Raw genomic sequence first — 115016 nt, 5'->3', positions numbered from 1 at the left:
CCTGCCGGACGAACCCCAGCTTTTTCAGTGATCCCTTTATCTTTACCAACTGAGCGATCGTCCTGGGACGGTCGCGCAGAGGAGTCTGTGCATGAGCCTTTCCTCAGCATTTCCCCGCGCGGTTTCGCCTCCCGGCGTGGCCACGATAATGCAAAGGGTCGATGACCCTATCGAACCCGAAAAGCCGGGCGGTCCCCGTCCCATCATTCAGGTAAACGACGTTCATAAGGTCTACGCAAACGGCACCGTCGCGTTACAGGGCGCCGAGCTGGACATTCGAAAAGGCGAGTTCGTCAGTTTGCTCGGCCCTTCCGGCTGCGGCAAAAGCACCTTGCTTCGGATCATGGCCGGACTGGGCGACGTGACTACTGGCCAGGTACGTTGGTGGGAGCAGAACTACGATGTCGTCGGCGACAAGGGTCGCAAGCTCGCGTTCGTGTTTCAGAACGCCACGCTTATGCCCTGGGCCCGGGTGCGCAAGAACGTCAGCCTTCCGCTCGATCTGGAACATGAAAGCGGCCCGCAGGCCAACGCCCGCATCGACGAAGCACTGCAAATGGTCGGGCTCAAGGGGTTCGACAATGCCTTCCCGCGCGAACTCTCCGGCGGGATGCAGATGCGCGCATCCATCGCCCGTGCAATGGTCACCGAACCCAACCTGCTGTTGATGGATGAGCCCTTCGGTGCGCTGGACGAGATGACCCGGAACAAGCTCAACGATGATGTGCTCAAGCTCTGGCAGCAGAATGGCTGGACCGTGGTCTTTGTGACGCACAGCGTCTACGAAGCAGTCTATCTATCCAGCCGTGTGGTCGTCATGGCCGCACGGCCCGGGCGCATCGTTGATGACATCCGCATAGAGCAGCCCTATCCGCGCTCACCGGATTTCCGGGTGTCCACCGAATTCGCGGGCTACTGTCGCCAGGTATCTGAATCGCTCGAACGCGCCAGCACGATGGGACAGGAGAAGCAGCCATGAGCGCCCCGCTTATTCAGAACGAGCAGTTCGTCAGAGTGGCAGCCCCGGTCGGGGTTGGGTTGATCTTTCTGGTGCTATGGGAAGCGGTGGTCACCGCCGCGCAGATTCCGCAGTACATCCTTCCCGGTCCGACGGCGATACTGGGCGCGCTGATCCAGGACTGGCAGTCATTGCTGACGGCGCTCTGGGTAACGCTGCGCGTTACCTTCGCCGCGTTCGCCATCGCGGTCATCGTTGGCGTGGCGGCATCGCTGCTCTTCATACAGAGCCGCTGGATCGAGATGAGCCTTTTCCCCTATGCCATTCTGATGCAGGTCACGCCGATCGTCGCCATCGCGCCGCTGATCATTATCTGGATCAACGATACAACCTGGGCGCTGGTGGTGTGTGCGGTGATCATGGCGGTGTTCCCGATCATCTCCAACACCACGCTTGGACTGCGAAGCGTCGACCCGAACCTGCTCAGCATGTTCCGGATGTACCGTACCAGCCGTTGGCAGGAACTGATTCGCCTGCGGATTCCCGGCTCGCTGCCCTATTTCTTCGGCGGACTGCGCATCAGCAGCGGTCTGGCACTGATTGGCGCGGTGGTAGCGGAGTTCGTTGCGGGCACGGGCGGGGCGAAGGCCGGCCTCGCCTACATGATCCTGCAATCAGGCTATAACCTGCAGATATCCAAGATGTTTGCTGCCCTGTTCCTGATCACCATGACCGGCATCATCCTCTTCGCCATCATGGTCTGGCTCTCCGATCGTGCACTGCGGAACTGGCATGAAAGCGCCATCAGCGTCGAACACTGAACACGCCACCCGGCTTTAACCCTCACCGCCTGCGCAGCGTGCTGCGCGGGCGTTTCAGCGGCTCGCACACGACCATCGTCAGGATCACATGAACAACACATTGCAACCCGCCCAGCAATACCAATGGCGTTTGGGCTATCTATTGCTTGGAGTAACTGCCATTGGCTGGGGGGTGAACTTCCCCGTACTGAAGCTCGGCCTCGAAAACAGTCCGCCGCTCCTGTTTACCTGCATGAGGATGATGCTCGGCACCCTTACCATGTTCGCGATTGCGATGGCTCTGGGTGTATTGAAACGTCCCGCCAGAGCCGATTGGCCGGTGCTGTTTTCCGTGGGCATTTTGCAGAACATGGCGTTTATCAGCCTGGTCACGCTTGGCCTGGAATTCATGCCCGCAGGCCGCGCGGCCATCCTCGCGTACACCACGCCGATCTGGGTAGTGCCCGCCGCGGCCTTGTTTTTGGGCGAGCGATTCACGCTGGCCCGGATGACGGGTGTGCTACTGGGCCTTGGCGGGCTGATCACCGTGTTCGATCCCTTGAGTCTGGACTGGGATGAGCCCGGCATCCTCATCGGGGGCGGACTTATCCTGCTCGCCACGCTGACATGGACAGCCGGACTCATCCATGTGCGCAAACATCGCTGGCACGGCGATGTGCTGGCTCTCATCCCATGGCAGTTGTTGGTATCAGTGGTGGCTCTGGTCCCGATTGCCCTCGTGTTTGAGGATGTTGGCACCATCAAATGGGAAAGCGCCTTCGTATATCAGTTGTTCTTCAGCGGCACGATCGCTTCGGGCATCTGCGTCGCCGCCCAGGTCGCGGCCATTCGCTCTCTGCCAGCAGTAAGCATGTCGGTCAGCTCCGCTGCGATACCAGCGGTAGGCCTGGTTTCCTCGGCCTGGTTTCTTGGTGAACAACCCTCGCAGACCGATCTGGCAGGTTTCTTGTTGATTGCCACGGGAATCTTGCTGGTTGGTCTCGCAGACCGGCGCCAGGCCCTGCGCAGTCGCAAAAAGGCCAAACCGCCGCGCAATGTGGTGCAGGTTGAACGCACCAAAACTGACCAGCTGCCCCGCATCTGAGCAAATCTTACCCAGGTGGATGCAGCTGGGTGGCCTGTATCTCGCAGCGAACGCGCTTTTCGCGCTCAGTTTCATTAACTGATGAGCATGGCCCGGTACTTGCTTTGCCATTTACAAGAAACCTGCCTAATCGGTCAGGTTATTTCTCCCAAGGAGCAAGATCGTGTTGAAGAAAACGTCGAAAATTCTGACATTAGCTATCGCCCTGTCCGGTAGCGGCGCGGCTCTCGCGGCCGATCAGGTGACATTTCAGCTGGATTGGCTGCCAGGGGGTGACAAAGCGCCGGTCTATGTTGGCGTCCAGCAAGGCTTTTTTGCGGATGAGGACCTGGAGGTCAGCATTTCCAGCAGCCGCGGCTCCACCGATGCCTTGACCAAGATCGCTACCGGGCAGGCAGAAATGGGGAGCGCCGACATCGGCGCGCTCATGGCGGCCCGAGCCCAGGACACCCTGCCGGTTAGTGCGGTTTACATGATTTTCAATCAGGCGCCGCACGCCTTCTTTACGCTTGATAGCAGCGATATCAAGACCATCACTGATATCGCCGGGAAGAAAGTCGCTACCTCCCCGTTCACGTCTTCTAATGCATTCATGCCCCTGGTTCTGCGCGCCAACGATATGCCCGGTGATGCCGTCACCCTTACCAAGTCGGACCCTGGCGCACTGGGCCCGATGCTCATGACAGGCAACACCGACGCGATTATCGCCTGGGTCACCAATACTGCGCTCTTTCAGGCTCAAGCGGCTAGCGCCGGTAAAAACATCAGGGTTCTGCCCTGGTCGGATGCGGGTCTGGAGCTTTATAGCTCGGCGATCGTTGCCAGTGACAAGTTTCTCAGTGATCGCCCGGACGTCGCCAAACGCTTCATGAAGGCCTATGTGAAGTCGCTGCACTTCACCAACGATAACCCCGAAAAAGCCGCGGCTGATCTCCAGGAGATGGTGCCGGACGTCGACCCTGCCGTGGCCGCCGCCCAGATTCGCGACACCATGACGCTGGTTTTCAATGAACTCAGCGAAACAGATGGATTGGGGGCGATGACGCCTGAGCGCGTGGCCCAGACATGGACCTACGTGGCTGAAGCGAACGAGCTGGCCGAGTCATCGCTGGATCCCGAAACAGTCGTCAACCGTACCTTCATTCCCGAGTGAGATTGATATGAAGCAACACTCCGAGCGCGCCTTCGTTCGGATGGATGGTGTCGGGCATCGTTATGATCCGGCACCAGACGCTCCGATGGCAGTTCAAAATATAGACATCGAGATCAACCGCCACGAATTCGTGGCGGTGGTCGGCCCCTCTGGATGCGGCAAGTCAACGCTATTGCGCATGGTCTCCGGGCTGCTGGTTCCCAGCGAGGGCAAGGTCAGCGTCTTCGGCAAACAGGTTAGCGGCCCGCGGGACGACGTCGGGATTGTGTTCCAGAAGCCCACTCTGCTGCCCTGGCTGTCGGTGCGCAAGAACGTACTCTTCCCGCTTAAACACAAGTTTGGCCGTTACGGCCGAGAGGATGAGAAGCGCGCACAGGAACTGTTGGAAATGGCAGGGCTGCAAGCCTTCGCCGAGAAGATGCCGGACGAACTTTCCGGCGGTATGCAGCAGCGGGTCGGGATCGTTCGGGCCTTATTGTTGAACCCGGACATTCTGTTGATGGATGAGCCGTTCTCCGCACTGGACGCCATGACGCGTGAGCAGATCGGTTTCGACCTGCTCAAGATCTGGGACGAGAACCCCAAGACGGTTCTGTTCATCACCCATTCCATATCCGAAGCGGTGTTGCTCGCCGATCGCGTACTGGTGATGAGCAAGCGCCCCGGCTCGGTACTGGATCTGATCGACGTTGATCTACCGCGCCCACGGTCTCCGGAAACCATCAAGCAGCCGCGCTTCAGCGAGCTGACAGATCGCATAAGGAAGCATATCTATGAGCCAGAAGCTGCCTGACGGCTCGCTGCGCAATGCGCTGCTCACCTGCGCCCCCTGGATTTTCTTCATCGCCCTGCTGCTCGCCTGGGAAGCGCTTTGCCGCATCGCTGAACTGCCGACGTACGTTTTACCCGCGCCTTCGGTCATCGTCGATGCGTTCTTTGAAGTCGAGATGAGCCGATGGCTTGACCATCTGTGGGCAACGCTTCGAGTAGCGTTGATGGGGTTCGGACTGTCCATCGTGATCAGTATCCCACTGGCGATCTTCATGATGCGTTCCGAGCTGCTCTCCCGCACACTCTACCCCGTGCTGGTCGTCATCCAGTCCACCCCGGTGGTGGCCATCGCACCGCTGATCATCGTCATGATGGGCTCCGGCGATTCATCGAGAGTGCTGATCACCTGCCTGCTGACGTTCTTCCCGCTGGTTGTTTCAACCGCAACGGGCATCAACGAAACGCCCGCCGAACTGATTGAACTCAGTCGATCGCTGGACGCGCCCACCCGCCGTGAAACCTGGCAAATCCGGATTCCCTACGCGATTCCGCATATCTTCAGTGGGCTGAAAGTCGCTATCACTCTGGCAATCATTGGCGCGGTGGTGGCCGAATTTGTCGCCGCTGAAAAAGGGCTAGGCTACTTCATCCAGTTTTCGACGTCGTTCTTCAAGATTCCCCAGGCGTTTGCCGGGCTGTTCTTCCTCGCGGCTGTAAGCCTCTTGCTCTTCAAATGCGTGCAATGGACCCAGCAGATTTTCTTCGCCTGGAGCCTGCCCAGGAAAAAGTCATGAATGCTGGCCGGTCTTTTTCCGGCCACCGCCAAACCCTTTTAAATCAATAAAGGAAACCCCTACGTGAGTCATACCGAGCAAGACATTGCGCTGCTGCGCAAAACCTTCAAGCTGGCCGAGAACGCAGCAGCACAGGGCGTGCACCCCTTCGCAGCGATCCTGACGGATGCCCAGGGCAAGGTGCTGATGGAGCAGCTGAATGCCTACCTTCCCGACAAGGACATGACCGGCCATGCTGAGCGCGTGCTCATGACCCGAGCCAGCAAGGCATACCCGCCTGAGATCCTCGCGCAATGCACGCTGTTCACCTCCGCTGAACCCTGCGCCATGTGCGCCGGAGCGGCCTACTGGACCGGCATAGGACGGGTCGTTTACGGCGCCAGCGAAAAGCGGTTGAAGGAACTCACCGGCAACCATCCCGAAAACCCGACACTGGATCTGCCCTGCCGTGACGTGTTCGCCGCCGGGCAAAGAGACGTCACCGTCATCGGCCCGCTTCTGGAAGAAGAAGCGGCCCAAGTGCATAAGGCATTTTGGGCCTAGCGAGTCGGGCAAATCTCCATAGACGACCCTTACATCGCAACTTGCAAGAGCAGATTTCAATGCAATTCTGGAAACGAAGCATTCAGCGTCAGCTGATACTGAGCATGGGCGCTGCCCTGCTCGCCAGTACGTTTATCGTCATCGCGATGTACTCTTCCGTAGTAAACCACATGGTTGACCGGTATCTGATCGGCGAGGCATTACATTCGAAAGTCACCGCTGTGAGGAGTGAGCTGGATCGGGCACTGACCGTACCGGTCACAGCCACCGCAAGCATCGCGGGAAACAGCCTCATTCAGGACTGGCTCGGCTATGGAGAGAACCCTCAGCGGATGATGGCGTTTGTCCGCTATTTAGCGACCGTAAAGACACAGCAAAACGCGCTCACCACGTCCATTGCTGTGCTGGAAAGCGGCAACTATTATTCGGAGGATGGCCTTACCCGCACCCTTGACCGTGCAAATGAAGGTGACGCCTGGTTCTACAGCCTGGTGGACGGATCCGTAGAACGCAGCGCTGATATCGACATAGATGAAGCAACGAAGCAGCCGACGCTTTTCATCAACCAACGCATTGTGCTGGAGGGGAAAACGTTAGGCGTAGCGGGACTCGGATATAGCCTGCAAAGCATGTCGGAACTGATCGGTGACTTCCGCTTCGGCGAGCACGGCATGGTATATCTGGTTGGCGAGGACGGTCAGGTCAAGGTTCACCCGAATGCAGCCCTGAATAACAGCCAGCCGCTCCGGGACCTGATTGGCCCGGGCGCTGCTGACGCGCTAAATGCCGGTGGGACAGACGTGGTCCGTTTCGAGCGGAACGGAGAGACAGTCCTAGCTTTAGCCCAGCGACTCGATAGCCTGGGCCTTACTCTCGTTAGCGAAGTGCCTGAAAACGAGATATATGCTGAAGCGCACCAGTTGCTGTGGAAAACTAGCCTGGTTGGGCTGGGGGTCGCTCTGGCATTTCTTGTACTGATAGTTTTGCTGGCTCGCGGCATGGTGCGCCCGATTCGGGAAGTCACGTCGGCACTTGTCGAAATAGGCGGAGGCGCTGGCGATCTGTCCCGCCGTCTCGATGACCGAAGAGCTGACGAACTGGGCGATTTGGCGCGAGGCTTTAACGGCTTTACCGCTACTCTCCGAACCTTGATTGCAGATGTGAAAGCAACCAGCCTGCGACTCGGAACTGCCGTAGGGCAGGTTTCCAGCGTTGTCGAGGACACAGCAAAGCGAGCAGATAAGCAGCACGAAATGACCGATATGGTAGCCACCTCCGTTCATGAGATGGGGCTTACCGTCCAAGATATTGCTCTTAATGCCAGCAACGCCGCACAGTCCTCGCAGACAGCACGCAACCAGGCAATCGAAGCTAAAGCAGTGGTAGGCCGTTCGGTCTCGCAGATCGAAACAATGTCTGCCGATATCGGAGACGCCGCAAACACCGTCACACGGTTGGCCGCGCAGGTGGCGTCGATCGACAAAGTGCTTTCCGTGATTCGTGGTGTCTCCGAACAAACCAATCTACTAGCCCTTAACGCCGCGATTGAGGCGGCCAGAGCTGGAGAAATGGGACGAGGGTTCGCCGTGGTCGCCGATGAGGTGCGAACGCTGGCGAGCCGCACTCAGGCGTCTACGGAGGAGATACACCTGATTATCAGGGAACTGCAGGACGGCGCCGTGGAGGCGGTCAGGTCAATGCATGCCGTTCAGGAAGCAACCGTGAAGGGCGTCGCCGCAAGCCAACAGACAGGTGAATCGCTCAGCCTCATCGCGGACGGTATCGACTCGATAAGCGATATGAACGTACAGGTGGCTACGGCAACTGAAGAGCAGTCAGCTGTCACTGACGATGTCACCAAACATGTCCAGGGTATCGCCGACCTCGCTCGCGCCACGCTTACCGAAGTCCAGGCGTGCCGGGACGATTGCCAGACCCTCGGGAAGCTAGCACAGGATCTCGGGGATCAGATGGGGCGGTTCAAGTTATGATTTAAGGGTGTTGCCTGTCGAGCAGGGAAGCAACGCTCGCTGAACTCGACATTCCGGCTACGCATTGCAACTGCACGCAGCAGATGCACGCCAAACGCAACTGGAAGCGGACCTAGCCCTCAATCTCTTGCTCGAAGCCGAAGGTATCCTCGCTCCGGCGGCTATCTCGAGCAACTCGAGGTCAGGTGGGGTCTGTTCAGGTAACGCTATACTTGGGGCATTGCACACGCCTTCGGCTGTTTCGTCATTTCTGCCTGATCAGGACGCCTATGCCTATCCCCAGACCTCGTCAGTATCTGCTAGCCCTGTTGTTTATCAGTATCGCCTGGATGACCGGCGGACCGGTTGCCGCCCAGGGCCCCGCCCCGGAGGCGACTGACGAAGCAACCGAGGAGCAGCCAGCGGTGCCCGAAGACCCGCTGGGGCGAACCACTCCCCGTGGGGCCTTCGGCGGTTACATCCATGCAATGGCCGAGGAAAGCTACGACGAGGCAGCGGAGTATCTGGATCTGTCCGGGCTGCCGCGGCGAATTGCCCGACAGGGCGGCGCTGAGATTGCCCGCCGTTTGCGCATAGCGCTGGATCAGGGCGGCGATGTTCAGCCGTCGGTGGCACTAAGCGACCAGCCGGAGGGCAAGCTGAATGATGGGCTGGCTCCGCATATGGAACGGATCGGCTCGGTTTCGCTTGAGGACGAAGTCGTACCGCTGTACCTGGAACGCACCCAGGAGACTGACGAGCCGCTCTGGCAAATCTCCTCCGAGACGCTGAAATACCTGCCCGAAAGCCTCGACGAGAACCTGAGCACCACTGTCGACCAGCTGTTGCCGAGCGTGTTGATTCAGCGCAAATGGCAAGGTGTGCCGATCGGCCACTGGTTGGCCATGGTGCTGCTGGCGGTCTTGACGTATGTGATTGCCCGACTGTTTGTCGCGGCGGTAATCGGTGCGGCGCGGCAGATTCTGAAACGACGCTTTCCCAACTACCCGGCAGGCCTGGTCCAGGCCTTCGCCCAGCCTATTCGGATATACCTTGCCGTAATGCTGTTCGTCACGGCGGCCCAGAACGCAGGGATTTCGATCATCGTCCGGCAATACTTCAGTCAGGTGACTGTACTGGTCGCCTGGTTCGCCATCCTGCTGCTGGCGTGGCGACTGATTGATGTGATCGCCGACGGTTTGTTTTCACGGATGACGCGCAGGGCCAACTTCGGCGCTTTGTCCGCGATCATGTTCTTCCGGCGCAGTCTCAAGGTATTGCTGCTGGCGTTGGGCACGATCAGTGTGCTGGATATCTTCGGCTTCGATGTAACCACAGGCCTGGCGGCGCTAGGTATTGGCGGTATTGCCATCGCGCTTGGTGCCCAGAAGACAGTCGAAAACCTGGTCGGCGGCGTAAGCCTGATCCTTGATCAGCCGGTCAGGGTGGGCGACTTCTGCAAAGTGGGCGATACCGTCGGCACGATTGAGCAGATCGGCATGCGCTCGACCCGTATTCGCACCCTGGATCGCACCATGGTGGTGATTCCCAACGGCGATCTGTCGGGGCAAGTCATCGAAAACTACGCACACCGCGACCGTTTCTGGTTTCACCCTACGCTGGGCCTGCGATATGAGACGACCCCGGATCAGATCCGCTATCTCCTGGTCGAGATTCGTTCGTTGCTGTACGCACATCCGCAGGTCGACCCCGATCCGGCGCGGATACGTTTCACCGGGTTCGGCGCAACCTCGGTCAATCTGGAAGTGTTCTCCTACGTGCTGGCAAAGGACTACGACGATTTCCTGGAGATTCAGGAAGACCTGTATCTGCGTATAGCCGATATCGTCCAGGAGAGCGGAACCGGCTTCGCCTTTCCGTCACAAACCGTTTATCTGGCCGGCGATACGGGGCTTTCCGAAAGCAAAGCCCGCACTGCCGAAGCGAAGGTCAACGAATGGCGGGAGAACGGCGAACTGCCTCTGCCGCAATTCGAGCGCGAGCGCATCGATGAACTCAAGGGCAGCATTCCCTACCCGCCGCCGGGCTCCAGCACGCGTCGATGACGTGGCAGGCTCGCTCACCGGCACCGCACGCCCCAGAGCTCTTCCCACCGCGTGGTGAAGCTCGGGCTTTTCATTTCGCGTCGCATCCCCCACTCCGGCGCGCGCGGCACGCTCGCAGGCCGCAATGTGCCCCTGCCCCAGCGTTGGTTGATCTGATCGAGCACGTTCATCACGCGTTCGGCTGCCTCGGGCTGGATTTCGGCGAACAGGTCGTCGGTGAATTCACCACGCTGACGCAAGTCGAGCAATAAGATCTCAGCCTTGCTGTAGGCATAGCCTGCGCGAAAAATCTGACCGAGCCCGGCCACGGCATAAGCCGTGATCAGGCGAGTGTCGTCCGATGGATAGGGCAATTCGCATACGACGCCCTTGGCGTATTTGGCTTCGTCGGGATTGAACATGCCGGTGCGAATGCTCACCCGCACGCGTTTGCACAGCGAGCCCTGCGAGCGGAGCTTTTCGCAGGCGCGGGCGACGTAGGTGGCCACCGACTCCCGGATGGGTTCGATGGTAGTCAGGCGTGTACCGAACATGCGGCTGCAGCAGATTTCCTGCCGCGGTGGTGCGGCCTCCTCCAGTTCCAGACAGGCCGTCCCGCGTAGTTCCCGTGCTGTTTTCTCCACCACCACGCTGTACTGTTTGCGCAGCGTCCAGGCATCCGCCTGAGCCAGGTCCCAGGCGGTGGTGATGTTGCTTCCGGCAAGGTGCGCGGTCATACGGCGACCGATGCCCCAGACCTCCTCTACCGGCATGGCTTTGAGCACTTTATCCCGGCGGCCCGGGTCACAGATATCGACTACGCCGCCGGTCTGGCGCTGCCATTTCTTGGCGGCGGCGTTGGCCAGCTTGGCCAGAGTCTTGGTGGGGGCGATGCCGACGCCGGTGGGTATGCCCGTCAGTTTCAACACCTGAGCGCGCAACTCTCGGCCCAGCTGTAGCGGGTCCGCGACGCCGGAGAGATCGGCAAAGGCTTCGTCGATACTGTATACCTCAAGCGCCGGCACCATGCTTTCCAACACAGTCATCACCCGCTCGCTCATGTCGCCATTTATGTGGAATGGAAAAGCTAGCGGAATGAAGAAACTGGCTCGACAATTTGCATCGCATACAGCTTCGGTCCCGGATAGCGATCGCTGTGGATAAGGTCGAGCTTCCTACCCTTGCTGGAGGGCCCAGTGCGCTTCGCTGCCTTTCGCATTCTAGTAAGACTGGCAGCTTATCTTTCAAAGACACAACCAGGTGATCACTCGCGTTGCAGCCGGAGGGCGTTGAACACGACCGAAGCTGAGCTCAAGCTCATCGCTACCGCTGCGATCATTGGCGACAGGAGCAAGCCTGTAAATGGATAAAGCACGCCGGCAGCTATAGGGATGCTTAACCCGTTGTACATGAAGGCGAACAACAAGTTTTGTCGCATGTTCCGCACCGTGGAGACCGATAAACTGCGGGCGCGTAAAATTCCCATCAGATCGCCTTTGACCAGGGTCACCTGTGCACTGCTCATCGCGACGTCCGTCCCGGTTCCCATGGCGATACCGACATCAGCTCGGGCCAACGCCGGTGCGTCATTGATGCCATCCCCGGCCATCGCCACGAACTGCCCTTCGGCCTGTAAGCGCAACGCAAGCTGCTCCTTGTCCTGCGGTTTGACCTCCCCGTGGACTTCGTCGATGTTTAACTCTTTCGCTACCGCTCGCGCGGTGGTCAAACCGTCTCCTGTCGCCATGATGATGCGGATGCCCTCGTCATGAAGGCGCGATACCGCCTCTCTGGATGTTGGCTTAATCGGATCAGAGACAGCCAGGGCACCGGCGAGGCGACCATCCGCCGCAAGAAACATGACGCTGCTCCCGCGCTCACGCCACTCTTCAGCCTTCGATTTGAGAGGGCTGACGTCGATACCTGCGCCCTCAATCAATGCGGTGTTGCCGAGCTGAAGTGAGCGCCCCTCCACCTGGCCACGGACGCCAATACCCGACTCCGACTCGAAACCCTCTGGAGCCACCAACTCCACGCCTTGCGAACGAGCATAATCCACGATGGCATGTGCCAAGGGATGTTCACTCCCCTGATCAAGGCTGGCTGCTAGTCGCAGCACTTCGCCTGCATCGAACTCCCCGTGACCTTCGGCGTGCTCGAAAACGGGGCGGCCTTCGGTCAAGGTTCCAGTCTTATCGACGATCAGCGTGGTAACCTTTTTGAAGTTCTCGATGGCTGCAGCGTCGCGGAACAGCACCCCGCTGTTAGCGGCCTTGCCCGTGGCGACCATGACGGACATGGGCGTGGCGAGCCCCAATGCGCAAGGGCAAGCGATGATCAATACCGCGACAGCGTTGATCAAACCGAATACCCAGCCTTGATCCGGACCAAACAGCCCCCAGGCAAAGAATGTAGCGATGGCGATGGCGACCACTACGATTACAAAATAGCCCGCAACCGAGTCGGCCATGCGCTGCATAGGGGCCTTGGAACGTTGTGCATTGGCGACCATTTGCACGATCTGGGATAGCATCGTTTCAGAACCGACACGGGTCGCTTCGATGATCAGTGAGCCGTGGGAATTGAGGGTCGCTCCGATCACGGTGTCACCTGGCCGCTTGGTTACCGGCACGGGCTCCCCCGTCAGCATCGACTCGTCGACGGCACTCTCTCCTTCAGTGACCACCCCGTCTACAGGAACCTTCTCGCCCGGACGAACCCGCAATTTATTGCCTAAATGAACGTGCTCCAGCGGAATGTCTTCTTCGCTATCGTCACTATTGATCCGCCTTGCAGTTTTGGGAGAGAGTCCTAAAAGAGCTTTGATTGCCGATGATGTCTTTGAGCGTGCGCGCAGCTCCATCATCTGACCCAGGAGTGTTAGCGAGATAATCACTGCGGCGGCTTCGTAATAGACCCCGATGCGCCCACCCACGGAGAAGGAGGTTGGGAATAGCCCCGGTAGCACTGTTGCCACCAGGCTGTAGCCATACGCTGCAGCCGTTCCCAGACCAATCAACGTCCACATGTTTGGGCTGCGCTGTTGCACCGAGGCCAAACCCCGAACGAAGAACGGCAGGCCGCCCCACAGCACTACTGGCGAAGCCAGCGCAAGCTCAATCCAGTTCTGCGATTGCCCGTGGAAAACATCCAGCCCATGTCCAAACATGGCCAGAGCTGTGACAACCACTGTGAAGGGCAGCGTCCCCCAAAACCGCCGAGAGAAATCCTCAAGTTCAGGATTGCTTTCGTTTTCCAGATCAGGCAGCACCGGCTCCAACGCCATCCCGCATATTGGACAACTTCCTGGACCTATCTGCCGCACCTCCGGGTGCATAGGGCACGTGTACTCTGTGTTGTCGTCCTTCTTGGCGTCGGCATCTGCGCTTGGGCGGCTGGGTTGAAGATATTGCGATGGCGCCGCGTCAAAACGAACCTGGCATTTATGACTACAAAAATAAAACGCTTTTCCGGCATGATGTGTTTGGTACGGGCTATCCGGCTTGACCAGCATGCCGCAAACAGGGTCTCTGAACTCCGCACCGTGCCCTTCAGGCATTGCTTCGTGTGAGTGCGTTGATGATGATTTGACCACGCTCGCTTCCTTAGCCGCGTCTGCACGGCTATCAAAAGGGTAGTGTGCCGCCCGCTAACCAAGCGTTACCTGACTCAACTCAAGAATCCGCCACAAAAATCGAGTAAAACCCGCCTCGCGCAGTGCTTTGATCGCTGTCACGACGTCTATCAAGGTGCGTCGCACTCATACCAGCCTAGATAGCCTACGTTTAATCCTTGCTGGAGCGAGAAATGCAGTTCCGCCGTGACTTGTTTTCCTGATTCGGGTTTTTCCAGTTCTTCCGACACCACACGCATCGTCATTCCATCCGCTGCGAACAAAAGGCCCTGTTGTAAGCTTTCATAGCTTGGCTTTTGGTCGGACGTCAGCTGCAAAGCGGCCGTGAATTTTGGCCACGGCCTGGGATCCTGCGTCTTGATTGGATTGACTGATCGCAAGTATGGGAGGGCTTTCTGCGGTATACCGAAATACACACTGCGGAACACTCCCCAAGACCTTAACGATCTCGGCTCCCTGCATTGTCTGAGGGTCGATAGCAGGAATATCAGGGTTGTTGATAGCTTCCTGGGCGCTAACCAGCTCGGGCGATGGCTTTTGCATCATTGAATTTTCCATACCCTCTCCAGGTGCGGGGTCGCCGCACCCAGCGAGGACGGCAGTAGCAAATGCCAGTGACGATAGCAGTGCGTGGCGAGTGGGGTGCTGTGATCGGATCAGCATCAGTCGGCCCTCTCCAAGTCGCGAATGAGATATTTCATCTCTGAGATTTCCCGGCGTTGCGCATCGATGATCTCGTCGGCGAGCTTGCGCACGCGAGGGTCGGAAATCTGTGCGCGCTTACTTGTCATGATCGCAATCGAGTGGTGCGGTATCATCGCTTTCATATACTCTGCGTCCCCGATCGTGGCCTGGCTGCGGACTAGCCATAGCGCAGCGACGAATAGCAAAGCACTGCCGGCGAAGATGCCAATATTGATCGGCTTTTTCTGGTACATGTTGAGCATGAAGCTAAGCATTACCACTGCCATGACAGCACCCATAACAAGCGCCATCCAGGCTCGGGTTTCGCTCCATAACACGTGTTCAAACGCGTAGGTATTGAGGTACATCACGCCATACATGATGATCGTTGAGGTGGCGACCATTGCTGCGAAACGCCAATAAGACATGCTCATAGAGTTTTTCCTTCAGTTACCGTGTCCTGGTGAGTTTTCAAAGCTGGCATAAGTGTCCTGTGTCATGCCGGGCAAGCGTTTGACAAATGCCGCGATTTCCCATAGCTGGTCGTCGCTATGGGTTGGCCCGAAGGCCGGCATCCCGCTCATCCGCACTCCGTGTTTCGCTAACCAATACACTTCGTTTGCCTTCCACTCCGAGGCTACCTCTGGAAGATGCGGCGGCTGTGGCAACATGCCTTTGGCCCACTCGCTTTTCTCCACACCAGGTCCGCCGTGGCAGTGCTGGCACATTGCCTTGTAGCGTTTCGCCCCGGCAGCAACCATAACGTCAGTAAGGGGAGGGGCTTCGATGTCGTCTGCTCTGTCAGCGACCGAATTCCTCATGGTCGTTTCGAGAGCCCAGCGCACGATAGGTTGGTGATCCTGGGTCGCAGCGACGTTATAGGCCCCTGTATAAGCAACTCCGAGCCCAACCATAAGCGCTACCAAGATAATCAGGCCGAGCCCGATCACTGCACCTGCTGCGACTTGGCTAAATTTCCCAGGCATCATGTTTCCCCTCATTGTGCTGGTTGGACGTCAGGGCCGGCTTACTACAAAGCTGACCCGGCAGGCACCATGAGGTTTCACGTTCGCGGCCAAGCTTACAGAAATGTAATATTCTTTCGGCCTGAACTTCTCTGGCTCATTGCTATCTAGCAAAAAGAGGCCTAGACCGGGCCGTTTTTCGATTTCGGCTACGTAACGGTAAAGAAGTGGGCCTGTAAGACAGCGAGCAGCGACGGGAAACAACGAAGCCGAGTGAAGGCGGTCACCGTTCACTGAGACTGGATTATCCGCGCGAAGAGGCGCAGAAGAACTACCACACCATCCTCGAGCAACAAACTTCTCGCGCCGAGGAGGAGCTCAGACGGCCAGCTATCGCGCTGTTCATGTCCGGAGTCACCGCAGGGCTTGATGTCGGGTTTGGCCCGTTTGCGATGGCCATCAATTCAACTTTGTTTGAAGGCGTCTTACCAACCGCTGCGATAACCTTCATCAACGCGAATCTCTATTCGATCGGCTTTATCTTCGTCGTGGTTGGTTACTCGGCCCTGTTTACTGAACAAACCGCTTCAGCTATCCAGCCGGTTCTATCACGTCGGGCAGGCGCAGGGGCGTTGCTACGCCTATGGAGCATTGTGCTGGCTGCGAACGTACTCGGCGCAGCGGTTTTCTCAGCGATGGCGGCCGTGTTAGGCCCGGCACTTGGCGTAGTTGATCAAGGGGTTTTCGGTGACATTGCGCATCGGCTGCTTGCCAAGCCCTGGTGGGTCATGCTGGTTAGCGGTGTGACGGCCGGCTGGCTGATGGGATTACTCGCATGGTTAGTCACCGCTTACCGCGACACGATAAGCCAGATTGCATGTGTGTGGCTGGCGACCATGCTCATTGGCCTGGGCGGCATGCACCATTCGGTTGCCGGCACCGTGGAGATTTTGATGGGTGTGTTTTCGGGAGAAGTCGAGGACTCAGCCAGTTACTTTGTTTTCTTGCTCTGGTCAGTGATAGGCAACGCCTTTGGCGGCGTGGTCTTTGTGGCCGGACTGAAGTATTCACACATCATGAAAAGCTCTGGGTAGCGTACGTGCGGGGCGAGCCCGACCATGAATACTCAAATCGGAGCCAAACTTCGCCGTTGAGGTGGAGGTGGACTCCGCCTGGACAACCGAGAAGGTGAGATGAACTACTTATTCCTGGGAGCCGGTGCAGTGCTTTCTGTCCTGGTCATTGCAGATATCATCAAAACGGTTTTTTCCACGCGCGGAGCCGGCAGTCTATCTTCAGCAACGATCTGGCTGGTATGGACTCCTTTCTTTGGCGGCAGCGAAGAAAAGAGGTGGTTCAAAACTGCTCGAATATGCCGGGCCGAGCATGCTGGTTTCTATTTTGGGAGTCTGGATCATTGGGCTTTGGCTGGGGTTCTTCCTGCTGTTAATGGCGGACACCGGGTCGGTTGTCTCAAGCAGCACCGAGTCGCCGACCACACCGCTTGAGAAGCTGTATTACGCCGGCTTTACGGTCGCCACACTTGGCGTGGGTGACTACAAAGCGTCTGCAGATGTTTGGCGACTGTTGACAGACATCGCGGCTTTCGCCGGTCTCGCATTCATCACGACCGCCATTACCTATTTTGTGCAGGTACTGTCCGCGGTGACTGTGCAAAATAAGCTCAGCCTCTATGTCAACTCCATGGGGCCGACCCCCACAAGACATCCTCATCAACAGCTGGACGGGCGAAACGTTTGATCCGTTTTATTCGCACGTAGCGAACCTGAACGAGATGTTGATAGAGCACATCACCAATCATCACTCGTTTCCGGTCATCCATTATTTCCATGCGAGCGATCCGGAAATGGCTGTCATTCCGGCTATCGTCCGGCTAGACGAAACTTGTCATCTGCTTCTCGGCGCTGAGACCTCAGGATCGCATGAGCGACAGCTCGCCTTGCATATGCTGCGGGAAACGCTCGATCAGTACGTGAAAATGGTCGAGAGTGGCTTCATGTCCACCATGAGGCCGTCGAGTAGTGCACCCACCCCCGACCTCGCTCCGCTAGCTAGACAAGGAATCACAATCAATCTAGCTAAAGCCATGAAATCGGGCAGCAGGCGGCGTGAAATAATGACCGCCTTACTGGAACGCGACGGGTGGTCGTGGAAAAACGTGTATCGCTAACGCATCTGTCCGAAAAACCAGATCGACGCCTGCGGGATCGGCTCACGGGTAGGTGGCTATGACCTTTTCTTCTCCAACACTCACTCCAATGACTTCGTACGGGTGCGCAATGCCGGGTACTTCCATTCCCGGCGATCCCGCCGGCATGCCAGGGACAGCGATACCTGCCAGGTCGGAGCGCTTCGATAGCTCGATGACTTGCGCAGCCGGAACATGGCCTTCGATAAACCGGCCGTTGAGGGTGGCTGTATGACATGAAGCGAGGTGACGGGGTACCTGCAGATCGCTCTTGACCTTGATCATGTCTTGCTCGACTCGGTCGATCACTTCAAAGCCCTTCGACTCCATGTACGAGATCCAACTCTTGCAACAGCCACAATTGGCGTCTCGGTGGACCTCGACGGTAAGCTGTGGAGACGACGCGTAAGCATGGATGGCTGCGAAGAACAGGGGAGCTATCGCTGACCAGGCTTTGCTGGGCTTAATGCTCATGTAAATGTTCCTTGCCATCGGCATGGATGTGTGTATTCGGCTGCATTTGGGAAGGCTGACCGCCTTCAGCCGCGCCGTGATGGTCCTCTGCGTGGCCATCCGCTCCTTGTTCGCCGCTATGATGATCACCGTGTGGTGCGGTTTCGCCTCCACCATGCGAGTGGCCTCCACTGGCGGCAACTAACTTCCGGTACTCCTCAGCGCTCAGGGACGGTAACTCGCCCAAAAATGCCACCATTTCCCAGATGTACCGATCTTCCATGCTTCGTCCCCAGGCGGGCATGCCGGAAGCCTTGATGCCATGTTTGATGACCCAAAATGTTCTCGCGGGGTCCCCACTGACTCCGGTCTGAGTCAAGTTGGGCGGAGACGGATACAGCCCCTTGCTAAGCTCCGACGCGGTCTGTCCTGGCTTGAGATGGCAACTGACACACATCGCATCGTAGTTACCCGAGCCTGCCTGCACCTTATCGGCACCTTCGAGATTGGGAACTTCGATCGACTCCGCGCGAACCGCTATGGACCGGTTCCGAGCCGCCTCAAGAAAACCATGCACAATCTCTGCGTGCGGCTCGTCCGCCGCTACACTAACCACGCCAAAATACACAGCTCCGGCGACAGCGCTCGCGAACACTGCGAACGCCACCACTAACGTGCCCACTATCTTTTTCATTGTTCGATCCTAAAACCACATCCTGATGCCAGCGACGAAGCGCGCCGACTCGATTTCTTCGCCTTCCTCTCGGGCAAAGTCAGCTGTTTGCCCATAGCTTCTACCCCAGCTAACGCCGACATAGGGTGCGAACTCACGAACAATCTCATAGCGGAGGCGCAAGCCGACTTCGGCCTCGCTTAAGCCAGAGCCAGTGCCTCTCCTGGCATCATCCTTGCCCTGAAAATTCAGCTCCGCCACTGGCTGCAAAACCAGACGGTTTGTCAGCAGAACGTCATATTCTGCTTCCAGCCGAGCAGCCGTTTGACCGGCTTCGCCCAGGTAAGCGGTGGCTTCAACTTCCAAGCCGTACAATGCCATTCCTTGCACACCAACCGCCGCCCAGGTTTGGGGTGAGCCCGGTTTGAAGTCCTGCCTGACGCCGGCGACTAGCTCCCACCAGGGACCGATAGCATGTCCCGCCAACACGTGCACCTCGGCTTCTTCTGTGACGCCGTTGGTACGCTCGCCCTCGGAGCGCAACCAGATTCGGTCAACGTCTCCTCCCCACCATCCGCCAAGCTCCCACGCCAGCGCACTGCCTGCATCAGCATCCTGATACTCAAGCTGATCGAACAGAAGGAAAGCGTAAGGCATCTTGTCGTGGACCGTGTGGCCTTGAATGGCCGGAAATGCAGCAGCGCGGTCAGCATCAGTCAAGGCCGGAATAAATGATGGCTGGGCAATTCCATTTACGTCGTGAACGCCATGCGTGTTGCTTTGTATTGGCTCACCGTAGCTGGGGTCCACATCGCCGTGCTGCATCGAACCGTTGCCCATCTGGCTGTGGTCCATATCGCCGTGCTGCATCGAACCGTGGTCCATCTGGCTGTGATCCATATCGCCGTGCTGCATCGAACCGTGGTCCATCTGGCTATGATCCATATCACCGTTCTGCATCGAACCGTGGTCCATCTGGCTGTGATCCATATCACCGTTCTGCATCGAACCGTGGTCCATCTGGCCGTGATCCATATCGCCGTGCTGCATCGAACCTTGCCCCGCTTTGCTCGATCCGTGCTGGCTGTGGCTCATGCTGGGGGACTGTTCGCTTCGCTCAACCGAAGGAGAGGCACCCTGATGTCCCGTATGTCCTTCGGCTGCGAGCACGCTGATTGGGGAGGCCACGCTCAGCAAAGCCGCCATGAATGCGCGGCCGGTAAGTTTCTGGTATTTGCAAACCGTCATCGCTGCGACTCCTCAGGCTCGTTCATCAACACGGACTTCACGGAACATGCCCATTTCCATATGGAACAGCAGATGACAATGATAGGCCCAGCGGCCCAATGCATCGGCCGTGACGCGATAACTGCGCCTGGAGCCCGGTGGCATGTCGATCGTGTGTTTGCGTACAAGGAAGTCGCCGTTTTCGTCTTCCAGGTCACTCCACATTCCATGCAAGTGGATCGGGTGGGTCATCATCGTGTCGTTGACCAGAGTAATGCGGACTCGCTCACCGTAAGTAAGACGCAGCGGCTCTGCATCGGAAAACTCGACGCCATCGAACGACCACGAGAACCGTTCCATATGACCGGTAAGATGCAGTTCGATGGTTCTGCTCGGCTCGCGCCCGTCCGGATCGGGGAAGGCGCTTCTCAGGTCGCCATAAGTCAAAGTACGTCGGCCGTTGTCGCGTAACCCAAGCCCCGGGTCATCCAACTTTGGCGTCGGCGTCATGGTCTGCATATCGACCAGAGGATTTCCCTCTTCGGTGGCGGGATGCTGCTGCATTGCACCCATGGCCCCATGATCCATTGCTCCCATCTGACCGTGGTCCATCGAGCCGTGCCCCATCTGGGCATGGTCCATGTCAGACATCGGCTGGTTAGAGTCATGACTCATCCCGGCCATACTTCCGTGATCCATTCCCATGTCCTGCATGCTTAATTCAGGCCTGGGATCTGTCTCGGGAACGGGTGCGCTCAAGCCCTCGCGAACGGCTAGGGTGCCACGAGCGAACCCCGTGCGATCCATCGACTGAGCGAAGATGGTGTACGCCTGTTCCTGCTCAGGCTCGACGATTACGTCATAAGTCTCGGCCACCGCGATGCGAAATTCGTCAACGCTAACCGGCTCGACGTGGAGCCCGTCTGCGGCCACCACAGTCATCTTTAGCCCTGGAATACGAACGTCGAAGTAGCTCATGGCCGAACCGTTAATAAAGCGCAGACGAAGCTTCTCACCGGGTTTGAACAATCCCGTCCAGTTGCCGTTCGGCGCTAGGCCATTCAACAGATAGGTGTAGGTGTAACCGCTGACATCAGCCAGGTCTGTTGGGCTCATCTTCATCTGCGCCCACATCTTGCGGTCGGCGAGCGTCGCGCCCAGCCCGTCCTGCTTTGCATCTCGAATGAAGTCAGCAACGGTACGCTGATGAAAGTTGTAATAGTCGGACTGCTTTTTCAGCTTGGCCATGATTTCGTCCGAGCTCTCGTCCGTCCAGTCTGTCAGCATGACGACGTAGTCGCGGTCGTACTCAAATGGCTCTGGTTCTTTAGCGTCGATGACCAACGGACCATAAACCCCGGCCTGCTCCTGAAAACCTGAGTGACTGTGGTACCAGTAGGTGCCGTGCTGGTTCACTTGAAATTTATATTCGTACATTCCGTCCGGAGCGATGCCATGGAAGCTTAGGCCTGGGACGCCATCCATATTCGCTGGGAGAATGATTCCATGCCAATGAATGGATGTGTCTTCTTGGAGCCGATTGGCCACCCGCAAGGTGACCGTATCGCCCTCTCGCCAGCGCAGCAAAGGGCCAGGAATCGTGCCATTGATGGTGAGCGCAGTCCGCGGGCTGCCCGTAATGTTCACAGGCGTTTCGCCAATGACCAGGTCGAATTCGGTTCCGGCAAGGACGGTTGGCTGGCCGGGACTGGTCAATGCCCAGACTGGAGATCTCCACAGCCCAAGGCCCCCGAACAGTCCTGTTGCGACTAATCCCTTCACAAAGGTTCGTCTCGACGTCTTGTATTGCATGGCTTGGTGCCCCGTGCTCGAAAATCAGGTTACTCGCGTCTTAGCGAAGCGATGAGCTGAAATGTGCCATATCGCTAACGGGCGTGTGATTACATTTATGTCAGCTTCGTGTCGAGGGTGAGGGAGCCGCAAAAAAAAAGCGCCCAGCGGGCGCGGATCTCTAAGAAGGAGTACAACGTAGCAGAGATACAAACCGGACCGTCGGCCCGTCAGAACGACAGTCTCGCGTAGACAATATCAAATCAAACATGTCACTACGCTGATCGAAAAATTACATTTCTGTCAGCTAGACGCACGGCGCAAACTTCTTCGCCGCCACAGGAGTCGACAAACGTGTGGCCTGGTTAGTCAGGCCGCACGAACCAACTTTCAGCTGTGGAGAACACCAATGATGAATGCCAAATTTCAATCCTGCATCCAGGCCTGTAGCAACTGCGCGATCGTTTGCCAGACATGTTCTGCTGCGTGCCTAGGCGAAGATGACGTGAAAATGATGGCTCGGTGCATCAAGCTGGACATGGATTGCGCCGAAATTTGCCAGCTCGCTGCCAACTTTATGGCTCGAGACAGCGAGTACGCCGCAGACATCTGCCGCCTCTGCGCTCAGATCTGCCGGGCCTGTGGCGAAGAGTGCAAAAAACATGAAGCTGACCACTGCCAACGCTGCGCAGAAGCCTGCATGGCCTGCGCCGATGAATGCGAACGGATGGCTGGCTAATTGCCTGGTGCGTTCGGGTCAGATCCCGGACGCGCCCCGTCAGCCGGCCCCGTTATGCTTTGAGCCGAATTACATTCTTGTAAGGCAATGGAATGTCCCCTCCGACATCGGCACAATGAGCCAACTGCCTCGGAGCTCAATTGTGAAAATTCTAGTTGCCGAAGACGAACCGAAAACGGGCATCTACCTTAAACAGGGCCTGACCGAAGCCGGGTTCACCGTGGATCTGGTTACCAACGGGACGGATGCGGCCCATCAGGCGCTCGGTGAACAGTACGATCTACTTGTGCTCGACGTGATGATGCCAGGATTAGACGGCTGGCAAGTACTCGAAAAGGTGCGTACCGCAGGAGGCGACACTCCTGCCTTGTTTCTCACTGCCAGAGATCGGGTCGAGGACAGAGTCAAAGGCCTTGAGCTGGGCGCAGACGACTATCTCGTTAAACCATTTGCGTTCTCCGAACTCCTTGCTCGGGTCAGGTCGCTGCTACGCCGAGGAAACAGCAACACCGTTCAGACGATGCTTACCATCGAAGATTTGCAGTTGGATCTCCTCAAGCGAAGAGTGGAGCGCGGTGGGCGCCGGATCGATCTGACTGCTAAGGAATTCATGCTGCTAGAATTGCTGCTTCGCCGACGCGGCGAAGTGTTGTCCAAATCGCTAATCGCCTCGAAAGTGTGGGACATCAATTTCGATAGCGACACCAATATCATCGAGGTGGCCGTTCGCCGGCTACGGGCGAAAATTGACGATGAGTTTCCAGTCAAGTTGATCCATACCGTGCGAGGCATGGGCTATTTTATCGACGGAACGAGCCCTTAGGTCTTCGTCTTACGCTTGGTCTGCGCGCCTACTGAAACCGTTTTGGCTAGTTCGCGCTGACCAGGATCGGCGCGAAGCCGCCACCTGGCGTGCGAAAGTTGGTCGTCTGGCCTTGATACAGGCGCGCCGCGGCGAGTATCAGATTCCCGCGATAGGTATACAGCCGCACGTCCACCTTGAGCATTTGCCGTTCGCCGTCGACCATGACCACCCGCTCCGACGGCGGAACGAAGGTCTGAGCGATATAGTCGCTATCAAGGATCTGGGCATAGGTGCCTTTGGTGAGCTTGCTGCCACGATAGGCACCTTTGCTGCCATAACCCGCCACGGGCTTGAAGAACCAGTCCTTGCGTTGTTGCCAAAGCTCCGTCTCGTTGTCTGCGGTCACCGAAACCGTGCGCGGGACACCGCGGCGAAGTAGCTCAATTTTTTCACCGCTTAAGCCCCACTCTTGCAAGCTGTCAAAGTCGGACCACTCGATCAGGTTGCGTTTATCGGCGAACAAGGCATGCGTAAACGGGTTTGGTGTGATCACAGCGCTCCCATCCAGCCAGGCTGAGCGCAAGACAGCGTGCTCCGGAGCTTGCAGGGAGAAGTCCACCAGGCGGTTGTAGACCAGGTCGATCTTGTTATCGTCGTGATACAACGCGCCGGCGCTAGATCTCAGTTCCGAAGGCGAAACGATGAGTGCATCGATTCCGGCGTTTCGAAACAGCTGCTGGGCCAAGCGAAACTCAGGATATAGATACTGCTCGGTAGGCTGGTCATCTACGATGGCTATGCGCCGCGGCTTTCCATTGCCGTGCTGTAAAAGCCACTCACTCTCGAATTGGCTTATTACCTGCCGGTCAAAATCATCGGCCCAAGCAATTCGTGCAGCGCCGCTACAACACTGCAGCTGCGCTCGGGCCAGCGTGGCATTGAGGAAAGCACCTCCAGCATTAGTGTTAACTTCAATAAGACGGGGTCCGTCTTCGCTAAGATGAAAGTCATAGCCCATGAACGCACCCACAGGACCGGGATTGATCTGCGCAGTCTTCGACGCTCGGCCGAGGACCTTCTGACGAAACCCCGGCAGAGCGGAAGCTGTCTCCAAAGCCTGGACAGTCTCCATCATGCAATCCAGGTCTCGTTCAGGCACGAACACCGCTACGTCTGAAAAACTCTGGTGCCAGGTCGGGCTTGAAATCAGCTGCTCTTGCGCATCGCCCAACAGGTCCGCGAGATTCAGCATCACCTTAGGCCTATCTAGGGTGGTGCAGACGCAGTGCTGGTTGAGCTTCTTCGACTGGGTCTGGAATGAGGAATCGTCGGTTTTCGTCATATGCATACCTTAATGTCCTGCGCATAGTTTCAAGCTCGACGAACTCTCCGGATTACGCCGCTGCCAGGGGAAACAGCAGCGCGAGTTCCGAGCCACATGGAACAAAGACCAGACGTACCCAATGTCAGCCAACAGCTGTCGGCAGCTTCATTTGGAAAGTTGTGACGCTATCAGCCGAGTGGCAGTCAATCGAGCCTTCATGCGCCTCGACAATTGAGCGCGTAATGGCCATGCCGAGCCCGGCGTTCAGCGTATTGCCCTCTCGCCTGGCCGTATCGATACGGTAAAAACGATCAAACAGCTTATCGATGTGGTCTGGCGCGATCGTTGGCCCTTGATTGCTCACTTCAAGGCGCACCCACTCGCGAGCGTTAGAAACCCTGATGTTGACGGTCGAGCCGGGCTCGCCGTAGCGGACAGCATTGGAGATCACGTTTGAGATCGCTCTGCGGAGCATCAGATTGTCTCCCTTCACCTGTGTGGTCCCAGTGCTATGCAGGGCCAGTTTTATCTCTTTCTCATCTGCGGCGTACTCGTAATACTCCAGCACGCTTGCAGCAATCGCGCTCAGGTCGTGATCCTCAAAATCGGGAGTGATCATGCCGTTGTCGGCCTTGGCTAGGAAAAGCATATCGTCGACCATTCGCGACATGCGACGAAGCTCCTCGAGGGTGGAGAACAAGACGTCTTTGTAGGCAGCACTGTCTCTTTCTTTCAAAAGTGCGACTTCTGTCTGGGTTAGCATGCTGTTGAGCGGAGTTCGTAGCTCATGGGCAATATCGGCTGAGAAGCTCGACAGCCTCAGAAAAGACTGATCGAGGCGCTCCAACATGGCATTGAAGTTATCCACCAGTTCGTGAAGTTCGGACGGCACCGACTCGGTTGAAATCCGTGTATCCAGACAGTTTGCGGTGATGGTAGAGGAGGTTCGGGACAGGCTCGAAATCGGTTCGAGGCCTCGACGAATGAAGACAAAGCCGAGCGCGCCACTGAGCGCAGCGCTGATAATCAGCGTATAGAAAAACCACCGCCGGATCATTTCAAAGAAATGGGTGCGGTGCGTGACATCCATAGCCAGGTGAATGGTACCGCCTTCTCCGTCAGCCCATCCCTCGATCCGTTCTGTCATACCACTGTAGCGGTTGGGGCCGACCTGTATCAGCCATCGCTCGCCTTGCCTAGGACCGAGTGAAGCCGCTAGCTCTTCAGACAAGTTGTGATGTGAATAGACGACCCTGTCCCCCGCCAGGATCGCTGCGGCGAAGCCGAATGAGGTATCGACTAACCGGTGGATATCCGAAACCATTTCAGGTTCGAGGCTGTTTCCCCGCGTAAGGATTGATTTCAGAGCTGAAACCTTGCTCTCAAGCACTGCTGCGTCCTGTTGCTTGAAGTGCAGACGGCAGAAATAATCGAAGCTGACAGCGGCCAAGCTCAGCACTGCCGTCACGACGATCACGAAAAGAAGCGCCATCCTGCCGCGCAGCGATAATCTACTCATTCGTTCGACCTTTCTTTCGCATTAGGTTTCGAGCTCTGCTCGACTGAGGTAGCGCCCGCTCAGGTCACATGACTCTGCATGGTTTCTAGCTTCGCTGGCAACCGCCTAGCACCTGCCTTCGCACGAACCATAGCTGCACCAGGGGCAACACGATCCATCGAGCGATTGGCGACAAGCCTACCTCAATGAAAGGGAACTAAGGCATGGCTTTGGCGTACTCCCAACGTTGCAAGGGGCCGGTAGCCATTGGCTCGAAGACAATCGTGATCAGCAGCCCGGACGCAAGGAAAATGATGAGAGCAGGAGGTTGCACGGCAAACAAACCAGAACCTTGACCTCGCAACCACGGAAGCGGACCAGAAAGCTGCAAGCGAGATCAAGACGTCACCGCCGGTGGCTTTGGCTCAATGTAAAATGACCGTGAAATAATGAGCGTCTTCTAAGCCCGCAAAGAGGGGAAGCTGGATGAGCTCCCAGACAAAGTGCAGCAGGAAGGCGAAGAACGCGATGTGGAGTCCAGGGGCGTTCAACGCGGCATGCTTGTTAATGGCTGTTCCTCCGCCAGAGTGGAGAGACAAGCAGGAGCCACGTGCTGAGCTAGCAGAGCCGACACCATCATCATAGACGACGAAACAGGGGCTCCGGTCTGGAGCCCCTGTTTCATTCAAGCGGTACCGGCTTTATTCTGCCGCCTTGTCAGTCTGCATGCTGTGCATCATTTCCCGACAATCTTTCATCAAATCGCGCATCTCGGACATCATGCCTTTGTCCATCATGCCCATCATCATTCCGTCTTTCATGGGATGTTCGTTGCCTCTGGTGGCTTCGTCGGTCGCAGCCGAAACTGCGACACTGGCGCCGGTGGTCACGAGCGCAGCTAATAAAATGCTATAGGTCATTATTCGCATTGTCTTACTCCTAATTATCGCGGGTTTGAAGATTGGGGTTTGTCCGCAGACACCGTCTGCTGTTCTTACCGCTTCCTGCTGCGGTCATGCCGGTCGTTATCGGGTCCCGGGAAAGCCCTCGATGCTTCTGATGTGCCGGTCCTATTGGCCTATAAAGCCTTGAGACACGAAGGCAATACGATCAGCAACAGCGTTTATCCAGCTCGACGTCGTTGAGCTGCTGGCGTGGCTGCGATGAACTTTGGATCATCTGGGGCGCTCGGGCAGACGGCGCTTTATTTAAAGCATAATCACTTCCGTCTTCGGCAATGAGCGCCGGAGACACGACGATGAAAGCTAGGGGAATAAGTGCTCGAAACAGGTTTTTCATTGGGGTCACCTCATGTCTGGGAATGTGTCTAGGCTAGCGTTACGAGGCTGACAGCAAGCTGTTCGAATCCTTACGATTGTGTAATCTGCGGATCATCACGATATGCGGGGCCAAAAACGGATCTTTGCTCGCCTGATGGAGCAGCCGGTACAGAAAGCTACGAAATCGTTTCACAGCGCGGGCCCCATGTTTCGAAATGGGGCAGCCATCAAATTGGCATGAATAATTTGGAGGGGAAATGACCCTGCCATACGAACGCAGTCTCGCCGTGGTTGAAACACGGAAATTTCTGGAGCAGGTTTTCGCTGATCCCACTGTTCACGAGTCGTTGAGGGAGCAAGCTAACCGACTTCTACGCCACTATCCGACCGAACGGGATGTGCTGCGAGTTGGCAGGTTAGAGAATGTGCTCTATGGGCTAAGCGCAGGGACTGCGCTTCCGACCGAAGCCGTCGTTTCCCTACCGGTTTTCGGTGGGCGCCTTGACTGGGATTAAGCAACATCCGGTCTCTGTTTTCGCATGGAAGATAGTTCGCTTATGCGTGGTCGGGTCTCTAGATTCGATGCTAACCACTGTCCCAAGCCCGCATGAATGCCAGACCCTGGCAAGGCCGTTCGCCCTGTCATGCTGCCGGTTACGTTCATGTCGTGATTATCGCTCCGTCTTACCTATTTCCGCTGGCGTTCTTCCATCCAAGGTTGGCACGTTGTCGAGCTTGCGGATGAGGCCGTTCAGCTTCTCTAAGTCGCCCTCGACGATCGCTCGCTCTTCAGCTGTCAATGGCACCGTTTCGAGATATCTTCTCGCAGACGCCTTGCTCTCCAACACTTGAGCTTTAGCGCTGACCTTCGGCAAATTGAAGTCGCAGCCCGCGCAGGCCATGCGATGTGGGCAGCTGCTCCAGAAGGGATTCGAACAATACGAGTCGCCCAGGTCATAGAAAGTGTAGGGCTCGTCTGAATGGCGTGCGATTACGTCATGGTCGATCAAGACGGAAACCATGTGCGCCATTTGATCGGCTTTAACGAAGGATGCCGCCAGCTTGGTTGGCCGAATTCGGATGTAGTGCAAAGTCGAAGTTGGCGAGCTGTGGCCCGACCACTGCATCAGCTCGATCAACGACATGCCTTGAGGAACGCTGGCAAGCGCCGTCACTGCGGAGGCACGCCCTCTGTGGCTGGTGATTCGACCGCGACTGTCCTCTAGCGGCACACCTGCCTTGGCGCATAGCATTGGAATGATGGTGCCGTTGATGACTCCGGAGCCTATGCGCTTGCCGCGAAACTGGAATAGGTAGCTGACTTTCTCCCCGGTTCGCTCATCGAGCAGCGCGGCCTGATTGGTAGGCCGATCCGCCAACCAGGCGTCGATGCGCTCCTTCACGACCACTGCTACCGGTTTGACGAACGCTTTGAATGTCTTGCTGGCAGGAATATCGAGATAGCACAAGGTCCCCGCTGGAACGATGGTTCCATCCTCGTGCACGACATCATTGGTCTGAGGATGCGCACACCCTTTGTCCAGCCGCATAATTTCGTTGCTGCGCAGGCCCGCGTGAGTCCACACCACAGCAATGGCTTGTACCATCGACAGGGGATAGTGGATTTCTGAAAGTAAATCTTTACGTTCGAGGTTTAGGCTCGCCCAGATCAGCTTGAGCCAAGTCGAATCATCAATAACGCGCGGGTTGACGCCCGAATTAAACGCCACAGATCGCGGCGTGGCCAGGTGATGACGGGGACTGAACTTTAGACGCCCCCAGCCCCAGAGTTCAAAGTCTGTGAAAAAGCGCCGCAAGGCATGCAGAAAGCCACGCTTTGAATTGGCAGCAATAGGCTGGCCAAGTCCTTTGAGCAGTGTTCCCTTTGCCGACTCCAAAGCCCACTCACCGACCCTCATCCGGTCAACAGCAGCGATAAACGCAGCGCATGTGGACATGCTCCAATCGGTCGGCGCGGCAATACTTGGTTGCTCACGCGCTAACCAGACACCGACCCTCAATATAAAACTGTAATTACTTTCACGTGTGCGGGGGCGCAAGGTGGAGGTGTCTCGCCAGCGACGGCACCACATTGTCCAACCAGCGTCGATACCTTCGATGCTTTTCTTCCGCCAAGAGATATAGCCTCGCATGCGCAGAGGTTTCGCCAGAATCCCCATGGCAGCGAGGCCGTGAGACACCTTTCCGACTGATCTCGCGATACCTTCGCTTCGATGCTGTTGGCCCTTGAGCAGCAGTTCCTCAGTGAACGTCTCCAGTCGCGGATCGCCGTTTTCCAGCATCAAGGCGCCCAGCACACTGGAAAGGAACTGCTCAAGATGGCGGGCAGCGTAGCCCAGCGATCTCAAGGATTGGCTCAAGCGAGCGTGCTCATGTCTGAACACTTCATGGCCGAAGATAAAAGACGCGTATATCGCCGGCTGCCGGAATTTGGCGATACGCTGCGGGGTTTGAAAACCGCCGAGGTGGTAGGCAACAGACGCGAGGTACGGTCGTGATCCCGCTCGACTACAGAGCAAGGTCAACCACTGCGACTCAGACCAACACCAGTAAGGTTTGCCAGTCTTGAAGACACTCCAAAGAATGGTTGCGACTGAAGACGTTGCTAATCGCCGAGAAACGCCGCTGTGAGCCGCTATATCAGCCAGCGGCCTCATAAGCCCAGGCACCTCAGACTGTAGGTAGCGCCAGTCTGAGCGGCGAATGCGATTCGAAAGTATGGTCAGCTCCAGACTCGATAGGTCGATTTGACGTTCGTACTGGCTCGCATCGAACGGAACATACGGGGAGGGAGCGTTCATTGCGATGCCTGAGACTCGAAGAGCTCAGAGACCATGCGAGCATCGAGACTACCGACGGAATGCGCCATTTTTGCAGTTAGATCGGCGCCCGACAGGTGCAGGTAAACCAAAGTAGTCTTGGGGTCTCGATGGCCAGCATATGTGGTCAATTCATGAAGCTTCCAGCCAGCACGGGCCAGATGGGTAAGCCGAAGGTGGCGAAAGGTGTGCGTGCTCAGGTGCGGTAGGTTTGCTTCCCTGGCCCACCCTTCGACCAACTTACTCCACGTCCAACGGGTCAGTGACGAGCCTCGATTACGGTCCGACTCAGACCGAAACAACGAACCCTGAATCCAGCCCGCGCCGCGAAGAGCATGTAGATGCGCTATTAAGGTAGGTGCAATGTCTGGGCTATAGCACACGACACGGCTGCGTTTCCCTTTGGTCGTTTCCGCTCGAATCGAGATCAGGCGATGTGCAACGTCTAAATCTTCAATCCGCAAGGCTATCAACTCGGAACGGCGGAGAGCCCCAAAATACGCCAACGACAGCATGAGCCGATCACGGATAGACGACCTGGCCGCAATACTGAGAAAGTGGCGCCATTGCTCATCGGTCGGAATCTGTGGCAGCTTAGTCAGCCGTGGGACCAGGCCCCTGACGAACCCTTCATGTCCAGGCACTTGTAATAGCCGACCATGTTGTCCACGAGGGACAGGGTTTTGCTTGCGAAGTCCCTGGAAAACCAGGTGGTCGTACCATAACCTGATGGCGGTGAGCCGTTGCTGCAAGGTTGAATTTGCCACTGCATTCTTTGCGCCAGGTAACAGCTCACGGATGTAGAGCGTGACCTGTTCGAATGTCGCGGATTCGGGTCTCAACCCGCTTCCTTCGCAATGTAACAAGTAATGCGCAAGGGCACGGCCATAGGCGTCAAGGGTGGCCGGCGCACGCCCCAGGTTACCCAGTAGCTCCAGCCACTCTTGAGCACTGGGATGGCGAGCTAACACTTGTGCGTGCAATGGCGGAGTGGTCATGGGGCGCCCCCTGAGCGTCAACGAAATCAGACTAGCTCAAAAGCATTCCACTTAACTTAATACAGCTCGTAATTACTGGAGAATGCGATGATGCCGTGCTGCCGCAGCGTCTCCCTGATCTGAAAGTACGGCGCGCCCATCTTGATGAAGGGTTTGGCATCGGCGGACCGGGCGATGACACAGCCATCGTTATTGCTGAGCACAACGATGGGCGTCTTCATTAGATCCGGACGGAACACCCGCTCGCAGGATGCATAAAAGGCATTGCAGTCGATCAAGGCTATTACGCGCTCAGCCATGATTGCCGTGCCGCCGTATGCTGTCCGTGACCACCCCCCAGATAAGCAGCTCATCGCCTTCGAGAATGTACCGAGGCGGATACCTTGGGTTCTCCGAACACAGCACCAATTGCCCGCTTTGCGAGGTAAAGCGTTTGACGAAACTGTCGCCATTGATCGCGGCGATGACGATATCGCCGTGTCTCGCTGTCAGGGCCCGGCTGACCACGAGCACGTCACCGTCGAAAATACCCGCTCCGGTCATGCTGTCCCCGTGCGCCCGCACCAGATAGGTGTGCGGCGCGTCGATATCCAGCAAGCTATCCAGAGAAATGGTTTTTTCCAGGTGATCCTGAGCCGGATTCCCATATGAACTCATTCTGCCCATATCTTGTCAGCGCTCGATAGAAATAGAGGCGCTGCTGAGTTCCTCCAGCGCCAAGTTGATGTAGTCGCTGAGGAGGACGCTCAGTTCAGTAGGACTCCTGCCGTGGCTGAGTTCGAGAGCAACATCCTTAAGATTGGACTGTAGAGATTCGACGGCAAGCTTTGCTTTAATCAGGTCCAAGGTGCTTCCAAACCTCGCCACTTCCTCGAATGCCAAGTGAATGTACGGCTCAAGACTGCTGATCGAGGTGTGACCCGTGTACTCTTGAACCTTCCTCTTGAGAGTCTCACCATCCAGGAGAGCGCGTCGGAAATCGTCCCCATTCTCGTACTCATGTTGTTCAATCAAAGCCACAAAAAGCTTGGTAATGAATCTGTGCCGGAACATGTGTGAATCACACCGGGTTTCGTGGAGGCCTCAACTCTTGAGAGAATGAGGCATGACAAAATCCAACAGCTACTCCCCTGAAGTCCGTGAACGTGCTGTGCGCATGGTTCTGGAGAACTTGAAGGACTACCCCTCCGAGTGGGCAGCCATCGAATCCATTGCACCCAAGATTGGTTGTGTCCCGCAGACGCTGCATGGCTGGGTGCGCAAACACCAGACCGACAACGGCCAGCGACCCGGTCAGACGACTGAGGAACGGGACCGTATCAAGGCTTTGGAGCGCGAGAATCGTGAGCTGCGTAAAGCGAACGAGATCCTCCGCCTGGCCAGTGCTTATTTTGCCCAGGCGGAGCTCGACCGCCGCAACAAACCCTGAACGCCTTCGTTGACGAGTACCGTGACCGTTACGGGGTCGAGTCGATCTGCCGCGTGGTGCAGATCGCTCCGTCCGGTTACTACCTGCATGCAGCACGTGCCCGACAGCCTGAACGGCGAAGCACTCGCGCCCAACAGGATGAGTTGCTGTGTGAGGACATCAAGCGTGTATGGGAGGACAACATGCGCTGCTATGGCGTCGTGAAGGTCTGGAAGCAACTCAGGCGCGACAAGGTGCACGTTGCCCGTTGTACCGTTGCGCGACTGATGCGCCACTTGGGGTTGCAGGGTGTTCGGCGCGGCCAGGTAGTTCGTACCACGGTGCCTGATGGCAACGCCGTCTGTCCTCTCGACAAGGTTCAACGCCAGTTCAAAGCTGACCGTCCCAATCAGTTATGGGTTTCAGACTTTACATACGTATCAACGTGGCAGGGTTGGCTCTACGTAGCCTTCGTTATCGATGTCTTTGCGCGACGTATCGTCGGCTGGCGTGTGAGCAACAGCATGAAAACGGACTTCGTGCTTGATGCCCTGGAGCAAGCACTCTACGCCCGGCAGCCAGGCCACACGGACGGTCTGATCCACCATAGCGATAGGGGTAGTCAGTACGTCTCTATTCGTTATACGGAGCGTCTCGCTGAGGCTGGAATAGAGCCCTCTGTTGGTAGCAAAGGAGACAGCTACGACAACGCCTTGGCGGAAACCATCAATGGCTTGTACAAAGCGGAACTGATTTACCGGCAGTCTTGGAGGAGCCGCGAAGCCGTCGAAATCGCCACCTTGAAGTGGGTTCACTGGTACAACTACCAGCGGTTACTGAGCTCGATTGGATATATACCGCCGGCAGAAGCTGAGGCAAACTTCTATCAGCAAAACACCGGTCAGGCCATGGCCGCCTGACTTAAACGAAATGGCCTCCATAAAACCCGGTGTGATTCAGTGTGCGCAGGCCTGCTCTTCGATTTTGGCAGCCTTGGCAAGCAGCAGTAGCTCATTCGTCAGAGTCTCGGTAGCGAGCCTTAGCCCACTACTCTCGGAAATCAGCAGATAGCCTTGGTCACCAGCGCCACCGATCGTCTTCTTAATGATCCGGTGCCGGAACTTTTCGATGAAATTCACGATCAATTCGAGGTCCGTTTTGGAGATGGGCAAGTATCTGTACTCTTCCCTTCCTCCTGAGCGCTTGGCGGTGAAGACCTTCAGAACTGGCTCTTGCTTCAGCCTCCTCGCATTATAGATGTCTTCGACTCTGATGTTCGCGACCTCAACTCGCCTTGCCCCCGTAATCTCCAGAAGCTTGACCAGAATGAAGCGTCGTCTCCTCTGGTAGGTCGTCGCGCTCACATCCGGAATGACCTCGATCAGTTTTGCGATATTTGTTGAGTTGATAGGTAAACGCCGTGTTTGAGGCTCAGGGTTAGGAAAAGAATGGTGGTGCCAGTAAGTGCGGACGATCTGCTTTCCTTGGCTCGCTAGCTTGAACTCCTTCGTCTCAGCCCTGATCGTTCCTGTGGCCCCGATGAAGGACGACTCAAGATAAAGCTCTCCAACGTACCCCAAAAAGCCGAGACAGGTTCTGCCTATGTTTGCCACATGAGCTGCTCGGCGTTTTCTCTGCTGTCAACGACGGTTCAAATCTGACCCACTTATCGGCGATATCGTCGGTTTAAAACTGACCCACCCTTGGCGATTAATTGTTGTTTAATAGATCTTGGCTGTTGGCCGAGACCGGCGCGATACCCGCAGCGTTCTTGTCCTTCAGGCGGTAGCTCTCGCCACGGATCTGCACGATATGCGCATGGTGTAACAACCGGTCTAACAACGCTGCCGTCAACGTTGTGTCATCGGCGAAGGCATGGGACCACTGCGAGAACGGCAGGTTACTGGTTACGATGACACTGCCTTGCTCGTACCGCTTGGCGATGACATTGAAGAACAGATTGGCTTCTTCGCGGCCAAACGGCAGATAGCCAATCTCGTCGATGATCAGCAGCCGCGGAGCTAGCACGCTGCGCTTCAAGTATTGCTCTAGGCGTTCCTGTTTGCGGGCTGTTGCCAGCTGTAGCATCAGATCGGCTGCGGCGATGAAGCGCGTCTTGATGCCTTGAGCGACGGCTTTGTGACCCAGGCTGATGGCGAGATGGCTCTTGCCAACGCCACTAGGGCCGAGGAGTACGACATTCTCTGCTCGCTCCACGAAGGCCAAGCTTGTCAGTTCGTTCAGCTGTTTGCGCGGCGCTCCGCTGGCGAATTTAAAGTCATAGTCCTCGAAGAGCTTGCGCCCAGGGAAGCCGGCAAACTTGAGTAAGGTCTCGCGGGAGCGCAGGGACCGTGCATCCAGTTCCAAGCGCAATAGCTGCTCGAGGAAGACGGCAAAGGTGTCTTCTTGCGAGGCGCAACGGTCGGCCATGGCTGACCATTCGCTAGCTAGCGTGTCGAGCTTTAGGTTCGCGCAGGCGTGTTGGATACGCTGATGTTGCAGATTCATGGATGCGCCTCCAGTAGCCGGTCATAGGTGCTCAGCGGATGTTGGAAGCTCTCCCTGGGCACAGGCCGTGCGGTGACTGGCATTTGCTCTGGACCCCGTTTTGCCTGCCGTGGCAAAGGTCTGAGCTGGAAGCGCTCCTGATCCAGCAATACCTGGGGCTTGATGCCGGTGGTGCCGTGGATACGTTGATGTGCTACACGCTCAAGCCATGGGCCTATGTGAGCATTGGCCGTTGCCACGTCCAGCCGCAGGCCGGTCTGGGTTAGGGTAGCTGCCAGAGGCGTGATGAAGCTGTTCTTCAGGTAGCCATTGAAGCGCTCAACCTTGCCTTTGGTGCGGGCCCGGTAAGGTCGGCAAGCGCGGGCGATAAAGCCGTAATCCCGCGCGGACGCCAGCAGTTGCGCATTCCAACGATGATGGCCTTCGCCGTAGGCATCGCGCTCGATCATGATGGTCTTGGCGTTGTCGAACAGGATCTCCTGGGGCACGCCTCCGAAGTACTGGCACGCCTCTTCGATACCGCGTAGCCAGTCCTCCTGACGTTCGTGCTCGGAAAATCGGACGTAGGTGGCGCGGCTAAAGCCCAGCGTGGCAACGAAGGCTTTAATCGTACGCCGGTGGCGAGAGATGGTCGTGAAATCGACCTGCATCTGTTTGCCTGGCGGCGTCTCGAAGCGGACCACCGGATCAGGCTCGACCGTTTTGAACTCGGCAGTGTAGTGCTTGAGCTGGGTGATTCCGCCGGTGTAGCCACGGTTTTGGATCTCGCTAAACAATACCGTGGCCGGTATCCAGTGCGGCTTGGCCGCCTCGATTCGCTCTAACAGATAGGGCTTGTAGGGCTCCAGCTTCGTTGGTCGCGGGCCCCGGTCCGGATAGCTAGCTACAACAGACAGGTCCCGCAGGTACCGTCGTACGGTATTGCGCGACACTCCCAGTTGCTGTGCGATGGAGCGAATACTGTTGCCTTGGCCATGTAATACATGAATTTCCACGAGTCTCTCCTGAGTCAACATCGGCCGCCGCTCTGATCATTTGATTAGGCGGCCATTTTGCTTCAGGTGGGTCAATTTTAAGTCGACGCTGGTGGGTCAGTATTACTCCGGCGGTGACACTCTGCCCAGGCTTTCGTGGGTCCGTTTCTCCCTGAAGCGTTCTGATGAACAACGAAAAGCGAGAATCAGTCAGGTCTATGAACGAGTAGTTGTTGTTAAAGCAAAAGCGAATGAGGTGTGAGAGAAGCTTGGCATATTGAGTAAGCGTGCCACCGCCTTCCTTGCGGGAAAGCCCACGCTCAAAACAGTGCAGCAGGTATAGGTTCGCCTCGGTGCACGGTCTGCCATCGGGCCAACAGAGAAGCGGAATGTTATCCGCTTTGACGCTGAGGACGTGGCTATTCCGATCAATTCCGTAAGGCAATCGAAAAGCGTCGCTCGTTAGGCGATAGAGTTTCTCATCCCTCGGCATTGGGCTGATTCTCATGTGAGGGAGGCTGAGGCTGCTTGCTTAGAGAGAGCATTGAAAGCAGCTCTCTACGGCGCTTTTTGAAAAGACTCAGATCTGCCGGATCAGGGCATTTCTCGGCAAACTGCTGGGCGAGTGTTACCGATTCTCTGAAAAGGTTCGTTACCAGTGCGATTTCATCCCATAGCTGAGAGATTATCCTTTCCTGGGCCTTGACCTTATCTTTGAGGTCCTGCTTGCTTACAGAGGACGATGCAGGCTTGACTACGGTTGAATCGTGAATCGCTTTTACGGCCTGGCGTCTCAGATGATCGATAGTTGTAAACCCACCAGGGAGCAGGTCATTCGCTCTGTTCTTAAGCGTATTGAGCGACATAGGAGAAATAGAAGCTTCGCTGACCGACAATTTTGCAAGTCCACTTTGGCTCTTCAACGCGGCCAGGAGTGTCATGTTTTCTCGGTGCTCGGCGGGTGATTGAATAATCGATTCGAGGTACCCAACACGAGCAAGAACAGATCTTTTGCTAATCTCCAGCTGAGCAGATACCTGACGTGTTGCTTCCTTCACGAATTCTCTCCAGTGATCTTAAAGAGGATCTCATGGCGTTTTCCTGTCGGGGTATCGATGAAGACTGGCTCCACCTTGAGCAACCCTTCCATCATCAGGTCTTCGATATAGTCTGCGACTTCATCCGACTGCATGATTGAAAAGGATGACAATCCGTAGCGCTCACCTAGAAGGTTCCCCAGATCCTCTGTGTCGCTCTGCCCCGTGAGCAGCGATTCAGAGGCATACTCGGCACCGACTCTCCGCAGTACCTCTCCTGGCACGGTCTCTGTGATGTAGTGATAAACGTGCTCGACATCGGTATGCCCTAAAAACCACCTGAGCGTGTCTAGGCCACCAAATCCACCGGCCCAGAAAAACGTCATGGCGAAGAAACGTCTCATTTGATGGGTACGAATGTAGTAGCGCCGTCCATAAGAGTCCTGTTTCACTTCGAAATAGTCCGAGAAGCGGTTCAGCACTTTTGCCGCGTCTACTGAACTCATCGCGGCCAGACCGACTTCGCGGTACCGAGGCTTGCTGAAAAGCCTATCTGAAGCCTTAGCCGAACTAAGCAAGGAGAGCTTTTGATGGAGGTCACCCAAGCTCAGAATGCATCGGGCCGCGACATTGGGAATGGGACGAAGAGCCTGTTCACGAGTCTTGCCGAAGTTCCGTTTTCGTAAGTCAAACTGCAAGTAATAGCCATGGGACTTCGTAACAAGGCAGCTATCTGCCGCAAGATCCCTAAGCTCTCCAGAGCGCCTGGCGCTGAGCGCGGCGAGGATTATCCAGATGGCACCATAAAGCACCTCAGCGAGCTGGAGCAGCCCCTCGTTCGCTCTGAACCGCTTAAAAAACAGAGCACTGCCGCCTCCACGATTGGACCCGCGAAAATCTGCCGAGAGGTCCCAGATTCTTACTCCGATGTCCCTTAACCTCTTGGGGATAAGCTCTCTGGTTTCAGATCGGCTCAAATCTCCGACCGTACATCCACGAGCATCGGCCTCTCGCGCCAGTGCAAGATAACCGTCGATGAGGGGTTGTCCCAGACCGAGGTAGAACTCCACTGCGTTCCGGAACGACGAAAAAATAACTTCCTGGGGCAATGACCGATATCGTCCTTTTCCTTTCATCTTCAGTTGGCTGAGGAAAACCCTGTTATCCAAGGCTGAAAGCGAATGGTGGCTGATATGGCCCAGCCCACAGAGCTTGAGGAGTTCCATTCGTTTAAGCGCTTGCCGGTATAGATCAACTCCGGCCTCAGAGGGCAATGGATCGTCATACAGAACCATGGACGAAACCATTGGGTACTCCCGAAAAGTCTTCTCAGATGGACTAAAGTGGAGTTCGTCCAGCACCAGACCCAGAAATTTGGGCGTCACTAAAGTCCGCTCGCGGTATATCTCAGAGTAGATACTGCTCGGAGAAACCTGATGACTAAAAAATGAATGCCCGTCACTACCCGCTGTAATCGGTACGCGTTTGTAGTTCCCGTTGATCCAGAGGAAAACCCGGGCCGCAATAATCTCCGACTCCGATAAGCCAAGGCTGCTCTCATCTGTATCATCAACAATAGCGATGCTGGGAACCTTAGAGAGAACGCTCTTTGCTTCCCGTTCCGTAACCTGAAGGCTTTTGAGCCGAAGGAAATCCCGAAGCTCTTCACGCGCAGCGTAGAGATTGTTCTTCGCGTACTGGCCAGCGGCCAACACAGCCATGAACTCCGTTACGTCATGCGGCGTAATTAGCTTGAACCCATAGGATGCCAGTTGGAAACGTTCGGCCCGTAGGAGGAAGTAGTCGACAATACCTATGGTCGTACGGACTCTATGTTCTACTGTCCTCGGGGCAAGCTGGATGCCTCCGGCGGCCAGCGGATGGGATGAGAGGCATAGGTATGCCTTGATGCTTTGCAGGAGGCCCTGATGCTTTGAGTGGGTGAGCAGCAGCCCATCATCCAGCCTAACCCGGAAATCAATGACAGTGTCTCTCTTGCCATTTTGGGCAATGCGAGCGCTCCACATTGGGTCATCAAACTTCGAATTGAGCCACTCGGCGCTGCGGAATAGGCCTGAGCCCGCGTCGACAGAGTGTGTTATGAAATCCAATTCGCGAGGTAGTGCGTTGCTATCATCCACAAACTAGACCCTCAAATTGTTGAGGGTTCGCTACTCCCCTGGCTTTTACTAGACAGCTGCGAATGTATGGGTCTGCAAAATCATCAGATTCGATATGAGACTCAACCTTGGCTGCGAACTCGCTCCAGTACACAGCAGTTTCTCCCGCACGCGGGCCAGCTTTCTCAACGGCCAGCTTTAGCGAGAGAAGCACTCCAAGAACACCCTCATCGATAGAGATGACGATCTCTGAATCTGATAAATCGAAGATTTGCTCAGCGGAACTGCTCAGCGGGTCAGGTTCTTCAGGAAGCGGTCGAAGGGCATGTGCCTCAAGAAACCGGTCCAACTCACTCATGCTGTTAAAGTCCGTCGCATCGAGCAGAAAAGGAGAGTCCTTCATGGCGTGGACAATCACCGCGTTTTGGAAAATCCTGACCCAACGCTCCTGGAAAAACTGCATGATGGTAGGCGGCAGATAATGGTTCATGGCAACCCGTTTGGAGTTGCCTAGTGAATCACACCGGGTTTTATGGAGGCCATTTCGTTTAAGTCAGGCGGCCATGGCCTGACCGGTGTTTTGCTGATAGAAGTTTGCCTCAGCTTCTGCCGGCGGTATATATCCAATCGAGCTCAGTAACCGCTGGTAGTTGTACCAGTGAACCCACTTCAAGGTGGCGATTTCGACGGCTTCGCGGCTCCTCCAAGACTGCCGGTAAATCAGTTCCGCTTTGTACAAGCCATTGATGGTTTCCGCCAAGGCGTTGTCGTAGCTGTCTCCTTTGCTACCAACAGAGGGCTCTATTCCAGCCTCAGCGAGACGCTCCGTATAACGAATAGAGACGTACTGACTACCCCTATCGCTATGGTGGATCAGACCGTCCGTGTGGCCTGGCTGCCGGGCGTAGAGTGCTTGCTCCAGGGCATCAAGCACGAAGTCCGTTTTCATGCTGTTGCTCACACGCCAGCCGACGATACGTCGCGCAAAGACATCGATAACGAAGGCTACGTAGAGCCAACCCTGCCACGTTGATACGTATGTAAAGTCTGAAACCCATAACTGATTGGGACGGTCAGCTTTGAACTGGCGTTGAACCTTGTCGAGAGGACAGACGGCGTTGCCATCAGGCACCGTGGTACGAACTACCTGGCCGCGCCGAACACCCTGCAACCCCAAGTGGCGCATCAGTCGCGCAACGGTACAACGGGCAACGTGCACCTTGTCGCGCCTGAGTTGCTTCCAGACCTTCACGACGCCATAGCAGCGCATGTTGTCCTCCCATACACGCTTGATGTCCTCACACAGCAACTCATCCTGTTGGGCGCGAGTGCTTCGCCGTTCAGGCTGTCGGGCACGTGCTGCATGCAGGTAGTAACCGGACGGAGCGATCTGCACCACGCGGCAGATCGACTCGACCCCGTAACGGTCACGGTACTCGTCAACGAAGGCGTTCAGGGTTTGTTGCGGCGGTCGAGCTCCGCCTGGGCAAAATAAGCACTGGCCAGGCGGAGGATCTCGTTCGCTTTACGCAGCTCACGATTCTCGCGCTCCAAAGCCTTGATACGGTCCCGTTCCTCAGTCGTCTGACCGGGTCGCTGGCCGTTGTCGGTCTGGTGTTTGCGCACCCAGCCATGCAGCGTCTGCGGGACACAACCAATCTTGGGTGCAATGGATTCGATGGCTGCCCACTCGGAGGGGTAGTCCTTCAAGTTCTCCAGAACCATGCGCACAGCACGTTCACGGACTTCAGGGGAGTAGCTGTTGGATTTTGTCATGCCTCATTCTCTCAAGAGTTGAGGCCTCCACGAAACCCGGTGTGATTCATAGCGACTCTGCCATTTTCTCGATGCTCAGCGACTTGAGGTAGACGAGAACACCTGCGGTAGCCCTTATCCGGGCCAGCGACAATACGGTGACCAGGTCCCCTAACTCGGCGCTATGAGCTTGTACAAAGGCTTTTTGTCGGAGGGTCTTGGCGAAGCTGGTCTGGCTTGTGAAGGTATAGGGTTCCTGAAAACCCTGACCGCCCGCGACAATGAACAATCGTCGCCAGGCATCATCCCCTTTCTCCTTGAGATAGCTCCTGACAGGGGCTGTGATCTGGATAAGAAGTTCAATCACAGAGGCTGCGTCGCCGCTCAGTGCAACCTCCTGTTGCTTCCCCTTCCGATTTTTCTTCACTACAAGCACAGACCCTGAGTCGGTCCGGACAAAACCGGTTCGCTTACCATTTCGGTCGAATAGTTCACATGCCAACAGAGACGCATCGGTCAGCACGGGATGCTGCGCCACCAGCCAAATAGCGATGGGAGCAATCGCATACTTCGTCGGCATTGCCAGATTCGCGGCTAACTCCGCTGTTGAAAAAGAAGACCCCGTTGCGCTCACCAAGTGGCCGCGCATGGCATGGTCGATGATTGTAAATCCGTTGTGGGTTTCCTTTACGGTCCTGATAAGGCTGTTCATCGCCATCCCAGGCTGGCCGTATGCCCGAGAAGATATTCGAGAGCCTAGCGTTATCAGGTCGCCTTGATCACAGGCTTGATCGATAGCGTTCAGACGATGAGCGATGCGATCAATCTGTCGTCGAGCCCATTGAACGACTTGGTTGAAGTCGCCTTTGATCCGCTTGAATAGAAGCTCCGTTGCCTCCTTGTCAGTGGCCGACAGCGGAATCTGGGTCAAGAGCTTTTGGGATACAAGGGCTTTACCATCAGCATAGCGGTGGTGGCCTACTTCATGGAGGGATCGAGTGAGCTTCTTGCTCCCTTCGGGCCACACCTCACCGAGTGGGGAGCACATAAGCCCGCCTCTAACCAGAACAGACTTTGCCCAACAGATGATTCTGATCCATTGGCGCTGAAGGTTTGCCAACACCCGTTCCGTCGGTTGGGTCTGGCTCCGCTCGGAGTATCCTTCAAAATGCCAGCGCTGAAAGCTCCAGAAAAGCTTATAAACAAAGATTGGGTCTTGGAGCACTTCAGGGCTTAAGGGTTGTCTGTCTATCGGATCATCGTCATAGCAGCACACGAAATCATCGAATCGAGAGACCACATTAACGTAGTTACCATAGTGACCATGGGCCAAAGCGTGCTTCTGGCTCTCCTGGTGTAGGTCCCTAGTAAAATCAGGCCCCAGAACGTCGAAGACAGCTCCCATCTTTAATCGAAATGAGCCCGCGTTTCTGTCCGCGACATGCCACCCCGTGAGCTTGGCGACGCGCACAGGGTCAATCCGAATAGATTCAAATTGAGTGACGCACTCCCGGACCTGGCTATTCGTAAGGTCTGAATGTACAAAAATCTTGATAGGAGCCGATTTAGACAACCCAGCGAGGAGTTTAAAGAAGTACAGGACAAGTCTCTGTCTGCCTGAGTACTTTACTTCAGCAGCCAGAAAACAGGTCGAGTAGAGCGCCCCGTAGAAAAGGCGCTGACTGCTCAGGAAGGCGTTTTTTCGGAAGTCCAGAATGCTTGTGATAGGGGGATGTTTGATTAGCCATAGGAAACATTCGAAGTAAAACAGTGCCCGACTTGCGCTTCGCCGCTGGGATGGGGGTAAGTTGGCAAGCTGAGATTGAATCAGAGCCAAAGCACTACCCGACAGAACCAGGAACCGGAAATTCTTCTCTGTGTGGCCCTTCGCGATGATTCCTTGAGGAAAACTGTTTGGGGAAACCTGATTCATCAAGAGATCTCACTCAGCCTGATTCTGGGGCGACCGTCCGTCTTGGAATGTTCACAACCCGTGGGGCATGGCAGGGGTGCGCTGGCCACTCACCCTTGCTCTACAACAGAACCCTATCAGATAACTGTACGCCTATACAGTATAGCAGCGTAAAGTGTCAGCTCTTCGGCAATAGTCCTTCCAGCCCCGCTGACACCAGAACGAACAGGACAAATCCTCCCACAAAGGCCATGATCGAAATGTGTGTGTCCTCACCACTTTCATGAGCCTCGGATAGCATTTCCTCGACGGCAGCGACTGTGAGAAGACCAGCGGTGAAGGTGAGTGCGGCCAGCTTGAAGCTCTCCGGCTGGTCCCTGAGTAGGAAGTAAGATAAGGCAGCGGCTGAGAGCACGGGAAGTGCGAATGAGGCTGAGAGTAACAAGCGCGTTTTTCGGGGAATCCCTTTGTCTTTCATATTTGCGATGGTGGCAAAACCCTCAGGCACATCCGCGAGAACCTGGCCCGCTGCCAAGATCATGGCAACTGATGGCGCGACCGCAGAACCGGCCCCGATCAGGAGGCCATCGCTAAAGAGATCTATGGAGACGGCAATATAGATCATCCAAACACTCGATTGGCCGCTCTCGCCCTGACCGCTTTGTCGTCTCTGGATGCTCCCTATAAGTTTCTCGATGCCTATATAAGCCATGCCGCCTAGAGCGAAGGAAAGGGCAATCAGCCAGGCTGAGAGACCCTCTAGCACTCTAGGCATAATCTCAACCGCCACGACTGCCATGACGAGACCGGCAGCGGCATGGAGGGAGTAATTGAGACGACGGGAGGTAGTTTGCGAAGCTTCAGCCGCAAGTCCACCACTGAAGTTCCCTAATGCGGGAAGCAGAGCCAGGCCAAGTACCAGCCATAAGCTATCCATAACCATCCTTCTCGACGACCCCGAGGCGCAACGTCTTGCTGGCTCCGACGTCTTGATTATCCACAAGCTGAAACGTTAGCTTAGCGCATCAATTGTGCCGCCTTTCCAATCAAGACAGCGGGCTACATCATCCCTTGAGCATCAGAATACGCCGGGCACCGTTGAGGACGATGAGTCCCACAAGCGTGCCAATAACCAGATCCGGGTAGCTGGAGCCCGTCCAGGCGACCAGGGCACCTGCGACGATGACGCCCAGGTTGATCAGCACGTCATTGGCTGAAAATATCCAGCTGGCCTTCATATGCACGCCGCCCTCACGATGCTTGGATATCAGCAGCAGGCAGGCGGTGTTCGCGATTAACGCAACGAAGGCGACGGTCATCATGACCAGCGATTCTGGTTCACTGCCAACCAGGAAGCGGCGCACCACCTCTATCAGCACACCAAGGGCCAAGAGCAGTTGGAGCACGCCAGCAACATGAGCGGCGCGTGTTTGCAACCGCAAACTGCGGCCTACGGCATAGAGGGCAAGACCATAGACGGCTGCGTCGGCAAACATGTCCAGCGAGTCAGCAATCAGCCCAGCAGACTGGGCGATCAAGCCTGCGGTCATTTCAGCTACGAACATGATCGCATTGATGCCGAGCAACCAGCGTAGAGTGCCGGACTCTTGAGCGTCGGAAGTTGCAGAGTTTATAGCCGCTGTGATCGTCCCTGGGTCCGCAATGCTTGTCTCTTGAAGAGATGCGCCCAGCCCTAGGGTCGCCAGTTTTGCCGTTATGGGCTCAACCTCCCCGTCATGCACCACCTTCAGCCGTCGATTTGATAAATCAAAAGAGAGTGCTCGAATATTGCTAAAGCTATTCAGCGCCAAGCGGATCATTCGTTCTTCCGATGGACAGTCCATCTTCGGCACGGCAAAGACACTAACTGAGGCATCTGACGCATTGCCGGATACCGGCCCATCGGGGTCAGTTGCAGGCGTCGCATCACAGCCACATGAGTCACCACAGTCTTTTCTCACGGTACGGCTCCAATTGGACCAGAAATAGAATTGGGATAGTTAAAACCATATAGTAACTATAAGGTCAAGGGAGTGGGATTCTCAGTTGAGATTGGAGTAAGCGCGATGCGTATTGGTCAGCTAGCAGAAGCAATGGGTCTCGACACCCAGACGATTCGCTTCTATGAGCGGCAAGGCTTGCTTGAACCGCCATGTCGGCAGAACAACGGTTACCGTATCTATACCGAGCGGCATGCTAAACGACTCGCCTTCATTCGGCGCTGCCGAATTCTGGACCTGTCACTGGCAGAGATTCGGGAACTCCAAAGCTATGGGGACGATCCTCACCAGCCGTGTGCGGCAGTGAACATAATGCTCGATGACCACATTGCTCATGTACGGTCGCAGATAACTGCTCTACATGCGCTTGAGAGACAGCTTGTTGCACTGAGAGGACGTTGCTCGGATGAGCGCGAAGCAGCCGAATGTGGAATCTTGGAGGGAATCAGCGAAGGGAGTGGACCGGCTGACAGTTGTCAACGCCGTTAAACAAGATAGGATTGAGCCTTTCATCCTTATCTTGTTGTTTATTAGGCGTTTATTAAAGGATTTTTGTACACTGATAAAAAGAGTCGTATGGGAAAAGGGCGGGGCTTGGAAACCCGGCGGGAACCCGGGCGGAAAAGAACGGGAGCTCTACGGTCGAGTTCCCGATGGGCGCAAGAATAACTGCTTCGCTCATCGCGCATGCCTTTGCTTTTTAACTGTATGGATAAACAGTATACGGACAAGAGCGATCGGGCAATATTACCTTTTGGCATCCAGACAGCCGGGGCATCCGTTCAATCACAGCCCGTCAGAACGAAAAAGCGCTGATACGAATGATCCTTGCTGAATCGGCCGATTAAAGGTTCCCGCACGAAACGGCCGCGGGGCGGCGACCGACACACTTAACCGCTCGTCCCGTGGGGAATGGTTTTGTGGCGGTGAGCCATCTGGTCCACCGCCAGGGTTCAAACCTTAAGCCTGTCTAGAGGATGAGTTTGCTGGCGCGCAATTGCTCGAACACCCGGAAAAACGCTTCATCGCTTGGTTGATAATCCAGAAAGCCCAGCTTTCGGCTTTTCGACATATCTGTAACGACCTCGATCGGGCGACCCAGGTCGGCGTCCGTGTGCCATGGCGAGATCAGTTTCCCGATATCTGACTCTGCCAGACCTGACTGACTCGACATTTCCTTCCAGATGTCTGCATCAGCGGCCATTTGTTGTTCAAGCGGTGCGGGCGTTCCATCGAACGGGGCCGGCTCGATGTCGAACCATTCAGCAATGCGCGCCCACATCCACTTCCACCGGAACACGTCACCGTTGACGACGTTGAACGCCTCGTTAGCGGCGTCTGGTGTGGTCGACGCCCAGAGCATGTGTCGCGCAAGCTGCGCCGAGTCAGTCATGTCTGTAAGTCCGTTCCACTGGACTTCGGAGCCAGGGAATCGGAATGGGCGACCAGTGAAGCGGCAAATGGAGGCGTAAACCGCCAGGGTCGTTGCCATGTTCATCGCGTTACCCACAGCGACGCCAGTCACCGTATGCGGCCGGTGCACGCTCCAGGTAAAACCATCGCGCGCGGATGCGGCGAACAGTTCATCCTCCTGCGCGTAATAGAAGTTCGGGACATCCAGCCGTCCCTGCTCTTCTCGAAACGGCGTCTGGGGCAACGCTCCTTTGCCGTAGGCTTCGAAGGGACCCAGATAATGTTTGAGGCCGGTCGACAGGGCAACATGGCGCACCGATCCGGATGGCCGAACCGCATTCAGCACGTTACGGACCATTTCCGCATTCACCCGGATATTCTCGGCTTCGCTTGCCTGGCGAGACCAGGTTGTCAGAAACAGATGCGAAGGCGCGGTGTTTCGCAACGCGTTGGCCAACGCTTCCGGATCCAGCAGGTCTGCACTGAGCGGCTCGACACCAGGCTCTTCGCTTGGACGACGAGCGAGCCCGGTGGCCTTCCAGCCTTGTTCCGCCAACAAGCGCGACACCGCGCTACCTATGATGCCACTCGATCCCACTACCAATGCATGATTCTTCATATGTGACTCCTAAAGCGCTGCAGGCTTGAAATTCATTGCGTCGCGCACTTCGCTGACGCACAGGGTTGCCTAGTCTGCCTGCCTGGCCTCGTCAGGCAGTGCACAGGCGATAACCTAGCCCCCTCGCTCGGGTGAGGTCCGTGCGCCGCCAGCGGTGACAACGATGTATTGCCGGCCTGTCTGGGGCGAGACATCGCTCATCGGGCCTCCCTGGCTGCCGACCGGAAGCCGGCCTTTCCAGACTTCCTCGCCAGTCGCGCTGTCCTGCATGGGCAGGCACTGCGAAGCCGGGCAGGCCCCCGCATTCCCCCCCCAGGTCGGTATTGGCAATTTCGTTGCCTTTTCTGTCATGGCTCTACCGAAAGACTCGCAGCTCAGCACTAAGTGCCGCAGTTCGACGCATATCTCCGGGATGCCATAAAAAGCGAGCACCCTGAGGGCTGCCTGGGTAGGCAACAGGCGCTCGGCAACATTGGATGGAATCGATGAGGACAGGTCGAGCCGGGGAGCCTCGCCTAACCGCTGAAAACGGGAGACAGGCGCAGGGAAATTGGACGGGTGGAGTGCGAACGCACTTATGAGCATTTGATTTTTATCTTATTGAAATTACAGAGCTCTACAACTGTTGATGTGCTCATGCCGGTGTTTGTCAACGTAGTTGTCGCGTAGACCATACTTTTATGCAGCCTGTAGCTGCGGTTCTTCTTGCAGGTTTTGCTGCTTCTCTGGATTGAGTGTTACTTCCCTCACAGCGTCCCAGTTTCGCGTATTCCTTGACCATCGTTCCGGGTGCGCTGAGCGTGCCTGTTGATACAGCGAATGACGCTTTGCCAAGATATCCACATCCAGGCGCAGATGGCGCTCCGCTGGCGTCACGAAGCGGATCCGGCTATGCCGGTGCTCGTGGTTGTACCAGTACATGAAGTCCCTGACCCAGGCCCGGGCGTCATCCAGGCTGGCGAAGCCGTTCTGCGGCCATTGAGGGCAGTACTTCAATGTTCGGAACAGTGATTCCGAGAAGGCGTTGTCATTACTTACGCGGGGCCTGCCGCGCGAAGGCGTGACGCCAAGGTCATACATTTTGGTTAGCAAGGTCGCAGACTTCATGGGTGCACCGTTATCAGAATGCAGCACCAGCGGCTCACGCAGGCATTTTTCGCTGAGAATGCTGCGTTGCAACAAGGCGGCAGCCTCTTCGCCAGACTCGGCGCTGTGCACCTCCCAGCCAACGGCTTTGCGGCTGTAAATATCTTCAATCAGATACAGGTAGTAATACTGACCACGCACCGGCGATGGCAGATAGGTAATGTCCCAGGACCAGACCTGGTTGGGCTTTGTGGCTACATGTGTTGTGGGCGCAGGATGCCGACGAGGCGGTTGGCTGCGGCCACGACGGTACTGCTGATCGGCGGCGTGCAGCACACGGTAAAAGCTGCTTTCAGAGCCGACATAACGACCCTGGTCAGCCAGTCGCGGCACAATTTGGCTTGGCGGCAAATGCGCGAACTCTTCGCTGTTGCACAGCTCCAGAATGGCCTGACGTTCTGCCTTGGTGAGCGCATTAGCTGGTACGGGGCGTATGGCAGTGGTACGGCCGTCAGGCTTCATGGTGTTCTCTTGAGTCCAGCGCTGGAAGGTGCGCAAACTGATGCCCAGCTCACCACACGCCGGCTTCTTGCGTGCACCGTTGGTGATGGCCTCAGTGAGCCATTCGACATAGTTCTGCCTGACTGGCAGCGAGGTCATATATCCTCGCTGTCGTCGCCCCAGTAGGCATTCAGCTTTTTTCGCAACACCAGCAGTGCGGCGGCTTCGGCCAAGGCCTTCTCTTTGCGGTTGAGTTCACGTTCCAATTGGCGGATGCGTTTCTTGTCTGTCTTGGCCTGCTCACGATCAGCTTGGCTTTGCGTCTTGGCGCTTTGCTGGCCGGCCAGACAGGCGGCTTTCCAAGCCTTTACTTGTTGTGGATAGAGACCCTTGCTGCGGCAGTACTCACTCAGCTCAATCTCTGACAATGCGGCGGTTTCAATAACGACCGCCAGCTTGGCTTCTGCCGACCAGTTGTCAGTCAGCTTTTGATCTCCCGGCACAACAGCTCCTCCGGCTTTGGCTTGTTTGCGCCAATTATAAAGCGTCTGCTCGCAGATACCTTCCTGCCGGGCCAACTCAGCAACAGACAGGTTGTGCGGGGGCAACAGCTTTCTCAGCAGGGCTTCTTTTCGCTCTGGTGCATAACGTGGCATTGCATGACTCATACCGTCCCCGGGATTGGATTCAGGTAAAACCGATCAAGCGACAACTACCCTGACACCGGGGGATGCTTACACGCCCGTCGGAGGATGTGAGCCGAGTAATGCTTGAAACAGGCTGATTAGACGGGATCCAAATCCCCGGTCTTTGTTGAACTGATGGAGGGCCCCGGCTCATGCGCTGCTTGAACCGATCTCGCCGCAGGCCCTGTTTGCCAGCGCTTTGCTCGTAGACAAAATTTGGGGAAAAAATTTGACCTGCCATTAAAGGCAGGTAATACTCGGGTGGTACTAGGTGACTAGCAACCAAATGAGGTGACTATGCGAATTTTCGATCCGGGTTCATTTTCCGACGTTGCAAACACACCACTCGGCGCAGCGATCTGGCGCTTTTTGCATGAAGACTCTTCGATCGCCTGCTTGGAGACGACTACCTATCTGAAGCGACCGGCGCTTGAAGGCCTTCAGCCTCATCTGCTAGCTGAGTTCGGCGATGACATTCGCGCTGACCGAGTCAAGCAGATGACTGGACGAATGGTCCGGCAGGTAATGGAAAACCTAGGCTATAGCTTAGATCAAACGGATGTTGGCATAAGAGTTGGTGATCTTTACAAAACAGCTGCCCGCTACGCTAAGCGCTAAGGAGCACACATGAGCAAGCTCGTTTGGACCAAAACTAAACTCCCTGAGCTGGGCCTGATTTTCTTGCGAACCATGCTTGAAAAAATGAGAGGTGATGAAGGTGCTACCGTTAGGCTTGGTACGACAGGGCAAGGGATAAGACCGAACTACCAAATAACCCTATCCGGCAAGGCACCTAGGGTCTTCAACGGACTCAACCATGAGATCTATACCGGGACCGAAAGATTTGATGACGGCAATCTATCATCATTCTTTTCTTTCTTTGACATTCGGGACGCCTACGAAGGGACCAGAAGCTCCCCTTGACCAGGCATCGAGCCAACGGACGGCGAGCGATCGCAGATCAAGATAGCTCGTCGGCCGATCTAACTATGCCACGCTGATTTAGTGGTCAACCGCTTCCGGGCAGTGAATTAAGGTTTTTCTTCGGTCGTGCAGGTGCCAGCCCACCATTGCAGGGATGGGGTCTTAGCCAGTTGTTACGCGTCATCAAGGAGCCGAGCGACGAAGTCGCCGAATTTCATGATATTGAACTAAGCGGGTCCTCTCCACTCCAGCACAAGCGGGCAACCAGGAAGCCTATTCCACGTTAGACATCCCCGCCTCCGGTGCCGTATTCTCACCTTCAACCAGGACGCAGCACGCCGGCAACGGAACGCCTGCCGCCCGCTTTCTCCGGCCTGCTTACGCATGCACTGCGCGCAGTCCGACGTACCCCTCGCAAAGCCGAAACACATGAGCAAAAAAGCCGCATCCAGCAAGAAAACCAAATCCTTCGAACAGACTCTCTGGGACACCGCCGACAAGCTGCGCGGCAGCGTTGAGTCATCGGAATACAAGCACGTGGTGCTGAGCCTGATCTTTCTGAAGTTTGTCAGCGATACCTTCGAGGCGCGCCGACAGGAGCTGATCGATCAGGGTCAGGGCGACTATGTCAACATGGTTGAGTTCTACACCATGCGCAACGTGTTCTATTTGCCGGAAGCGTCGCGCTGGTCGCATATCCAAAAGCATGCCAAGCAGAACGATATCGCCGTCAAGGTAGACACCGCGCTGCACACCGTCGAGAAGAGCAACCCCTCGCTGCGCGGCGCGCTGCCGGACAACTATTTCTCCCGGTTGGGGCTGGACGTTAGCAAGCTGGCGGCGCTGATCGACTCGATCAACAACATCGACACCGTCGAAGATAACGAACAGGACGTGGTCGGCCGGGTGTACGAGTATTTCCTCGGCAACTTTGCCGCGACCGAGGGCAAGGGCGGCGGCGAGTTCTATACGCCCAAGTGCGTGGTCAACCTGATTGCCGAAATGATCGAGCCCTACCAAGGCAAGATCTATGACCCCTGCTGCGGCTCGGGCGGCATGTTCGTGCAGTCGATCAAGTTCATCGAGAACCACCAGGGCAACAAGAAAGACATATCCATCTACGGGCAAGAACAGACCGCCACCACCTACAAGCTGGCGAAGATGAACCTGGCGATTCGCGGCATTGCCGGTAACCTGGGCGAAGTCCCCGCTGATACCTTCTTCAAGGATCAGCACCCGGACCTGAAGGCCGACTTCATCATGGCCAACCCGCCGTTCAACCTAAAGGAATGGCGCGCCAGCAACGAGCTGACCAACGACCCGCGCTGGGCCGGTTACGAAGTACCGCCCACCGGCAATGCCAACTACGCCTGGATTCTGCACATGCTGAGCAAGCTCAGCGAAAACGGCGTAGCCGGTTTCGTGTTGGCCAACGGCTCCATGAGCACCAACACCAGCGGCGAAGGGCTGATCCGCCAGAAGCTGATCGAGAACGACCATATCGACTGCATGATCGCCCTGCCCGGCCAGTTGTTCTACACCACCCAGATTCCCGTATGCCTGTGGTTCATGACTAGGAACAAGCGCGCCCAGCAGTTCACTGATGGCCGCAAACACTTCCGCGACCGCCAGGGCGAAACCCTGTTTATCGACGCTCGCAACAAAGGCAGCATGATCGACCGCACCCACAAGGATCTGACCACCGACGACATCGCCGACATCGCCCGCACCTACCATGCCTGGCGGGGCGAATTTGACGGTGAGGCGGTATATGAAGACGTACCCGGCCTCTGCAAAGCCGCCACGCTGGATGAGATCAAGGCCAACGATTACGTGCTCACCCCCGGCCGCTATGTGGGCGCTGCGGATGTGGAAGATGATGGTGTGCTGTTTGAGGAGAAGATGGCTGAGCTAAGCCAGACCCTGTACCGGCAGATGAAGGAATCGGCGAAGCTGGATGCGGTGATTCAGCGGAATCTGGAGGGGTTGGGTTATGGGGAGTGAGTGGCCCACATATTCATTTGATGAAGCCCCATTGGAGATTCTCGACGGGGATCGCGGAAAAAACTACCCGAACCGGAAAGAGTTCACTACAACTGGCTATTGTTTATTTTTGAACACCGGGAACGTTACGAAGGATGGCTTCAAGTTTGATGACATGGATTTTGTATCCAAGGAACGCGATGAAGCATTACGCAAAGGGAAACTCAAACGAGAAGATCTCGTATTAACGACTCGGGGCACGGTCGGTAATGTGGCCTATTACAGCCGGCGAGTTCCATTCGACCATGTCCGGATAAACTCAGGCATGGTGATAATACGACCAGACCAAGATCGTTTAAGCCCTAAATTTCTATATCTTTTTCTGCGCTCGAAAGTTTTTGAAAATCAAGTGGAGAGCCTCAGAACGGGAAGCGCTCAGCCCCAACTTCCAATCCGAGACCTCAAGAAAGTCACTATTTCGCTTCCTGAACTCGGTCAACAGGAGCACATAGCTCACATCCTCGGCACGCTCGACGACAAAATCGAACTCAACCGCCAGATGAACACCACGCTCGAAGCCATGGCGCAGGCGTTGTTCAAGAGCTGGTTTGTGGATTTTGATCCGGTGATCGACAACGCGCTGGCCGCCGGCAATCCAATCCCCGAAGAACTCGCCGCCCGCGCCGAACGCCGCGCCAACGCCGCACAGCAACAATCGCCCGAACACCCCCACACCCTGCCCGCCGCCATCCGCCAGCAGTTTCCGGATCGGTTTGTGTTTGCCGAAACCATGGGCTGGGTGCCGGAGGGGTGGTTCGAAGGCACGTTAGAAGACATGCTAGTTCTTCAGAGAGGCTTCGATCTGCCAAAAACAAACAGGACAGATGGCGACTACCCGTTGATGGCAGCAAGCGGGCAGGACGGCACTCACAACGAGTTCAAGGTTAAAGGTCCCGGGATAACTACCGGGCGAAGCGGGAAGCTTGGAGATGTAAACTTCGTCCACCACGACTTTTGGCCATTGAATACGACTCTCTGGATTAAGGAATACAAAAACTCGTCGCCTTATCACGCGTTGTATTTGCTCAGATCGCTAGGTCTCGAAACCTATAATTCCGGGTCGGCAGTGCCCACCTTGAACCGAAATTACGTCCATAGCATACCGCTTGGCGTGCCTCCGAAACCCGTCGTGGACGCGTACAGCAGGGCAGTTCAGCCATTTTATGAAAAGATGAACAGTCTCATGCGACAGCAAACGCGGCTTACATCCACCAGAGACACCCTCCTCCCCAAACTCCTCTCCGGCCAACTGCGCATCCCCGAAGCCGAACAGCTGCTCGCCGAGGTGATCTGATGTGGCGCAAGGTCACGAACGACAGATTAGAGCGGGAGTAGGATATGTCACTGCAATGGCCGGTTCATGCGCTCCAGGCGGGTGATCGGTCTCGCCACAGCGAACCCAATTTCCATGCGCTAGTGAGGCAGGACGGCCGATGACCAACGACAAGCGGATCGAAATTTTTCAAAGCGGCGACGGCCAGGCATGTATTGAGGTACGCCTGGAGGGCGATACCGTGTGGCTTAACCGGCAACAGCTGTCCGAGCTGTTTGGGCGGGATGCAAAACGGTCGGCAAACACCTGAATAATCTCTTCCGAGAGGGCGAGCTCGATGCAGGAGCAACTGTCGCAAATTTTGCGACAGTTCAAAAAGAAGGCGACCGGAAAAAGCGGTATCAGACGAGTGTTTTTGGTTCGGGCCGCGTTAGCGCCTACACACTAGCCAGGCGATCAACCATATCGGGGTACTGCTCGACCAGCTTTATCAGCAGCGCCGCCTGAGCGTTCGGCTTGGCTTTGTCCTGTTCCCAGTTACGCAGGGTTTCAGCACTGGTTCGTATGCGCATGGCGAAGACCTTTTGTGACATCTTCATTTTCTTTCTCAAAGCAACGATTTCACCTGCCGTCACCTCGGGCGCGGGTCGGTTCTCGACCGTCACGTGGCGCAAGGTAATCTTGCCCTCCCGCTGCGCCGCCATCTCATCGATGCCCTGCATCATTTCGTCGAACAGATTGCGCTTGTTCATTTGGTACCTCGCTTGCTCAACTCTTTGGTTATGGCCTGTTTGAGCTGCTTCTCCTGGTCAGCGGTCAGATTCTCCATTTCGTCCTTGTCATAGATCGAGAACATCCAGAATTGACCGTCTCCCATCAGCCAGTAATACACCACGCGCAGACCTCCACGCTTCCCCTTGCCTCTTCTGCTGTCAGCCCAGCGCAGCTTGCAAAAACCACCCGTTCGGGGCATTACGTCGCCGCACTCCGGGTGCGCCAACATCTCAGTCTGCAAATGCCGATACTCTTCATCGGTCAGATAGTCGCCAACCCGCGCAGTGAAAACAGAGGTTTCTATAAAGATTCCTTTCATGGGTCGAAGTGTAGGCATATTGCCTATGGTATTCAAGCGAAGTCGGCGCCGGCAGCATGACAATGCGACGCGGTCGTGCTGCAATTTCAACCACCAAATGGTGGAAATTCAGCCACTCGGTGGTGGATTTTCCACCCGCTCGCGGGTTTACGTGACGGAAAAAATTAACACTTTGAGTACGACTATGATCAAACAACAAACTCGATACGATCATTTCCCGCAGAATGATAGAACCTGAATCCGACACGGAACACTGATGATTCACCTGCATTGCACCCACAAGCTGTTCGCCAAACTGCCGGTCGATGCTAACGGCCGGCTGCCGAACACCAGAGCCCGCCCGCTTGCAGCCAATGATGCAGGCGATAGCCCGTTAAGCGGCTGGCACGCCAACCTGCTTACGCTGCAACGCCGCAACTGTGTGCTATTCGTCCACGACGCTACGCGCTTCCCGGTACTGCTCACCTGTCTGACCAAACCCGACTTCGCCGAGCTGGATTATTTCTTTCAGGATGGGTTGATGAACGCCCTGCTAAAAGGCGGCGCCAGCCAGGCACAGCTGGATACGGCAGCCAGTGCCCTGACGCCACTGCAATGCGATACGACGTGCAACCGCTCGGTGCAGGGTACGCTTAACCGTATGAAGCAGGATGTGGAGCATATGCTCTGGTACGACGGCGCTTCGATCACCGACCTCAGCGCCTACCGCACCAGCGTCTGGCTTGCTGACCGCCCCTGCAACATTAAGGGCAGCAAGGACTTTGTTTGGCCGCTGAAGGCAATGCTGGCACTATTGGATAACCTGAACGCTCGTTGATGAGCGATTAATCTGAACTGTCCGAAATTTCCGGATAGTTGCTGAACAAATACGCACGTTTTGCATAGTGCTTTCTGCGCCGCAGAAACTGTTGTCATTGAGGAAAGGAGTACCCGATGAGTTTCAACGAAGCCAAGCTGGAGCAGGCAATTATCGATTTGCTCGCACAGCAGGGTTATCCGCACTTCACTGGCGACAGCATCCGGCGCGCCAGCAACAGCGAAGCACTCATCAAGGATGACCTGCGCCAGTTTCTCGCTGCGCAGTATGCCGCCGACAACATCACTGCGAGCGAAATCGAATCGGTCATCCAGCAATTGGACAGCCTGCCTGCTTTGGATCTGTATGACTCCAACAAGACCATCCACAAGCGCATGGCCGACGGCTTTTTGCTCAAGCGCGAGCACTCGCAGCACAGCCAGAAAGACCTCTATATTCAGCTGATCGACTACAGCGGCCTGCCCGAACAGCGCGTGCCGCTGGAAGGTGAGGTAGAAACCTTGCAAGCCGAGCCCGGCGTTGGCTACCACACCGGCAATATCTATCGGCTGGTCAATCAGCTCGTCATCGAAGGCACCGAAAAGCGCATCCCCGACGCCATTCTGTATATCAACGGGCTGCCGCTGGTGGTGTTCGAGTTCAAGAGTGCGGTGCGGGAAGACGCGACCATTTTTCAAGCCTGGGAACAGCTGACCAGGCGCTATGTGCGCTCCATTCCCGAGCTGATGAAATACAACGCCCTGTGCGTGATCAGCGATGGGGTAAATTCGCGCATGGGCTCGGTCTTCGCGGCTTACGATTTCTACTACACCTGGCGCAAGGTCACGGGCGACGAAAGCATCGAGCAGGACGGCATCAACGCCCTGCACACCATGATCGAGGGGCTGTTTCACCCGGATCGGTTACGCGCGGTGATCCGGCACTTTATCTACTTCCCGGACGTGTCCCGCAAGCAGGAAAAAATCGCCTGCCGTTACCCGCAGTTTTATGCGGCCAACAAGCTGTACGAGAACATCCGCCTGCACCGCAAGCCACTGGGCGACGGCAAGGGCGGCACCTACTTTGGCGCCACCGGCTGCGGCAAGAGCTATACCATGCTGTTCCTTACGCGCCTGCTGATGAAGAGCGTGGAGTTCGGCAGCCCGACCATCGTGCTGATTACCGACCGCACCGACCTGGACGACCAGCTCGCGGGCCAGTTCACCAATGCCAAGAACTATATCGGCGACCAGACGGTGGTCAGCGTGGAGAGCCGCGCCAATCTGCGAGAATTGCTCAAGGGCCGCAACAGCGGCGGCGTATTCCTGACCACCATCCACAAGTTCACCGAAGACACGGAGCTTCTGACCGAGCGCACCAACGTGATCGTTATCTCGGACGAGGCGCACCGCAGCCAGGTAAACCTGGACCAGAAGGTGCGGGTGACCGACAAGGGCGTGAAGCGCACCTTCGGTTTTGCCAAATACCTGCACGACTCGCTGCCCAATGCCACCTACGTGGGCTTCACCGGCACGCCGATTGACGCAACGCTGGATGTGTTTGGTGAGGTTGTGGACAGCTACACCATGACCGAGTCGGTGAAGGACGAGATCACCGTGCGCATCGTTTACGAAGGCCGGTCTGCCAAGGTGCTGTTGGATAACGAAAAGCTCAAGGAAATCGAGGCCTACTACGCCCAGTGCGCCGAAGACGGCACCAGCGAATACCAGATCGAGGAAAGCAAGAAGGCCAGCGCCAACATGAGCGCCATCCTTGGCGACCCGGATCGCATCCAGGCGCTGGCTATCGATTTTCTGCATCACTATGAAAAGCGCGTGGCAGAAGGCTCAACGCTCAAGGGCAAGGCGATGTTCGTGTGCAGCAAGCGCGAGATCGCTTATGCCTTCTGGCAGCAGGTGGTGGCGCTGCGCCCGCAATGGAACGAGATACTGGCAGCCGAGGAAGGCGTGGAGCTGACCGAGCAGGAGCGCAAGGAAATCAAGCCGATGGAGCGGATCAAGATGATCATGACCCGCGGCAAGGATGACGAAAAAGCGCTTTACGACATGCTCGGCACGCAGGAATACCGCAAGGAGCTGGACCGCCAGTTCAAGAACGGAAAGTCCAACTTCAAGATCGCGATCGTCGTGGACATGTGGCTGACCGGGTTCGACGTGCCCTTCCTCGACACCATGTATATCGACAAGCCCATCCAGCGCCACAACCTGATCCAGACCATCTCGCGGGTGAACCGCAAGTTTCAGGGCAAGGAAAAGGGTCTGGTGGTGGATTATATCGGCATCAAAAGTCAGATGAACCTGGCGCTGAAGCACTACAACAAGGTGGACCAGCAGAATATCGAGGAGATCAACCAGTCGATCGTCGTGGTGAAGGATCACCTGGACCTGCTCAACAAGCTGTTTCATCAGTTCGACGCCCGCCTTTACTACACCGGCAGCCCGCTGGAGCAGCTCAACTGCCTGAATAGGGCGGCGGAGTATGCCCAGATCACCGACAAGATCGAGAAGCGCTTTATGGCGCTGGTGAAACGTCTGAAGGCGGCCTATGACATCTGCTGCGGCTCGGAGGGCGTCAGCCAGGGCGAGCGCGACCAGATTCACTTTTATCTCGCGGTACGCTCCATCGTCTTCAAGCTGACCAGGGGCAACGCACCGGATATCGCGCAGATGAATGCGCGGGTGCGCGAGATGGTCGCCGAGGCGCTGAAAGCCGATGGCGTGGAGGAAATCTTCAAGCTGGGCGAAGACGGCGCGGGCGAGATGGATATCTTCGATGATGACTATCTGGCGAAGATCGAGAAGATCAAGCTGCCGAATACGCGCATCAAGCTATTGCAACAGCTGCTGGCCAAGGCGATTGAAGACTTCAGAAAGATCAACAAGGCCAAGGGCGTGGATTTTGCGGAGCAGTTTCGCAAGCTGGTGGATCATTACAATGAGCGCAAGGACGATACGCTTTATGTTGGCGAGGTCTGGGAGGACATCACCAACGAGTTTGTAGACCTGATTCATGCATTGAAAGACGAGCAGCAATCCTATGCCGATCTCGGGGTCGATATTGAGGAAAAAGCCTTTTACGACATCCTCAAGAAGCTCGCCTTCCAATACAACTTCACCTATCCCGAAGACAAACTGCTGACCCTCGCCACTGCGGTGAAAAAGGTGGTGGACGACAAGGTGCAGTACACCGACTGGAATCAGCGGGCGGATATAAAAGCTGAGTTGAAAGTCGAGTTGATCCTGGTGTTGGCGGACCACGGCTATCCGCCGGTGGACCACGATGAGGTTTACAAGGAGATATTCGAGCAGGCGGAGAATTTCAAGAAGCATCGCGCGGAGCTAACCCCAGGCTAGTCACGGCTCGCGCATTGAGACGGAGAATGGCCCAGTAATGCACCATGCAGTCGACTCCGCGAGAGGGATTTTTCGGCGCAAGCGCCTCACCCTTCTGCCGCCGTCGCTAGCCTCCTATCGAACCGCCAAGGTCTCACCCAGCTTTCCCCTGAACAAAGAAAAAGGCCCCAGCTTGCGCTGGGGCCTTTTTCTTTGTCTGGCGGAGAGAGAGGGATTCGAACCCTCGATACGCTATTAACGTATACACACTTTCCAGGCGTGCTCCTTCAGCCACTCGGACACCTCTCCGGATCTTGCAGGCAGGGTAACCCCTGTCTCCAAGGCGCGCTAATTTACCGAAACATGCCGGCTTTGGCAAACGCTATTTGCTTGAAAGCGCTATAAATTTGGCTGCCGTCTGCGAGACTCGCCGGTCAAATTTATCTTGGTACACTGCTCGGCAACTGTGGCCTGTGGATGCCACACCTATGAACGAGGATAAATCAATGAGCGCGCTGGTTAGTTATGAATTTGCTGAGGGTATCGCCCGACTCAATCTGGATAATGGCAAGGCCAACGCCTTGTCGCCGGAGGTGTTTGCGGCGTTCAATGCGGCGCTGGATCAGGCCGAAGCTGACCGCGCGGTCGTGGTCATCAGCGGCAAGCCGGGGATCTTTTCCGGTGGTTACGACTTGAAAGTAATGACCTCCGGGCCGGACCAGGCGAAGGCGCTGGTTGAACTGGGTTCGACGTTGTCGCGCAGGTTGCTGTCCCATCCCTTCCCTGTCGTTGCCGTCTGTACTGGCCATGCGATTGCCAAGGGTGCGTTCCTGTTGCTATCCGCGGATTACCGCCTCGGCGTCGAGGGGCCGTTCAAGATTGGTCTGAATGAAGTCGCCATCGGTATGTCGATGCACAACGCCGGGACCGAGCTGGCCCGGGGACGGCTGACGTCCGCAGCGTTCAACCGTTCGGTTATCAATGCGGAGATGTTCGAGCCGACCGCCGCGATGAATGCAGGATTCCTCGATGAAGTCGTTTCCGCCGATGCCTTGGAAGAGCGCGCCATGGAGATCGCGCGCCAGCTTGGCTCGCTGAACATGACCGCGCATCGCAACACTAAACTGAAGGCGCGCCGGGAACTGCTTGAGCTACTCGACCGCTCCATTGAGCTGGACCGCCAACACACGCTGTAACCCATGATTTAACCACGCCACAGCGCAAATCGCCCGCGGGTTGAGTATCCTGTGCGCTTCGTCATAACGGTTGAAGCAGCATGGATTCGATAACACAGGCGATGTTGGGTGCCTCCATCCAGGGCGCTGTACTGGGCCGCTGGCAAGGTCGCAAGGCGTTGGTATTCGGCGCGATGCTGGGCACCTTGCCAGATATGGATGTAGTGATTGATTTCGGGGACGCGGTGGCTGATGTGACCTACCACCGCGGTTTCAGCCATTCGCTGTTTGTCATCGGCCTGGTCGCTGTTCTGCTTACCTGGCTGGTGCGCAAGGTCTGGCCACACGCGGAGTATTCAGCGCGCAGACTCTTCGCCTGTATCGCTCTGGTGCTTTTCACCCACGTATTGCTGGACGCCTTCACCACTTACGGCACGCAATTGTTCTGGCCGCTGCCCACGCCGCCGGTGGCGATTTCCAGCATCTTCATTATCGATCCTCTGTACACCGTGCCGCTGTTGGTGGCGGTTATCGGTTGCCTGCTGTTCGGACTACGGCGCAGCGGCATCCGTCTGCAGTATGTCGTCCTCGGGCTGGGCACGCTGTATCTGGCCAGCACCTTGGCCGGCAAGCAGATGGCCGAGCGGAGTCTGAACCAGGCGCTGGAGCGTGATGCGATCGTGCCGCAGCATACCTTTATCTCACCAACGCCTTTCAATACCCTGCTCTGGCGTGTGGTTGCGGTGGATGGCGACAACTATTACGAAGGCCTGGTCAGCTGGCTGGATAGCCGCCCCCCTATCCTTGAGCAATTGCCACGCAATGCCAGCGCTGCCATGCCGGCGCTGGAGGATTCGCCGCAACACGAACGGCTGCGCTGGTTTACTCAAGGTCTGCTGCGCTATGACCTGATCGGCGACGACTGGGTGGCCACTGACCTGCGCCTGGGTATGCCCGGCTACCACCCGTTCCGGTTTGCGCTGGCTACGCGCAACCCTGAATCCGGCACATTCGAGCCGATCCGGCATGTCGAGTACTGGCCTGACTCCGATACGGACTGGTCACGACTGGAAGATCTCAAGCGCCGGGCCTTTGATCAGGACTACTCGCTATCGATCACTGCTCTGGCTGCGGATATGCATAAACCGCCGACCGCAAAGGATCCGGCAGCCACCGATGACTGAGACGCTGAGCGCCGCACTCTGCGATAATCGCCGCTTTTGCGCAGCACACAGGCACTCCGATGATGACAGGCGATAACGTCCAGGCAATCCCGCAGAGCAGAAACAGACTGGCCATGGCGGCAGCGCTGATGGCGATTTTCACCACCATCTTCGCCAGTAATCTGCCGACGCCCCTGTATGCCGTGTGGCAGGTGCAATGGGGCTTTTCCTCGATGGCGCTGACGGCGATCTTTTCTGTCTATGTATTTGGCGTAGCCAGTACATTGCTGACGCTGGGCTCGCTATCGGACAAGCTCGGGCGCCGCCAGGTGCTTGTTCCGGGGATGCTGCTGACGATCATCAGCGCGGGCATGTTCATGCTTGCCGAGGATATTTTCGACCTCGGTTTTGCCCGGGTACTGACCGGCATCGGCACGGGCATCATCACCGGCGCTGCGTCCGCCGCCGTGGTGGAAATGGAGCCGGATGGCAACTGGGCCCGCGGTGCCACACTGTCGGCCCTGTTCTTCACGCTGGGCGCTTTCGCCGGACCAACGGTCAGCTCCCTGGCGCTGCGCTGGAATATCGATGCCGGGCTCTGGCCCTTCGTGGTCATTATTGCACTCAGTATGACCACCATCACGCTGCTGCTCATCGCCCCATGGCCGGCTCATCTGGGACAGCGCCGTTCCGATTTCAGCTGGCGGACCTGGCGCCCCACAAGGATCAAGATGCCCCGGGAGATGCTTGGCGTATTTGCCTTTGCCGGCGCGGCGATCAGTCTGGCGTGGTCCACCGGCAGCCTTTACGGCTCGCTCGGGCCGTCGCTGGCAACGAATCTGGTGGGTATCGGTGATCGCTCCACAGCGGGACTGTTCGCTGCGGCCTGGCAGTTGCTCGCCGGCATGAGCCAGTTCGCCTGCCAGCGCCAGCCCGTCAGCCGCATGTTGCTGTTAGGCCCGTCTACCCTGATGGTCGGCTTGCTGGCAATGGCGGCGGCGGTGTTGTTCAGCTCACCCTGGATCTTCGCCTTCGCCACTATCGCCACCGCCTTTGGCGCCGGGGCGACTGGCGTGGTGGCAATTGCTTCAGTGAGTGAAGTCGCACCGCCGGCCGAGCGCGGCGGTATCACTTCCGCCTTCTATCTGTTGGCCTATCTGACCATGGCCACCGTGGTGCTTTCGCTGGGCTTCGTCAGTGATTTGATCGGGCTGGGCAATTCTATCCTTGGCTTCACCGTTGTGGTGTCGGTAGCCGCGTTCGGTCTGATCGTCGTTGCGGTGCGCAGCGGCCGGGTGACGCTGTTCAACTGAACAGCCAGCGCCACAGCACAAACACCAACATGCCCCCGGCAATGGTCGCCAGCAGATTGCGCCATTTGGCGGCAATCCCGATCGCCGCCAGGCCTCCGAACAGATAGGCGTTGTCGAACGAAAGCTGCCAATGCTCGCCGTCCGGCATGAACATCGCCGGCGCGACAATGGCCGTCAGCACCGCCACCGGGACGTAGCTCAATGCTCTGCTGAGCAGAGGACTGAAACGCACCCGGTGGCCCACAGCAAACAGCGTGTAGCGAATGGCAAAGGTGATTGCCGTCATCCCGGCGATGAGAATGATCTCAGCGTTGCTCATCAGCGACCTCCCCGGTTCGGTCCGCGCCTTTGAGCTGCTCGGCAACCAGCCCCGCCACTACGCCCGCCAGCGCTGCCAGTATCAGCCCCAGCTTGTAGGGTAATGTATGCGCCAGTAGCGCCACGGCCGCCGCGACCAGCGCTGCGACAACCATCGGGCGACTGCGCAGCGACGGCACGACGATGCCGATAAAGGTGGCCACCATGGCGAAGTCCAGCCCCCACCCCGCCATGCCAGGCAATGAACTCCCCAGCAGCACACCGATCAGGGTACAGGCCACCCAGTTGCCGTACATGGCCAGGCAGGACCCGAGGAAGTACCAGTGCTTGTGCTCCAGCGGCACCTGCAGGCGCAGATAATGGTTCTGCACGATGGCATAGGTTTCGTCGGTCAGCCAGAAGGCCAGCGGAATGCGCCAGCGCTGCGGCAGATGCTTGACGTAGGGCAGCAGGCTTGCGCTATAGAGCATGTGCCGCAGGTTGACGACGAAGGTGGTCACCAGGATCACCGCCAGCCCCGTGCCTGATGCAATCAGACTTGCCGCAATAAATTGAGCCGAACCGGCGAACACGAAAACGGACATCGCCAGGGTGGCGGCCACCGACAATCCCGACGAGACCGCCAGGGTGCCGAAAATGATTCCGAAGGGCGCTGCGCCGACGAGCATGGGAATGGTGTCCCGCGCGCCCAGCAGCGCCTGTTTGAAACGCGACGACATGGATAGTGACTCTGCGTGGTAATCGGGAAGACTAAGGCGGGTTACGCATCGCTTCAAGTTACAGCTGGGTTAATACAGTTCGGACAGGTGCCTGGAGAACGCTGTCGTTGAGCAGGAGCTCAACAACCCCAGGGAGCGTCGCTCGGGCGGCACCTGGGTGTGTCGTGCGCCTGCGCGACGCAATATCATCCACTATCCTACTGCAAGGTCACGTAGCGACTGATCAGCGCACGCATGGCCGCCGGCTTGACTGGTTTGGGCAGAAAATCCAGGCCAGCCAGACGTATGCGCGTAACCAGCTCATTGCGACCGTCCGCGCTGATGACCACCCCCGGTAAATCGGCGCCTAGCTGCTCACGCAGCCACTGCATGACCTCAAGGCCGGTGTCGCCTTCATCGAGATGAAAATCGACAAGCACCAGTTGCGGCCTGAAGCCCTCTTCGAGGATGCGGCTTACCTCGTTGCGGTCCCGGGCGGTGGCCACGTTGCACTGCCATCGACCCAGCAGACTGCGCATGCCAGCGAGGATATTCAACTCGTTATCGATACACAGCACCTGCGCCCCGCTGACCGCAGGCGCTGCCTGTGTCTGACCGGGCAGATCACGCTGCCCATTGGAACGCGCAATCGGCAGGGTGACGCTAAATACGCTGCCGCGGCCTGGCCAGGATCGTACAGCCAGTTGATGCCCGAGCACCCGGCAGAGACCATCAGTGATGGCCAGCCCTAATCCGAGCCCCTTCTCGGCCTGGTTGCGATGGCTGTCCAGCCGCTGAAATTCCTCGAAGATAATCTCCAGTTTGTCGCGCGGAATCCCGGGCCCCTGATCCCATACTTCGATCCGAACGCGCTCACCGACCCGCCGCACACCGAGCAGCACCCGCGAGTCGCCCGCATAGCGAAACGCATTGGTCAGGAAATTCTGCAGGATCCTGCGCAGTAACCGTGGATCACTGCGCACAGGCAAGCGACTCGTACATACGCGCAGATCCACGCCCTGCTCCGTCGCCAGCGCGCCAAACTCGATGCGCAGGGTTTCGAACAGCTCGCTGAGCGGGAAATCGCTCCATTCCGGGTTGATTCGGCCGGCTTCCAACCGCGACATGTCGAGCAGGTCGGAGATCAGGTCCTCGGCCGAGCGCAGCGATGTATCCAGATGACGCACCAACTCCTGCGCTTCTGCGGGCAGATTGGGCTGATGGGCCAGGGACGCAGAGAACAGCCTGGCGGCGTTCATTGGTTGCATCAGGTCATGGCTGACCGCGGTCAGGAAGCGCCCTTTGGACTGGCTGGTACGCTCGGTCTGCGCCTTGGCCTGAATCAGCGCTTCGTTCAGCTCGGACAATTCCCGGGTACGCTCGGCAACGCGATGTTCGAGGCTTTCGTTAGCCTCCTTGAGTCCCTGCTCGGCTTTCTTGAACGCGGTGATATCGGTAAAACTCATGACGAACCCGCCGCCGGGCATTGGGTTGCCGATGATTTCGATGACGCGGCCGCTGGGAAACAGGCGCTCTGAACGGTGGGCAGTGCCGCGGCGCATCCAGCTGATGCGTTTGTCGACGTGCGACTGCGGGTCGCCCGGGCCACAGAGCCCGCGCCTGGCATTGCACAGAATAAGATCCGCGATCGGCCGGCCAATCACGATCAGCCCTTCCGGATACTCGAACATTTCCAGATAGCGCCGGTTCCACGCCACCAGCCGCAGCTCCTTGTCCACCACGCTGATGCCCTGGGTAATATTCTCGATGGCGCCCTGCAGCAGACCCCGGTTGAACTGCAGCACCTCGGTGGCTTCGTCGACGATGCGCACCACATCGTCAAACTGCATGTCGCGGCCTTCGATTGCAGCTTTCACCACAACCCGCGCCGATGAGGCACCGAGCACGCCCGCCAGCAAGCGTTCGGTGTGGGTGATCCAGCTACTGTCAGCCGCGACGGAAGACACCAGGGCCGTGTCTTGCGCAGCAGCGAAGCGCTCGAAACTGGAATAGGCACGCTCTTCGCCAACAAACCGCGAAGCGAGCTCAAGCAAATCATTCACCGTTACGCGCAGCAATGAGCGGCTGGGTCCGTTGGCCCACATCTGGCCGTCTTCGCTGACGAAGCGACTGGCTTGCCAGTGCTCCAGTACGCGGGTACGACTTGCCTGGGAGACGATTACGAAGGCAGCGAAATTGCAGGCCAGAGCGATCAGACTGCCCAGTGTGATGTTGTCGATGGGCAACCCGAACGAGTCGCCATGCAGTTGCGCCAGCAGCGGCCAGCCTTCCAGATTCAACCCCAGGCTGCCGCCCATCGCCGGGAAAATCAGCAGATACAGCCACAGGCTGACGCCGATGGTAAGTCCGGCGAATACACCAGTACGGTTTGCCTGCTTCCAGAACAGCGCACCGAACATGGCGGGAGCAAGCTGGGCGATGGCAGCAAAGGCAATCTGACCGATATTGGCCAGGCTGCCCGCCGAACCAATCAGCCGGTACACGACATATGCCAGCAGAAGAATTACCAGAATGCTGGTACGCCGCACGTTGAGCAGCGATCCCCGGAACTCCTCATAGGATTGCGCAGAACGATGCCGGCTACGCAGCAACAAGGGCATCACTACATCGTTGGAGACCATGGTGCTCAACGCGATGGCCGCCACCACCACCATGCCGGTTGCGGCGGAAGCCCCGCCGAGAAACGCCAGCATTGCCAGCACAGGCCGGCCTTCGGTCAAGGGAATACTGATCACATACGAATCGGCGGACACGTTCGGACCGAGCGTCATCTGCCCGGCGAGGGCAATCGGTATAACGAACAGCGCTGCCAGTATCAGATAGGCGGGAAATACCCAGCGCGCCAGACGCAAGTCCCCTGGCTGGATGTTCTCTACCACGGCCACCTGGAACTGGCGCGGCAAGCAGATAAACGCCAGAATCGCGATAAAGGTCTGGAACAGAATACTGGTGTGCAGCGTTTCGCGCTGCCAGTATTCGTTCAGTTCTGGGCTGTTCGCCGCGCGTTCGAAGAGGTCCCCGACGCCATTGAACAGACCGAAGGTGACAAAGGCGCCCACCGCGAGAAATGCCAGCAACTTGACCAGCGACTCGAAGGCAATCGCCAGCATCATGCCGCGGTGGTGCTCGGTCACATCCAGGCTGCGCGTGCCAAACAGAATGGCGAATAGCGCCAGCACCAGTGTCACGGCCAGTGCAGTGTCTTCGGCCACCCCGCCCTCTCCAGCCGCCAGTGCTTGCGCCGGAGACGGAGCGCTCAGCAGCGTATAACCAAGCACAATGCCCTTCAGCTGCAAGGCGATATAGGGCAACACACTGACCAGACATAGCAGCGTGACCATCACCGCCAGCCCCTGCGATTTACCATAGCGCGAGGCAATGAAGTCAGCGATCGAAGTGATGTTCTCCTGTTTGCTGATGGCGATCATGCGGGCGTAGATACGCCAGCCAAACAGGAACAGAAGCACCGGTCCAAGGTAGATCGGCAGAAAGGCCCACAATTGGCCCGCCGCCATCCCAACCGCACCGAAGAAGGTCCAGCTGGTGCACCAGACCGCCAGGGACAGCCCGAACACCCACATACGTACGCGCGGGTTGAATTCGCCCGGCTGTCGATCACCCCAGAACGCTATCGCGAACAACAGCGCGATATACAACACGAAAATAGAGGCGACCAGCCCGCCGGTGAGCATCATGAGCAGTAATCAGGCCTGTTTGGCAAAGTCATAGTTTGGCAGCGACCCCGGGCTTTGCCCAGCAGGTCGTGTTCACACATAAATGGTGGTTGCTGCGGGAGCGGGTTCAGCCCAGCAGTACCAGTCCCCAGACCACAGCGATCAAGCTCAGGCTGATCAACTGCGCGGCGCTGCCCATATCCTTGGAGGCCTTGGAAAGCGGGTGGCGTTCCAGCGAGATTCGGTCGATGGCCGCCTCGATCGCCGAGTTGAGCAGCTCGACAATCAGCGACAACATGACGCTGCCGATCAGCAGCGCGCGGGAGTTCGCATCCAACGGCAGCACCAGCGCCACCGGTATAAGCACCGCGGCCAGCCATACCAGTTGACGGAACGCGGCTTCGCCACGGTAGGCCACCGCCAGACCGTCCAGTGAATAACCCGTAGCACGCCACACGCGCCTTAACCCGGTCACGCCCTTGTAAGGGTTTTCTTCCATCTATTCGATCCTGACTACTGCGCGGCGCGCGTTAACTCCATATGTTGCAACGCAAGGGCCGCCTGGGTGCGCGTGCGGACATCAAGCTTGCGAAAGATCGCTGTCACATGGGCTTTGACGGTGGCCTCGGAGACGTTCAACTCATAGGCGATCTGCTTGTTGAGCAAACCATCACAGACCATGGTCAACACCTTGAATTGCTGGGGCGTCAGACTGGCCAACTGGGCGCTGATGTTCTTTTCTTCATCGGACAAGGGGCCCGCCTCGTCAACCGCCGGGGGCCAACATACGCCACCATCAAGTACTTCCTGCACCGCCTGCTGAATGCCTTCGAGTGTCGACGACTTGGGAATAAAACCACTGGCGCCGAAGTCCTTGGCGCGCTTGTATACCGGCGCCTCTTCCTGGGCGGAAATCACCACCACGGGAATATGCGGATACTGCCCGCGCAGTAATACCAGGCCGGAAAAGCCGTAGGCACCGGGCATGTTCAGATCCAGCAGCACCAGGTCCCAGTCTTTACGCGTTTCGAGCAGAGACTGTAATTCGACGATGCTTCCGGCTTCGGTCAGCTGCACTTCTGCTTCGAGGCCGCTGCTCAGCGCCTGACGAAGTGCGCTACGGAACAGCGGATGGTCGTCGGCGATCAGAATGTCGTAAGTGGGGTCCATACCTGGATTTCCAATTGAACTGTTATTGTTATCGATGATTAGTCCTTCAAATAGCAGCGAGAGCGTGCCAGCTGGCGCCAGCGGCGTCAATTCGCTTCGGCACACCATCGCTCGATCGTAGCGCTACTGTATCTGTTTTGCGCGCGCCTCAAGGTTCATACTCTCCGCTTTTTCCAGACGGTTGTCGTCCATGAATCTTAGAACCTATCGGGCCGACGCCCTGATGCTTGTTACTGCCCTGATCTGGGGCAGTACTTTTGTCGCCCAGAGTCTGGGCATGGAACACATAGGGCCCTTTCTTTACACCGGCCTGCGCTTCCTGCTCGGTGCCCTCGTGGTGCTGCCACTGGTGCTGCTGGCCCGACCGCAAACCGACCAGCCTCACCGCCAGTTCAGCCGACCGATGATCCTCGGCAGTCTCGTGCTCGGCACGGTATTAACCCTGGGCATCAACCTTCAGCAGATCGGGCTGATGTTCACCAGCGTAACCAACTCCGGTTTTATTACCGGGCTCTACGTGATTCTCGTGCCGGTATTCGGCCTGTTTATCGGTATGCGCACCGGGCTCGGCACCTGGGTCGGCGCGCTGTTAGCGCTGGTGGGCATGCTCTTGCTCAGCATCAACGATGATTACAGCGTGGCCTCGGGGGACTGGTTACAGCTGATCGGTGCTGCCTGCTGGGCCATCCATGTACTTCTGGTTGGTGCGCTGGCAAGCCGCTACGACCCGATCCGCGTTGCCTTCTTGCAGTTTGTCGTATGCGCGTTCATTAGCCTGACGCTGGCGTTGATCTTCGAAGAGCTGGATTGGCAAAACGTTGTACTGGCCGTCCCGGCGATTCTTTATGGCGGGCTGTTGGCGGTGGGAATCGGTTTTACCCTTCAGGTGGTCGCGCAGAAGGATGCCATTACCTCCCACGCAGCCATCATTCTCAGTCTCGAAGCCGTATTCGCTGCGCTGGCGGCGTGGCTCATCCTGGGTGAGACCTTGAGTCTACGCGGCTTCATTGGTTGTGCCTTGATGCTAAGCGGCATGCTGTTGGCGCAGCTCGTGCCCATTTATCTGGAACGACGCCGGACCATCGCGCCGGTACAGCAGGAACCGGCGGGGCATCATTGAATTGGTTCGGATGCCGTCACGCGAGCTGAACCCTGATCCAACGATAAAACCCGCAGCGATGTAACCGCTGCAGGTTCTGGCGGAGCGACGTAATCAGCTCATGTCAGCATCGAGACCAACACGAAGGTTCCGCTGATCGCCACGCCGGAAATACACAGCCAGATCAGCAGATAACCCATGATGTCCCGGGCAGAAAGGCCTGCGACTCCAAGCAACGGCAACGCCCAGAAGGGCTGAATCTGATTGGTCCAGCCATCACCCCAGGTAAAGGCCATGATGGTCTGGGCCGGGTCAGCTCCGAGGGCATACGCGGCTTCCATCATGATCGGCCCCTGAATGGCCCATTGCCCTCCCCCGGACGGAATGAAGAAATTCACGATGCCGGCAGCGAGAAAGGTCAGTAACGGGAAGGTCACTGGTGTGGAGATGGCAATCATCGTCTGGGAAAATTCTGCCACCAGACCGGAACCGGTCATCATCCCGGCAATGCCGGCGTACAGCGGAAACTGCACAATAATCCCCTGCCCTGCAGTGACGGCCTTGCCTGCCGCTTTCAGATAAGCAGCAGGGCTCTTGTGCAGCAACAAGCCCAGCGCGAGGAAGATCAGGATCACAATATTGATATTGAAGGAGAAGCCACCATCCGTTACGTAACCGACGAGGTACGCAGCAGCAAACAGCCCCAGTAGAAAGATTGGCCAGCGGCTATTTTCCAGGCGATCCGATGGGCTCATGCCGGCCTTGTCTACGGGACCGTGATCCAGATCATCCGAGCCATCATCCTGCAGCTGAATGATTTCCTTCGGTTGCTTCTGCAGCATGAAAAATCCGACCAGTAGGGCCAGCAGCAATACGGTCAGGATGATGTTCCAGCTTGCATAAAGCGTTTGGGATACCGATATGATGCCAATCGCCTCTTCCATGAAATGGCCAGGCGTGGCGATAACCAGCGGGATAGACGAAGATGGCCCACGGACCAGCTCACCACCATAGGCAGCCGCCACCAGCAACGGAAAATGGATCGCCACGCGGCGTCCCATTTCACGAGCCAGGATGGCACCCACCACCATGCCAAAGCCCCAGTTCAGGTAGTAGCAGACGAAACTGACCACAATCACCAGTGCCAGCGCCTGTTTTGGCGTCGATGCATGCTTGGTCAGGCTCGTCAGCATAGCTTGAACGACCGGACTGAGCGCCAGCACATAACCCGTCAGCAGAACCAGCACCATCTGCATGCCAAAGGTGAACAGCGTGGAATAGCCGTCACCCCAATATCCGGCCATCTGCATCGGCGTCTGATCCGTAATCCCTATGCCCAACAACACCACAACCAGGGTCAGCAGCACCGCCAGTACGAAGGCGCTTGGCAGATAGCGCTGAACAATTTTCACAGAAAAGTTCGTTATTGCTTCCATATAGGAAGGCCCCGCTGTGTTTTAGAGTTGAGAGTGGACCCCGACAGATCGGCCTAGCATTGGCCCGCCCCGCCTCGATCTATTTCACGCATCGCCTATGGTTGCCACCTAAATGCGGCTGCAGTGCAACAGGCCACGATAGAACAATGCCGGAAATGCCAACCAAACGACCCACCGCGATAACAGCTCCACTTGCCGCCTGGAGTTCGTTATGCGAACATTTGTTTAATACACGAACATAATGACGGTTAAGCATTAAAAGCGTCAACGCATCTTTAGTCTTAGAAAGACGTACGGTCCGCGGCTGATTGCGGTCGGTCTGGTATGGTTTCGCTCACTTTGGGCGTCGTTTCGAGGAATAGTCATGGGACATGTGCTTCAACCAGGAGACAGGGATTTTGTCGGCGCCTTGGCATCGGGCTTACAGGTTTTGCAGGCTTTCGGCTCTGATTGCCCGCGGATGACCTTGAGCGAAGTAGCAGCCCGCACGGCGATGGATCGAGCCAAAGCCCGTCGCTTTTTGCTAACGCTGCATGCCCTCGGATATATACGACAGGAAGGGAGGCTATTCGAGCTGACGCCACGCGTCCTGCAGCTGGGCTATGGCTATCAGATGTCCAGCCAGCATCGCGCCGTGATCCAGCATTACCTGCAGAACATTACGGCCGAGCTGGGCGAATCCTCGTCGCTGGCAGTGCTTGATAAGGATGAGGTGGTGTATGTATTGCGCTCGGCCGCACCACACCGGCTGATGGCTATTACTCTGTCCGTGGGCACTCGCTTGCCAGCGGCTTACACCTCCATGGGCCGGGTGCTGCTGGCACAATTGCCCAAACCGGAGCTGGAGGCCTGCCTTGCGCGTGTGCAACTGGAAGCGCATACGCCGTCATCTGTAACCACTCGGGCCGAATTGCGGCAGCGAATACTGCAGGCCCGTGACCAGGGCTATGCAGTGCTTGATCAGGAGCTGGATCTAGCGCTGAGGTCAGTCGCCGTGCCGGTATTCGCCGGCAATGGAGACTTGCTGGGAGCCGTAAATATCAGCACCAACGCGGCGCGATTGTCGATGGAAGTACTGACTGAAGACTATCTGCCCAAGCTGCAAGCTCTGGCTGATACCGTACGCTCCCTGGTGAGCTCCTCGTTTGGCTGAACAGCCGAGCGCATCAAGCCAGACAACGTGGGACCGGCCAACCGAAACGGATAGTATGACGAACCACTGTACTACCGCGCGGTCCGAGAGTTAGAACGTTTCTTATTGCAAATGGAGATCTCATGCGTTGGTTAAGTCTTGTCCTAGCCTTGTCCGTAGTCGTGCCAGCGCACGGGGCGTCGCTTCGCGACATGCAATTGCAGAAAATGCTCGAGGAAGTCGCGGTGATCAGTAGCGAAGGCACCCCGCGGGCGATTAACGAAGAGATCACCGATGAGGGCTTCACCGTTGATGGCACGCAGCTGGTCAATATCCTGTCGGTACGGCCTGCTTACGCGAAAAAACTTCAAGGCGACCCGCTGGTCGTTCGCACCCAGCTACAGGCCAGCGTCTGCGAAAATCAGCGCTTCCGCCGGTTAATGGACCTGGGCGCCACGCTCACCTATCACTTTGTCCTGACCGGCTCCACACAACCGGTCTTGACCCAACGGTTTATTGCCGAACATTGCCAGGCGCTCTGAGTTGAAGCGGGCATGACGCAGGTCATGTCATAGGTAGGCGGAAGGATTGATAATCAATTTTTCCCAACCTAAGGAAGATATCCATGGCATCACTCACGTTTCACGGTGCAGTTCGTCAGGTAACCGGTTCCTGCTATCTGCTGGAAGCCAATGGCGATCAGGTTCTGATCGAATGCGGCATGACGCAGGGTGGCAAGCGCGACGAGTTACATAATCGCAACCGCTTTCCTTTCGACCCCGCTGCGCTGAGTGCGGTGGTGATATCCCATGCCCATCTTGATCACTCGGGGTTGCTGCCCAAGCTGGTGGCCGAAGGATTCAGTGGCTCGATCTATCTGACGCCTGCCAGTACCGATCTGCTAGGGCTGATGCTCAAGGACGCAGCGGGACTGCAGGAGCGCGACACGGAATGGGAAAATCGCTGGCGGCAGCGAGCCGGCAAGCCCTTGCTCAAACCCTTGTATGTCCAAGCCGACACAGACGCGGCGCTGAAACTGTGCAAGCCAACCGAGTATCAGCAGCCCACCATGATCGCCCGGGGTATCGAGGTATGCTTCCACGAAGCAGGACACATACTGGGCTCCGCCATCGTGGAAATCAGCGTGCATGAGGAAGGCGAACGCACCCGTCGACTAGTGTTCTCCGGCGACCTCGGTGGACTGGACGCCCCACTGCTGCGTGACCCGGCCTTCCTTGAGCAAGCTGATCTGGTGCTTATGGAATCCACGTACGGCGACCGCGACCACCGGAACAAGCAGGAGACTCTGGTAGAGCTGCAGGAAATTCTGGAGCGGGCCTGGAAGGACGGCGGCAACGTGCTGATCCCCTCCTTCGCCGTAGGCCGCACGCAGGACCTGCTCTATTATCTGGGCAAGTTCTACCAGGCAGGACTGCTCAAACAACATACAGTGTTCCTCGATAGTCCGATGGCTATCGCTGCCACCAGAATCTACGACCGCTACCATCACCAGTTCAGCGAAGAAGACCAGGCACTGATCAAGGCCAGCGGCAAGGGCACCCTGCGCGACTGGCTACCGATACTCAAGTGCACCCAGGCGCCGGATGAATCCATGGCGATCAACAAGGTCACTAGCGGCGCGATCATCATTGCCGGAGCAGGCATGTGCAACGGTGGACGTATTGTCCATCACTTCAAGCACAACCTGTGGCGCAAGAACTGCCATGTGATCTTCCCGGGCTTTCAGGCCAAGGGCACCGTGGGGCGGCGACTGGTCGATGGCGAAAAACAGATTCGCGTGGTGCATCAGAGCCTTGCGGTCAACGCTCAACTGCATACTCTGGGTGGCTTTTCGGCACATGCTGGCCAAAGCGATCTGATCGGCTGGCTCAGGCATTTTACCAGCGCACCCGAGGTGTATCTGGTCCATGGTGAAGAAGAAAAGAGCCAGATGCTCGCAGCGGCAATCAAGGAGCAGCTGGGCATACAAGCCAAACTCCCTGAACAGGGGCAGAAGATCACCTTGTGATCAGTATCCATGAGCTAGCAGGAGTGACAGATGTCCGATGACTTGAACACGGTGGGGTATCTGAACCGGCACTTGCGCACCGGCGACACCGGCATCCAGGACAAGGTCGATGATCTGATCAACGCCTGCCAGGGCAGTAGCGAAAACGCAGCGTTATACAAGGAGATGGTCCTGACTGTGGTGCGCATGGCCCAGGCTGACCGGGACCGCTGGGATGCCAAGATCATGCTGCAGACGATACGCGAACTGGAGCAGGCGTTCGCCCGGCTGGAGTTGTTCAAACGGCGTCGCAAGGTCACCGTGTTCGGCTCGGCACGCACGCCTATCAGTCACGACCTGTATATGCTCGCCAAAAAGATGGGCGCTGCTCTGGCCCGTAACGAATTCATGACCATCACCGGCGCGGGGGCTGGCATCATGGCCGCCGCCCATGAAGGTGCCGGACTCGATAACAGCCTTGGATTCAATATCACCCTACCCTTCGAACAGCGCTCGAATGACATAGTGCGCGGCACCGATCACGAGCTGCCATTCAAGTTCTTCTTCCTGCGCAAACTGTTCTTCGTCAAGGAGGCTGATGCGTTGGTGCTGTGCCCCGGTGGTTTCGGCACGCTGGATGAAACGCTGGAGCTCCTGACGCTGATCCAGACCGGCAAGAGCCCGGTGGTGCCGGTTATCCTGCTGGACCTTCCGGATGGCCGATTCTGGAGTGGTCTGGTGGAATTTTTCCGGCATCAACTATGCGAGTCCGGCTACATTGCTGAATCAGACTTGAACCTGATGACCGTCGCCCACTCGCCTGACGAAGCCATGGAACACATCCTGCGGTTCTACAGTAATTACCACTCGGCACGCTGGGTCGACGACCAATACGTCATCAGGCTGTATCGCCCGCTGACTGAAGCGGCAATCAAGCAGATCAATGAGGAGTTTGCAGGAATCTGCAAGGAGCCCGGGTTTCATCAAACACATGATTCACCAAGCGAATCAGACGAACCCGAGTTGAACCAGCTGGTAAGACTGGGTTTTGTGTTCAATGGCCGCGACCACGGACGCTTGCGCGCGCTGATCGACGTGCTTAATCAACCTCATAACCAGCAAAACCACGATACTGCATAAAGCGAAGTTGCCTAGCACGTTCCCTGGGTTCACGTGCTACGCCTTCGGGGAAGCGCTTGCAGAAGGTTTTACGGGCAAGCTCGTTCCAATCGTAGGCTTCGTCGCGCAATATCGAATCGATCAGATATTCAGCGACACCGCGTTCACGCAGCTCCTGGCGTAAACGCTGCGGGCCGTAACCCCGCTGGCACCGGGCATGCACGTAGGCTTCGCAAAACCGTTCGTTGCTGAGCAGGCCGTCTTCTTCGAGACGGTCCAGCTCAACTTCCAACAGATCACTTACCGCTTCGCGCTGAAGCAGCTTGCGTTGCAGCTCAAGACGGGTATGTTCTCGCCGCGCCAGCAAATCCAGCGCGGTGCGGCGAATAGCTACCGGCGTTTCCAGCCCGGGCCCCTTGCGACCAAACATTATTCAGCACGAATGGCTTCAGGCATCCGCTTCGGCGCTGTTTTCAACCACCGCGCCGGGCTTGGTAGGCTTGGGTAGCAACTTGTCACGAATCGCCTTTTCGATCTCTTCGGCAATCGCAACGTTCTCGGCCATGTACTTGGCAGCATTTGCCTTGCCCTGGCCAATCTTGTTGCCCTTGTAGCTGTACCAGGCGCCCGCCTTTTCAACCAGGCCGATTTGCACACCGAGGTCAATAATCTCGGCATTGTGGTAAATGCCCTGACCGTAAAGAATCTGGAATTCAGCCTGACGGAACGGAGGCGCGACCTTGTTCTTCACGACCTTGACGCGGGTCTCACTGCCGACCACTTCGTCGCCTTCCTTCACCGCACCAGTGCGGCGAATATCCAGACGCACAGAGGAATAGAATTTAAGCGCGTTACCACCGGTAGTGGTCTCTGGGTTACCGAACATCACACCGATCTTCATACGGATCTGGTTGATAAAAATGACCAGACAGTTGGCGTTCTTGATGTTACCGGTGATCTTGCGCAACGCCTGCGACATCAGACGCGCCTGGACACCAACGTGGTGGTCGCCCATTTCGCCTTCGATTTCTGCCTTGGGCACCAATGCAGCAACGGAGTCGACCACGATCACGTCAACCGCATTGGAGCGTACCAGCATGTCGGTGATTTCCAGAGCCTGCTCGCCGGTGTCGGGCTGGGATACCAGCAGGTCATCAACCTTGACGCCCAGTTTCTCGGCATACTGCGGATCCAGCGCGTGCTCGGCATCGACGAAGGCGCAGGTGGCTCCTTGCTTCTGTGCCTGAGCGATGACCGACAGGGTCAGTGTGGTTTTACCGGAGGATTCAGGACCATAGATTTCAACGATCCGCCCCTTGGGCAAGCCGCCGAGACCCAGGGCAATATCCAGCCCGAGCGAACCGGTGGAAATCGACGGAATGGCCTGGCGTTCCTGATCGCCCATGCGCATCACCGCGCCCTTGCCAAACTGACGTTCAATCTGACTCAAAGCCGCCGAAAGCGCCTTCTTCTTGTTGTCGTCCATTGTGCATCCTCTTGGAGTGGCGGGAGCGGTAGCGCCCGGACTACTGAATAACTACTGTATATTTGGTCAGTATTATTCCACAGTTGCTGAAGCTCGCCTACCCCCCTTTTGGCTCAGGATGATGACCGGTTCGCAGCGAGACGCTCGACCTCGATAACCAGCCCTTCAAGGGCCTTTAGTACTGTATGCGCGCGCACTTCGCGACGGTTACCCTGCATGCGTTTGCAATGACTGACCACCCCTTTACCCCGGATTGCCCAGGCGAACCATACCGTTCCGACGGGCTTTTCCGGTGTACCGCCATCCGGCCCGGCAACGCCGCTCACCGCAACCGCCAGATCCGCGTCTGCCGCCTGCAATGCGCCTTGCGCCATGGCCCGCACCACCGGTTCACTCACCGCGCCATGCGTTTCCAGTATGTCTTCGGGCACACCTAGCCAGTGGGCTTTGCTGCGATTGGCGTAGGTAACGAAACCGGTTTCAAACCAGGCGGAGCTGCCACTGACTCGGGTAATGGCTTCGGCGATACCACCGCCGGTACAGGATTCGGCCGTAGTGACCTGCAGCCCCAGGCGCCGCAACCCGTTACCCAGGCGGGCCGCTACGGAATCGATCAAGGGGTCGTATTGAGACATCGTGCACACCTCTTCATTTGCGCTTGAAAAACCGGGACAGCCTTACCTCTGCCTTGCCCGGCCCCACCCTATCACCCCAACGCCGCCGACCCCAGGGACCACACACAAGCACGCTGCGAAAACAGCGACACCCCGATTGCCAAAGCATTTTTGATATTCGATTACGAGGGAAAATCATTCTCCCATACTCGCTGGCACTTTTCCTTGAGCGACGGGATTAAAGATTACAAAACCCGTTCTCACCGCAGCCCCCGGCTAGGGTCTGTTGCCGTTTCATCGCGGCCGCGACGGAGGCCCGTTTAGTGCAGAACAAGGCGCGAGGAGTGAAATTTGGTTGTTCCAAATGAACGACGAGTAACGCAGTGCTGCGCTAAACGGGCCCCGTCCCTTCGGGTTGCGTGTCAAATGACGCCATGCGGCGTTGCGGGACTTGGCAAGGGAACAACCATTACCTGCGTCCCGCGCCTTGCGGATCGCCGCCCGGCCTTGCGTCATTTGACACAGCAACGCGGCTCGTGATGAAACGGCAACAGACCCTAGGGCTGGCTGCATACCATGCATGCTAGACTTTCGCCTGTTTGGGACGTCCGTATGCCTGCCAGCGTGAGCGCGATGGGTATGAATAAAGTCTTCCTGTAATGGACTAAGCGATGCACGAGAAGAGAAAAGGTTCCGCGCCGACGGAGCAAGCACCGGACCCATTGTTCGAGGCCAGGCTTGAAGGAATTCAAGACACCTCTCTTGCAGAACAGCGTCGGGACCAGATTTGTGAAGCGGCACTGGAGCTGTTTATAAAGAAAGGCTTCGCCTCGACCACCGTCCGGGATATATGCGCTCGTTCGGGCGTCAACCAGGCGAGTATCTACGACTATATCGCCAACAAGAATGACATCCTCAGGCGGCTTCTGAACAAGCTGTGGTTTCGTTCTGGCGCCCCCAATCTGCACGAGCTGCTGGAAGAGGACCCCGAGCGCCCGCTGGAACACAGCGTCAGACTGTATCTGAGTGAATCCTGGACCAAGAAGCGCAAAGGAACCTTGCTCGCGTACCGCTCGGTGCCCCATTTGCAGAAAGATGACCGCGACGCCATGAGATCCCGCGACCAGCTGGTGATTCGTGAAATGGCCACCAAATTCCGGGACCGGGCGGGCCTTGCAGAGGGCGATCCCCGAGCCGAAATCATTGCCAACCTGGTGATTTACCTTGCCGGCTTCGGTCCGCTGCGTGACTGGCTACATCAGGATATCGAAGACGAGGTTATCGTAAACACCGTGGCCGTGGGCATCACGGCGATGGTCGAGACGCTCTCGCAATCCCAGCAGCCACCTCAACCCAGCTGATACCGGCTGCGCTCGGTTAAAACAGAGCCCGGAACCATTGCTGGTGCCGGGCACAACTACAAGCCAATCAGTGCGCGGCCGTCACGCCAGGCTTGGCTTCAACCGGTTCTGGTTCCACACCATCGCTATCAATACCGCCGATGCCAGGCCGCCGACAATAGTCGTCATCAAACCCGGGAAGCTGAACGCAAAACCCGCGATTACCAAGGGCGCCCGTTGCCAGGGCTTGACCAACCCAGCTCCCAGCAGGTAACCCTCAAGGCCGCCGGATATCAGCATGATGCCCACGATAATCGACGGCAGCACGTAGAACAGTGGCGTCAGGTCTCCCTGCAATACCAGAGCCGGCTGGAACAGGAAGAACAGCGGGACGAAATAGATTACGATCCCGAGACGCATGGCGGTGAACGAGGTCTTCATCGGTTTGGCCCCGGCCATGGTGCCAGCCAGAAACGCCGCAGCACCAACCGGCGGGGTGATCACCGACAACATGGCGTAATAGACGATGAAGAAGTGCACTGCGATGGTGTTCAGCCCCCCTACTTCAATGATCGCCGGCGCCAGGGTGACCGCCAGGAAGATATAGGCGACGATCGCGAGACCCGCCATCCCCATCACGAAGCACGCGACGATCCCGAAGAAGATCACCAGAAATACATTGTCCCCACCCAGACCGACCAGACCCGAAGTCAGCGACCCGGTTACACCAGTAATAGTCAGGGCGCTGACCACGAAGGCAATCGGCAAGATGATCGCAGCGGTCTGGGTGATCAGTACGCCAATCTGCCGTATCGCGCCGTACAACCGCTTTGGCGTCATGCGTGTGTCTTTACTCAGGAAGGACAAACCGATCATCAGGATGCAGGCGTACCAGGGCGTGTAATATTCCCAGCGCATATACAGCAAGCCCCAGATAAGGAACACCATCACCAGCAAGAACGGCCAGCCACGCAGCAACACCTTGCGCGCGGATGGCAGATCTTCCTTGGGCATGCCTTTCATACCGGTACGGGCCGCGTAGGCATCTACCTGCAGGATCAGACCGAAGTAGAAGAGCAGCGACGGAAGAATCGCAGCAATCATGATGACTGCGTAATCAACGCCGATGGTGATAGCCATAACGAAAGCAATGGCCCCCATTACGGGCGGCATCACGACGCCTCCGGTCGAAGCGCACGCCTCGATGGCACCAGCATAATGTGCCGGGTAACCCGCCTTTTTCATGGTCGGAATGGTGATCGAACCCGTTCCGGCAATATTGGAAAAAACCGAACCGGACAGGCTGCCCATGAAGGCACTGGCAACCACCGCCACTTTGGCGGGACCGCCGCGATAGCGACCGAAGCTGGCGTTGGCCAGGTCGATGAAGAAGTCGCCCGCGCCCGTTGCCAGCAGGATACCGGCGAAAACCAGGAAGCCGAGGATGATCTCCGCAACGATTTTGGTGGTGATCCCCATCATCCCTTCGGTTCGGAAAACGTGGGCTTCGATCATGTGATCAAACTGGTAGGGAATCCCCATCAACAAGCCGGGGAGATAATCGGCAATCAGCGGATACAACCCGATGACTACGACGACCAGAAGAAAAGGCGTGCCCCCACTACGCCGGGCCAGCTCCATCATCAGCAACCAGACCACTATCCCCCAGTACAGATTGCTCCACCCGGCCTGCGCCATATCCCAGGCGTTGATCGCGAAATAGATCCCCACCCCCAGCACCAGAGCGCCAGCAGCCAGGTCATAAACGGGTACTTTGAACTGGTTGGCTTTTGCAGGCAGCGCAATGAATGCGGCCGCTCCGAAAAGACCAATGAAGATCCAGTAGTACTCACCTTCAAGTAGCCGGTGCCCGGCAAAGGTAAATCCAAAAATATAGGCAATACCTGCCAGCAACCCGCTTACACAAAGCACGACAAACAGGATGCTTTGCCAGGAAGTGGCGTCGCCGAGTCGGGTCACTTCAGATTTGTGCTCAACACTTTCAACAGGAGCGGCATCAGCTTTCATGGAACTGTCTTCCAATTAAAAAACGGTGGCGAGGCATGGTCAGGGTCTGCTACCGCTTGCCACGCAACCCGGAGAAGCGGGGCGCAACAGAACGGCAACAGACCCGGTCAACGGCTATTGCTTATAGCCGGGTGCGGAAAGGCTCGAGCCCTTCGGTATGTTTTTTCAGGATCGCAGTGAATTCTTCGTTGTTATGGCTAGCTTGAATGCGCCCCTTTCGTGCCTCGTCCAGTGCCGCCTGCCGCGCCTCGGTCCAGCGGTCCATCTTCTCGATAGCGGCCTGGTTCCAGGTGTCATCTTCAGTCGTCCAGGCACCTACTTCCTTCAGGTAACGAACCGTCCCTTCATGAACGGGCAAGGGTGAGCGGTTCAGGTATTCCCGGAAAATGCTCAGATCCATACGTGCGGACAGCGGGTGAGTGCCCTTGTATTTACCGAACGACTGGTGGAACCACTTGGCCATGTTATAGGCGAACGCTTCATCCGCATCCGCTGGTACGGCATACAGGAAGTTGGAAGCCAGGCCATCAACGCCTTTTGCCGTCGATACCCCGAGATCAATCTCCGTGGGCACAACCATCGTGCGGTGCGCCAGAAACCGGTCCCAGGCTTCCTTGTTATCGAGGTCCATGTTCAACCAGCGAATGCCGCCTGGTGCGCCCTCCATTTCCGAGAGGATCGAGCTCGTGGGCGCGCAATAAGCAACGTCAGCCCTGCCCTCCACCACCGCGCGGCAGCTTTGCGCGTAACTGCTTGCAGAAACAAAGGAGAAATTTTCGGATGTTTCCTGTTCGGTCATGCCCAGATAGGCGGGAAGGGCTTTCGTCACGGCGACGACCATGGGAGGCGAGAATTCCCCCTGCGACACGGTGATCTTTCTCTTCTTCAGATCTTCCATGGTTTGCAGATCAGAGTTACCGGCGACCACAAAACCCCAGGGGGTGTCGTTATGGTGCCAGATCACGCGCTGGGCCACTGGCTTGCTACCGGCATAGCTACCGATGCCTTCGATCTGAAACCGCATTTCGGCGGACGAGACCGAACTGATACGCAGGTCCCTGCGATCAGTCAGTCTCTGATAGCGCTGGGATTCATTGTCCACCGGGACGATACGGACGTTAGAGCCCGTTTCCTTCTGGAAAACCGGGCCCCAACCGTTAGTGGAAGCAAAACTGCCGCTGGAAGTACCCGATGTACCGATAGCCAGCAGGCGTGGCATCTTGTATTCATCGGCATGCGCCAGGGTGGCGCTACCCAACGCAAGCAGGGCCGCAAGGGACACGCTGGCACTCAGCACTTTTTTTGGCAACTTGATTCTCATGGGCACTTCTCCAGTTTTTGTTATTGTTTGGTGCAACGCTGTCGAGAGCCTGGCTTAGACCAAGGCCTGCCCAGCGACCAATCCTGCAACCTGCTCGCGCAGGGTTTTCTTGAGGACCTTCCCAACACCATTACGTGGCAGCGCGCTGAGAAAAATGACAGCGCGCGGCGTCTTGTACTTCGCCAGATGCTCCTGGCAATAGGTCAACAGTTCGGATTCGCTTGCCGAGGCGTGTGGAGCCTGAACCACCACGGCAATCACCTCCTCCCCCATGCGTTCGGAGGGAACGCCCACCACGGCCACCTCCGCAACGGCCGGATGCGTGGAGATCAGTTCTTCGAGATCCCGGGGATAAATGTTGAAACCGCCGCGCAGAATCAAGTCTTTCTGACGATCAACGATATACAGGTAACCGTCTTCATCGAGACGTGCGACATCGCCAGTATGGAGCCAGCCATCCCGGATAGCCGCGCTGGTTGCCGCCTCGTTGCGGTAATAGCCGGGTGTGATGTTCTCGCCACGCACCAGCAGTTCGCCAATTTCGCCGGTTGGCACCGGTCGGCCCGCGTCATCAATGATGCGCAACTCAACGCCGGGGAAAGCCCGGCCCACCGAGCCGGGCTTAAGCACTTCACCGACCCGGTGCGCAGACACAGTTGGTGCCGCCTCGGACAGACCGTATCCCTCGTAGATATCTGCACCGAAACGCGCCTTGAATGCTGACATCAGCGAGACCGGCAAGGGTGCCGAGCCCGATCCCACAATTTCCAGGCTGGACAGGTCGTATTGAGCCGTAACCGGATCCGCTACCAGCGCATGGATCATGGCAGGCACTGCACTGAAGCGACGGACCTTGTGTTCCTGAATGGCCTGGCAGACCTCCGCCACGCCAAACTTCGGCAGTATCACCATCGCGCCCCCTCGCAGGAACAAGGTGTTGGCAGAGGTAAATCCATAAATATGAGCAAGTGGCAGTACACCCAACGTCACGCCGGGTGGATCATCCTCCATATCGGCGAGGGCAGCGGCAGCCGCCGCATTGCTGTAGAGATTACGGTGGGTGAGCATGACACCCTTGGGCTGCCCCGTTGTGCCGGAGGTAAACAGAATGACTGCGGTATCGTCCGGCTGCAGCTGAGGCTGCTCAAGCGCGCCTGTACCGTTCTGTATCAACGAATGCAGATCCAGCATGCGCACAGCAGCGTCGGTAATTGACTCACCCAACCCCGAGACCAGTAGCAGCGGCGGGAGATCCAGACCTGCCACGGCTTGCTGGATAACGGGAAGAATCGAGTGCTGGGTGATGATGGCGCTCGCCCCCGACACCTCGGCGATAAAGCCGATCTCCTTTGGATGGAGTACATGCATCACCGGCAACACGATGGCGCCGGCACGCATGATCGCCTGGTAGGCGACAAACACTTCTGGCGCGTTCGCCATACACACCATCACGCGGTCGCCCGGCTTGATGCCTTGCGCCTGGAGCCCGGCTGCCAGGCGATTGGTCATTTCCAGGAGATGACGGTTGCTTTGGGGCCGATCATTGAAATACAGAAAGGGATATTCGCCAAAGCGTTCAAGGTTATGGTCGGGCAAGTCAGTCAGGATCATGGCAATACCCCGCAGCTCAGGCAGCCGAGCATCATCGGCGCTTTATTATTGTTCACGTGCAGCTTCCTGGAATTATTTTAGGGTCAGAAACGGTCCTGTCGTCCCTCCCTGACAACTGTCAGTATCAAGCTACGATTGAGGCCAGATCTGTGTCAAGCGAGCCGACCGACCATATCGAAGCGTTGAAATCGGATGATTCACAAAACGAATAACGGAACTTTGCAGTAACCGAGCGAGCAAACCCACCTACTCATAATGCGTGGGCAACATTGCAGGCGGTTGTTACCGAATAGAGGCTGGCGCACCGTCTTGCCGAAACTGGATGAGCGCTTCACTTTGCGCTTAAAAGCCGCGACCGCTTTGCGTAGACTATGCCCGGCCAACGTACCCTTCAAACGCCACCGACCCCAGGGATCTGCATGAGTCGCGCCGAAAAATCCGCCAGCCACACGCCCATGATGACGCAGTATTTCGGCATCAAGCAGCACCATCCAGACCAGTTGCTGTTCTATCGGATGGGCGATTTTTACGAGCTGTTCTACGACGACGCGAAAAAAGCCGCACGGTTGCTGGATATCACGCTGACCGCGCGCGGCCAGTCGGGCGGTCAACCGATTCCCATGGCCGGCATCCCCTTCCATGCGGCTGAAGGCTACCTGGCCAAGCTGGTCAAGCTGGGTGAATCGGTAGTGATCTGCGAGCAGATCGGCGACCCGGCCACGTCCAAGGGTCCGGTTGAACGCCAGGTAGTGCGTATTCTCACGCCCGGAACGGTGAGTGACGAAGCGCTGCTGGACGAGCGTCGTGACAACCTGCTTGCGGCACTGGTCGGCAGCGAGCGCGGCTTTGGTCTGGCCACGCTGGACATTAACAGCGGCCGCTTTACCGCCATGGAGCTACGTGGTTGGGAAACGCTGCTCGGGGAGCTCGAGCGTCTGGCGCCAGCCGAGTTGTTGATTCCGGATGACTGGGAAAGCAATACGCCGATAGAGCGGCGCCGCGCGGTTCGCCGGCGCGCTCCCTGGGACTTTGATCAGGACAGCGCATTCAAGTCTCTGACGCAGCAGTTCGGCACCAAAGACCTTGCCGGCTTCGGCTGTAGCGGCCTGACCCTCGGGCTCGGTGCGGCCGGTGCGTTGATGTGCTACGCCAAGGAGACCCAGCGCACCGCCCTGCCGCACATTCGCGGCATCCTGCGTGAGCGCTTCGAAGACAGCGTGATCATCGACAGCGCCAGCCGGCGCAACCTCGAGATCGACAGCAACCTGTCCGGGGGACGTGACAACACCCTGCTTGATGTACTCGACCAGACCGCTACCGCGATGGGCAGCAGACTTCTGGCGCGCTGGCTGAATCGGCCCCTGCGCGACATGGCTGTACTGGAAGCCCGGCAAAGCAGTATCGCCACCTTCCTCGACCAGCATTTCCACGAAGACATTCAACCGATACTCAAGGGCATCGGCGATATCGAGCGCATTCTCGCGCGAGTCGCCCTGCGTTCAGCCCGTCCCCGCGATCTGGCGCGCCTGCGCGATGCCCTGGCGGTACTACCACAATTGCAGGAGGCGCTCGGGTCTACCGAAACGCCGCATGTGCGTCATCTGGCCGAGCAGGTCCGCACCTACCCTGAGCTGGCGGACCTGCTGGAACGCGCAATCATCGATAACCCTCCAGCGGTGATTCGTGACGGCGGCGTGATCAAGACAGGTTTCGATGCCGAGCTTGACGACTTACAGAACATCAGCGAAAACGCGGGCCAATTCCTGCTCGATCTGGAAACCCGCGAACGCGAGCGCACCGGTCTTTCCAGCCTGAAGGTCGGCTACAACCGCGTGCATGGCTACTTTATCGAACTGTCCCGCGGGCAGTCGGATAAGGCGCCGGTCGATTACATCCGCCGCCAGACGCTGAAAGGTGCGGAGCGATTCATCACCCCTGAACTGAAAACCTTTGAAGACAAGGCGTTATCAGCTCGAAGCCGTGCCCTGGCAAGAGAAAAGCAACTCTACGACGAGCTGCTCGACCGTCTGAACGAGGATCTGGCCGCCTTGCAGGACAGCGCCGCCAGCCTCGCGGAACTCGATGTTCTGGCGAATCTCGCCGAACGCGCCGGCACGCTGGATTTCTGCCAGCCGCGCTTTGTCGAGGAAAGTCAGCTGATCATCAGGCAAGGCCGCCACCCAGTGGTCGAGCAGGTACTGGAAACGCCCTTCGTGGCGAACGGGTTATGCCTGAACGACGACGTCCGCATGCTGGTGATCACCGGTCCCAACATGGGCGGTAAATCGACCTATATGCGGCAAACCGCTCTGATCGTGCTGCTCGCCCATATCGGCAGCTACGTACCGGCGGCGCAGGTCGAGCTGTCCTGTGTCGACCGCATCTTCACCCGTATCGGGTCCAGCGATGACCTGGCCGGGGGCCGTTCCACCTTCATGGTGGAGATGAGCGAAACCGCCAATATTCTGCACAATGCGACGCAGGCCAGCCTGGTGTTGATGGATGAGGTAGGCCGCGGGACCAGTACCTTTGACGGCTTGTCACTGGCCTGGTCAGCGGCCGAATATCTGGCACAGATTCGCGCCTTTACATTGTTTGCCACGCATTACTTCGAGCTTACCGGCCTGGCCGACACTGACCCGGGCGTAGCCAACGTGCACCTCAATGCCACCGAGCATAACGAGCGGATTGTGTTCCTGCACACCGTGCTGGAGGGGCCCGCGAGCCAGAGCTACGGTTTGCAGGTAGCGCAGCTGGCGGGCGTTCCGCGGGAAGTGGTGGAACGGGCCAAACAGCATCTTGCGCATCTCGAACGGCAGAGCCTGAACCAGCAGGCGAATACCTTGAATGCTGGCAACCAGCCGATGCAGAGCGATCTGTTCGCCAGCGCTCCGCATCCGCTGATAGAGCAGATGCAGAGCGTAAAACCGGACGAGCTAACACCGCGCCAGGCCCTCGAGCTGCTATACCGTTGGAAAGAGCAGATGCATTGAATGGCCGCCAAATGAGAGTGATTGTCATTAAACGTGTCGATAACGGCGCATAATGGGTACAGGTTGGCTAACTCCCTGTACCCACAGAAAAAAACTGCTAAACTACGCGCCACTTTCGTACTCGCCGATCTCGATGGAGACCCACAATGACTTTCGTTGTTACCGACAACTGCATCAAATGCAAATACACAGATTGCGTTGAGGTCTGCCCTGTCGATTGTTTTTACGAAGGCCCGAACTTTCTGGTCATTCATCCGGACGAGTGCATCGATTGTGCACTGTGCGAGCCTGAATGCCCGGCCAACGCCATCTTCTCCGAAGACGAAGTGCCCGCCGATCAGCAGGAGTACACCGAGCTGAACGCAGAGCTGGCGGAAATCTGGCCGAACATCACCGAGAAGAAAGACGGCCTGCCCGATGCAGAAGAGTGGGACGGCGTGCCTGACAAATTGCAGTATCTGGAGCGCTAAGCGTACGGATTGGAAAAGGCTGGCCTCGCGCCGGCCTTTTTTGTGCCTGCACGGTGTGGAGTAGCTGAATCCAGAAGCACCTCACCAGGCCGGAGTACAAATCGCAGGCAAAAAAAGGGGCGGGGATTAACCCGCCCACTCTTCATTCCATTTATGCAATCCGTGTCCAAGTCGTCCTGACTTTACCTTCCTGGAAATCCCTTCCCCAACGTCCTGTCGGGGTGCGTGATCCGTCACACATGGATACATAATACGTCCAAACCATACGGAATCAAGCCGTCATGACAGGGTCTCGCCTGACCCCGCCATTAATAATATCCTTATATATCAATATCTTAGAGAATATCACACAACCGACAAACTGTCCCGCTGACAACAACTGGCAATCATCGCTTACACGCTGCGTAGGTAATCACTTACAAATTATCTTCCAACCGAAGCGGTATATACAAAAAAACCCGGTCTTTTCAGACCGGGTTTCTGTGGAGCAGGAAAGCAGATTTACATCATGCCGCCCATGCCACCCATACCGCCCATGCCACCCATGTCAGGCATTGCCGGCTTGTCGTCTTCCGGCAACTCGGCAATCATGGCTTCGGTAGTGATCATCAGGCTGGCAACCGAGGCAGCAGCCTGCAGCGCAGCGCGAGTGACCTTGGCCGGATCGAGGATACCCATCTCGATCATGTCGCCGTACTCACCGGAGGCAGCGTTGTAACCATAGTTACCGGAGCCGGCCTTGACCTTGTCCAGCACGACAGACGCTTCGTCGCCAGCATTGGTGACGATCTGACGGAAAGGCGCTTCGACGGCGCGACGCAGCAGATTAACGCCGACAGTCTGGTCGTCATTCGCGCCGACCATGCCTTCAATGGCTTGCAGCGCACGAACCAGCGCTACACCACCGCCAGGTACCACGCCTTCTTCGACGGCCGCACGGGTTGCGTGCAGAGCGTCTTCAACGCGGTGCTTCTTCTCTTTCATCTCGACTTCGGTAGCAGCACCGACCTTGATGACTGCAACACCGCCAGCCAGTTTGGCCAGACGCTCTTGCAGCTTCTCACGGTCGTAATCGGAAGTGGTGTCGTCGATCTGCTTGCGGATCTGCGAAACACGCGCTTCGATGTCGATCTGAGTGCCTGCACCGTCGATAACGGTGGAGTTGTCCTTGTTGATCTGAACGCGCTTGGCCTGGCCAAGATGCTCGAGAGTCGTGTTCTCGAGGTTCAGGCCAACTTCTTCGCTGATCACGGTACCGCCAGTGAGGATAGCGATATCCTGCAGCATTGCCTTGCGGCGATCGCCGAAGCCAGGTGCCTTGACCGCAGCAACCTTGACGATGCCGCGCATGTTGTTGACGACCAGGGTAGCCAGCGCTTCACCTTCAACGTCTTCAGCAACGATCATCAACGGACGGCCAGCCTTGGCGACAGCTTCGAGGACCGGCAACATTTCACGAATGTTGGAGATCTTCTTGTCGACCAGCAGGATGTACGGATTGTCCAGCTCGGCAGCCATGGTCTCGGGCTTGTTGACGAAGTAAGGAGACAGGTAACCGCGATCAAACTGCATGCCTTCTACGACAGACAGCTCGTTGTCCAGGCCGGAGCCCTCTTCAACGGTGATAACGCCTTCCTTGCCTACTTTTTCCATCGCATCGGCAATGATCTTGCCGATGGACTCGTCAGAGTTGGCGGAGATGGTACCAACCTGGGCGATGGCTCTGGAATCAGCACAGGGCTTGGCCAGGTTCTTCAGCTCGGCAACAATGGCAACGGTAGCCTTGTCGATACCACGCTTAAGGTCCATCGGGTTCATGCCGGCAGCGACCGATTTCAGGCCTTCAGTAACGATAGCCTGGGCCAGCACGGTCGCAGTGGTAGTACCGTCACCAGCATCATCATTGGCACGGGACGCTACGTCCTTGACCAGCTGGGCGCCCATGTTTTCGAACTTGTCTTTCAGTTCGATTTCCTTGGCGACGGAAACGCCGTCCTTGGTGATCATAGGCGCGCCGAAGCTGCGCTCGATCAGCACGTTACGACCCTTCGGCCCCAGAGTTGCCTTGACGGCATCAGCCAGAATGTTGACACCAGCCAGCATCTTGTTGCGGCCGGAGATTCCGAATTTAACTTCTTTAGCAGCCATTTTCGCTTTCCTTCATATATTCGTTGGAGAAATGCAGGACGTCAGCAGTTCGCAGATCAGTCCAGCACACCATAAATTTCGGATTCGCTCATGATCAGCAGGTCTTCGCCGTCGATCTTGATGGTGCTGCTGCCGGAATAGGGACCAAAGACAACCTTGTCACCTTCCTTGACGGCCAGTGCGCGCACTTCACCGTTGTCCAGCAGACGCCCGGTACCCACAGCGACTACCACGCCGGTATTTGGCTTTTCTGCGGCCGAGCCAGGCAGAACGATACCGCCAGCGGTTTTAGTTTCTTCTTCGCTGCGACGAACGACGACGCGATCGTGTAACGGACGAATTTTCATCGTGTTTAGTCTCCAATTAGCTTTTAAAAGCCGGCATGCCGGCGTCCCAAGAAAAACAGGCTTTTCAGCCTGACAAACATGCCTGAGCATGTCTTTGTTCAGGGCATGCACCCGATGAAGGGAGCCTGCCAAAACTGGTGAATCCTTAATGGGGCCCTGCAAAACGTTTTCAAGCCCTCGACAGCAAAAAATTTCTGTCCGGGATCACTCGCGATCGATGCGTTGATCTGGGTCGGACGGCTCCTTGCGTCCGGCCTCCCACTCACCTTCAATGACGTGGTGCTCGCCGCGTTTCCAGACCGTCGGGCCGCCTGGCTCGCCCGGGCCAGGCCGGTTCCGATTACGCAGCGCGAGTATTATTGCAGGCACCGCCAGGACATCAGTCACTACCCCGGGGATAACCAGCAGCACACCCGCCAGCACGCCCCACATTCCAGACTTGAGAATGGAGAAAGGCGCGCGGTTCTCGGCCATCTGTATCTGCAGGCGCTGGAGCATCCCCCAACCCTGGCGCTGAATGACTGCAACCCCGAGTAGCCCGCTTACCAATACCCAGAGCAAGGTAAACCCGACCCCGATCGCCTGACCCAGCAAAATCAGTCCGGCCAGCTCGATCAGTGGAATGAGCAACAACAAAATTCGAATCAGCGGCATGACAGCCTCGCATGAAATGGCAAACAAGCTATATGGGGCTCAATAGCCACGACTTCAACCTGCATCAAAGACCAATCCAGCGTCTTTCATCAGGTCACATCAACCCAGGTTACGCGCAAAGGGGAAGAATCCTTCAAGAAGCTTGAAATAGAGCCTTCAGAACAGGATCAGCCTGCCGATAACTCGCAGGTCATCATCAAATCTACCGTTCCGCCCGAAGTCTTGTAAGGATATTTCATGGACCTTGTTTCAAATCTCAGCATACGCTCCCGGCTGCTGATAGGAATTCTTCTCCCCGTACTGCTGACCGCGGGGGTTAGCGCCTGGCTCACGTTCAATCAGATCCAGCAGCAGGGAACGGCCGAAGTGGAGCGTCTACGTACCCAACTCATCTCGGCCCACAAGACCGGGCTCAAACAGGTCGTTGATGCAGCGCGAACCGCTATCGAAGAGGTCTATACCGATCCCTACCTGGAAAAGAGCGTGGCTCAAACGGCCGCGCGGGATATCATCCGGTCCATGGGTTTCGGTGAGAACAACTATATATATGCGTGGACATACGATTCCTACAATCTTGCCTTTCGCCCGAAGCCCAGCGCAGAAGGCCCGTCGCGCGACTCGACGCCAGCACGCAAGGAGTTACTGCGCAATCTGATCTCAAGCGGACGCAGCGGACAAGGTTTCCATGAGTACGTCTGGCCCAATCCGGCCACCAACCAGCCGGAGCCGAAGATCTCCTATTCAATCGACCTGCCGGAATGGGAATGGGTAATCGGAGCGGGTATTTACGTCACCGACGTCGACAAGGCGGTCAGCGCGGCACAGCAGGAAATAGAAGCGAACATCGCGGCGGCGCTCAGCCGCATCCTGTGGATAACGCTATTTATTGTTGGCGTCGCAATCCTGCTTGGGATCTTCATCGGTCGCACCGTCACCCGCCCGCTCGCCAGTGCTACGCGCATGATGCAGGAAATCGCCGAAGGTGATGGCGACCTGACTCAACGTCTGCCTGCGCATGGCAACGACGAGCTGAGCGAGCTGGGACGTCAATTCAACGCCTTCGTCGCAAAAATTCAACGGGCCATCACGCAAGTCGGCGAGACCACTGACCAGCTGGCATCCGCTGCGGAAGAACTGAGTCATATCGCGACAGAAACCCAGGCCTCCGTCGAGCTCCAGGGAAGCGAGACCGATCAGATCGCCTCGGCAATCAACGAGATGGCGGCGACTGTCCTTCAAATCGCCGGTAACGCCACGGAGGTCGAAAGCGCTGCATCCGTTGCAGACGAGCAATCACGTCTGGGTCGCAACACTGTCCTGTCATCCCAGGATTCGGTCCGGCAGCTGTTTACCACGTTGCAGGAAAGCGCCCGCATGATCGAAGCACTGGCGGGCAAGAGTGATGAAATCCAATCGGTCGTGAACGTTATCCGTGAAGTGACCGAGCAGACCAACCTGCTGGCGCTCAATGCGGCAATCGAGGCGGCACGTGCCGGAGAGATGGGGCGCGGTTTTGCCGTGGTGGCGGACGAGGTGCGACAGCTCGCCAGCCGCAGCGGCGAGTCGGCAACGCAGATCCGCGCCATGATCGAAAGCTACGTGGATGAATCAAAGAAAGCCGCCGATCACATGAAGAGCGCCCAGGCGCAGTCCGAACACACGGTCAGTGCGATCAACGAAGCAGCGGGCTCGCTACAGACTATCGAAGAGTCGGTCGGCATGATTCGCGGTCAGATAATTCAGGTCGCCGCCGCATCCGAACAACAGAGCCATGTCGCCGAGGACATCAATCGCAACGTGGTCAGCATCGTTAACGCCGCAGCACAAAGCTCAACGGGAGTGAGCCAGACGTCCGACGCCAGCAACGAGCTCGCGCGACTGGGTGAAAACCTCAGACAACTGGTATCCCAGTTCAGAGTGCATTGAGCGCCACCGCCTCGTACCGCTCAGGGTTGCACCCCGGCCCTGAGCTGCCTCACCAAGCTGAAGCCCTCCCCCGCTATGACATCCAATAATAAATGTGATGTGAGTCTCCGTTGATTGACTAATGCGGCGTACGCCGCGAATCTCTCGGGTAGGCTCTTGGCCATTGATGGCCGGACCAGATCACAGTGGAGATAAGGACGTGTCCAAACAGATGTTCCCCAGTGACGTTACGAAAGATCGTCGCTTCGTAGAATCACTTTCGCGCGGCCTGAATGTGTTGAGGGCGTTCAATGAGGGATCAGTTACCCTCGGCAATCAGGAAATTGCGCGTATTACAGGCTTGCCCAAGGCGACGGTATCGCGCATGACCTTTACCCTGACCAGCCTGGGCTACCTGAGTTACAACGCGCGTCTGGAAAAGTATCAGCTCAGCTCGGGGGTTCTGGCGCTGGGCCATGCATACGTGTCTAACCTGCGCGTGCGCCAACTGGCCCAACCCTACATGGACGAATTTGCCCGATTGAACAATACCTCCGTAGGGCTTACCTGCCGCGACCGTTTCCATATGATCTACGTGGAGAACCGGTTGCCGCCGGAGTCGTCCTTGCTGCGCATGGAGATCGGGTTGAAGCTGCCAATGGCCACAACGGCAGCCGGACGTGCCTATTGCGCGTCATTGGAAGATGAACCGCGAAAAGTGCTGCTGGACGCATTAGCCGAACGCTATGGCGAAGCGCAATGGCCCGAGAAACGTGCAGGACTGGAACGAGCGGTTGCGGAGTATCAACAGTTTGGTTTCTGCCTGTCACTGGGCGACTGGGATCGCAACGTCAATACCGCCGGGGTGCCGATCACCCTCGCAGACGGCAGCACCATGGCCCTGACGTGCGCAGCGCCCTCCTACCTCGTACCACTGGAAAGGATTCGTGACTCGATCGCGCATCAGCTGGTGCTTCTGGCCAGCGATATTCAGTCGCTGGCCAGTTGACGACCGCCTGATGGTTCCGGTCCCGGAGCCTGCTTGCGACGACAGGCTCCCATAGTCATCAGGACGCCTGCTTGCGCCACTCCTGTTCCTGGAGCTCACGCCACATCAGTTTTCCAGAAGGCGATTTGGGCAGTTCGCTCATGAACTCGATGATCTCCGGGACCTTATAGGTCGCCATCTCTGCCTTGCACCAGTCCAGAATCTCCTGTTCCGCTGTTGCCCGGTTGGCTTCAGGGCTCAGTACGATACAGGCCTTGACCGTTTCACCACGCTTGGGGTGTGGCGAGGAAATGATGCATACCTCACGCACCAGCGGGTTCTGGTACATCATGCTTTCGACTTCGCTCGGCCACACCTTGAACCCGGAAGCATTGATCATCCGCTTGATCCTGTCGACCATGAAGAAGTAGCCCTCTTCGTCGTAACGCGCCAGATCGCCAGTGCGGAAGAATCGCTTGCCACCCAGCTCGATAAAGGCCGCAGCGGTATCCTCAGGGCGGTTCCAGTAGCCAACAGTAATCTGCGGACCGTGGCTGACGATTTCACCGGTTTCGCCGGGCCCTTTCTCTTCAAGCGTATCCGGATCAATGATCCGCGAGTCGACATCAAACACCGGAATCCCCAGACACTGCGCCTTTGGATGATCAGGTGGATTGATGTGCGTAGCCGCCATGGTCTCGGACAGACCATAACCTTCTATATAGGACAGACCGGTAAGACGATGCAGCTTCTGGGCAATGGCTTCCGGCATGGCTGCCCCGCCGCCCCCGATATTCTGCAGACTGGAGATGTCATATTGGTCGAGTTCGGGATTGGAAAGGAAATCCACCGCCATGGTGACGATGTTGGCCCAACCCGTTACCCGGTAACGCTCAATCAGTTTGGCCGCCACCGTGCGGTTCCAGCGGGTCATGATCACGCAGGTGGAACCGGTGTAGATCGGGCTGTTCATGGAAGCCTGCATGCCGGTGACATGAAAGAACGGCAAAGTGGACAACTGTACGCTGTCAGCCGTAGCAAGATTCCAGAACGAGCGATGGACTGCGGTGGCCATGACCGCACGATGGACGTGCATGCAGCCCTTGGGGGCACCCGTGGTGCCGGAGCTGTAGGGAATCAACGCAAGATCGTCCGGCCCGGCAGTGTGCGGACCCGGCTTGAGCCCGGCGGCGAGTGCTTCTTCCCAGCGCGTTCCGCCTTCGGGCAGCGGTGTTTCGGGCAAGGTCACTTCGGCTGGTAGCTCAAGGTCAGTGGGCTGCTTGAGGAAGCTGCCATAGGCAGACACCACTACGTGCCGAAGGTGGGTATGTTCAACCAGGGGCAATATATGCTCTGCCAGCTCCTGCCCGGCCAGGCAGATCTGAGCGCCGGTATCGGCAATATAATGTTCGAGTTCGGCGTGGCGATTCATCGGATTGACCGGGATCACCACCGCGTCGGCACGCAAGATAGCGTAGTAACTGATGACGTACTGCGGCGAATTCTGCATGTACAGCAGCACCCGATCACCCTTCTTTACGCCTCGCTCCTGCAACCAGCCGGCCAGCGCTTCGACATCCCGGTGTAGCTCGGTGTAGGTGATCGAGGTGTCGTAAAAGATAATCGCGGGATGGTCTGGATACCGCTGGACGGAAATTTCGAGGTTGGTAAAGAGGCTGGTCTGGGGCAGCGTCATGGTTTTGGGCAAGCTTTTCGGCCAAACGCCATAATGTCTCGTAAACATATTATTCTCGTCCTGATAAACGGTAAACCGAACAGCCCGGGGCTGCACAGCGATAGTCACGATGCGATGCAGGGGCTTCCGTTACTTTCGCGAAAGCGCCATGCCAACCAAGGCTCGGACTCGGGCATTGAAACCGAAAATTAGCAACCAAGCGCTCGGGGGATCCAATTGGACAACTGATCAGTTTCGAAGTCAACGCTACGAAAGTCAGTACCGCATACTAAAACAGTCGCGTCATTTTCGATTTGTGTATGAGAACGCCCTTTTTCGCTCGTCTACCGGTCTCGCGAGCTGATCCCCGCCTGCATGGATTATTTTCACTACTACGACAAATAACGTGGCGGCGCGCTACCGGCATGAAATCCAGGATGATCTATACTCGATCATGCCCCCTCCAGAGAAGCGCAATCGAGCTGTCTCGATCCGGTGAGCAATGAGTATTGCAATCGCCCTTTCGTGTGTTAAATTTAAAAACCGAACTCATTGTGCAGACTACAGTTCTGCACAGCGAAATGTATAACAGAACAACAATGAGGCACGAGATGTTAACGAACCTGCGAAAGAAACTGGGCACCATTGCGGCAGCTGTCGCCCTGGCCACCTCAGCCACTCTATCCCCCTCCGTCGCCTCTGCGGCAGAATCCACGACCTGGCGTGTGCAGTCTCACTGGCCGGGCGCGAGCACGTCTTACCAAGACAGTCTGGTCCGGCTGAAAGATGTTCTTGAAGAACGCTCTGATGGCAGGCTGAAGCTGCAGCTTTTCGAAGCTGGCGCATTGTTCAGCGCCCAGGAGACTTTCAACGCGGTCAGCCGCGGCATTGTCGACATGGGTACTATCTCGCCCTCTTACGCACAGAACAAAATCAGCCTGGCCGGCATCGCCTCGGGCCTGCCTTTTGCTTTCCGCAACGTCTGGGAGGCAGCCTATTTCCACCAGGCCCTGGGCTTTGAAGAGATGCTGCGGGCCGAAGCAGCAGAGCACAACGTGTACTGGGCCACGGACAAGGTGTATCCCACCGAGATGGTTCTCAAGCGCCCGGTCAACAGCATGGAAGATTTCAAGGGTCTGAAGATCCGCTCCTCCGGCTCGCTGCAGACCTTCCTCACGGACGCAGGCGCGGCTGCATCCTATATTCCAGGCAGCGAACTCTACTCCGCACTGGACGCGGGGATTGTCGATGGTGCGCATTGGGGCGCTTCACAGGGCGCGGACAGCATGGCTCTCTATGAAGTCGCCAAGCATCACGTCAAGCCTGCCCTGAATATCGCCGGCACTGATGTGTTCATTGTCAGCCAGCGGTCACTCGACAAGTTGCCGGAGGACCTGCAACAGATCGTTAAACAGGCACTTGAAGAGCAGTTCTGGTTCCGTACCAACGAATACCAGTACCAGGAACGCGTAACCCTGGCCAACGCCATTGCGAACAAGGGCGTGCAGGTCAACACTCTGCCTGAAGAAGTACAGAACCACCTGACCCAGGCTGCCATGAAGCAATGGGACAAGGAAGGTGAGCGTAGCGATAACACCAAGAAAGCCCTGAGCATGCTCAAGGAATTCCTCGGCGAACTCGGCTACCTGTAAATTTCCAGCGATACCGCCCGGAGCCGTTCTGGCTTCGGGTCTTCCAATTGAGCCATAGCGGTATGCCCGGAGGGTGTGATGCGTGCAATCACTGCATTCATGAATGGCGTTACCAAACTGAATGACGTAATCGGCCGAATGGTTGCCTATCTGGTGCTGCCGATTTTTGCGTTTCTGATTCTCGAAGTTTTTCTGCGCTACCTTTTCAATTCGCCCACCGTATGGACCAATGAACTGACGCAGATGCTGTTCGGTGCCTATGCGGTGCTTTCAGGCGGTTATCTTCTCGCACACCGCGGCCACGTGAACGTCGACCTGTTTCACTCACAGCTCAAACCCAGAGCACGGGCAGTTGTGGACATTATTGGCTCCATCATCTTTTTCATTTTTGTCCTGGCGCTGCTGTATTTCGGTTACGAAATGGCGCAGGAATCCGTCAGCAGCTGGGAAACGTCCTACTCCGCATGGAACCCTCCCATCTGGCCAATCAAGGTGGCCATTCCGGTCGGCGCGACACTGCTTCTGTTACAGGGCATCGTCAAACTGTTGCAGGACATCGCTATCGCACTGAATCTGGATTATTACAAGCCTGAACAAGGCGAAACGGGAGATGAGTTGTGAGTATTGAAGCCCTGACTCTACTGTTCTTCGGTGCGCTGCTGCTCGGTATTTTCATGGGCATTCCGCTGGTATTCGTGCTGGGCGGCGTCTCCGTTGTCTTTCTGTATTTCACCTGGGGGATTGATTCCTTTTACATGGTGGCGTCGCAGATCTACGGCACCATGGGCAGCTTCACGCTGGTTGCAATTCCCTTGTTTGTCTTCATGGCAATGATTCTCGAACGAACCGGCGTTGCCCGGGACCTTTACCGCATGATGCACCTGTGGTGCGGGGGCATGCGCGGCGGCCTGGCGATCGGTACGCTGGGTATCTGCGCGGTATTCGCCGCCATGGTCGGCATCAGCGGTGCCGCGGTTGTTGCCATGGGCACCATCGCGCTGCCTTCCATGCTCGAGCGCGGCTATGACAAGCGTATGGTACTGGGGGTGATCAACACCGGTGGCGGCTGGGGTGTATTGATCCCACCGAGCATCATGATGATCCTCTACGCACTGATCTCCGGCGTCTCGGTGGGCAAGATGTTCGCGGCCGGCATCCTGCCCGGCCTGGTACTGATCACCGTCACTGTGCTTTACGTTCTGATCCGCTGTTATATGCAACCGCACCTGGCGCCTGCCCTGCCTGAGTCCGAGCGTGGAAGCTGGCCGGACAAGTTCAAAGCCGTGCGCTCGGTAGTCTTGCCGGTATTCGTTGTGGTGATGGTCATGGGCTCGATCATCGGCGGCCTGACTACCCCGACCGAAGCCGCGGCGATGGGCGTACTGGGCGCGCTGATTTCAGCTGCCGTTTATCGGCAGCTGAACATGAACCTGATCCGGGAGGCCTCGATCCGTACTTTCAAGCTGACCGGCATGATCGTGTGGATTCTGTTTGCGGCCCACGCATTCAGTTCGGCCTATCAGAGCATGGGTGCGCATCAGCTTATAGAAAGCTTCATGCACATGATTCCAGGCGGCCCCTGGGGCATCATCATCGCCATGATGGTGATCGTGTTCCTGCTGGGGATGGTGCTTGATCCTGTCGGCATCATGCTGATCACCCTGCCGGTGTTCCTGCCGATTGTCGACTCGCTCGGGTTCGACCCGATCTGGTTCGGCATCCTGTTCGTGATCAACATGGAAATCGGCTACATGACGCCGCCCTTCGGCTTCAATCTGTTCTACCTCAAGGGCATTGTGCCGCCGGGTATCACCATGAAGGATATCTACGCCTCGGTTATCCCCTTCGTGCTGGTGCAGATAGTGGGCCTGATCATCCTGATGATCTTCCCCGAGATCGTGACCTTCCTGCCGGATCTCTGGTTCTAGGGTTAATGCCCGCCTGCGCCCCGATATCCGGGTCGCAGGCAGCTTTCCTTATACATCTCCCCTCCCGCTTATCACTGCCTCTCAATAGCGCCTGCCATCCGCATCAACACGTCTCGAGCGCAGGTCTGTCTGGTCCAGTGCCAGCTGCCGCGAGGCGACAGGGCTGCGCCGACACGCTGCAAGTACGTCCCTGTAAGCTCGTCGATGACATCCCTGTCATCGGACGGTCGGCTCAGACCTGTTGCCTCGCTTCGCACGAACATTGGAGCTGCCTGATAGGAAGACAGAGAGCGGTTCTGATCTCCACCTCACGCAGATGTTTATTCAAGCCCGCCGGCTGACAGGGTGAAGCAAGTGTTGAAAACAGGGATGTTTTCACCAAGCCTCCAAGGACGGATTCACGGCGTCTTGCGCAATCCCTGCCAGCCGGCGGGTGACCGCCTCGGAATTAGTCCACACGCGGACAAAAAAAAACTGAGCCCGGTATATACCGGGCTCAGGTCCTGGACTTGCTCTCCCCATTGATCGCGAGCTGAAGAGCAACTAATACCTTGTCGTAGCTAAGCTACGAAGTTCGAACTATCAGTAGTCGAACTTGGCAGACGCCATGACTTGCTCATATTGGTTGGAGCCAGAATCATTGATTATGCCGAAGTCCCAATAGGCATATTCCAGACCAAGAGTGATGGTGTCAGTCGCCGCGTACAGCAGGTTGAGATGCGCTGACGAAGAACGATCAAAGTAACGCCCCAGTTCTGCTGAATCTGTATCGGTTACCATTTCCAGCTGCGACAGACTCAGGTTCGAGCGCCACTTGGGTGACCAGTGTCTCTGATAAGCAACTGTTGCACCGTAAGAAACCGCAGGAGTCAACTGACCATAGTCGGTGCTAATCACTTCGCCTTCAGCGTCACGAATCTGAACGTCAGTCGACAAGATATCCGCAAAGGTTCTCAGCCCAGCGTAACGGCCCAAGGCACCGTAGCTGTACTGGAGCTTCAGATTGTCCTTGCCGACGGTCGGAATGCGCGCAGAAAGAGAGAAAGCCCCTTGTAAGGAACGGTCATCTACGGAGTCTTTCTCCAGTGTGCGCGCCATCCCGGCGAGAGCAAACACACCGTAATCATTCTTGACCTGATAGCGCAGCACTACGTCAGGATACGCCTGATCGTTACCGCCATCTTCAGGGTTTTCGATTGCGGCAAACAGACGGCCACCGGGGACATCCATGCCATAGCGCAGCAGCGGCTGACGCGCATAGATAAAGGAAGCCATCTTGCCCTGGTTCAGAATCTCCGGCACGGCAGCCAGCTCACTGAAGGTGGTGACATCCTGACCCACCGTCCAGTCCGCCCATTGCGCATAAGCCAGACGCACCCGCGGGTTGTAGCTGTTGGAAACGAACTCGTTGGCGCCGTCTTCAGAGCCGTGGAAGTCCATCTCGATATAGGTAATCAGGTCGTGGCCGTTAACGTCTGCAGTGCGTGTACCGAGACCAATACGGCTCTCGCGGATACTGGAGCCAAACCGCCATTCATCTGCGTTTTCCGAGGCTGCATAGCTGGCGAAATTGGCTGCCTGCCCGAGCGTACGGTTATTCGCGCTGCCGTCGCCACCTGAGGCAACCACCGCATCCGCCTTGATGAAGCCGCCAACGGTGACTGTTGTATTGCCTATCTTGACACCCTTGCCATCGCGCACGAGGTACTCGGTGTCTGCCTTGAGCGTCTCATTGCGCGGATCATCACGGGTCGATGCCAGCTGTGCACGGGCTTCACGCGCCTCTGCACGCGCCTGAGAGGCGTCTTCGCGAGCCTGGGCGGCGTCAGCTTCGGCACGCGCGGTGCTTTCTTCAATCCGGGCTTCCAGGGCCTTCAATTGGCGACGCAGTTCCTCGATTTCGGAATTCTGCGCCAGGGCTGGAGCAGCTCCCAGCAACAGCGCTGGAAGACTCAGGCAGGCGATAGCCCTGGCCAATGGCTTGGGGGCGAACAACGTCTTTGTTGTTTTCATTGCGACCTCATTGTGATTGTTGATGACGACCCTACCGATAGAACCGGTTGATAGTTTCGCTGTGCAGAACTACAAGATATTATTGTTTCATCTTGCAGTATATGTTTCCGCGCTGAATATAGTTAATACGGAGATGATCAACAAGCATAAAAATGAATTTTACAAAGCAACTCAGGCCTTTTACCTACCGGTCCGAGCAGTTCGCAGGGCGGCACATGGTAAATATCCGGCCCACTTTTAAACAGATAGACGAAAGTCCCACGACACAAAGGCTATCCCGTACCGAAGTCAGGCTCGGGATATCCATCGTTCACTCTGGTAGAAAAATGGTGCATTCTTCGCGGGCTAGACAGGACGACCAGCCGAACACTGCGCATCAGGAGGGGCAAGATAGGACTGCCCGGACCGCCTGCTTGAGCGAATCCGGCGATATGATCGACGTCCGACCGAGCGGCGACGCGAGTGAACCGCTCGCTTCAAACACACCAACAGGGGATATACGGAATGCAACTGAAAGACAGCGTTATTATCGTCACCGGCGGCGGCCAGGGGCTCGGTCGGGCAATGGCCGAATACCTGGCTTCACAGGGCGCGCGGCTGGCTCTGGTCGATCTCGGTCAGGAGCGGCTGGACGAAGCAGTCGCTGCTTGCAAAACTGCGGGGGGTGACGCCCGCGGATATGTCTGCAATGTCGCCAACGAAGACCAGGTCAGCGCCATGGTGAACCAGGTCGCAACCGACTTTGGCGCCATCAACGGCTTGATCAACAACGCGGGCATTCTGCGTGACGGTCTCCTGCTTAAGCAGAAGGACGGCGAGATTCAGAAAATGAGCCTGGCTCAGTGGCAATCGGTTATCGACGTCAACCTGACCGGCGTATTCCTGAGCACGCGCGAGGTCGCGGCCAAGATGATCGAACTCGGCAGCAAAGGCCTGATCATCAATATCTCGTCCATCTCGCGGGCGGGCAATGTCGGCCAGACCAACTACTCTGCAGCCAAGGCCGGTGTGGCTGCAATGACCGTTAGCTGGGCGAAAGAACTGGCCCGCTACGGCATCCGCGTAGCAGGGATCGCGCCGGGCTTCATCGAAACCGAGATGACCGCCGGCATGAAACCCGAAGCACTGGAAAAGATGACAGCAGGCATCCCGCTAAAGCGCATGGGACGGCCAGAGGAAATCGCTCACTCCGCCGCTTATCTGTTTGAGAACGACTACTTTACCGGTCGTATTCTTGAGCTGGACGGCGGACTGCGTCTCTAACAGGCTGTTCCACCGTCGGGCCGGCAACGCCGGCCTTACCAGCTAACGCCAAATCCCACCCTGTAGCGCTTTTCGTTCAACGCCTGCTCGGCATTGTCACTCTCGATATAATCCCACTCGCTCAGCAAGCTCAGCGACGCCCAGCTGTTGACCATATAGCGGATACCCAATTCGGTATCGACAATATATTTAACGTCCGGATCATCCGGGACCTGGGTTTCGGTGTTATGAAACACCTCTACCCGCTTGCCGAACATGAACCTGCGGTAGTCGTATTCCAGACCCAGAGCTTCAAACTCACTCTCCGCTCCGCTGCGTTCCTTCAAGCGCAGATGATCGAGGCGAGCTGAGGTTTCGAAGCGCGACAGCGTTGTATTCCACCACTCATAACCCGGACCGGTACCGATTTGAGCCCGGCGGGCGATATCGCCGATATGGTCCCGCTCGTAGTCAAGACTGGTCTGCCAGAACCACTGCTCACCAAAGAACCAGCTCAGGTCATACTCGGTCTGTAATATGTGCCGGCTGCGTACGTCGTCCCGGTAGTCGCGTTCGAAGTTGGCGGCCAGATCGTGACGCCAATCGCCGTGTCGCGCACGGGTATTGAAGCGGAACGCCAGATCTTCCTCTTCCTGCGAGGCATCTTTCATGTCGAAGGAAAGGTCAGCGTTGCCCTCAAGCAGCCAATCCTGAATAAACGGTTGCGGCTCCATGAGCTGGCTGATGTCAGCCAATGGCATGTCGATCGGTTCAGGCAGGCCGTTGAAAACCAGCACATTGCCATCCGTTTCAGACGTTTTGATCGCAAGGGCCCGCTCAGCCTGGTCCTCTGTCTTGACCAGCATTGGCGTTGTGGTTTCCATCGTACGGATGCGGCCGACCTTGACCGTTACCTCACCTGCGAATTCGGTTCTAATAACGAGACGGCCCCGATCCAGCAGTTCGATCTTTCCGGTCAGCCTGTCGCCGTTATCCAGCCAGACAGTGTCAGCGATCGAAACCATTGGAAAACACAACAGAAAAGCAGCGGTATAGCGGCAGAATAACATCACAATAGCCTTAAAATAGGGCGTAAAAAGGCGTCATTATCCATGAATGAGAATCGATTGCCAGCGAACTCGATCAGCGGAAATTCGGCTGAGGAGTTCCTCACAGCCCAGCAAAATTTCTGGCAGATCCTCGCCACGATCCCACCCGGCCGCGTCACTAGCTACGGCCGGCTGGCTCAGCTTGCAGGCCTGGGCCGAGGTGCCCGCCTGGTAGCGCGCTGGCTGGCACAACTGCCGGAAGGCAGCAGTCTGCCCTGGCACAGGGTAGTCAACAGTCGGGGGCAGCTGTCACTATCGCCCTGCTCTCCAGCCGGAGTGGAGCAACGGCACCGCCTGCAAAGCGAAGGTGTGCCAATCATCAACCACCGGGTCAACATGGCACGCTTCGGCTGGCCTGAATCACCTGAACAACCACAGGATTTACATGAGTAACTTTCCGGCCGAGCGCGCCGAGCCCCCCCGCGAAGGCTTGCGCGTCTACCTCAAGCCCCGCGTACTCGGCATGCTGTTTCTTGGCTTCTCTGCAGGTTTGCCACTGTTGCTGGTCGGTGGCACGTTCAGCGCCTGGTTGAAAGACATCGGTGTGGAACTGGCCGCCATCGGCTTTCTGAGCTGGGTCGGCATGGCCCATTCCATCAAGGTACTGTGGGCACCCTTTATCGACCGCGCTGCGCTACCCTTATTGACGAGTTGGTTCGGGCGACGCCGCGCCTGGATGTTACTGGCGCAGTGCATTATCGCGGCCGGACTGTTCGGCATGGCAGTTACCGACCCACGCGATAATCTGCAGTTCGTCGCGTTTTGCGCCGTACTGGTGGCCTTCGGCTCGGCTACTCAGGACGTGGCCATCGATGCCTACCGCGTTGAGGCCGAAGCCAAACATCGCCAGGCAGCAATGGCGGCGACCTACGTGACCGGGTATCGCGTCGCACTGTTGATAGCCGGCGCCGGGGCCTTGCATCTGGCCAATATGGATAGCTGGACACTCGCCTATGGCGGCATGGCCTTGCTGATGGGTGTCGGGGTGATCACCACCCTGATCATTTCCGAGCCGGAGGTCGAGGTCACGCAAAGCACTTATGCATTGGAACAACGCGTCCAGGACTACCTCGCCAACACCGTGCACCAGGGCTGGCGACGCGATATGACGGCCTGGTTCATAGGTGCGATGGTCTGCCCTTTCGCTGAATTCTTTCAACGCTACGGAAAGGTCGCGTTGCTGATACTGGCCTTCATCGCCACCTTTCGTATCAGCGATATATTCATGGGCGTCATGGCGAATCCCTTCTATCTGGATCTGGGATTCAGCAAGGCGGAAATCGCCAATATTGCTGCGGCCTTCGGTCTGGGAATGACCTTACTGGGGGCCGCATTGGGCGGTTTGCTGGTCGCTCGCTATGGCATCGCCCCGATTATGCTGCTGACTGCTTTCATGGCGCCTGCGACCAACCTGACTTTCGCCTGGCTGGCATTTATCGGACCGGAAACCTATGGGCTGGTGCTGGCCATCGTTGCCGACAACATTACCGGCGGGCTGGCCGTATCGGTGTTCATCGCCTATCTGTCCAGCCTGACCAATACCGCCTACACCGCGACGCAATACGCATTGTTCAGCTCGCTGATGACGCTGCCCGGCCAGTTTGCTGCAGGCTTCACCGGATTGCTGGCGGCAAACGTCGGCTGGGTGAGCTTCTTCGTATTGACTGCGTTCACAGGCGTACCAGCGATTATCCTGGCCGCACTACTGATCAGAAAAGCGCATCCAGACACATTACGACGACCGGGAATCGATTGAAGCAAGCAGAGGGGAATCAGAAAAGGGAAAAGCGACAGGTCACTAACAAAAACAAGCGGCGCCTGGACAGGCGCCGCTTTAGGGGTACATCAGAAGTTGTAACCGAGACCAACGCTGTAGAAGAGCGCACCGTCATCATAACGGTCATCCACATCGCTGGCGCTTTCAAACAGGAACTGATACTCGACCATACCTGTTACAAAAGTGTTTTCGTTCAGCCAGTGCTTGTAACCCACTTCCGGGCCGCCCATAAAGGTTTCGTCAACATTCTCGCCGTAAATGCCGCCCAGGCTGACGCCGACAAAGGGCCGACCGTTACCGCTGCCGAAATGGTAGTCATAGAATACCCGGGTGGAACCATCAAACTGAACGCTTTCGCCTTCGGAGTCGCTGGCGTTTACAGTCTGCCGTATACCCCACAGGGAGGACTCGCTGAGGTACTGACCCCAGCTACCCTGCACGGACAGGATGGAGGCGTCGAAATCCTTATCACTGCTGCCTGCGCCGCTCAAGGTCATTTCCTGATCCCCGGCCGACGGCTGGGCGAGCGCAACTGCCGGCACCATCGCAGCAAGAAGCATTGAGGTTTTGAAGAGTTTTTTCATGTCTCTGCCCTATGTTCAGTAATGTTGAATTTCGCAGCGAAATCCACTGCGTGTATTAACTGACAAGCAGACCAGCGACCTGTTCATATTATTTTGAGGATTGGCACGGTTGGTCATCGGGTTAGCCATCACTCCTCAGGTGAAGTATGAAGAAAGACGACCTCGGAACTGACTCAGCGCACGACCACAGTTCACAAAACGGCCGACTTCGAGACAAACAAAAGCCCGGACAAGCCGGGCCGGTGTTACCCCTTAAACTACAAGCCGGATGACGATCAGTCTGCTGCTTCAGCGGGCGCTGCAGTCGGCGTCATCACGTGCAAGGTGCGCTGGGGGAATGGAATAGTGATGCCTTCGCGATCGAAATGCTCCTTGGCGAGCTCCTGGATGTCCCAGAACACCCCCCAGTAGTCGGCATTTTTCGTCCACATACGCAGCGAAAGGTTGACCGAGCTCTCGCCCAGAGAGACCAACCAGACCGCCGCCTCAGGCTCCTTCAGTACCCGCTCGTCGGCACCGGCCAGGTCCAGCAGGATCTTCCTGGCCTTTTTCACGTCGTCGTCATAACCAATGCCAATATTCAGGTCAACGCGGCGTGTCGGCTGGCGGGAATAGTTAACGATGTTGCCGTTGGAAAGACTGCCGTTCGGTACGATTATCGTTTTGTTGTCAGCCGTTTTGAGCACAGTATGAAAGATCTGAATGCTGTCCACCGTACCCATTACGCCCTGGGCCTCGATGAATTCACCTGCGCGAAACGGCCTCAATATGATAATCAGCATGCCGCCGGCAAAATTGGCCAGGCTGCCCTGCAAGGCCAGACCCACCGCCAGACCTGCCGCACCGATCAGCGCAATGAAAGATGTCGTTTCGATACCGATCATACCTGCGACGCTGATCAGCAACAGAACCTTCAAGCCAATCCCAACCAGCGCACCGATGAAGCCATGTAGCGTCCGATCGATTTTTCGTTTCTCCATCAGCGCCTGGATGCCGGCAGTCACGCGTCCGATAATCCACCAGCCGACGAGTAGCGTGATCAACGCCAGCAGCACCTGACTGCCATATTGCACAACCAGCGGGAGCCAGGCGTCCTGAAGCTCTTCGAACTGGATAATCATGTCGTCCATCAAAACGAATCCTTAGGGTTAGGTGGCCATCAATCGCGGAAATTATTGAACTGCAACGGCAGGTCCAGCGTGGCGCCCTTGAGCATGGCCATGGTTTGCTGCAAGTCGTCCCGCTTCTTCCCGGTGATACGCACTTGTTCGCCCTGAATGGCAGCCTGGATCTTGATCTTGGACTCTTTCACCAGTGCAACGATTTTCTTCGCCATTTCCTTATCGATGCCCTCTCGCAGGATAACGTCCTGCTTGACCTGCTTGCCTGACGCGAAATGCGGTTTGATTTCCATGCACTTGATATCGATCTTGCGCTTGGTCAGGTTCATCTTGAGGATCTCCAGCATCTGCTCCAGCTGGAACTCGGCATCGGCGGTGATATTGACCGTCAGGTCCTTTTCACGAAACTCGAAATCCCCTTTGCCTCGCAGATCGTAGCGGCGGTCCAGCTCTTTCATGGCGTTGTCTATAGCATTGGTGACTTCATGCTTGTCCAATTCGGACACGACATCAAAAGACGGCATTTTTACCTCGAATAAATGTGATTTTTATGACATAACGGGCCGAACAACGGATATGCTCTCATGGCATTATAACGAGACGTAGTCAGCTGCAGGGAGCACAACCAACCATGCCCAATCCGCAACTCAGCATTATGGTGGTGGACGATACCAAGTTCAGCAGTGCCGTCATAGGCCACGCCCTCACCCAGGCCGGGTATGTCGATATTCGCTACGCCAACTCAGCAATGGACGCGCTGGCAATGCATGAACAAACCCCCGCAAGCGTGATGATTGCAGATTGGTTGATGCCCCAGATGGACGGACTCGAGCTGACCACCCGTATCCGCCAGGTAGACGAACAGACCAGCCACTACACCTACGTAATTCTGCTGACCGCCCGTGAAGGCGACAATGTCCTGGGCCAGGCCTTTGATCGTGGCGTTGACGATTTCATCAGCAAATCCGCCATGAACGAGCAACTTCTGCCGCGCATCTACGCCGCTGACCGTATCTCGCAGTTGATCAATCGCCTGCTCGAAGAAAATCGGCTGGTGGCAGACAACAACGCCCGGCTCGAAGCACATAACCTTATCGATTCCCAGACTGCGCTGGGTAACCGTCGCTACCTGCTGCGCCGTCTGACCGATGCCATCCGCAACGTTGATTCGCGGGGCGGCGCCTGCTGCCTGGTCATCCTTGGCGTGCAGAATCTCGAGGAGATGCACAAACAGCATGGCGAGGCGGTCAAGCACGAGCTGCTCAAGGGCATCGCCAGACGGTTGCAGCAGCTGGTCCGGCCAGCAGACGTTATCGCACGGGTAGGCGAGAACACCTTCGCCGTGGTTACCCTGGTCGACGATCCGGGTGAGTGCAAACCCAACAGCTTCAGACGGCTGCACGACGGGCTCAACCTCAAGGCGTTCAAAACAGCTGAAGGCTATCTGAGCGTGCGAGCCGGCATGGCCCTGGGATCGGTAGTCGCAGACCAGGCCATGCCCGAACCGGAAAAGCTTTTCGAAACTGTCGAGCAGCATCTGGAAGATGCCTACGCCACCAACCTGATCACGGAAGTCAGACGTACTACGCCGATCTAGGCGCTTGTCATGATTCACCTGATAGGCGCTGGAAGTCTCGGCCTGTTATGGGCTGCCCGCCTGGCCCGGGCCGGCATGCCCTGCCGCCTGGTTCTGCGCGATACTGCTGCGCTGAATGCGTGGCAGAACCGACACCAACTGGTTGGCCTCACCGAGGGAACCCGGCACTTCGATATTGAAGTGCCCGCCGAAGTGGCCTCGGCTGGCGAGCCGATAGCCTTTCTCATCGTTGCGACCAAGGCCTATTCCGCACACGCAGCGCTGGCCAGTGTTGCCCCGCGTCTCAAGTCCGGCGCACAGATTCTGATGCTGCAGAATGGACTCGGTAGCCAGCAGGCCGCCAGCCAGACCTATTCAGCACAACGTGTCCTGTATGCAAGCGTTACCGATGGGGCCTGGATCGCCAGCCCCGCTCAGGTTGTCTGGGCCGGCAAGGGTATCAACCGTATTGGCGATCCCACCGGCGGCGACGCGCCGAGCTGGCTGGAGAATCTGAACGCGGCGACAATCGCGTCGCAGTGGGTGACTGACATCGAGCAGGTCCTCTGGCAGAAACTCGCGATCAATTGCGCGATCAACCCCTTCACAGTGCTGTACGACTGCCCCAACGGTGAGGTTCCGCTGCACGCCGGCGTCCTGCTGGACCAACTCATCCCCGAATTGCATCAGCTGCTGGCCTGCTACGGCGCCCGGATTGACCTCGAACACCTGAACACCACTATTCGCCAGGTGATCAATAGCACTGCAGCCAACAGCTCATCCATGCGACAGGACGTTCATAACAACCGGCGAACCGAGATCGATTTCATCCTCGGCTACGCTGTGCGCCAGGCGCGCAGTGCAGATCTGCAGCTACCCACCCTTGAACGGCTCTACACGGATTTGCGCAGTCGACTGGTTGCGCTCGGCTTGCCGCCGGATTGATCCGAGCCTGCTGACAAGATCCCAGGGTTTTGCCACGACGTGAATCGCGCTAGGCTGAATACTCTGGCGCCGCTCTTCCGCTGGCGCAGCGCTTTATCAGAGGCAATCGAACATGGGCTTTCGCCTGAGCAAACTCTATACACGAACCGGCGATGCCGGAAAAACCGGACTGGCTGACGGCCGTCGCGTGGAAAAGGATCACCCACGGATCGAGGCGATCGGCTGCGTTGATGAACTGAACAGCCAGCTGGGACTTTTACTGGCAGACCTGGAAAGCGCAGGGCTGGTTGAACTGCGCAACACGCTTGCCCCCATCCAGCATCGCTTGTTTGATCTCGGAGGAGAGCTTGCCGTGCCCGGCTGCAATATCATTGACGCAGCCGATGTCCTCCGGCTCGAGGAGCTGATCGACGGATTCAACGAAACACTTGACCCCTTGACCAACTTCATCCTGCCCGGTGGCTCCCGCGCCATCGCCCAGGCGCACCAGACTCGCAGTGTCTGCCGTCGGGCCGAGCGCCGCAATATCACCCTGGCGGCCGAAGAAACCATCAATGAGCAGGCGCTGATCTATCTAAACCGCCTTTCAGATCTGTTATTCGTGGTTGCCAGGACGATCGGCAAGCTCGAAAACACATCGGAAGTGCTCTGGGAACCCAAACCGAAGCCACAGTAACCAGACGCTGCTGAGCTGTAGCAACGTCAACGCGTCTGGTCACAGAATGTCAGACGCGGAACGCACCAAGCATGTCCTGCAGCTCCTTGACCAGACCACCCATGCGCTTGCTGGATTCCTCGGTACGCGTCGCACCCTCCGCTGTGCGCTCGCCGGTCTGATTGATCTGCACAATATTCTGATCAATATCGTGGCTGACCGCAGTCTGCTCCTCCGCTGCAGCGGCGATCTGCTGGCTCTGGTCGACGATCTGGGTTACTGCCCGCGCAATATTATCCAGTGCCGCCTGCACTTGAAGCGAAGCATCCACCGCCGTAGCAGTCTTGCTATGACTGGCATCCATCGCGGTGACCGCTGCCGAGACGCCACTCTGCAAGCGACCGATCATCTGCTCGATCTCTTCAGTCGACTGGTGCGTACGCTGCGCCAGGGTGCGCACTTCGTCCGCAACAACGGCGAACCCGCGGCCCTGCTCGCCGGCACGCGCCGCTTCAATAGCAGCATTCAACGCCAGCAGGTTGGTCTGCTCGGCAACGCCCTTGATAACATCCAGGACGCGGCTGATGGAGACGCTGTCTTCAGCCAGGCGATTGATGACCGCAACCGATTTCTCGATTTCCCCGGCCAGACTCTCAATCCCGTCCACGGAGCTTTCAACCAGGCGACGACCGCTAAGCGTCTCGGTATTCACCTGTTCGGCATTCACCACTGCAGAGGCAGCACTGCGCGCCACCTCTTGCGAGGTGGCAGCCATTTCGTTCATCGCAGTAGCCACCTGCTCTATCTGACTACGTTGCTCCATCGCCGCCTGGCTACTCTTGGCAGAGATGGTTTCGACCTGCTGCGACTGTTCATTCACCAGCCCCGAGGTGGCGCTGACGCGCTGGATCAACCCGCGAATACGCGCGATCGTTTCATTGAAGTCCCGCGTCAGCGCGCCCAGCTCATCGCGACTGTCGACTGCCGTGCTGATCGTCATGTCACCGCCAGCCACCCGGGTCATCAGCTCGGACAAGCGTCCGATGGTCTGCCGCGTGGAAATATAAAAGCCCGCATACAGGTACGTGATCAGTACGAACAACGCCAGCATGATTCCGATCAGCAACAACATGGTCTGCCAGTTACTGCCCAGACGCTGTTCAAGCTTGTCATGCAGCACGCTGATCATGGCATCACCCAGCGCGTAGGACTTGTCGATTTCGCCACTGACTTGCTCGAAATACAGGTTCCAGTCGCCTGACAGATCACTGGCAAAAATGATGCTGTCTTCGAACAACAAGACGCTGTCGGCAATGCTCGTTACGCTGGTTTCAACGTTCGTGCCGAGCTCGGTGAGCACCTGCTGGTCGATCATCCCGAGAGACTGCTTGTAATCGGTGGTCAGGCGGTCGATTTCGTCCAGCAGGCCATCCATTGCGCGGCTGCCATCAGAGCTCAGGTAACCCTGACCCAGCGCGACCGAGCCCAGCCTGCGACCTTCAGCCAGGGTACCGGTAATGTCGGGTACCTCATCAACCAGCACGGCGGTCATATGACGGACCGCTGGATCGAAGTCCTGCGACAAGCCTGCATAGCCAGCGATCATTGAAAAAAGCGAGCGCGCATTACCATAGGCCTGGGTCGACATATCAGCGCGATTGCGTGATGAGGCGTCCGCAATGCGGCCATAGAGATCGAGCAACCTGTCGCGTGCGCTGACAAGGTCTTCTGCGAGCGGGTCAGCATTGTCTATCTGCAGCCCCGTAAGCCCGTCGATGATCTTGCCACGGAGTATCTGGGTGCGCTGATCCAGCGCCTGCGCCTGATCTCCCGGGCCAAACTGAAAGTGCACCTCGTCCAGGTCGTGCAGCATTTCGGCGTCCTGCAGGACCACCACCATCTGCCGCATCAGCCCGATCGAATCGAGCCCACGCTGCGTCACTTGCACCCGCTCATACTGCTGAAATCCCAGGAAGCCGACCATAGCGCCGAGGGGAACAAAACACAGAAGACTGATCAGGCAGAACTTCATGCCGTAGCGGAGTCTGTTCATAAGCGCTATGGCTGGGGCCAAGAGGGTATTCACAGTGATTTCTCCCTGGGGGGCAGGTAGTGTTGATGTCGGGCGGACCAAGGCACGCAGACAGAATGTCGTCACAACCGAAGCCGCGAATTAACCAGTTCTATCGGCCTTGCGCTGAAACTCTTTAGCCCACCAGGGAGATAAATGCGATGACGACTGCCCACACCAACACTGCACGCCACAGGAAAGTGCGCATCACGTCCAGCGGCCGCGTGACAGCTGCAGCGGGATCTTCGGTCAAGGCTGCGGTGGTGAACCACTGCGCCAGCTGTACTGTCTGCGGCTCCCATTGCAACAGCACCCTGCGGAGCACATGCAAAGTCGCATCGAAATGCCCTACCAGCGCAAAACTGAGGCCCATCAGACGCACTGGCAGCCACTCCAGCGCATGCGCCAGGGCGCCCGCAAAGGCATTACTTCCTGTATCGCTACGCTGGCTGGCAAGCCAGGCAAGGCGATACCCCACCGCCACGACCGGCCCCAGGAGCACATACCAGAACGCCGGGACGAAATAGCCATGACAGGCTTCCGCTGCCATCCGGTCGCGCAGACCCTGTAGCAAGGCCGCAGCATCATCACCCACCACGCCGAAGTCGCGCTCTGCCAGCACGCTCGCAGCCTCATGATCGCCACGTTCCCAGGCCTCGCCTACGGCGCTGGTCATGGCACCAAGCGGATCTGAACGGCCAACACACAAGAGCACCAGCAGCGTGTGGATAATCAGCGTCAGCGCGCCATAGGCTACGCCGGTGACCAGCCAGAGAACTGCTCCCAATAGCGGTAACGGCAACATGAGCAGAATCAGGAACAACCAGCTCGAACGCCCCCGGGTGATGCGCGCAACCCAATCAGACCAATAGCCCAGGACATCGATCGGGAAGCCGCCGCGCCAGGGCGTGAAGCGCAGGATGACGGCGACGAGCAGCAGGACCAGAAAATTCACGCAGAGCTCCGTTGATCAGGCGAGGCACGATCTGACATGTCCCTATGACCGGTCAGCGCACGAAGATAATGCTGCCAGTCGAATGCAGGCCCCGGGTCGCTCTTGCGTCGGGGCGCGATGAATTCATGGCCAGTAATACGATAGGGCGTGATGGCTGGATAGGCAGCCTGCAGGGCTCTGGTCAACTCGGTCAAGGTCAGGTATTGCGCGGCCGTATAGGCTTCGGTGTCAGTCCCTTCCAGCTCCACGCCGATTGAATAATCATTGCAACCGGGGCGATCGCCGAAACGCGACGCACCCGCATGCCAGGCTCGGTCCAGGCAGGACACAAACTGGAAAAGCGATCCGTCCCGCTCAATCAGGAAATGCGCTGACACGCGCATGGAGGCAATGAGCGCGAAATAGGGATGCCTATCCGGATCAAGCTGGCCGGCAAAGAACTGCTGCACAAAGCCACCGCCAAACTGCCCTGGCGGGAGGCTGATGTTGTGGATGACCAGCAACGAAATATCTTCGCCCGCCGGCCTCGCATTGAAATGCGGAGACGGGCATGCGCGCGCGTCCGTCAGCCATCCATCCTGCGCAACCTTGAACATGCTGTCCTACCGGCAAAAAAGACCATGCTAGCAGGCATGTCGGCTAAAGCACTAGGGTCTGCCGGATTGCAGCTGCCGCAGATTACCGATAACCGATTCGAGAGCCCGATCGAACAACTGGTTGTCGTCGATCAACTGGATCAGACCATGGTCGAAGTGTCGCTGCAGCGCCTGCGTCCTGAACTCCGCCACCTTCACCCCGCTGCGGTTGACGAAGATATGGTTGCCACTGAAGCTGATGACTGCAGCCAACTTGCATCGCTGGGCTGGCTGGCCCTCGCTGGGTGCCAGCTCGAACCAGCTCCCTGCATGCAACCGCTCGACCCAACTGATCGACTCTGCGCTGGGCAGGTCAGTGACCAGTTCTACGTTCTCTTCAGCTGTGACTGATTCGATAACCTGATCAGCGATGCGTACCGCTTCAATGTCTGCTGGCACTGCTACTGCAGGCGGTACCGCAAGCGGTTCCTGCGTGCCCAGCGAATGTCTGGCGGCGGAGCGCAGCGCCGTTTCGGGACGGCCTGGCACTTCTTGCGATCGAGCGATGGGCCCGGTAGTCGGAACCAACGCTTCACTTGCAGCTTTCTGCAAAGCGGCCAGGGTGGCCAGCAAGGGTGCGCTCTGTTGTTCATCCTGCCCGATCAGCTGCAGTCCGTCAGCGACCTCGCTCAGTACCTTTTGATTGGCGACAGTCAACTCCGCAAGCGTCTGGCCTTCCGCCGGGGCTTGCATACTGGTAACCAGTCGTTCAGCGGTATCGACAACGCCTCGCCAGGCCTCGGAATCAGCGCCCTGGCGCAGCCAGGTCATCTGCATCACCTGACTCCAGGTATCACGCAAGGTGGCAACCAGCCGTACGGGTACAGTTCGACCGAGCAACAGCGCATTAAGGCTGTCTGCGACCTGGGCGCGTGCCGCTTCCACCTTCGCCTTGCCCTCCTCCGCATCGCGCGTGCGTTGCTCAAGGCGACCAGACCGGCGCTGTTCGATCTTGACGAAACTGGATAGCTCCGCGTGCAGGTCATCGAACAGTTCGGCTGAAGGGCTGGGCTCGATCAGCAGGCGCCCGACCATGTTTTCCAGGAGGATGTACAGTTGATCCCGGCGCAAGTCGTCCTGATCATTCCAACCTACTGTCGCGCGCGCCAGCTCGTTGAGCAAACGGCGTGCGGGATGACGCGACAGGCTGAAAAATTCCTTGTCCGCTATCGCCACGCGCAGTACCGGAAGCTGAAGCCTCGCCACCAGCGCCTTGACCGTGGTGGGCAGATGTTCATCATCGAGAATGAACTCGAACAACATCGACACCAGGCTGATCACATCGTCATCGACGCGATCCAGACTCTGCACCTTGCCGGTGGCCTGCCGGCGATTATCCAGTTGCTGATAAACGTTCTTGCGCAGATCCCGTGTAGCGGCTTGAGTCTGACCAGCGGGCAGATGTGCAAGCAACTCGAGCAGCTCATCACTCTGCATCGGCTCAGCGCCGATCACGCCCGGATTGGACAATGCCGTATCACCGCTTGCATGCCGCCAGCTGCCAATCAACTGGCTGAACACCGAGAGCACTTCCTGGTCGCGCGCGCTTATGCCACCAGAAAACGCATCCGGACCCGGCATGCCACGCGCAGCGTCACCTTCCCCCCGGGAGCCGGCATGCTCGCTTCTGGGCGCGGCTGATCGCGCCTGAGGCACGCTGCCGAGTTTCAGGTCGGGAAGGACACCCGCCTGGATCAGCAGGCTGTTCGCCTCACCGTAGAGATCATCCAGACGGTTACAGAGATAACGTTCAAACAGCTTGAGGAGGATCAGTCGCACTTTGATGTCCAGATCAAGCGCAGCGAAGCTATCTACGAACAGCTCCGCCAGAATTGAAGGACTCAAGGGATTGCTGTGCGCGTCAACATGCAGTTTGGAAAGACTGTTGATCCGCAGGGCCAGATGCTGCAATGCAAGGCGGTTGCGTTCATTACATCGCCCCACCATCCCATCCAGCGCGACCGACTGCTCAAGCTCGTCAGGCTGAACCAGGCTCAGGCTGTCTACGGCGAAGGGTCGTGGCGCATCTTCTGACGCGGGTGTGATTCGAGCGAGATCATCGAATTTTTCCATCAAGCCGTCAGCGC

The 115016-nt window shown here is 57.1% G+C and carries 102 protein-coding genes, 1 tRNA gene, 5 pseudogenes and 2 other annotated features (2 of these 110 cut by a window edge); of the genes and pseudogenes, 49 read left to right on the top strand and 59 right to left on the bottom strand.

What is annotated here, in order from left to right; genetic code table 11:
• The 12 genes and pseudogenes from G3M63_RS09910 to G3M63_RS09865 all read left to right on the top strand — a co-directional run.
• Positions 1 to 31 carry the final stretch of an ABC transporter substrate-binding protein gene (locus tag G3M63_RS09910; protein WP_163982923.1) on the top strand. It extends 998 nt beyond the left edge of the window, so 31 of the gene's 1029 nt are visible here — the last part of the coding sequence; the start codon falls outside the window, past its left edge; it ends in the stop codon at positions 29 to 31.
• Between the two features lie 60 nt (positions 32 to 91).
• On the top strand, positions 92 to 979 hold the full coding sequence (locus G3M63_RS09905) for an ABC transporter ATP-binding protein (RefSeq protein WP_256669762.1): 888 nt from the start codon (positions 92 to 94) through the stop codon (positions 977 to 979).
• Positions 976 to 1779, top strand: coding sequence for an ABC transporter permease (locus G3M63_RS09900; protein ID WP_150301977.1), 804 nt, complete (start codon positions 976 to 978; stop codon positions 1777 to 1779). The genes G3M63_RS09905 and G3M63_RS09900 overlap by 4 nt, the downstream gene beginning before the upstream one ends.
• 88 nt (positions 1780 to 1867) lie before the next feature.
• A complete protein-coding gene (locus G3M63_RS09895; protein ID WP_163982921.1) occupies positions 1868 to 2863 on the top strand; it encodes a DMT family transporter in 996 nt (331 codons plus the stop codon).
• A 163-nt stretch (positions 2864 to 3026) separates the two neighbouring features.
• A complete protein-coding gene (locus tag G3M63_RS09890) occupies positions 3027 to 4016 on the top strand; it encodes an ABC transporter substrate-binding protein (protein ID WP_218573595.1) in 990 nt (329 codons plus the stop codon).
• Positions 4017 to 4056: 40 nt separating this feature from the next.
• Positions 4057 to 4809 (top strand): ABC transporter ATP-binding protein, encoded by a 753-nt coding sequence (locus G3M63_RS09885; RefSeq protein ID WP_306110148.1) that lies wholly within the window; start codon positions 4057 to 4059, stop codon positions 4807 to 4809.
• Complete coding sequence (locus G3M63_RS09880; RefSeq protein ID WP_150301996.1) at positions 4790 to 5581, top strand: ABC transporter permease; 792 nt, start codon at positions 4790 to 4792, stop codon at positions 5579 to 5581. Before G3M63_RS09885 ends, G3M63_RS09880 begins: the two co-directional genes overlap by 20 nt.
• Before the next feature lie 63 nt (positions 5582 to 5644).
• Positions 5645 to 6124 (top strand): nucleoside deaminase, encoded by a 480-nt coding sequence (locus tag G3M63_RS09875; RefSeq protein ID WP_150301997.1) that lies wholly within the window; start codon positions 5645 to 5647, stop codon positions 6122 to 6124.
• A gap of 59 nt (positions 6125 to 6183) precedes the next feature.
• A pseudogene (locus G3M63_RS19735) lies at positions 6184 to 7257 on the top strand (cache domain-containing protein); the annotation flags it as partial.
• Positions 7258 to 7377: 120 nt separating this feature from the next.
• Entirely contained in the window at positions 7378 to 8115 is a 738-nt protein-coding gene (locus G3M63_RS19730) for a methyl-accepting chemotaxis protein (RefSeq protein ID WP_371923581.1), read from the top strand.
• Between the two features lie 58 nt (positions 8116 to 8173).
• Positions 8174 to 8287: pseudogene (locus G3M63_RS19530) on the top strand (efflux RND transporter periplasmic adaptor subunit); the annotation flags it as partial.
• 97 nt (positions 8288 to 8384) lie between these two features.
• Positions 8385 to 10160, top strand: coding sequence for a mechanosensitive ion channel family protein (locus G3M63_RS09865; protein WP_218573680.1), 1776 nt, complete (start codon positions 8385 to 8387; stop codon positions 10158 to 10160).
• A gap of 14 nt (positions 10161 to 10174) precedes the next feature.
• Here the strand turns inward: G3M63_RS09865 and G3M63_RS09860 are convergent.
• From G3M63_RS09860 to G3M63_RS09840, 5 genes and pseudogenes are all read right to left on the bottom strand, one after another.
• Positions 10175 to 11218 (bottom strand): annotated as a pseudogene (locus tag G3M63_RS09860) (DUF4113 domain-containing protein); the annotation flags it as partial.
• A gap of 185 nt (positions 11219 to 11403) precedes the next feature.
• A complete protein-coding gene (locus G3M63_RS09855; protein WP_150302025.1) occupies positions 11404 to 13698 on the bottom strand; it encodes a heavy metal translocating P-type ATPase in 2295 nt (764 codons plus the stop codon).
• A gap of 357 nt (positions 13699 to 14055) precedes the next feature.
• Complete coding sequence (locus tag G3M63_RS09850) at positions 14056 to 14331, bottom strand: hypothetical protein (RefSeq protein ID WP_163982914.1); 276 nt, start codon at positions 14329 to 14331, stop codon at positions 14056 to 14058.
• Between the two features lie 104 nt (positions 14332 to 14435).
• Positions 14436 to 14891: a DUF305 domain-containing protein gene (locus tag G3M63_RS09845; protein ID WP_150302001.1), complete on the bottom strand. Its 456-nt coding sequence runs from the start codon at positions 14889 to 14891 to the stop codon at positions 14436 to 14438.
• 12 nt (positions 14892 to 14903) lie between these two features.
• Positions 14904 to 15446: a cytochrome c gene (locus G3M63_RS09840; RefSeq protein WP_223825104.1), complete on the bottom strand. Its 543-nt coding sequence runs from the start codon at positions 15444 to 15446 to the stop codon at positions 14904 to 14906.
• Positions 15447 to 15715: 269 nt separating this feature from the next.
• Here G3M63_RS09840 and G3M63_RS09835 point away from each other — a divergent pair, with 269 nt between their 5' ends.
• From G3M63_RS09835 to G3M63_RS09825, 3 genes are all read left to right on the top strand, one after another.
• Positions 15716 to 16516 (top strand): formate/nitrite transporter family protein, encoded by an 801-nt coding sequence (locus tag G3M63_RS09835; RefSeq protein ID WP_150302002.1) that lies wholly within the window; start codon positions 15716 to 15718, stop codon positions 16514 to 16516.
• 235 nt (positions 16517 to 16751) lie between these two features.
• Positions 16752 to 17183 carry an ion channel gene (locus G3M63_RS09830; protein WP_150302003.1) on the top strand — a complete coding sequence of 144 codons (432 nt, stop codon included), beginning with the start codon at positions 16752 to 16754 and terminating at the stop codon, positions 17181 to 17183.
• A gap of 34 nt (positions 17184 to 17217) precedes the next feature.
• Positions 17218 to 17613 (top strand): hypothetical protein, encoded by a 396-nt coding sequence (locus G3M63_RS09825; RefSeq protein WP_150302004.1) that lies wholly within the window; start codon positions 17218 to 17220, stop codon positions 17611 to 17613.
• Between the two features lie 42 nt (positions 17614 to 17655).
• Here G3M63_RS09825 and G3M63_RS09820 read toward each other — a convergent pair whose 3' ends face one another.
• From G3M63_RS09820 to G3M63_RS09805, 4 genes are all read right to left on the bottom strand, one after another.
• Positions 17656 to 18105, bottom strand: a complete 450-nt coding sequence (locus G3M63_RS09820; RefSeq protein ID WP_223825105.1) for a DUF411 domain-containing protein — start codon at positions 18103 to 18105, stop codon at positions 17656 to 17658.
• Positions 18095 to 18778 (bottom strand): cytochrome c, encoded by a 684-nt coding sequence (locus G3M63_RS09815; protein ID WP_150302005.1) that lies wholly within the window; start codon positions 18776 to 18778, stop codon positions 18095 to 18097. The genes G3M63_RS09820 and G3M63_RS09815 overlap by 11 nt, the downstream gene beginning before the upstream one ends.
• A 9-nt stretch (positions 18779 to 18787) precedes the next feature.
• Positions 18788 to 19852: a copper resistance protein B gene (locus G3M63_RS09810; protein WP_256670017.1), complete on the bottom strand. Its 1065-nt coding sequence runs from the start codon at positions 19850 to 19852 to the stop codon at positions 18788 to 18790.
• Between the two features lie 165 nt (positions 19853 to 20017).
• Positions 20018 to 21796 (bottom strand): copper resistance system multicopper oxidase, encoded by a 1779-nt coding sequence (locus G3M63_RS09805; protein ID WP_150302006.1) that lies wholly within the window; start codon positions 21794 to 21796, stop codon positions 20018 to 20020.
• A 388-nt stretch (positions 21797 to 22184) separates the two neighbouring features.
• Between G3M63_RS09805 and G3M63_RS09800 the strand changes: the two genes are divergently transcribed.
• Together G3M63_RS09800 and G3M63_RS09795 are read left to right on the top strand one after the other, a co-directional pair.
• Entirely contained in the window at positions 22185 to 22514 is a 330-nt protein-coding gene (locus tag G3M63_RS09800) for a four-helix bundle copper-binding protein (RefSeq protein ID WP_150302007.1), read from the top strand.
• A gap of 142 nt (positions 22515 to 22656) precedes the next feature.
• Positions 22657 to 23337 carry a heavy metal response regulator transcription factor gene (locus tag G3M63_RS09795; protein WP_150302028.1) on the top strand — a complete coding sequence of 227 codons (681 nt, stop codon included), beginning with the start codon at positions 22657 to 22659 and terminating at the stop codon, positions 23335 to 23337.
• A gap of 46 nt (positions 23338 to 23383) precedes the next feature.
• Here G3M63_RS09795 and G3M63_RS09790 read toward each other — a convergent pair whose 3' ends face one another.
• From G3M63_RS09790 to G3M63_RS09775, 4 genes are all read right to left on the bottom strand, one after another.
• Complete coding sequence (locus tag G3M63_RS09790) at positions 23384 to 24667, bottom strand: hypothetical protein (RefSeq protein WP_218573679.1); 1284 nt, start codon at positions 24665 to 24667, stop codon at positions 23384 to 23386.
• A gap of 118 nt (positions 24668 to 24785) precedes the next feature.
• Positions 24786 to 26162 carry a heavy metal sensor histidine kinase gene (locus G3M63_RS09785; RefSeq protein ID WP_150302008.1) on the bottom strand — a complete coding sequence of 459 codons (1377 nt, stop codon included), beginning with the start codon at positions 26160 to 26162 and terminating at the stop codon, positions 24786 to 24788.
• Positions 26163 to 26842: 680 nt separating this feature from the next.
• Positions 26843 to 27070 carry a hypothetical protein gene (locus G3M63_RS09780; protein ID WP_150302009.1) on the bottom strand — a complete coding sequence of 76 codons (228 nt, stop codon included), beginning with the start codon at positions 27068 to 27070 and terminating at the stop codon, positions 26843 to 26845.
• A gap of 181 nt (positions 27071 to 27251) precedes the next feature.
• Positions 27252 to 27440 carry a hypothetical protein gene (locus tag G3M63_RS09775; RefSeq protein ID WP_150302010.1) on the bottom strand — a complete coding sequence of 63 codons (189 nt, stop codon included), beginning with the start codon at positions 27438 to 27440 and terminating at the stop codon, positions 27252 to 27254.
• 238 nt (positions 27441 to 27678) lie between these two features.
• On the opposite strand from G3M63_RS09775, the gene G3M63_RS19640 reads away from it, so the two are divergent.
• Complete coding sequence (locus tag G3M63_RS19640) at positions 27679 to 27936, top strand: BPSL0761 family protein (protein ID WP_150302011.1); 258 nt, start codon at positions 27679 to 27681, stop codon at positions 27934 to 27936.
• A 156-nt stretch (positions 27937 to 28092) separates the two neighbouring features.
• Here G3M63_RS19640 and G3M63_RS09770 read toward each other — a convergent pair whose 3' ends face one another.
• From G3M63_RS09770 to G3M63_RS09750, 5 genes and pseudogenes are all read right to left on the bottom strand, one after another.
• Positions 28093 to 30243, bottom strand: coding sequence for a tyrosine-type recombinase/integrase (locus G3M63_RS09770; protein WP_150302012.1), 2151 nt, complete (start codon positions 30241 to 30243; stop codon positions 28093 to 28095).
• Positions 30240 to 31259, bottom strand: coding sequence for a site-specific integrase (locus tag G3M63_RS09765; protein WP_163982912.1), 1020 nt, complete (start codon positions 31257 to 31259; stop codon positions 30240 to 30242). The genes G3M63_RS09770 and G3M63_RS09765 overlap by 4 nt, the downstream gene beginning before the upstream one ends.
• Positions 31260 to 31318: 59 nt before the next feature.
• A pseudogene (locus G3M63_RS09760) lies at positions 31319 to 31558 on the bottom strand (DNA polymerase V subunit UmuC); the annotation flags it as partial.
• Positions 31551 to 31916 (bottom strand): LexA family transcriptional regulator, encoded by a 366-nt coding sequence (locus tag G3M63_RS09755; RefSeq protein WP_223825106.1) that lies wholly within the window; start codon positions 31914 to 31916, stop codon positions 31551 to 31553. The pseudogene G3M63_RS09760 and the gene G3M63_RS09755, both read right to left, overlap by 8 nt.
• A gap of 15 nt (positions 31917 to 31931) precedes the next feature.
• Positions 31932 to 32312 carry a hypothetical protein gene (locus tag G3M63_RS09750; RefSeq protein WP_163982908.1) on the bottom strand — a complete coding sequence of 127 codons (381 nt, stop codon included), beginning with the start codon at positions 32310 to 32312 and terminating at the stop codon, positions 31932 to 31934.
• 52 nt (positions 32313 to 32364) lie between these two features.
• On the opposite strand from G3M63_RS09750, the gene G3M63_RS09745 reads away from it, so the two are divergent.
• Positions 32365 to 33587, top strand: a protein-coding gene (locus G3M63_RS09745; RefSeq protein WP_163981804.1) for an IS3 family transposase whose coding sequence is annotated in 2 segments (ribosomal slippage) — positions 32365 to 32650 and positions 32650 to 33587 — 1224 coding nt in all. Because the reading frame shifts where the segments join, the coding sequence is not laid out codon by codon here.
• Positions 32643 to 32759: a sequence feature (AL1L pseudoknot), on the top strand. Its footprint overlaps the gene before it by 117 nt.
• A 36-nt stretch (positions 33588 to 33623) precedes the next feature.
• Here the strand turns inward: G3M63_RS09745 and G3M63_RS09740 are convergent.
• The 10 genes from G3M63_RS09740 to G3M63_RS09695 all read right to left on the bottom strand — a co-directional run bounded on the left by G3M63_RS09740 (position 33624) and on the right by G3M63_RS09695 (position 44934).
• A complete protein-coding gene (locus G3M63_RS09740; RefSeq protein ID WP_163982906.1) occupies positions 33624 to 34280 on the bottom strand; it encodes a site-specific integrase in 657 nt (218 codons plus the stop codon).
• 97 nt (positions 34281 to 34377) lie between these two features.
• Positions 34378 to 35175 (bottom strand): IS21-like element helper ATPase IstB, encoded by a 798-nt coding sequence (gene istB / locus G3M63_RS09735; protein WP_150302439.1) that lies wholly within the window; start codon positions 35173 to 35175, stop codon positions 34378 to 34380.
• Complete coding sequence (istA, locus tag G3M63_RS09730) at positions 35172 to 36191, bottom strand: IS21 family transposase (RefSeq protein WP_163982905.1); 1020 nt, start codon at positions 36189 to 36191, stop codon at positions 35172 to 35174. The genes istB and istA overlap by 4 nt, the downstream gene beginning before the upstream one ends.
• 437 nt (positions 36192 to 36628) lie before the next feature.
• The gene (locus G3M63_RS09725; protein WP_163982903.1) at positions 36629 to 37207 is read right to left on the bottom strand and encodes a hypothetical protein; all 579 of its coding nucleotides are present in this window, start codon (positions 37205 to 37207) and stop codon (positions 36629 to 36631) included.
• The gene (locus tag G3M63_RS09720) at positions 37204 to 39327 is read right to left on the bottom strand and encodes a hypothetical protein (RefSeq protein WP_163982901.1); all 2124 of its coding nucleotides are present in this window, start codon (positions 39325 to 39327) and stop codon (positions 37204 to 37206) included. The genes G3M63_RS09725 and G3M63_RS09720 overlap by 4 nt, the downstream gene beginning before the upstream one ends.
• Positions 39320 to 39796: a hypothetical protein gene (locus G3M63_RS09715; RefSeq protein WP_163982899.1), complete on the bottom strand. Its 477-nt coding sequence runs from the start codon at positions 39794 to 39796 to the stop codon at positions 39320 to 39322. Before G3M63_RS09715 ends, G3M63_RS09720 begins: the two co-directional genes overlap by 8 nt.
• A gap of 63 nt (positions 39797 to 39859) precedes the next feature.
• A protein-coding gene (locus G3M63_RS09710) for an IS3 family transposase (protein WP_163981804.1) occupies positions 39860 to 41082 on the bottom strand; the annotation gives its coding sequence in 2 pieces (ribosomal slippage) (positions 39860 to 40797 and positions 40797 to 41082; 1224 coding nt in all).
• Positions 40688 to 40804: a sequence feature (AL1L pseudoknot), on the bottom strand. Its footprint overlaps the gene before it by 117 nt.
• A gap of 46 nt (positions 41083 to 41128) precedes the next feature.
• A complete protein-coding gene (locus G3M63_RS09705; RefSeq protein ID WP_163982897.1) occupies positions 41129 to 42994 on the bottom strand; it encodes a hypothetical protein in 1866 nt (621 codons plus the stop codon).
• Positions 42995 to 43151: 157 nt separating this feature from the next.
• A complete protein-coding gene (locus G3M63_RS09700; protein ID WP_163982895.1) occupies positions 43152 to 43910 on the bottom strand; it encodes a ZIP family metal transporter in 759 nt (252 codons plus the stop codon).
• 127 nt (positions 43911 to 44037) lie between these two features.
• The gene (locus tag G3M63_RS09695; protein WP_163982893.1) at positions 44038 to 44934 is read right to left on the bottom strand and encodes a cation transporter; all 897 of its coding nucleotides are present in this window, start codon (positions 44932 to 44934) and stop codon (positions 44038 to 44040) included.
• Between the two features lie 105 nt (positions 44935 to 45039).
• Between G3M63_RS09695 and cadR the strand changes: the two genes are divergently transcribed.
• Positions 45040 to 45462 carry a Cd(II)/Pb(II)-responsive transcriptional regulator gene (gene cadR, locus G3M63_RS09690; RefSeq protein WP_163982891.1) on the top strand — a complete coding sequence of 141 codons (423 nt, stop codon included), beginning with the start codon at positions 45040 to 45042 and terminating at the stop codon, positions 45460 to 45462.
• A 481-nt stretch (positions 45463 to 45943) separates the two neighbouring features.
• Here the strand turns inward: cadR and G3M63_RS09685 are convergent, their stop codons facing one another.
• Together G3M63_RS09685 and G3M63_RS09680 are read right to left on the bottom strand one after the other, a co-directional pair.
• Positions 45944 to 47005, bottom strand: coding sequence for an SDR family oxidoreductase (locus G3M63_RS09685; protein ID WP_163982889.1), 1062 nt, complete (start codon positions 47003 to 47005; stop codon positions 45944 to 45946).
• 678 nt (positions 47006 to 47683) lie between these two features.
• Positions 47684 to 49248 (bottom strand): IS3 family transposase gene (locus tag G3M63_RS09680; protein WP_163984141.1). Its coding sequence is split into 2 segments (ribosomal slippage): positions 47684 to 48786 and positions 48786 to 49248, totalling 1566 coding nucleotides; the frame shifts between segments, so codons are not numbered across the junction.
• A 327-nt stretch (positions 49249 to 49575) separates the two neighbouring features.
• Between G3M63_RS09680 and G3M63_RS09675 the strand changes: the two genes are divergently transcribed.
• From G3M63_RS09675 to G3M63_RS09655, 5 genes are all read left to right on the top strand, one after another.
• Positions 49576 to 49896, top strand: a complete 321-nt coding sequence (locus G3M63_RS09675) for a hypothetical protein (RefSeq protein WP_163982888.1) — start codon at positions 49576 to 49578, stop codon at positions 49894 to 49896.
• Positions 49897 to 49905: 9 nt separating this feature from the next.
• Entirely contained in the window at positions 49906 to 50202 is a 297-nt protein-coding gene (locus G3M63_RS09670; RefSeq protein ID WP_163982886.1) for a hypothetical protein, read from the top strand.
• 429 nt (positions 50203 to 50631) lie between these two features.
• The gene (locus G3M63_RS09665; RefSeq protein ID WP_163982884.1) at positions 50632 to 52206 is read left to right on the top strand and encodes a class I SAM-dependent DNA methyltransferase; all 1575 of its coding nucleotides are present in this window, start codon (positions 50632 to 50634) and stop codon (positions 52204 to 52206) included.
• 31 nt (positions 52207 to 52237) lie between these two features.
• Positions 52238 to 53539, top strand: coding sequence for a restriction endonuclease subunit S (locus tag G3M63_RS09660; protein ID WP_163982882.1), 1302 nt, complete (start codon positions 52238 to 52240; stop codon positions 53537 to 53539).
• Positions 53540 to 53678: 139 nt separating this feature from the next.
• Positions 53679 to 53828 (top strand): hypothetical protein, encoded by a 150-nt coding sequence (locus tag G3M63_RS09655; protein WP_178100965.1) that lies wholly within the window; start codon positions 53679 to 53681, stop codon positions 53826 to 53828.
• A 127-nt stretch (positions 53829 to 53955) separates the two neighbouring features.
• On the opposite strand, the gene G3M63_RS09650 is transcribed toward G3M63_RS09655, so the two are convergent.
• Positions 53956 to 54270, bottom strand: a complete 315-nt coding sequence (locus tag G3M63_RS09650) for a DNA-binding transcriptional regulator (protein WP_163982880.1) — start codon at positions 54268 to 54270, stop codon at positions 53956 to 53958.
• Complete coding sequence (locus G3M63_RS09645) at positions 54267 to 54611, bottom strand: toxin (RefSeq protein WP_163982879.1); 345 nt, start codon at positions 54609 to 54611, stop codon at positions 54267 to 54269. The genes G3M63_RS09650 and G3M63_RS09645 overlap by 4 nt, the downstream gene beginning before the upstream one ends.
• A 256-nt stretch (positions 54612 to 54867) precedes the next feature.
• On the opposite strand from G3M63_RS09645, the gene G3M63_RS09640 reads away from it, so the two are divergent.
• On the top strand, positions 54868 to 55428 hold the full coding sequence (locus G3M63_RS09640; protein WP_163982877.1) for a hypothetical protein: 561 nt from the start codon (positions 54868 to 54870) through the stop codon (positions 55426 to 55428).
• A gap of 116 nt (positions 55429 to 55544) precedes the next feature.
• Positions 55545 to 58781, top strand: coding sequence for a type I restriction endonuclease subunit R (locus tag G3M63_RS09635; RefSeq protein WP_163982875.1), 3237 nt, complete (start codon positions 55545 to 55547; stop codon positions 58779 to 58781).
• 197 nt (positions 58782 to 58978) lie between these two features.
• Here the strand turns inward: G3M63_RS09635 and G3M63_RS09630 are convergent.
• A tRNA-Ser gene (locus tag G3M63_RS09630) sits at positions 58979 to 59069 on the bottom strand.
• A gap of 197 nt (positions 59070 to 59266) precedes the next feature.
• Here G3M63_RS09630 and G3M63_RS09625 point away from each other — a divergent pair.
• The 3 genes from G3M63_RS09625 to G3M63_RS09615 all read left to right on the top strand — a co-directional run bounded on the left by G3M63_RS09625 (position 59267) and on the right by G3M63_RS09615 (position 62411).
• A complete protein-coding gene (locus G3M63_RS09625; RefSeq protein WP_150300837.1) occupies positions 59267 to 59956 on the top strand; it encodes a crotonase/enoyl-CoA hydratase family protein in 690 nt (229 codons plus the stop codon).
• Between the two features lie 80 nt (positions 59957 to 60036).
• A complete protein-coding gene (locus G3M63_RS09620) occupies positions 60037 to 61119 on the top strand; it encodes a metal-dependent hydrolase (RefSeq protein ID WP_163982873.1) in 1083 nt (360 codons plus the stop codon).
• Positions 61120 to 61178: 59 nt separating this feature from the next.
• Positions 61179 to 62411: an MFS transporter gene (locus G3M63_RS09615; protein WP_163982871.1), complete on the top strand. Its 1233-nt coding sequence runs from the start codon at positions 61179 to 61181 to the stop codon at positions 62409 to 62411.
• On the opposite strand, the gene G3M63_RS09610 is transcribed toward G3M63_RS09615, so the two are convergent.
• From G3M63_RS09610 to G3M63_RS09590, 5 genes are all read right to left on the bottom strand, one after another.
• The gene (locus G3M63_RS09610; protein WP_150300834.1) at positions 62404 to 62730 is read right to left on the bottom strand and encodes an AzlD domain-containing protein; all 327 of its coding nucleotides are present in this window, start codon (positions 62728 to 62730) and stop codon (positions 62404 to 62406) included. The genes G3M63_RS09615 and G3M63_RS09610 overlap by 8 nt on opposite strands.
• On the bottom strand, positions 62717 to 63448 hold the full coding sequence (locus G3M63_RS09605) for an AzlC family ABC transporter permease (protein WP_163982869.1): 732 nt from the start codon (positions 63446 to 63448) through the stop codon (positions 62717 to 62719). The genes G3M63_RS09610 and G3M63_RS09605 overlap by 14 nt, the downstream gene beginning before the upstream one ends.
• A 197-nt stretch (positions 63449 to 63645) precedes the next feature.
• Positions 63646 to 67143: a NahK/ErcS family hybrid sensor histidine kinase/response regulator gene (locus G3M63_RS09600; RefSeq protein WP_163982867.1), complete on the bottom strand. Its 3498-nt coding sequence runs from the start codon at positions 67141 to 67143 to the stop codon at positions 63646 to 63648.
• A gap of 106 nt (positions 67144 to 67249) precedes the next feature.
• A complete protein-coding gene (locus G3M63_RS09595; protein ID WP_163982865.1) occupies positions 67250 to 67621 on the bottom strand; it encodes a diacylglycerol kinase in 372 nt (123 codons plus the stop codon).
• A gap of 14 nt (positions 67622 to 67635) precedes the next feature.
• On the bottom strand, positions 67636 to 68292 hold the full coding sequence (locus tag G3M63_RS09590) for a response regulator transcription factor (protein ID WP_163982863.1): 657 nt from the start codon (positions 68290 to 68292) through the stop codon (positions 67636 to 67638).
• A gap of 190 nt (positions 68293 to 68482) precedes the next feature.
• Between G3M63_RS09590 and G3M63_RS09585 the strand changes: the two genes are divergently transcribed.
• Entirely contained in the window at positions 68483 to 69412 is a 930-nt protein-coding gene (locus tag G3M63_RS09585) for a DMT family transporter (protein WP_150300829.1), read from the top strand.
• A gap of 98 nt (positions 69413 to 69510) precedes the next feature.
• Here G3M63_RS09585 and G3M63_RS09580 read toward each other — a convergent pair whose 3' ends face one another.
• Positions 69511 to 70827: a short-chain fatty acid transporter gene (locus G3M63_RS09580; RefSeq protein WP_163982862.1), complete on the bottom strand. Its 1317-nt coding sequence runs from the start codon at positions 70825 to 70827 to the stop codon at positions 69511 to 69513.
• Between the two features lie 364 nt (positions 70828 to 71191).
• On the opposite strand from G3M63_RS09580, the gene G3M63_RS09575 reads away from it, so the two are divergent.
• From G3M63_RS09575 to G3M63_RS09560, 4 genes are all read left to right on the top strand, one after another.
• Positions 71192 to 71980, top strand: coding sequence for an IclR family transcriptional regulator C-terminal domain-containing protein (locus G3M63_RS09575; RefSeq protein ID WP_150300827.1), 789 nt, complete (start codon positions 71192 to 71194; stop codon positions 71978 to 71980).
• 122 nt (positions 71981 to 72102) lie between these two features.
• A complete protein-coding gene (locus tag G3M63_RS09570) occupies positions 72103 to 72501 on the top strand; it encodes a PA3611 family quorum-sensing-regulated virulence factor (protein ID WP_150300826.1) in 399 nt (132 codons plus the stop codon).
• 83 nt (positions 72502 to 72584) lie between these two features.
• The gene (locus G3M63_RS09565; RefSeq protein WP_150300825.1) at positions 72585 to 73988 is read left to right on the top strand and encodes an MBL fold metallo-hydrolase RNA specificity domain-containing protein; all 1404 of its coding nucleotides are present in this window, start codon (positions 72585 to 72587) and stop codon (positions 73986 to 73988) included.
• A gap of 30 nt (positions 73989 to 74018) precedes the next feature.
• Positions 74019 to 75107 (top strand): TIGR00730 family Rossman fold protein, encoded by a 1089-nt coding sequence (locus G3M63_RS09560; RefSeq protein WP_163982860.1) that lies wholly within the window; start codon positions 74019 to 74021, stop codon positions 75105 to 75107.
• On the opposite strand, the gene G3M63_RS09555 is transcribed toward G3M63_RS09560, so the two are convergent.
• From G3M63_RS09555 to G3M63_RS09545, 3 genes are all read right to left on the bottom strand, one after another.
• The gene (locus tag G3M63_RS09555; RefSeq protein WP_163982858.1) at positions 75067 to 75516 is read right to left on the bottom strand and encodes a regulatory protein RecX; all 450 of its coding nucleotides are present in this window, start codon (positions 75514 to 75516) and stop codon (positions 75067 to 75069) included. The genes G3M63_RS09560 and G3M63_RS09555 overlap by 41 nt on opposite strands.
• Before the next feature lie 18 nt (positions 75517 to 75534).
• Positions 75535 to 76572: a recombinase RecA gene (gene recA, locus G3M63_RS09550; protein WP_150300822.1), complete on the bottom strand. Its 1038-nt coding sequence runs from the start codon at positions 76570 to 76572 to the stop codon at positions 75535 to 75537.
• A 113-nt stretch (positions 76573 to 76685) separates the two neighbouring features.
• A complete protein-coding gene (locus G3M63_RS09545; RefSeq protein ID WP_150300821.1) occupies positions 76686 to 77207 on the bottom strand; it encodes a CinA family protein in 522 nt (173 codons plus the stop codon).
• 650 nt (positions 77208 to 77857) lie between these two features.
• Here G3M63_RS09545 and G3M63_RS09540 point away from each other — a divergent pair.
• Positions 77858 to 78547, top strand: coding sequence for a TetR/AcrR family transcriptional regulator (locus G3M63_RS09540; protein WP_163982856.1), 690 nt, complete (start codon positions 77858 to 77860; stop codon positions 78545 to 78547).
• A gap of 81 nt (positions 78548 to 78628) precedes the next feature.
• Here the strand turns inward: G3M63_RS09540 and G3M63_RS09535 are convergent, their stop codons facing one another.
• From G3M63_RS09535 to G3M63_RS09525, 3 genes are all read right to left on the bottom strand, one after another.
• Complete coding sequence (locus G3M63_RS09535; RefSeq protein WP_163982853.1) at positions 78629 to 80554, bottom strand: TRAP transporter fused permease subunit; 1926 nt, start codon at positions 80552 to 80554, stop codon at positions 78629 to 78631.
• Between the two features lie 121 nt (positions 80555 to 80675).
• Entirely contained in the window at positions 80676 to 81875 is a 1200-nt protein-coding gene (locus G3M63_RS09530) for a TAXI family TRAP transporter solute-binding subunit (RefSeq protein ID WP_150300818.1), read from the bottom strand.
• Positions 81876 to 81929: 54 nt separating this feature from the next.
• Positions 81930 to 83486, bottom strand: a complete 1557-nt coding sequence (locus G3M63_RS09525; protein ID WP_163982851.1) for a class I adenylate-forming enzyme family protein — start codon at positions 83484 to 83486, stop codon at positions 81930 to 81932.
• A 419-nt stretch (positions 83487 to 83905) separates the two neighbouring features.
• On the opposite strand from G3M63_RS09525, the gene mutS reads away from it, so the two are divergent.
• Positions 83906 to 86479, top strand: coding sequence for a DNA mismatch repair protein MutS (mutS, locus tag G3M63_RS09520; RefSeq protein WP_163982848.1), 2574 nt, complete (start codon positions 83906 to 83908; stop codon positions 86477 to 86479).
• Positions 86480 to 86625: 146 nt separating this feature from the next.
• A complete protein-coding gene (gene fdxA, locus G3M63_RS09515; RefSeq protein WP_150300815.1) occupies positions 86626 to 86949 on the top strand; it encodes a ferredoxin FdxA in 324 nt (107 codons plus the stop codon).
• 501 nt (positions 86950 to 87450) lie between these two features.
• Here fdxA and groL read toward each other — a convergent pair.
• The 3 genes from groL to G3M63_RS09500 all read right to left on the bottom strand — a co-directional run bounded on the left by groL (position 87451) and on the right by G3M63_RS09500 (position 90098).
• Entirely contained in the window at positions 87451 to 89097 is a 1647-nt protein-coding gene (gene groL / locus G3M63_RS09510) for a chaperonin GroEL (RefSeq protein WP_150300814.1), read from the bottom strand.
• 56 nt (positions 89098 to 89153) lie between these two features.
• A complete protein-coding gene (locus G3M63_RS09505; RefSeq protein WP_150300813.1) occupies positions 89154 to 89444 on the bottom strand; it encodes a co-chaperone GroES in 291 nt (96 codons plus the stop codon).
• Positions 89445 to 89648: 204 nt separating this feature from the next.
• The gene (locus tag G3M63_RS09500) at positions 89649 to 90098 is read right to left on the bottom strand and encodes an FxsA family protein (protein ID WP_150300812.1); all 450 of its coding nucleotides are present in this window, start codon (positions 90096 to 90098) and stop codon (positions 89649 to 89651) included.
• Positions 90099 to 90335: 237 nt separating this feature from the next.
• Between G3M63_RS09500 and G3M63_RS09495 the strand changes: the two genes are divergently transcribed.
• Both G3M63_RS09495 and G3M63_RS09490 read left to right on the top strand, forming a co-directional pair.
• Positions 90336 to 92024 (top strand): methyl-accepting chemotaxis protein, encoded by a 1689-nt coding sequence (locus G3M63_RS09495; RefSeq protein ID WP_163982846.1) that lies wholly within the window; start codon positions 90336 to 90338, stop codon positions 92022 to 92024.
• A 199-nt stretch (positions 92025 to 92223) separates the two neighbouring features.
• Positions 92224 to 93012, top strand: a complete 789-nt coding sequence (locus tag G3M63_RS09490; protein WP_371923563.1) for an IclR family transcriptional regulator — start codon at positions 92224 to 92226, stop codon at positions 93010 to 93012.
• 58 nt (positions 93013 to 93070) lie between these two features.
• Here G3M63_RS09490 and G3M63_RS09485 read toward each other — a convergent pair whose 3' ends face one another.
• The gene (locus G3M63_RS09485; RefSeq protein ID WP_163982841.1) at positions 93071 to 94735 is read right to left on the bottom strand and encodes a long-chain fatty acid--CoA ligase; all 1665 of its coding nucleotides are present in this window, start codon (positions 94733 to 94735) and stop codon (positions 93071 to 93073) included.
• Positions 94736 to 95277: 542 nt separating this feature from the next.
• Here G3M63_RS09485 and dctP point away from each other — a divergent pair.
• From dctP to G3M63_RS09470, 3 genes are all read left to right on the top strand, one after another.
• Positions 95278 to 96318, top strand: a complete 1041-nt coding sequence (gene dctP / locus G3M63_RS09480) for a TRAP transporter substrate-binding protein DctP (RefSeq protein WP_163982839.1) — start codon at positions 95278 to 95280, stop codon at positions 96316 to 96318.
• A 78-nt stretch (positions 96319 to 96396) separates the two neighbouring features.
• Complete coding sequence (locus G3M63_RS09475) at positions 96397 to 96939, top strand: TRAP transporter small permease subunit (RefSeq protein WP_163982837.1); 543 nt, start codon at positions 96397 to 96399, stop codon at positions 96937 to 96939.
• A complete protein-coding gene (locus G3M63_RS09470) occupies positions 96936 to 98246 on the top strand; it encodes a TRAP transporter large permease subunit (protein WP_150300806.1) in 1311 nt (436 codons plus the stop codon). Before G3M63_RS09475 ends, G3M63_RS09470 begins: the two co-directional genes overlap by 4 nt.
• A gap of 582 nt (positions 98247 to 98828) precedes the next feature.
• Here G3M63_RS09470 and G3M63_RS09465 read toward each other — a convergent pair.
• The gene (locus G3M63_RS09465; RefSeq protein WP_150300805.1) at positions 98829 to 100259 is read right to left on the bottom strand and encodes a DcaP family trimeric outer membrane transporter; all 1431 of its coding nucleotides are present in this window, start codon (positions 100257 to 100259) and stop codon (positions 98829 to 98831) included.
• 504 nt (positions 100260 to 100763) lie between these two features.
• Between G3M63_RS09465 and G3M63_RS09460 the strand changes: the two genes are divergently transcribed.
• Positions 100764 to 101522, top strand: a complete 759-nt coding sequence (locus tag G3M63_RS09460) for an SDR family oxidoreductase (protein ID WP_150300804.1) — start codon at positions 100764 to 100766, stop codon at positions 101520 to 101522.
• Between the two features lie 35 nt (positions 101523 to 101557).
• Here G3M63_RS09460 and G3M63_RS09455 read toward each other — a convergent pair whose 3' ends face one another.
• On the bottom strand, positions 101558 to 102526 hold the full coding sequence (locus G3M63_RS09455; protein WP_163982836.1) for a DUF481 domain-containing protein: 969 nt from the start codon (positions 102524 to 102526) through the stop codon (positions 101558 to 101560).
• 87 nt (positions 102527 to 102613) lie between these two features.
• On the opposite strand from G3M63_RS09455, the gene G3M63_RS09450 reads away from it, so the two are divergent.
• Positions 102614 to 103003 carry an MGMT family protein gene (locus G3M63_RS09450; RefSeq protein ID WP_163982834.1) on the top strand — a complete coding sequence of 130 codons (390 nt, stop codon included), beginning with the start codon at positions 102614 to 102616 and terminating at the stop codon, positions 103001 to 103003.
• On the top strand, positions 102996 to 104366 hold the full coding sequence (locus tag G3M63_RS09445; RefSeq protein ID WP_150300801.1) for an MFS transporter: 1371 nt from the start codon (positions 102996 to 102998) through the stop codon (positions 104364 to 104366). The genes G3M63_RS09450 and G3M63_RS09445 overlap by 8 nt, the downstream gene beginning before the upstream one ends.
• Positions 104367 to 104455: 89 nt before the next feature.
• On the opposite strand, the gene G3M63_RS09440 is transcribed toward G3M63_RS09445, so the two are convergent.
• From G3M63_RS09440 to G3M63_RS09430, 3 genes are all read right to left on the bottom strand, one after another.
• Entirely contained in the window at positions 104456 to 104971 is a 516-nt protein-coding gene (locus G3M63_RS09440) for a hypothetical protein (protein WP_178100963.1), read from the bottom strand.
• Positions 104972 to 105246: 275 nt separating this feature from the next.
• The gene (locus G3M63_RS09435; protein ID WP_163982832.1) at positions 105247 to 106101 is read right to left on the bottom strand and encodes a mechanosensitive ion channel family protein; all 855 of its coding nucleotides are present in this window, start codon (positions 106099 to 106101) and stop codon (positions 105247 to 105249) included.
• 29 nt (positions 106102 to 106130) lie between these two features.
• A complete protein-coding gene (locus G3M63_RS09430; protein ID WP_163982830.1) occupies positions 106131 to 106616 on the bottom strand; it encodes a YajQ family cyclic di-GMP-binding protein in 486 nt (161 codons plus the stop codon).
• A 107-nt stretch (positions 106617 to 106723) separates the two neighbouring features.
• Here G3M63_RS09430 and G3M63_RS09425 point away from each other — a divergent pair, with 107 nt between their 5' ends.
• From G3M63_RS09425 to G3M63_RS09415, 3 genes are all read left to right on the top strand, one after another.
• The gene (locus G3M63_RS09425) at positions 106724 to 107689 is read left to right on the top strand and encodes a response regulator (protein ID WP_163982828.1); all 966 of its coding nucleotides are present in this window, start codon (positions 106724 to 106726) and stop codon (positions 107687 to 107689) included.
• A gap of 9 nt (positions 107690 to 107698) precedes the next feature.
• Positions 107699 to 108613, top strand: a complete 915-nt coding sequence (locus G3M63_RS09420) for a 2-dehydropantoate 2-reductase (protein WP_163982826.1) — start codon at positions 107699 to 107701, stop codon at positions 108611 to 108613.
• 112 nt (positions 108614 to 108725) lie between these two features.
• A complete protein-coding gene (locus G3M63_RS09415; protein WP_150300796.1) occupies positions 108726 to 109289 on the top strand; it encodes a cob(I)yrinic acid a,c-diamide adenosyltransferase in 564 nt (187 codons plus the stop codon).
• Between the two features lie 49 nt (positions 109290 to 109338).
• Here the strand turns inward: G3M63_RS09415 and G3M63_RS19725 are convergent, their stop codons facing one another.
• The 5 genes and pseudogenes from G3M63_RS19725 to G3M63_RS09395 all read right to left on the bottom strand — a co-directional run.
• Positions 109339 to 110043, bottom strand: coding sequence for a methyl-accepting chemotaxis protein (locus tag G3M63_RS19725; RefSeq protein WP_371923580.1), 705 nt, complete (start codon positions 110041 to 110043; stop codon positions 109339 to 109341).
• A gap of 153 nt (positions 110044 to 110196) precedes the next feature.
• A pseudogene (locus G3M63_RS19720) lies at positions 110197 to 110379 on the bottom strand (HAMP domain-containing protein); the annotation flags it as partial.
• 1096 nt (positions 110380 to 111475) lie between these two features.
• Positions 111476 to 112294, bottom strand: a complete 819-nt coding sequence (ampE, locus tag G3M63_RS09405; RefSeq protein WP_163982822.1) for a regulatory signaling modulator protein AmpE — start codon at positions 112292 to 112294, stop codon at positions 111476 to 111478.
• Positions 112291 to 112890 (bottom strand): 1,6-anhydro-N-acetylmuramyl-L-alanine amidase AmpD, encoded by a 600-nt coding sequence (gene ampD / locus G3M63_RS09400; protein WP_163982820.1) that lies wholly within the window; start codon positions 112888 to 112890, stop codon positions 112291 to 112293. Before ampD ends, ampE begins: the two co-directional genes overlap by 4 nt.
• A 51-nt stretch (positions 112891 to 112941) precedes the next feature.
• On the bottom strand, positions 112942 to 115016 hold the 3' portion of the coding sequence (locus tag G3M63_RS09395) for a DUF1631 domain-containing protein (RefSeq protein ID WP_163982818.1). 271 nt of this gene lie beyond the right edge of the window; the window shows 2075 of its 2346 coding nt (coding positions 272–2346); its start codon lies off the right edge, out of view; its stop codon occupies positions 112942 to 112944.

Origin of the sequence: Pseudomonas sp. OIL-1, assembly GCF_010669185.1 — a bacterium.
Taxonomy (GTDB): Bacteria; Pseudomonadota; Gammaproteobacteria; order Pseudomonadales; family Pseudomonadaceae; genus Halopseudomonas; species Halopseudomonas profundi.
The sequence above is the reverse complement of the archived record's forward strand: the minus strand, read 5'-3'. Positions and strand labels throughout refer to the sequence as shown.

What these genes read in the sequence shown, in the direction of transcription:
- G3M63_RS09905 (WP_256669762.1), top strand. Translation starts at nt 92, where the DNA reads ATGAGCCTTTCCTCAGCATTTCCCCGCGCGGTTTCGCCTCCCGGCGTG.
- G3M63_RS09900 (WP_150301977.1), top strand. Translation starts at nt 976, where the DNA reads ATGAGCGCCCCGCTTATTCAGAACGAGCAGTTCGTCAGAGTGGCAGCC.
- G3M63_RS09895 (WP_163982921.1), top strand. Translation starts at nt 1,868, where the DNA reads ATGAACAACACATTGCAACCCGCCCAGCAATACCAATGGCGTTTGGGC.
- G3M63_RS09885 (WP_306110148.1), top strand. Translation starts at nt 4,057, where the DNA reads ATGGATGGTGTCGGGCATCGTTATGATCCGGCACCAGACGCTCCGATG.
- G3M63_RS09880 (WP_150301996.1), top strand. Translation starts at nt 4,790, where the DNA reads ATGAGCCAGAAGCTGCCTGACGGCTCGCTGCGCAATGCGCTGCTCACC.
- G3M63_RS19730 (WP_371923581.1), top strand. Translation starts at nt 7,378, where the DNA reads ATGACCGATATGGTAGCCACCTCCGTTCATGAGATGGGGCTTACCGTC.
- G3M63_RS09865 (WP_218573680.1), top strand. Translation starts at nt 8,385, where the DNA reads ATGCCTATCCCCAGACCTCGTCAGTATCTGCTAGCCCTGTTGTTTATC.
- G3M63_RS09855 (WP_150302025.1), bottom strand. Translation starts at nt 13,698, where the DNA reads ATGCCTGAAGGGCACGGTGCGGAGTTCAGAGACCCTGTTTGCGGCATG.
- G3M63_RS09850 (WP_163982914.1), bottom strand. Translation starts at nt 14,331, where the DNA reads ATGGAAAATTCAATGATGCAAAAGCCATCGCCCGAGCTGGTTAGCGCC.
- G3M63_RS09845 (WP_150302001.1), bottom strand. Translation starts at nt 14,891, where the DNA reads ATGAGCATGTCTTATTGGCGTTTCGCAGCAATGGTCGCCACCTCAACG.
- G3M63_RS09840 (WP_223825104.1), bottom strand. Translation starts at nt 15,446, where the DNA reads ATGATGCCTGGGAAATTTAGCCAAGTCGCAGCAGGTGCAGTGATCGGG.
- G3M63_RS09825 (WP_150302004.1), top strand. Translation starts at nt 17,218, where the DNA reads ATGTTGATAGAGCACATCACCAATCATCACTCGTTTCCGGTCATCCAT.
- G3M63_RS09820 (WP_223825105.1), bottom strand. Translation starts at nt 18,105, where the DNA reads ATGAGCATTAAGCCCAGCAAAGCCTGGTCAGCGATAGCTCCCCTGTTC.
- G3M63_RS09815 (WP_150302005.1), bottom strand. Translation starts at nt 18,778, where the DNA reads ATGAAAAAGATAGTGGGCACGTTAGTGGTGGCGTTCGCAGTGTTCGCG.
- G3M63_RS09810 (WP_256670017.1), bottom strand. Translation starts at nt 19,852, where the DNA reads ATGAGCCACAGCCAGCACGGATCGAGCAAAGCGGGGCAAGGTTCGATG.
- G3M63_RS09805 (WP_150302006.1), bottom strand. Translation starts at nt 21,796, where the DNA reads ATGCAATACAAGACGTCGAGACGAACCTTTGTGAAGGGATTAGTCGCA.
- G3M63_RS09800 (WP_150302007.1), top strand. Translation starts at nt 22,185, where the DNA reads ATGATGAATGCCAAATTTCAATCCTGCATCCAGGCCTGTAGCAACTGC.
- G3M63_RS09790 (WP_218573679.1), bottom strand. Translation starts at nt 24,667, where the DNA reads ATGCATATGACGAAAACCGACGATTCCTCATTCCAGACCCAGTCGAAG.
- G3M63_RS09785 (WP_150302008.1), bottom strand. Translation starts at nt 26,162, where the DNA reads ATGAGTAGATTATCGCTGCGCGGCAGGATGGCGCTTCTTTTCGTGATC.
- G3M63_RS09780 (WP_150302009.1), bottom strand. Translation starts at nt 27,070, where the DNA reads ATGCGAATAATGACCTATAGCATTTTATTAGCTGCGCTCGTGACCACC.
- G3M63_RS09775 (WP_150302010.1), bottom strand. Translation starts at nt 27,440, where the DNA reads ATGAAAAACCTGTTTCGAGCACTTATTCCCCTAGCTTTCATCGTCGTG.
- G3M63_RS19640 (WP_150302011.1), top strand. Translation starts at nt 27,679, where the DNA reads ATGACCCTGCCATACGAACGCAGTCTCGCCGTGGTTGAAACACGGAAA.
- G3M63_RS09770 (WP_150302012.1), bottom strand. Translation starts at nt 30,243, where the DNA reads ATGAACGCTCCCTCCCCGTATGTTCCGTTCGATGCGAGCCAGTACGAA.
- G3M63_RS09765 (WP_163982912.1), bottom strand. Translation starts at nt 31,259, where the DNA reads ATGACCACTCCGCCATTGCACGCACAAGTGTTAGCTCGCCATCCCAGT.
- G3M63_RS09755 (WP_223825106.1), bottom strand. Translation starts at nt 31,916, where the DNA reads ATGAGTTCATATGGGAATCCGGCTCAGGATCACCTGGAAAAAACCATT.
- G3M63_RS09750 (WP_163982908.1), bottom strand. Translation starts at nt 32,312, where the DNA reads ATGTTCCGGCACAGATTCATTACCAAGCTTTTTGTGGCTTTGATTGAA.
- istB (WP_150302439.1), bottom strand. Translation starts at nt 35,175, where the DNA reads ATGAATCTGCAACATCAGCGTATCCAACACGCCTGCGCGAACCTAAAG.
- istA (WP_163982905.1), bottom strand. Translation starts at nt 36,191, where the DNA reads ATGTTGACTCAGGAGAGACTCGTGGAAATTCATGTATTACATGGCCAA.
- G3M63_RS09715 (WP_163982899.1), bottom strand. Translation starts at nt 39,796, where the DNA reads ATGAACCATTATCTGCCGCCTACCATCATGCAGTTTTTCCAGGAGCGT.
- G3M63_RS09705 (WP_163982897.1), bottom strand. Translation starts at nt 42,994, where the DNA reads ATGAATCAGGTTTCCCCAAACAGTTTTCCTCAAGGAATCATCGCGAAG.
- G3M63_RS09700 (WP_163982895.1), bottom strand. Translation starts at nt 43,910, where the DNA reads ATGGATAGCTTATGGCTGGTACTTGGCCTGGCTCTGCTTCCCGCATTA.
- cadR (WP_163982891.1), top strand. Translation starts at nt 45,040, where the DNA reads ATGCGTATTGGTCAGCTAGCAGAAGCAATGGGTCTCGACACCCAGACG.
- G3M63_RS09685 (WP_163982889.1), bottom strand. Translation starts at nt 47,005, where the DNA reads ATGAAGAATCATGCATTGGTAGTGGGATCGAGTGGCATCATAGGTAGC.
- G3M63_RS09675 (WP_163982888.1), top strand. Translation starts at nt 49,576, where the DNA reads ATGCGAATTTTCGATCCGGGTTCATTTTCCGACGTTGCAAACACACCA.
- G3M63_RS09670 (WP_163982886.1), top strand. Translation starts at nt 49,906, where the DNA reads ATGAGCAAGCTCGTTTGGACCAAAACTAAACTCCCTGAGCTGGGCCTG.
- G3M63_RS09665 (WP_163982884.1), top strand. Translation starts at nt 50,632, where the DNA reads ATGAGCAAAAAAGCCGCATCCAGCAAGAAAACCAAATCCTTCGAACAG.
- G3M63_RS09655 (WP_178100965.1), top strand. Translation starts at nt 53,679, where the DNA reads ATGACCAACGACAAGCGGATCGAAATTTTTCAAAGCGGCGACGGCCAG.
- G3M63_RS09650 (WP_163982880.1), bottom strand. Translation starts at nt 54,270, where the DNA reads ATGAACAAGCGCAATCTGTTCGACGAAATGATGCAGGGCATCGATGAG.
- G3M63_RS09645 (WP_163982879.1), bottom strand. Translation starts at nt 54,611, where the DNA reads ATGAAAGGAATCTTTATAGAAACCTCTGTTTTCACTGCGCGGGTTGGC.
- G3M63_RS09640 (WP_163982877.1), top strand. Translation starts at nt 54,868, where the DNA reads ATGATTCACCTGCATTGCACCCACAAGCTGTTCGCCAAACTGCCGGTC.
- G3M63_RS09635 (WP_163982875.1), top strand. Translation starts at nt 55,545, where the DNA reads ATGAGTTTCAACGAAGCCAAGCTGGAGCAGGCAATTATCGATTTGCTC.
- G3M63_RS09625 (WP_150300837.1), top strand. Translation starts at nt 59,267, where the DNA reads ATGAGCGCGCTGGTTAGTTATGAATTTGCTGAGGGTATCGCCCGACTC.
- G3M63_RS09620 (WP_163982873.1), top strand. Translation starts at nt 60,037, where the DNA reads ATGGATTCGATAACACAGGCGATGTTGGGTGCCTCCATCCAGGGCGCT.
- G3M63_RS09615 (WP_163982871.1), top strand. Translation starts at nt 61,179, where the DNA reads ATGATGACAGGCGATAACGTCCAGGCAATCCCGCAGAGCAGAAACAGA.
- G3M63_RS09610 (WP_150300834.1), bottom strand. Translation starts at nt 62,730, where the DNA reads ATGAGCAACGCTGAGATCATTCTCATCGCCGGGATGACGGCAATCACC.
- G3M63_RS09605 (WP_163982869.1), bottom strand. Translation starts at nt 63,448, where the DNA reads ATGTCGTCGCGTTTCAAACAGGCGCTGCTGGGCGCGCGGGACACCATT.
- G3M63_RS09600 (WP_163982867.1), bottom strand. Translation starts at nt 67,143, where the DNA reads ATGATGCTCACCGGCGGGCTGGTCGCCTCTATTTTCGTGTTGTATATC.
- G3M63_RS09595 (WP_163982865.1), bottom strand. Translation starts at nt 67,621, where the DNA reads ATGGAAGAAAACCCTTACAAGGGCGTGACCGGGTTAAGGCGCGTGTGG.
- G3M63_RS09590 (WP_163982863.1), bottom strand. Translation starts at nt 68,292, where the DNA reads ATGGACCCCACTTACGACATTCTGATCGCCGACGACCATCCGCTGTTC.
- G3M63_RS09585 (WP_150300829.1), top strand. Translation starts at nt 68,483, where the DNA reads ATGAATCTTAGAACCTATCGGGCCGACGCCCTGATGCTTGTTACTGCC.
- G3M63_RS09580 (WP_163982862.1), bottom strand. Translation starts at nt 70,827, where the DNA reads ATGGAAGCAATAACGAACTTTTCTGTGAAAATTGTTCAGCGCTATCTG.
- G3M63_RS09575 (WP_150300827.1), top strand. Translation starts at nt 71,192, where the DNA reads ATGGGACATGTGCTTCAACCAGGAGACAGGGATTTTGTCGGCGCCTTG.
- G3M63_RS09570 (WP_150300826.1), top strand. Translation starts at nt 72,103, where the DNA reads ATGCGTTGGTTAAGTCTTGTCCTAGCCTTGTCCGTAGTCGTGCCAGCG.
- G3M63_RS09565 (WP_150300825.1), top strand. Translation starts at nt 72,585, where the DNA reads ATGGCATCACTCACGTTTCACGGTGCAGTTCGTCAGGTAACCGGTTCC.
- G3M63_RS09560 (WP_163982860.1), top strand. Translation starts at nt 74,019, where the DNA reads ATGTCCGATGACTTGAACACGGTGGGGTATCTGAACCGGCACTTGCGC.
- G3M63_RS09555 (WP_163982858.1), bottom strand. Translation starts at nt 75,516, where the DNA reads ATGTTTGGTCGCAAGGGGCCCGGGCTGGAAACGCCGGTAGCTATTCGC.
- recA (WP_150300822.1), bottom strand. Translation starts at nt 76,572, where the DNA reads ATGGACGACAACAAGAAGAAGGCGCTTTCGGCGGCTTTGAGTCAGATT.
- G3M63_RS09545 (WP_150300821.1), bottom strand. Translation starts at nt 77,207, where the DNA reads ATGTCTCAATACGACCCCTTGATCGATTCCGTAGCGGCCCGCCTGGGT.
- G3M63_RS09540 (WP_163982856.1), top strand. Translation starts at nt 77,858, where the DNA reads ATGCACGAGAAGAGAAAAGGTTCCGCGCCGACGGAGCAAGCACCGGAC.
- G3M63_RS09535 (WP_163982853.1), bottom strand. Translation starts at nt 80,554, where the DNA reads ATGAAAGCTGATGCCGCTCCTGTTGAAAGTGTTGAGCACAAATCTGAA.
- G3M63_RS09530 (WP_150300818.1), bottom strand. Translation starts at nt 81,875, where the DNA reads ATGAGAATCAAGTTGCCAAAAAAAGTGCTGAGTGCCAGCGTGTCCCTT.
- G3M63_RS09525 (WP_163982851.1), bottom strand. Translation starts at nt 83,486, where the DNA reads ATGATCCTGACTGACTTGCCCGACCATAACCTTGAACGCTTTGGCGAA.
- mutS (WP_163982848.1), top strand. Translation starts at nt 83,906, where the DNA reads ATGAGTCGCGCCGAAAAATCCGCCAGCCACACGCCCATGATGACGCAG.
- fdxA (WP_150300815.1), top strand. Translation starts at nt 86,626, where the DNA reads ATGACTTTCGTTGTTACCGACAACTGCATCAAATGCAAATACACAGAT.
- groL (WP_150300814.1), bottom strand. Translation starts at nt 89,097, where the DNA reads ATGGCTGCTAAAGAAGTTAAATTCGGAATCTCCGGCCGCAACAAGATG.
- G3M63_RS09505 (WP_150300813.1), bottom strand. Translation starts at nt 89,444, where the DNA reads ATGAAAATTCGTCCGTTACACGATCGCGTCGTCGTTCGTCGCAGCGAA.
- G3M63_RS09500 (WP_150300812.1), bottom strand. Translation starts at nt 90,098, where the DNA reads ATGCCGCTGATTCGAATTTTGTTGTTGCTCATTCCACTGATCGAGCTG.
- G3M63_RS09495 (WP_163982846.1), top strand. Translation starts at nt 90,336, where the DNA reads ATGGACCTTGTTTCAAATCTCAGCATACGCTCCCGGCTGCTGATAGGA.
- G3M63_RS09485 (WP_163982841.1), bottom strand. Translation starts at nt 94,735, where the DNA reads ATGTTTACGAGACATTATGGCGTTTGGCCGAAAAGCTTGCCCAAAACC.
- dctP (WP_163982839.1), top strand. Translation starts at nt 95,278, where the DNA reads ATGTTAACGAACCTGCGAAAGAAACTGGGCACCATTGCGGCAGCTGTC.
- G3M63_RS09475 (WP_163982837.1), top strand. Translation starts at nt 96,397, where the DNA reads ATGCGTGCAATCACTGCATTCATGAATGGCGTTACCAAACTGAATGAC.
- G3M63_RS09465 (WP_150300805.1), bottom strand. Translation starts at nt 100,259, where the DNA reads ATGAAAACAACAAAGACGTTGTTCGCCCCCAAGCCATTGGCCAGGGCT.
- G3M63_RS09460 (WP_150300804.1), top strand. Translation starts at nt 100,764, where the DNA reads ATGCAACTGAAAGACAGCGTTATTATCGTCACCGGCGGCGGCCAGGGG.
- G3M63_RS09455 (WP_163982836.1), bottom strand. Translation starts at nt 102,526, where the DNA reads ATGGTTTCGATCGCTGACACTGTCTGGCTGGATAACGGCGACAGGCTG.
- G3M63_RS09450 (WP_163982834.1), top strand. Translation starts at nt 102,614, where the DNA reads ATGAATGAGAATCGATTGCCAGCGAACTCGATCAGCGGAAATTCGGCT.
- G3M63_RS09445 (WP_150300801.1), top strand. Translation starts at nt 102,996, where the DNA reads ATGAGTAACTTTCCGGCCGAGCGCGCCGAGCCCCCCCGCGAAGGCTTG.
- G3M63_RS09440 (WP_178100963.1), bottom strand. Translation starts at nt 104,971, where the DNA reads ATGAAAAAACTCTTCAAAACCTCAATGCTTCTTGCTGCGATGGTGCCG.
- G3M63_RS09435 (WP_163982832.1), bottom strand. Translation starts at nt 106,101, where the DNA reads ATGGACGACATGATTATCCAGTTCGAAGAGCTTCAGGACGCCTGGCTC.
- G3M63_RS09430 (WP_163982830.1), bottom strand. Translation starts at nt 106,616, where the DNA reads ATGCCGTCTTTTGATGTCGTGTCCGAATTGGACAAGCATGAAGTCACC.
- G3M63_RS09425 (WP_163982828.1), top strand. Translation starts at nt 106,724, where the DNA reads ATGCCCAATCCGCAACTCAGCATTATGGTGGTGGACGATACCAAGTTC.
- G3M63_RS09420 (WP_163982826.1), top strand. Translation starts at nt 107,699, where the DNA reads ATGATTCACCTGATAGGCGCTGGAAGTCTCGGCCTGTTATGGGCTGCC.
- G3M63_RS09415 (WP_150300796.1), top strand. Translation starts at nt 108,726, where the DNA reads ATGGGCTTTCGCCTGAGCAAACTCTATACACGAACCGGCGATGCCGGA.
- G3M63_RS19725 (WP_371923580.1), bottom strand. Translation starts at nt 110,043, where the DNA reads ATGGCTGCCACCTCGCAAGAGGTGGCGCGCAGTGCTGCCTCTGCAGTG.
- ampD (WP_163982820.1), bottom strand. Translation starts at nt 112,890, where the DNA reads ATGTTCAAGGTTGCGCAGGATGGATGGCTGACGGACGCGCGCGCATGC.